The sequence below is a fragment of the Azospirillum humicireducens genome (assembly GCF_001639105.2).
Lineage (GTDB): Bacteria > Pseudomonadota > Alphaproteobacteria > Azospirillales > Azospirillaceae > Azospirillum > Azospirillum humicireducens.
Genome location: NZ_CP015285.1, coordinates 1,655,451 through 1,767,827, shown reverse-complemented (window position 1 = coordinate 1,767,827; position 112,377 = coordinate 1,655,451). Strand labels below are relative to the sequence as shown.

The window sequence follows — 112,377 nt, the reverse complement described above, 5'->3', positions numbered from 1 at the left end:
GTCGTCGGGCGGCGTCTGCTCCTCGCACATCAGGATCAGCCCGCCATCGAGCGTGCCGGCGCGGACCTGTTCGATCAGCGGGTTGCTCCAGTCGGAATGCAGCCGCAGCGTCAGGCCCGGAAAGCCGGCGCGCAGATCGTCCAGCGGCCGTCCGGCGGCAAGCGCGGTCAGCACATGCGCCACGCCCAGCCGCAGCAGCCCGCGCGGTTCGGCGGACCCGGCGAAAGCGTCGGCGAAGTCGCTGGCCGCTGCCAGGATGCGCCGCGCATGGGCAAGCGCCAGCTCCCCGTCGCGGGTCAGCGCCAGCGGCTTGGTCTGCCGGTCGAACAGCACGACGCCCAGTTCCGCCTCCAGCCGCTGGATCAGCCGCGAGACCGCCGACTGCGTCAGCCCCAGCCGGTTGCCGGCCTCCTGCACCGACTGCGCATCGGCCACGGCGATGAAGGTGCGGATTTCGTTGAGCTTCATGGCGAGGCCTTGAGGTCCGGGGGCCGACAGAACGCGGCGATGCATCTTCGCGTCTGGTGTGCCAGTGTCGGATCGCGTTACCGTCGGGTCAAGCCATCGATGGGGAGTCGATCATGACCACTGTTCCGCCCGACCGTTCCAGCCGCGAATATCCCGACCGTCCCTGGGTGGGGGTGGGGGTCGTCGTCTGGCGCGGGGACAGGGTCCTGCTGATCCGGCGGGGCAAGGCGCCGCGGCTGGGGCAATGGAGCCTGCCGGGCGGGGCGCAGTCGGTGGGCGAGACCGTGTTCGAGACGGCGATCCGCGAGGTGCGGGAGGAAGCCGGGCTTGAGGTGGTGCCGACCGGCATCGTCACCGTGGTGGACGCCATCACCCCGGATGCCGAGGGCCGCGTCCATTACCACTACACGCTGGTGGAGGTGGCGGCGGACAGTGCGGAGGGCGATCCGATCTGCGCCGACGATGCGCTGGAAGCCTGCTGGGCCACCGCAGACGAGGCCGGCGAACTGACGGAGTGGGACGAGACCCGGCGGGTCATCCTGATGTCTGCGGAGCAGCGGAAGGCCCGCCCGGCTTCAAGCTGACGATGACGCTGCGCTCGGCCAGGAACTCTGCCACTCCGTCGGCGGTCAGCGGGCGCGACAGCCAGTAGCCCTGCAGCGTGTCGCAGCGGTAGGCCTGGAGATACAGGCGCTGTTCGGCCGTCTCCACCCCTTCCGCCACCACGCCGAGGTCGAGGGCGTGGGCAAGCGCCACCACGGCCTGCACGATGGCGGCGGCGTCGCGGTCGTCAACCATCGCCTGGACGAACTGCTTGTCGATCTTCAGCGCCTCCACCGGTACCCGGCGCAGGGTGGCCAGCGACGACCAGCCGGTGCCGAAATCGTCCAGCACCATCCGGATCCCGGCGCCGCGCAACTGGAGCAGAGCCTCCCGCGCGTCCGCGCTCTGGCTGAACATCGCGGTTTCTGTCAGCTCCAGCTTGAGATTGGCGGCGGGCAGGCCGGTTTCGGCCAGGATCCCCAGCAGCTTCAGCACCAGTCCGGGATCGTCGAGCTGACGGGCCGACAGGTTCACCGATACCGGAACATCGACGATGCCGGCGCGCAGCCAGCCGGCTGCTGCCGCGCAGGCGGCATGCAGCGTCCATTCGCCCAGCAGGTGGATCGCCTCCCCCTGTTCGGCCATCGGCACGAAGACGTCGGGGGGCAGCATGGTTCCATCCGACAGGCGCCAGCGCGACAGCGCCTCGAACCCGGTCAGGCGGTTGGTGAAGACGTCGGCCTGCGGTTGGAAGACCAGCGACAGCTCCTTCCGGTCGATGGCGTCGCGGACCCGTTCGACGAATCCGGCGTCGGTTGTCCCCGGTGTGTCGGACCCGTTCGACGTCGCGTGCGTGTTCGCCACCGTCCGCTCCATTCCGCCAACCATCGCCGGCCGCTGCCCGGCTCTCCCTGGCATAACAACCACGGCAATGATTTGTTAACCATGTCGCGAAAGAGCTTGGCGAATTTTATATGGTTACGAAAGAGTTAACGTTGCTGGGTTGGTGACAAGAAAAGGGCGAAGCGCGGGCCTCGCCGCACCCCGTCTTTGGGCAGGATTGTCACCCATGGGCTGCCCCATGCTTGAGCCGGCTGGGCAGCAACTCGCCCGATTGATCGAGCACCGGGTAGGCGGCGGCGACCAGATGGGCGTCGATGCGGCGCAGGTCGTGCAGGATGTCCGGGTGCCGGGCGCTATCAGGCGTTCACGGTCACAAAAAAAGCCCCCGCTTCTCTTGCGGGGGCTTTACAGGTCAGACGTTGAAGCGGAAGTGGAAGATGTCGCCGTCCTGGACGACATATTCCTTGCCTTCCTGGCGCATCTTGCCGGCGTCCTTCGCCCCCTGCTCGCCACCAAGCGTGACGTAGCTGGTATAGTCGATGGTTTCGGCGCGGATGAAGCCGCGTTCGAAATCGGTATGGATGACGCCCGCCGCTTCCGGGGCCTTGGCGTGGCGGCGCACGGTCCAGGCCCGCGTCTCCTTGGGGCCGACGGTGAAGAAGGTGATCAGGTCCAGCAGCTTGAAGCCGGCGCGGATCAGCTTGTTCAGGCCGGTTTCCTCCAGCCCCATCGATTCCAGGAACTCCGCCTTCTCGGCCGGGTCGGTGAGCTGGGCGACTTCGGACTCGATGGCGGCGGAGATGACGACGACCTCGGCATTCTCGGCCTTGGCCTTCTCGGCGACCTTGGCCGAGAAGCTGTTGCCGGTGGCGGCCGACGCCTCCTCGACGTTGCAGACATAGAGCACCGGCTTGGAGGTCAGCAGCATGAACTGCTTGAACACCGGCTTCTCTTCCTCGGAAACCTCGACCACGCGGGCCGGCTTGCCGTCCTGCAGCACCTTCAGGGCGCGCTCCATCAGGTCGGCCTTGATCTTGCTGTCCTTGTCGCCGCCCTTGGCCTTCTTCTGAAGGCTGGTCAGCTGACGTTCCAGGCTTTCCATGTCGGCGAGCATCAGCTCGGTCTCGACCACCTCTGCGTCGCGCAGCGGATCGACATTGCCCTCGACATGGGTGATGTCGTCGTCCTCGAAGCAGCGCAGCACATGGACGATGGCGTCCACCTCGCGGATGTTGGCGAGGAACTGGTTGCCCAGCCCTTCACCCTTCGACGCGCCGCGGATCAGGCCGGCGATGTCCACGAACTCCAACTGGGTCGGGATGACCTTCTGCGACTTGGCGATTTCCGCCAGCTTGTCCTGCCGCGGGTCGGGCACGCTGACGCGGCCGACGTTCGGCTCCTTGGTGCAGAAGGGAAAATTCGCCGCCTCCGCCGCCTGGGTGGCGGTCAGCGCGTTGAAAAGGGTCGACTTGCCGACGTTCGGCAGGCCGACGATGCCGCAATTGAAGCCCATGGGTGGGTGCTCGCCGTCGGAAATGCTGGAATTGTTGCGCTTTATCCTACGAAGGGGGGCAAAGCGCAAACGCGAAGTGGGAGAGGGGACGGGCAGGCCGCGGCTTATCGCGCCTGCGTCGCCACCGTCACCTTGTTCATGAACAGCTCCGGCTGGCCTTCCACCATCAGGGGCAGGTTGTCGGAGACGGCGTCGAGCAGCGGGTCGATCCAGCCCTGGTCGGCCTTGGCGAAGTCGTGCAGGACATAGCCGCTGACCAGATCCTTGTTGCCGGGATGGCCGATGCCCAGCCGGATGCGCCAGTAGTCCTTGCCGATATGGGCGTCGATGGAGCGCAGGCCGTTGTGGCCGCCGTGGCCGCCGCCCTTCTTCACCCGGATCTTGCCGGGCGGCAGGTCCAGCTCGTCATGGATGACGACGACATTCTCGGGCTTCAGCTTGTAGAACTGCAGGGCCGCCACCACCGACTGGCCGGACAGGTTCATGAAGGTGGCGGGTTCCAGCGCCAGAACCTTGTCGCCGGCGACGGTGCCCTCGGCGGTCTGGCCCTGGAAGCGCTTCTTCCATGGGGTGAAGCGATGGCGTTGGGCGATGGTTTCCACCGCCATGAAGCCGATGTTGTGGCGGTTGCGGGCATACTCGTTGCCGGGGTTGCCCAGTCCGACCAGAAGCAGCATGTCCCTCACCCTTTGAAAGGCAACTCCACAAAACGAAGCGGGGGGCCGAAGCCCCCCACTGTAACCATCCCTGGCGGATGAGCGCTTCGGATCAGGAAGCGGCTTCTTCCGACTTCAGGCCCGACGGGGCAACGATGGTCGCGATGGTGAAATCGCGGTCGGTGATCGTCGAGGTCACACCCTCCGGCAGCTTGACCGAGGAGATGTGGATCGAGTCGCCGACGTCGAAGCCCTCGCACGAGATGGTGATGTGCTCGGGGATGTTGTCGGCCGGGCAGCTCAGCTCCAGCTCGTGACGGACGATGTTCAGCACACCGCCGCGCTTCAGGCCGGCCGACTTGTCCTGGTCGGCGAACTCGACCGGAACCTGCACGTTGATGCGGGTGTCGGACGAAACGCGCAGGAAGTCGACATGCAGCGGGACGTCGGTCACCGGGTGGAACTGCACGTCGCGCGGCAGGACGCGATGGGCGGTGCCGTCGACGGTGACGTCGAACAGGTGCGTGAAGAAGCCCGGCTGATGCAGGACGCGGGTGAACTCGAACTTCTCGAGCGAAATGGTCAGGGGAGCCTGCTTACCACCGTAGATGACGGCCGGAATACGGCCGTCACGGCGGGTCTGGCGGGCGGTCCCCTTGCCGGCCCGTTCGCGCGTCTCAGCGCCGAGCGGAATGATCTTGGTCATGACGATGCTCCAAAACGAAAAGGGCGCCGGCCTCCAGGGGTGCCGACGCGTGCGCGGCGTGCATACGGCAATCGGGGGGGCGCGTCAAGGGGCGCGGCGGAATTTCGCCGGAAACCGCGGCGGATGGAACGTTTGGAACATCATGAAACAGGTTTCGCGACCCTGTCCAATGTTCCACGTCCCGCCGCCGTCCAAGGGGCGGACCGGGCCAGCCCATCCTAGCATGGGCGACGGGAGCGGCAGAAGGCCCGTCGGCGAAAGGCGCCACACCTCACAGGCCGGCCGGGGCCGTCCGCGTGTCGGCGGTGCGGGTGGCGTTCTGGTCGATCAGCGGCTGGAGCGCGGGAGCGAGGCTCTTCAGCAACTGGGCCGGCAAGGCGCTGGTGAAGCGGTAGTCGTCGGCCTCCGGCCCCTGGACGAAGGCGGTCATGGTGCCGAAGAAGCGGTCGCCAATGTAGAAGACGAAGGTGGCGGTGCGGGCGACCGCCTTCGATTCCAGCAGCACGCCGCCCGGCCCCCACCGGTCGAGCCGGTGGTCGCCGGTGCCGGTCTTGCCGCCCATCGGGATCACGGCCCCCGACGGATCCTTGAAGGAGCCCCACACCCGCTTGGCGGTGCCGTTCTGCGCCACGTCCATCAGGGCACGGCGCAAGGTTGCGCAGACCTCCGGATGCAGCACGCGCTCGCCCTTCAGCGGCCCCAGCCCCAGCTTCGTCTCATAGGGCGTGCCGGCGGCGAAATGCAGCGAGCGGATCCGCACGGTCGGCTGGCGCACCCCGTCGTTCAGGATCAGCCCCATCAGCTCGGCCAGCGCCGCCGGACGGTCTGCGGAGCTGCCGATGGAGGTCGCCAGCGACGGCACCAGCGTGTCGAAGGGGTAGCCGACGCTGCGCCATTGGGCGGTGATGCGCTTGAACGCCTCCTCCTCCAGCCCGATGCGGATGCGGGTGTTCTGGGCGGCCATGCCCTTCTTGAACAGCCAGCGGTAGCTTTCCTGGCGTTCGTCGGCGCTGGCGGCCAGAATCTCGGCCCTGGTGGCGTTCGGATTGTTCTGGAGATGCGCGACCAGCCACAGTTCCAGCGGATGGACGCGGGCGAGATAGCCGAGGTCGTTCAGCGGGAAGCGGTCCGGCCCGTATTTGGCGTAGAGCGCCGAAAGCTCGCCGTCGGACAGCGTGCTTCCCGGCAGCCGGGCGCGCAGGAAGGCGGAAAACTCGGCGAGCCCGGCCTTGGGCCGCACGGTGCGGAAGACCACCGCCAGCCGGTAGGGCACCGGGCGCGACCGCGCCGCCAGCCGGGCCAGCGCCTCGTCCGGGGTCCGCCTGCGGTAGTCGTTGTAGAAGCGGTTGAGGAAGTCCGAGCCCTCGCGGTCGGCGAAGCGGGCCAGATAGGCCTGACGGGCGGGGTGATCGGGGGTGCGCAGGATATCGGCGCCATCGTCGGCCCCCTCGTCCATGTAGAACTGGACGATGTCGCGCATCAGCCGGATGAAGGGCAGGTTGACGCTGCTGCGCAGCGCTTCCTGCAAGGTCATGATGCGGCCGTTGTCGTCCTTGTTGAAGTTCACGAAGCTGTGCTGGCCGCCGCCGGTGAAGAACACCTCGCCCGGACTGGCGGAATAGCGCCGTTCCATCGCCGCATCCAGCATGGCCGGCAGCCGGCGGTCGGGCGCGGTCGTCAGCCAGGAGGCCGCCCAGCGCGTCAGGTTGTCCGACGCCTCGTCCTCGACATCGGCGAGGAAATCCTTCGGCAGATGGGCGTAGCGGCTGTGCAGCTCCACCACGATCTGCAGATATGTCACCAGCGTGCGCAGCTTGGCGGTGGAGCCGAGATCGAGCTTGGCGCCTTCGTTGATGTCCAGCGGCTGGTCGAGATTGTCGGCCTGGACGCGGAGGTAATTGGCCTCCGGCCCGCGCTCGTACAGGGTGATCGAATAGACCAGCTTCGACAGGTCGTTGTTGCGGGCGTCGAGCAGCCGTTCGCCGGTCAGCCCCAGCTTGCGGGCGGAGTCGGGATCGTTCAGCTTGCCCAGCACCTCGACCACGCGGGCCTGGGTTTCCGCATCCAGGGTCGATTGCGCGGTCAGGTCGAGCCGGTCGAGCTGGTAGAGGCTGGGCACCCCCAGCATGCCGAGCAGCCGGGCGCGGACGGCGTTGGTCGCCTTCTGTTCGATGAAGGAGGTGGCGGGGGGCGACGGCGCCTCCTCGCGGAAGGCCAGCCGGATGGCAAGCGCGGAGTCGCGCAGCGCCGGGTCGATGACGCCGGCCTGGGCCAGCGCCCGCAGATGGGCATCGGCCAGCCGGTCGAGCGCCGCGCGGTCCTGGATCAGGTAATAGGACGGCCGCCGCTGGGCCAGCAGCAGCGCCAGCACCTGCTTGTAGGCCAGCGCCTTCAGCCGCAGGGCGCGCGGTTCGGCAGCGGGTTCGGCCAGCACGCGCTTGGCGATCGACAGGTCGGTGCCGAACCAGGCCCACAGCCCGTCGCCCAGCCCGTTCACCTCGCCGAAGCCGGCCCTGGCGGTCAGCGGGGTGGAGTTCAGGTAATCGACCAGCACGCGCCGGCGCGCCTCGGTGGTGTCCTCGCCGTCGCGGTAGGCGCGGATGCTGGCCGACATCATCTGGCGCAGCTTCTCCACGCCGCCGGTGGTCTGGCCGTCCGGCGAATGCCGGTATTTCTCGATCTGGGTGGCGAGCGTCGAGCCGCCGGGGGAGCGCTGGCCCGGCCGGATCACCTGCAGGGGCAGCATCGCCACCGCCGCGCCGAAACGGTCCCACTCCACCGCCGGGTTGCGGCGCGGCTCGTCCGCGTTCAGCAATTCGCGGTTCTCGATGAACAGCAGGGTGTCGGCGACCAGCTTCGGCACGTCGTCGAAGCCGTCGAACACCCGTTCGGGATAGCGCGCGGCGTACATCGGCACGCCGTTGCGGTCGAGCAGGGTCAGGCCGGCCTGGGTCTTTTCCCGGTAGATCGGAAAGCCGCCGCCGGCCATGAAACGGTCGAGCGCCGGGGACAGCACCGCCTGCTGTTCGACCGCATAGAGGTCGCGGGTCAGCAGGTCGAGCTGGCCGGGCAGGGCGGTGTAGCCGAGGCGCTCGTTATAGGGGCCGTGGGCGGGATAGCGCGCCGCCGGGTTGGGGCCTTCGCGCAAGGACACGGTCATCGACTGGGCGACGCCGGACAGCAGCCGCGCCTGGAGCCGCGACGTTTCCATCTCGCGCCAGCCGGCATAGCCGGCGGCGGCGACGGTGGTCGTCAAGGCGACCCCGATCACCGCGCGCCGCAGCCAGCGCCCCGCCTGCACCCACGCCTTAGCCATACCGGATGCGTGTCCCCTGCCGCCCGACCCACATGATCGGTGTCGGCCGGAACGGTAGGGGAGTCATGGTTAACGGGGGGTTTAAGGACGGACCGTCCTCACCCCTCCAGCAGTGCCTTCGCGCGCGCGGCCAGTTCCGCCAGCGGGACCTCGACCTGCTCGCCCTTGACCAGATGCTTCAGGGTCGCGGTGCCGCGGGCCTTCTCGTCGGAGCCCATCAGCAGGACGACGGGGATGCCGGCGCGGTCGGCGTATTTCATCTGCTTGGCGATCTTGCCGCCGTCCAGCTGGATTTCCGTGTTGATGCCGGCGGCGCGCAGCTCGCTCGCCATGCGGAAGTAATCGGCGGACAGGGCCGGGTCCATCTGCGTCACCAGCAGCTGGGCGGTGGGGGCGGCGTCCTTGATCAGGCCGGCTTCCATCAGCTGGTAGAACAGGCGGGTGGCGCCGATGGAGATGCCGACGCCCGGCAGCTTCGACTTGGTGTAGTGGCTGGCGAGATTCTCGTAGCGCCCGCCCGAGCAGACCGAGCCGATGCCGGGATGGTCGTTCAGGAAGGTCTCGTAGACGGTGCCGGTGTAGTAATCGAGGCCCCGCGCGATGGCGAGGTTGATGCGCACCGTCCCCTCCGGCACCTGGAAGGCGTTCAGCCCCTCGATGACGGTGGTCAGTTCGCCGACGCCCTCGCGGAAGATGGCATTCTCGATGTCGAGCGCGCCGAGCGCCGCCAGCGTTTCGGCATTGGTGCCCTTCATGGCGATCAGCGACAGGATGGTGTCGGCGGCATGCTCGGTCACGCCGAGGCCGAGCAGGCTGGCGCGCACCTTGTCCTGGCCGATCTTGTCCAGCTTGTCGATCTCGCGCAGCACCAGCACGCGGGTGTCGGCGTCGGCGACGCCCAGCCCGTCGAGCAGGCCCAGCAGGATCTTGCGGTTGTTCACATTGATGGTGAAGCCGCCGAAATTCAGCTCGGTGAAGACATGGTGGATGACCGCCGGGATCTCGGCGTCGTAATGGGCGGACAGGCTGTCCTTGCCGATCACGTCGATGTCGCACTGGTAGAATTCGCGGAAGCGCCCGCGCTGCGCCCGCTCGCCGCGATAGACCCGCTGGATCTGGTAGCGGCGGAAGGGGAAGGCGAGGTCGCGCTCATGCTCCGCCACATAGCGGGCGAGCGGCACCGTCAGGTCGAAGCGCAGCGCCAGCTCCGGCTTGTTGCCCTGCTGGATGGCGCCGGTGGACTGGACGAAATAGACCTGCTTCTCCGTCTCGCCGCCCGACTTGGTCAGCAGCGTGTCGACCGTCTCGAACACCGGGGTTTCGACGGGGACGAAGCCGAACCGCTCGTAACCGCGGCGGATGGTGTCCAGCATGCGCTGGAAGGCCACCTGCTGGCGCGGCAGCAGCTCCATCGTTCCGGGCGGGGTGCGGGGCGTGATCAGGCTCATCGGAGAGGGTCCGCGCTTGGAATAGGAAAAGCGTGCGTTTTCTAGACCCTTTCGCCGGTCCCGTCACCTGCGCCCAAAAACGCGGGGGGAAAATTTTTCGTGAGGCACGAAGATTTTTTGGAAGGGCGTGGAATGAACGGCAGCGGGGCCGCGTTCATCTAAGCACGATCCCGCAACGAGGATCGCTCACCGAAATGGAGAAACCAAATGTCCGGCACCGTCTTTGGGTCGCGTATCCGCTCGTCCGTTTCGACCTTTGCGTTCGTCGCCCTGATGGCGACGGCCCCCGTGCTGAGCGCGGGTGCGGCAACGGTCGCGCCGGCCGTTCCGGCCACGCCGGCCCCCGCCGCGACGACCGACTCCACGACGACGACCCCCGCCCCGGCTTTGAAGGCCGAGCAGAAGGCCGTCACCAAGAGCGAGGCCACCAAGACCGAAGCCACCAAGATCGAGGCGCCGAAGGCGGACGCCACCAAGGCGGATGCCGGCAAGAGCAAGCATGAGCAGGTCGCGGCCACCCCGAAGGCCGAAGTGACCAAGACCCAGGCCGAGGCGGTCGCCAAGGAACTGGGCGCCAAGCCGTCCGACCAGCTGTCCGCCCAGCTCGGCAAGTATCACGAGCAGATGCTGGCCGCCCATGCGCTGAAGGACGGCGCCGCCCGCGACAAGGCCGTGGCCGAGGCCCGGCAGCAGCTCGCCAGCATCGGCGGCAAGCCGGTGACGGCGGAGCAGGCCGCCAAGATCGACGGCATCCTGGGGGTGAAGACCTCGACCACCATCCAGTAAGGCTCACCGGAACGGCCAACCCCACCCGCCAACGCCGGCCGGCGGGTGGGGCGCCGCTCGCGATCCGCGCCCCTCTTCCGGGGACCGCCTCTGTTGAGATGCCGCGGCGATGGCGATAGAACGTCGTCCAGGCCAACCGCCCCATCCGACAGCAGCGCCGGGACCCGATCCATGCCGTACGACCGAATTGTCATCCGCCGTCCCGACGACTGGCATGTCCATCTGCGCGACGGCGCCATGCTGAAGGCGGTCCTGCCCTTCACCGCCCGTCAGTTCGGCCGCGCCATCGTGATGCCGAACCTGAAGCCGCCGGTTGCGACCTCCGCCGATGCGGTGGCCTATCGCGAGCGCATCCTGGCGGCCTTGCCGGACGGCGTCGCCTTCACCCCCCTCATGGTGGCCTATCTGACCGACGGCACCGACGCCGCCGATCTGGCGCAGGGCTTCGAGGACGGGGTGTTCGCCGCCGCCAAGCTCTATCCGGCCAACGCCACCACCAACAGCGCCCATGGCGTCACCGACATCGCCCGCATCGCCCCGGTGCTGGAGCGCATGGCGGAGATCGGCATGCCGCTGCTGATCCATGGCGAGGTGACCGACCAGTCGGTCGACATCTTCGACCGCGAGGCGGTGTTCATCGACACCATCCTGGCCCCGCTGCTGGAACGCCACCCGACCCTGCGCGTCGTGCTGGAGCATGTGACGACCTCCGACGCCGTGCAGTTCGTGCGCGCCCACGCCGCCAGCGGTCGCATCGGCGCCACCATCACCGCGCATCATCTGCTGATCAACCGCAGCCACATCTTCCAGGGCGGCATCCGTCCGCACCTCTACTGCCTGCCGATCGCCAAGCGCGAGACGCACCGGCTGGCTCTGGTCGAGGCGGCGACCAGCGGGGAAGGGCCGTTCTTCCTCGGCACCGACACCGCGCCGCACACCGTCACCGCCAAGGAATCGGCCTGCGGCTGCGCCGGCTGCTTCACCGCCGCCAATGCGCTGGAACTCTATGCCGAGGCCTTCGAGGAGGCCGGGGCGCTCGACAAGCTGGAGGCCTTCGCCAGCCTCAACGGCCCGCGCTTCTATGGCATGCCGGTCAGCGAGGAGCAGGTGGCGTTGGAGCGCCGCCCGACGGTGGCTCCCGACCTGATCCTGGTCAGCGAAGGCGACGCCGTGCTGCCCTTCCGCAGCGGCGAGACCCTGCGCTGGCGCTTTGCCGGTCCGGTCTGAGGCAGGGCGCGGCCCGTCCGGCCCGTCCTTCAGGCCGGTGGCCGGTTGCGGGCCTCTGCCTGCCGCTCCATCGCCGCCCGCAGCAGGGCGGCGACGCGGAACGGCGCATGCAGGAACTTGCCATAGGGCAGCGTCGCGAACAGGCCGAGCACGATGCCGAGATGGATCAGCAGCATCGGCCCCATCGCCGCCGTCCCGCGTAAGGCCAGCAGGGCGAAGCCGCTGACCGCCGTCAGGAACAGCAGCAGCAACAGCGCGTAATCTGCGCCGGTCACGCTCTCGGCCACCGGTGCGGGATCGGCGCGGCGCTTCAGCAGGGCGAGCCCGGCCGTGCCGGCCAGCATTCCGGCGCCGCCCAGGCTGCCCAGCAGGACCGGCAGGCTGACGAGCGGATAGGGCGCCTGCCAGCCCAGCAGATGATCGTACAGCGTGGCGACGCCGGTGGCGGCGAAGCAGAGCGCCACGCCGTAGAACAGCGCATGGTGGCAGCGCCGCCGCGCCTGGGACAGACCGCCGTCCCTGCCGCCATCCCGCAAGAAGCAGCCGGCCCCGCCGCCGCCCAGATTGCGCAGGGTGACGACGTCGCGCAGCGTCTCCCGCAACACCGGCAGCAGCGGCACGCCCGAGGGGGCCGGACCCATGCTGCGCCAGAAATCGGCGACGCTGAAGCCGATGGCCAGCAGCGACCACAGCAGGACGCCTCCCGCCAACCCGGCCATGATCTCCCACGGTACCACCCGGTAGAAGGCACCGGGGCCGGAGTGCCGTCCGAGCAGAGCCTCCGGGGGAACCGTCGAGGCCGCGGCCAGCGCCAGGGCTACCACCGCGAACAGGGCGGCAAGGATCACCGGCTTGCCGGTATAGCGCAGCCGTCCCCGCAGGAAGGGCGGCCAGGTATGGTCGCGGTAGGAGTTCTGCCTGACCAGACTGAGGCTTTTCGGCAGGTTGACGGCGAAGGCGTGCGGCGGGGCGTATTGGCAGGCGTGATAGCAGGACCGGCAATTGTGGCAGAGATTTGCCAGGAAAAGCAGGTCGGCCGTCCCCACCTGCCGCCGCGGCTTCAGCGCCCGGAACACCGCGCAATAGCCGTTGCAGTATTGGCAGGCGTTGCAGATCTCCAGCGCCCGCCGCGCCTCTGCCGCGATCCGGTCCGGGCTGTCGTCAGTGCAGGGCATGGGCCGCGGCCTCCCGCCCGGCGATGCGCCCGAACACCGCCCCGATGGACATGGCGCTCCCCGCCAGATAGCCGGAGCCGAGGATGTTGGGCGCCATGATCACCCCCGCCGCGAAGACGCCGTCGATGGCCTGTCCGTCCTCCCGCAGGACCCGCGCCTGTTCGTCGACCCGCAAGCCGAGGCAGGTGGAGGTGATGCCGGCCCGCATCGGATAGGCACCGAAGGGCGGAACCAGGATCGGCGCGGCCAGCCGCGTCTTCGGTGGCTGGATGCCCATGGCGGAGCCGTCGCCGCCCAAGGCGGAGCCGTCGCCGCCGATGGCGGCGTTGAAGCCGGCCACTGTGGTTTCCAGCGCCGCCGGATCGATGCCCAGCATCGCCGCCAATTCGCCGATGCCGTCCGCGCGGATCGCCGGGAAGATGGACGGGCGGAAGCGCGTCTCGATGGCCGCGTCGAAGATCGAGAAGGCGACTGCGCCCGGACAGCGCGCCAGGCGCTCCCCCCACACCGAGAAGCGTGTCGGCCCGGTGTGGGACCCCTCGTCGGCGAAGCGCCGGCCGTCGCGGTCCACCACGATGCCGTGGGCGATCCCGTCCAGCCGGGTGACGATGCCGGCATCGAAGCCGGGGGAGCGGCTGTCCACCGCGACCATGTGGCAATGGCCGGCGACACCCACCGGCTGCGCCCCCTCCTCCAGCAGCGCCCGAAGCATGGTGCCGGTCGCATGGGGCGTGCCGCGGATCACGAAGCGGTCGGCCGCCTCGCCCCACTGGTCGCGCAGCCAATCGCGGTCGGCCTGGAATCCGCCGGAGGCGACGACGACCGCGCCGGCCCGCATCACCCGCATGGCCATGGGATGGCGCACGGTGGCGGAGGGCAGCCCGCCCGTCAAATGAAGCGCACAGGCCTCGCTGTCATAGTGGATGGCGATGCCCAACCCTTCGGCGGTGGCGTAGAGCGCATTCACCAGCGCCTTGCCGCCGCCGAGGAAGAAGGCGGTCTTGCGGGAATAGGGCAGAACGTCGTCGGCACCGCTCTGGAAGCGCACGCCGTTTTCGCCCATCCAGCCGAGGATGCCGGCGGACTCGGCGATCAGCAGGCGCGCCAGCCTCTCGTCGGCCGCACCGTCCGTCACCGCTTCCAGGTCGGCCCAGTAGTCCTGCGCGGGGTAACGGCCCTGCAGCCAGGGCGTCGGCCGGTCATGCATGACGCGGAAATTGCGGGAATGGCGGGCGTTGCCGCCGCGCAACGCCTTGGGCGCGCTTTCCAGCAGAGTGACGGCGGCACCGGAGCGGCGGGCGGAAATGGCGGCGCAGAGCCCTGCGTTCCCGCCCCCGACCACCAGGACGTCGCAGTCGCGCGGAGCAGAGGTCATGAATCGGCCATCGGAGGACGGCCCGCAACGCGCATAGCGGTGCGGGCCTGTGAAGCCGATGGCTTTAGTCCCGGCGGCTGCTGCCTGGGAAGGGGCGCCGCCTGCGACAGATGGCAGCGGCCGGCAGGGCTACGCCGTCAGAACAGCGTGCCCTGCACCGGCGCCACCCGCGGCTTGGCCTTCTTCTCCGGCTTCGGCTCGGGCTTGGGCTCAGCTTTGACCTCCGGCTCCGTCTCCGCCTTGGGCGCGCTGCGGTCGATGGTTGCTGCAACTTTGGCATCATCGGCGAAGACGATGTTGACCGGCAGACCCGGCGTCGCCTGATCGGCGCGGGTGACGGGGCGGCCGTCGCGGTCCTCGACCAGGGCGAAGCCGCGGGCCAGCACGCCCTTGTAGCTGTAGCTCTCCAGCAATTGCCCCAGCGACGCCAGTTTGGCCGCCTTGTCGGCGACCCCCTTGGCATAGCTGCGGTCGAGACGCGGCGTCAGGTCGGCGAGCCGGCGGGCGCCCTCTTCCTGCTTCACCCGCGCCGGGGTCAGCGACAGCCGGCCGGCGACCCGGTCGAAGCGGCCGGCGGCGGTGGTCACGGCATGGCGCAGCGCCGAATCGAGCGCGCGGCTTTCCGACGCCAGCTTTTGCCCGGCCTGGGCCAGCTTCTCGCGCGGGTGGCGCAGCTTGGCGGCCAGTTCGCCGACGCGGGTGCCGCGGCGCTCCAGCAGTGCGGCGGCGGCGAGGTTCAGGCGTTCGGCCCGGTCGTCCAGCCGCTGGGCATGACCCTCCAGCAGGGCGCGGGGGTCGCCCAGGCCGCGGGCCAGCCCCTCCACCCGGTTGCGGCGGTCCTCCACCGCGCGTGACGCGCAGGCCAGCAACCGGCGCTCGTCGTCCAGGATCTGGGCCAGCAACTCGCCGCGCACCGGCACCGCCATCTCCGCCGCGGCGGTCGGGGTGGGGGCGCGCAGGTCGGACGCGAAGTCGATCAGGGTGGTGTCGGTCTCGTGCCCGACGGCGGAGATCAGCGGGATGGTGCTGGCCGCCGCGGCGCGGACGACATTTTCCTCGTTGAAGGCCATCAGGTCTTCCAGCGAGCCGCCGCCGCGCGCCACGATGATCAGGTCGGGTCGCGGCACCGGACCGCCGGGCTGGATGCGGTTGAAGCCCTCGATCGCCGCCGTCACCTCGGCCGCCGCGCGCTCGCCCTGGACGGCGACCGGCCACAGCAGCACATGGCGGGGGAAACGGTCGTTCAGCCGGTGCAGGATGTCGCGGATGACCGCGCCGGTGGGGGAGGTGACGACGCCGATCACGTCGGGCAGGAAGGGGATGCGCGTCTTGCGGGCGGGGTCGAACAGCCCCTCCGCCGCCAGCCGGCGCTTGCGCTCCTCCAGCATCTTCAGCAGCGCGCCTTCGCCGGCCAACTCCATCGATTCGATGATCAGCTGATATTGCGAGCGGCCGGGATAGGTCGTCATCCGCCCGGTGACGATGACCTCAAGCCCTTCCTCCGGCCGCACCGCCAGCTTCGCCATGGTGCCGCGCCAGCACACCGCCTCGATCACCGCGGTGTCGTCCTTGAGACGCAGGTAGCAGTGGCCGGAGCTGTGCTTCTTCGGCTGGCTGATCTCGCCGCGGACGCGGACGAAGCCGAATTCCTCCTCGATGCTGCGCTTCAGCCGGCGTGCGAGGTCGCCGACGGTGAATTCCGGCAGGTTGGAGCCGGGGCGCGGTTCCGGGGCGATCAGGGGCAGGGAGTCGGTGTCGGAGGTCATGGCGCTCTTGAGTTGGGGCGCCGCCATGATACAAGGCGCGCAGTTCGCAACAAGGCGGAAGGAGCGCCACCCCATGAAAGTCCTCGTCGTCGGATCGGGCGGTCGTGAGCACGCGCTCTGCTGGGCCATTTCCAACTCGCCGCTGTGCGACGCGCTCTACTGCGCGCCGGGCAATGCCGGCATCGCCGATGTCGCAACGCTGGTGCCCATCGGGTCGGAGGACGTGGATGCGCTGGTGCGCTTCGTCCAGGACAACGCCATCGACTTCGTCGTCGTCGGTCCGGAAGGCCCGCTGGTGCTGGGTCTGGTCGACCGGCTGACCGCACTGGGCGTCAAGGCCTTCGGGCCGAGTGCGGCGGCGGCGGAGCTTGAGGGCTCCAAGGGCTTCATGAAGGACATCCTGGCGAAATACGGGGTTCCCACCGCCTTCTACGAGCGCTTCAAGGATCCAGAGGCCGCCAAGGCCTATGTCCGCAAGCATGGCGCCCCCATCGTGGTGAAGGCCGACGGTCTGGCCGCCGGCAAGGGCGTGACCGTCGCCCGCACCGAGCAGGAAGCCTTCGAGGCCATCGACGACGCGCTGGTCGGCGGCCGTTTCGGCGCCGCCGGTGCCGAGGTGGTGGTCGAGGAGTTCCTGGACGGCGAGGAGGTCAGCTTCTTCGCGCTGTGCGACGGCGAGAACGCGCTGCCGCTGGCCTCGGCCCAGGACCACAAGGCGGTCGGCGACGGCGACACCGGCCCCAACACCGGCGGCATGGGCGCCTATTCCCCGGCCCCGGTGCTGACGCCCGACCTGCAGGACCGCGTGATGCGCGAGATCATCCTGCCGACGGTCAAGGGCATGGCGACGGAAGGCAAGCCCTTCAAGGGCGTGCTGTTCGCCGGCCTGATGATCATGCAGACGCCGGACGGCCCGGTGCCGAAGACGCTGGAGTTCAACGTCCGCTTCGGCGACCCGGAATGCCAGACGCTGATGATGCGGCTGAAGTCCGACGCGCTGGCGGCGCTGGTGGCGGCGGCCGACGGGGTGCTGGACAGCATCGACCTGCGCTGGCACGACCGGACCGCGCTGTGCGTGGTGATGGCGGCCAACGGCTATCCGGGCGACTACGCCAAGAACACGGAAATCCGTGGGCTGGACAAGGCCGGGGCGGTGGACGGCGTGACCGTCTTCCATGCCGGCACCAGGCGCGCCGAGGATGGCCGCGTGCTGTCGGTCGGCGGCCGCGTGCTGGGCGTCACCGCACTGGCGCCGACGGTGGCCGAGGCGCAGGCGGCGGCCTACAAGGCGGTCGACGCGCTGGACTGGCCGGACGGCTTCTGCCGCCGCGACATCGGCTGGCGGGCGGTGGGTCGGTAAGGTCTCTTCCGCTTTGACGGAAATGAAATGGGGGCGCATCGCTGCGCCCCTTTTTCATTTCCGCATCACGCCCGCAGACGTTCCGACGCGGTGGCGATGTTCTGCGACACCACTTCGATGTCGCGCACCACGCGGGTGACGCTGTGGGCGATCTCCCTGGTCGCCGACTCCTGCTGCGACACGGCGGCGGCGATGGTGGTAGAGATCTGCTGGACGTCGGTGACGATGGCGCCGATCCGGCGGATGGCGTCCACCGCATGCAGGGCCTCCTGCTGGACCGAGGCGATCTGTGCCGCGATGTCGTCGGCGGCGCTGCCGCTCTGCTGGGCCAGCGACTTCACCTCGTTCGCCACCACGGCGAAGCCGCGTCCCGCCTCGCCGGCGCGGGCGGCCTCGATGGTCGCGTTCAGCGCCAGCAGGTTGGTCTGCGAGGCGATGGAGTTGATCAGCTTGGTGATCGCGCCGATGCGCTCGGCCGAAGTGACGAGCGCCTCCACCGCGGCATTGGTGCGGCTCGCCTCCTCCGATGCCTTGAGCGAGGCGCCGGAGGCCTCGTTGGCGCGGGTGCTGATGTCGGAGATCGAGGCCGACAGCTCCTCCGTCGCGGCGGCGACGGTCTGGGCGTTGGCGGTGGCACGGTCGGCGGCGGTGCCGACCTCGCTGTCCAGCGTCTCGGCGAGGGTGGTGACGCTGCGGCGGCGCTCGCTGTCCATCTCGGCCTGCCGCAATTCGGCGACCTTCTGGGCGTCGATGTCGATCAGCGAGCCGCAGGCGCGCAGGGCAAGACCGCTGCCGTCGCGGGCGACGCCGCCGATGGCGCGGAACCAGCGGTAGCTGCCGTCCCGCAGCTTCAGGCGGTAATCGACATCGTAGCCGGTGCGGCCGCTGCGGTCGTTCAGGCAGGCCATGAAGGCGTCGAAGGTGCGCTTCGCGTCGTCCGGATGCAGCCGGTCGGCCCAGGAGCCGACCTTGTCGGGGAAACCCGCCTTGTCGTCACGGTCGAAGCCGACGAGGCGGCGGAACTCCGGCGACCAGTGCCAGCGGCTCTGCGCATGCATCGGGTCGCCATTGTGGAAGACCGCGTCCCACAGCCCGACGCCGGCGTGGCGGTCGAGCAGCTTGGCCCGCTCCAGTTCCCGCCGTTCGGCGTCGATGTCGATCAGCGAGCCGCAGGCGCGCAGAGCCAGGCCGCTGCTGTCGCGGGCGACGCCGCCGATGGCGCGGAACCAGCGGTAGCTGCCGTCCTTCACCTTCAGCCGGTAGTTCACGTCATAGCCGGTGCGTCCGCTGCGGTCGTTCAGGCAGCCCATGAAGGCGTCGAAGGTCGGCTTGGCGTCGTCCGGATGCAGCCGGTCCGCCCAGGAACCGACCTTGTCGGGGAAGCCCGCCTTGTCGTCGCGGTCGAAGCCCATGAGGCGGCGGAACTCCGGCGACCAATGCCAATTGCTTTGCGCATGCATGGGATCGCCGTTGTGGATGACCGCGTCCCACAGCCCGACTCCCGCATGGCGGCCCAGCAGGGCCAACTCTTCGGCCGCTTGATTGTCCTGCGGCTTGCGGAACGAGAACATTCATAACTCCTGATGGCTACAACCGGTCAGCATATCATGCGCACCAATTCGCTAAACAAACACTTAACAGAGTATATCGTCTTCACCTATGAATTTTCCGCGGTTGTATGCATGGGCTGGTTTTTCTTTTATTCCTCCGGTACAGAAGTGGTGATTGTTTTCGGAATGACCGATATTAATTTTATTGCGCCCCATTGGGCGTAATATTGCACTGCAAACGGAGCCCGCGTCCGGCCGGGGAGTTACCGCCGCTGCCTGAAGAAGTCCCGCAGCAGCGCCCCCGCCCGTGTCTCGCCGATGCCGCTGTAGACGTCCGGCGCGTGATGGCAGGTGGGCTGAGTGAAGAAGCGCGGGCCATGGTCCACCGCGCCGCCCTTGGGATCGTAGGCGCCGTAATAGACCCGCCGGATGCGGGCGAAGCTGATCGCGGCGGCGCAGAGCGCGCAGGGCTCCAGCGTCACATACAGGTCGCAGCCGGGCAGGCGGGGCTGGCCGCGCTGCATGCAGGCCGCACGAATCGCCAGCAGCTCGGCATGGGCCGACGGATCGCACAGCTCCTCCGTCCGGTTGCCGGCGGTGGCAAGGACGGCACCCGTCGCGGGATCGACGACGACGGCGCCGACCGGCACCTCGCCGCGCGCGGCGGCTGCCTCGGCCGCGGTGAAGGCGAGGTCCATGTAGGAAGGAGTATAGGGAGGCGGCGGCATGTGCGGGGAGGGTGCCAACCGCCCGCCGGGCCCGTCAACCGGATTCCGGCGATCCTGGGCCGGACTCGTGTTGCGGGCGGCGCGTCCAGGCCCTATGGTCCGGCCATGGACCGCTCCGATACTGCCAAGAAATCCGATTCCGCCTCCAATGGCGGTGAACGCATCGCCAAGCGACTGGCGCGCGCCGGCCTCTGCTCGCGCCGCGACGCCGAACGCTGGATCGCCGAGGGCCGCGTCGCGGTCAACAGCCGCGTGCTCGACAGCCCCGCCTGCGTGGTTCGCTCCGGCGATATCGTGCAGGTCGACGGCAAGGTCATTCCGGAGCCGGAACCCGCCCGTCTGTGGCGCTACCACAAGCCGTCGGGGCTGGTCACCACCGCCCGCGACGAGAAGGGGCGCGAGACCGTCTTCGACCGGCTGCCGGCCGACCTGCCGCGCGTGGTCTCCATCGGCCGCCTCGACCTGACGACCGAAGGCCTGCTTCTGCTCACCAACGACGGCGAGCTGGCCCGTTTCCTGGAACTGCCGGCCACCGGCTGGACCCGCCGCTACCGCGTGCGCGTGTTCGGAGAGGTGGATGAGAAGCAGCTGGCGGCGCTGGAGAAGGGCCCGACCATCGAGGGCGTGAAGTATGGTCCGATCGAGGCCGTGCTCGACCGCATCCAGGGCCGCAACGCCTGGCTGACCGTCAGCCTGAAGGAAGGCAAGAACCGCGAGATCCGCAAGGTGATGGAGTCGCTGGGGCTCCAGGTGAACCGGCTGATCCGCGTCGCCTACGGTCCCTTCCAGCTCGGCAAGCTGGAGGAGGGGGCCGTCGAGGAAGTGCCGAAGCGCGTCGTCCGCGAACAGATCGCTCCCTTCTTCGGCACCCCCGAAGGGGCGGAGCCCGCCGAGTCCGGCACCAAGCAGCGCGCCAAGGCGAGAGCCGACGCGGCGGTGAAGTCTGCCCCCGCCAAGTCCGCGCCGGGAAAGACCGCGCCAGGGAAGACCGTGGCGGCGAAGGCCGACGCCAAGGCCGCTCCTAAGCGCGCGCCGCGCTCCGCCACCAAGCGGCATGAGGCCGAAGCCGCCCGTGTTGAAGAGACCAAACCCGCCCGGCGTGGAACCGCGTCGCGCGGCACGCTGTCGCTCGGCGGAGCGGCGGCCAAATCCGGTCGGCCCGGCAAGCCCGAAGGCCGCGATGCCGCCAAGCCGGCCGGCGCTGCCGGTCCGCGGGGGGCGAAGCCCGGCGGCTTCAAGGCGGCTGCCGCGAAGTCGGACGGCCCGCGTTCCGAGGCCGCCCGTTCCGAGGGCGCAAGGTCCCGGGATGCCAAGCCGAGGGACGATAAGCCGAGGGACGCCAAGTTTGCCGGCCCGAAATCGGCGGTCTCCAGGTCCGCGGGCCCGAAGGGCGCCGGTCCGGCGCCGAAGGGCGGGCCGAAGGCCGGTGGCGACAGGTCGGGCGGCGGTGCCGGCGGACGGACGGAGCGCCCGCGTGCGGATCGTCGGCGGTAAGCACCGCGGCCGCAGTCTGGTGGCGCCGGGCGGGCGCGACACCCGCCCCACCACCGACCGCACCCGGCAAGCCATCTTCAACATCCTGGTCCATGCCGACTGGGCGCCCGCGTTCGAGGGCGCCGCGGTCGTCGATGCCTTTTGCGGAACCGGCGCGCTCGGGTTGGAAGCCCTGTCGCGCGGTGCCGCCTGGTGCGGTTTCCTCGACATGGGCCGGCCGGCGCTGGACGCGGTGCGCGCCAATGTCGATGCCCTGGGCGAAGCCGGCAATGCGCGGATCCTGCGCGCCGATGCCACCAAGCCGCCGCCTGCCCCGCGGGCCTGCGCCTTGGCCTTTCTCGATCCCCCCTATGGCCAGGATCTGGCGCCGCGGGCGCTGGACGGGTTGCTGAAGGCCGGCTGGCTTGCCGACGGCGCTCTCGCCGTGGTCGAGGTCGCCGACCGCGATCCCCTGCCTTTGCCCGACGGCTTCGCCGCCGTCGATGAGCGCCGCTATGGCGACACCCGCGTCGCCTTCCTGACGGTCCGCCACCCGGCCTGATCCGCCGGCCGCGCAGTCCGTCCAATTCCGTTCCTCCCGGCCCGAGTTTCATTTTCCGTGCTCCCGCCCACCGGCCGGGTGAGGATGAGCCCTGCCTGTCCCAAGGCGCTCTCCGGTGTTTTTCCATCATACGGAAAGCCCGAATGGACTGTTGAGTTCCAAAACAATCCGAGCAAAAGATTATGTGTCGCCGATGCGGTTCCTCTATGGAAACGGCGGCATCTATCTATCTCCTAAGACTGCACACCCTCGTTCGAGGGGGCCGTGCAGGTACCGGCACGGCTTCTTTTTACAGGATGTGCGTCGCACCGAGTGATCGGACACAAGAACCGATGTGGACCGGGCATTCGAAGCGGCACGAGACGTAAGTTTTACTTGGTCAGTAGGTGTGCATACGGCGTCGGACCGTCCGTCCGGGTCTTTTTGTCCCCGGTTTTGGCATACCAGATTTCATATCTGGCATTCCAAAACCGGGACAATCGAACTCCGAGCGATTGTCGGCATCCGCGCCGAGTTCCGGAATGGAACCGTCAGCAAGAGCGGTCCGTCCGGGTCATTCCGCAATCGTGATTGGTGCGCCGGTCCCCGGGAGAGGGGCCGCGCCACCGGCTCAGGCAAGATCATTGGGAGGCACGATGGCTCATATGAATTCACAACCGGCGGCGGCTCAGGCGCCGGTGTCCGATGCGGTCCGCTGGATGCAGATCGTCGTCGGCATCGTCTGCATGGTGGCTGCGGCCAACATCCAGTATGCCTGGACGCTGTTCGTTCCGGAAATCCAGGCGACGCACGGCTGGACGCGCGCTTCGATCCAGACCGCCTTCACCATCTTCGTCGTCGTGCAGACCTGGCTGACGCCGATCGAGGGATACTTCATCGACAAGTACGGCCCCCGCGTGATCGTCGGCGCCGGCGGCTTCTTCACCGGCCTGTCCTGGGTCATCGACAGCTATGCCGGTTCGCTCAGCATGCTGTATGTCGGCTCGGCCATCGGCGGCATCGGCGTCGGCTGCGTCTATGCCACCTGCGTCAACAACGCGCTGAAGTGGTTCCCGGAAAAGCGCGGTCTGGCGGTCGGCCTGACGGCGGGCGGCTATGGCGCCGGCTCGGCCCTCACCATCCTGCCGATTTCCGCGATGATCCACAGCAGCGGCTATCAGGCGACCTTCTTCTGGTTCGGCCTGCTGCAGGGTGCGATCATCATCGCTGCCGCCTTCTTCCTGCGCATGCCGCAGAAGGAGCACGTCAAGGCTTCCACCAAGGTCGCACAGACCCGTCGCGACTACACGCTGGGCGAAGCCATCCGCACCCCGGTGTTCTGGGTGATGTGGGCGATGTTCATCGGCACCGTCACCGGCGGCCTGATGGCCGTGGCGCAGCTGGGCGTCATCGCCCACGATCTGGGCGTGAAGGAAGCGCCGGTCAGCGTCCTGGGCATCACCATGGCGGCTCTGCCCTTCGCCCTGATGCTGGACCGCGTGATGAACGGCATCTCCCGTCCGCTGTTTGGCTTCATCTCCGATCACATCGGCCGTGAGGCGACCATGTTCGTCGCCTTCACCCTGGAAGGCCTGGGCATCATCATGCTCAGCAAGTTCGGCCACGACCCGATGATGTTCCTGATCCTCAGCGGCATGGTCTTCCTGGCCTGGGGTGAAGTGTACAGCCTGTTCAGCGCCACCTCGGCCGACACCTTCGGCACCAAGCATGCCGGCAAGATCTACGGCGTCCTGTACTGCGCCAAGGGCGTCGCCGCCCTGCTGGTCCCGCTGGGCAACCTGCTGATGGAAGCCACCGGCACCTGGGCCACCGTGCTGTACGTCACCGCCACCATGGACCTGACCGCCGCGGCCTGTGCGCTGCTGGTCCTCAAGCCGATGCTGGCCCGCCACCACGCCCGCAACGAGGAGCTGGCCCGCCGTGAAGAGCAGGGCGACATCGCCCGCGCCGTCCCGGTCGGAGCGGCAACGGGTACCGCCAACGGCTGAAAGCACAAGCGTAAGGGATCGGCCTGAGGGGTCGACTTAGGAGACAAGACAGGCGACGGGCCGGGGACGCGACAAGCGATCCCGGTCCGTCCGTCATTCCAGCCAGAAGGGACGATCCTCGCCCTTTTCGGTCCCGGGCTTCTTCTGCGGCGTCTGCTGGAACCGGTCGGAGGTGAACAGGATGGTCTCCTCCTCCGTCTCCTCCTTCTCCGGCTCGATCACGGTGAAGCCGCCCCGGCCGCTGGCCATGTAGACGGCGTGGCCGATCATGCCGGTCAGCGCGAGGAACAGAAGGGCCTGGGTCTCGATCATGGTGGGGCATCCTTATCGTCAGCGAGAGGCCAAGGGAGGGCCAAGGGAAGGGGGTATCGACAAGGGACAACAGTGCATGAGGCCGAAAAGCATCGCTGCCGGACGCTTGGTTCCGGCGGGCAAGGCCGGGCCATGCTGTAATGCAACATAAGGAAACTGGCATACCTTCGCAAAAAGTTTTGCATGCCAGATACCGGGTGCCTGACCTGCAACTTTGCCGCAGTGCTGCCGCCACAAACGGTCAGCCCCTTCAGCAACATTGACCCGCAACCAAAGTGGACTTGCCGTTATTGCCCGCCTGTCGGTCCGGCATCGGGACGGCGATCGCCACCGGCTGGACGGGGGACCGGACGGCGATGATCCGGAACCTTCGGTGCAAGAATGCCGCGATCTGCGCTCTGTCGCCGCCGACCTCCGAGCGGCATCCCCGGTTCAAGGCGGCACGCAGCGAGCCCGCCGGACAGGACCGCAACCGGATCCCGAATCGCTGCCGAACCGGATAGAGTGCATCATCCGCAGGCGCAAGGAATGCCCGGCGATCCGGGTTAAGCGACGTCCAGCCGGGCCGGGGCGTCGCTCTCGGCCCGGTCATAGGCGGCGCGCGATTCCAACAGCTGGGCGATGTGGGTCTCGGCCCAGATGCGCAGCGGCACCAGCGTTTCGGCCAGCGTGGCGCCCAGCGGGGTGATGGCGTATTCGACGGTGACCGGCACGGTGGCGAACACCTTGCGGCTGACCAGCCCGTCGCGCTCCAGGCTTTTCAGGGTCTGCGACAGCATCTTCTGCGAAATGCCCTCGATCTCCCGGCGCAGCTGGTTGAAGCGCATCGGTCCGCCTTCCAGCAAACCCAGGATCAGCACCGTCCATTTGTCGGCGATGCGGTCGAGCGCATGCCGGGTCGGACAACCGGAGGCATAGGCGTCCGGCAGCTGATCCATCTCCGACGGCCGTTTGCCGCCCAGCCCCAGCAAGGTCCTGTCCATCCCCATCCACTCCCAAGCGGGCCGCCCGGCGGTTACATGCGGGTGACCATGTCACGAAAAGGTGCCTTCTTTACACCAGATTTCCAAAACGGCATCAAGTCACCATTGGAAACCCAGTCAGAGGACATCTGCCATGAACATCGCCATCATCGGCGCCGCCGGCCGCGCCGGCAGCCGCATCCAGGCCGAACTGCTCAGCCGTGGGCATGCCGTGACCGCCATCGTCCGCGATCCGTCCAAGGTCGCCGCCGCCCCCGGCCTGACGGTGAAGGCCGGCGACGCCAACGACGCCGCGACGCTGGCCCCGCTGCTGGCCGGTCATGACGCGGTGGTCAGCGCCGTGATGTTCCTGATGGGCGATGCCGACAGCCTGATCGGCGCGGTGAAGGCGTCGGGCGTGCCGCGCTATCTGGTGGTCGGCGGCGCCGGCAGCCTGGAGGTGGCGCCGGGCGTGCGCGTGCTCGACCTGCCGGAATTCCCCGAGGCCTACCGCGCCGAAGCCACCAAGGGCGCCGAGTTCCTCGACCGCCTGAAGGCCGAACCCACCCTGAACTGGACCTTCCTGTCGCCGTCCGCCGACTTCGTGCTGGGCGAGCGGACGGGCAAGTTCCGGCTGGGAACCGACGGGTTGCTGGCGGACGAGAGCGGCCGCAGCTGGATCAGCTACGAGGACTTCGCCGTGGCGCTGGCCGACGAGATCGAGACGCCGAAGCATGAGCGCAAGCGCTTCACGGTGGGGTACTGAGGGGAGGCGGGCGGCGTTCGCAAGGGAGCGCCGCCCGTTGGTGTTTGGCAGTCTGGTCAGGCCGCCCGTTTGACGGGATAGTCGCGCACCAGGATATCGACGGGGATTTTCAACCCTTCCGACAGCCGCCGGATCATCGGCAAGGTCAAGGCCCGCTTGCGGTTCAGGATTTCGGCGACACGGGCGCGGCTGCCGATCATCGGTTCCAGATCGTGCCGGGTCAGCCCGCGCTGGTCCATCATGAACTCGATGGCGCTGATCGGGTCGCTCGGCGGAATCGGGTGGTTGGCCTCTTCATAGGCGTCCACCAGCATCATCAGGATTTCGAGCCGCGCACCGTCGTCGGTGTCGGGATCGGCGCCCCACAGGCGTTCGATCTCCTCCAGGGCGGTGGCGTGGTCCTCATCGGACCGGATTGGGCGAACATCCATGATTACACCGTTCTCACGTCGATGGCGTCGTATTCCCGATGCGTGCCGACCCATTTCACATAAACCGTGCGATACCGGTAATCGATTCCGGCAACCAGCCGGTACTTGTTGCCGGCAATGTTGAAGACCACCCGGTCACCCACAAAAGACGCCGAGCGGAACTGAGCCTTGACCGCTGCCGTATCCGACCAGTCGACGTTGCGAACGACGTTGAACCAATCCGTCAACGGTGCCTCGCTGTCACTCCGGCCAGGCTTCTCCCAGTGCTCCCGCAGAGTTCGCCGTGAAATGATCCGCATGGAGGGAGTTTATAGCGCTCCCGTGGTGGGAGCAAGATTTGCCATTGCTTGACACTGCCGTTTGGTGGCCGGTGTCAGAGGCGGAGCGACAGCAGTGGCGCCAGTTTGGCAAGCACTTGCTGGAGCACCGCCTCGGGTACCGAGCCGGCAGGGGTGAGTTGGCGAACGCGACGGTCGAGGCTTTTTACCTGATCGGCCAGCACGACCCCGCCGACCGCGAGCCCCGGCGGCAACGCGACTTCGAACGGATAGCCCTTCACCTTGCTGGTGATCGGGCAGACCACGACGAAGGGCGTGCGATTGTGATAGGCGCGGGGCGACAGCACCAATCCGGGGCGTCGTCCTGCTTGCTCATGTCCTGCCTGCGGCGTGAAGTCGATCCACACCAGATCGCCGCGATCCGGCAACATCACAGCAATTCCTGCCCACGCGGTTCATCGTCGAAGGATTCGTCCGGCAGATTGTCCGCCGTGATGCCGGCGAGCAGATCGTCCAGGGCGTAGCGCGGCATGGCCGGACGAATGACGATGCGCCCGTCCTCGACCTCGATTTCCACCGGCGTGCCTTCGGCAAAGCCGGTCTGATCGGCAATCGGCCGCGGCAGGCGAAGGGCAAGGCTGTTGCCCCAACGGGCGACTTCGGTGCGCATGGGGGGCTCCCGTCGTAGATACGGGGACTATACATGCGTTCGGGGCAGGTGTCGATGGGTGCGAAGTATGGGATAGGCTCGATGGAAATATGAAATATTCCAAATGTATCTTTTAGGATTAAGGCAGATCTGGAAACATCCAATCTTCGGGCTTTCATTTACCCAAAGAGATATCCGATGGTGTTCTATTATGCCTCTGTCACTGTTTTCCAGTGATCCGGTTCATCAATGCCAGGGTTCTGCGCTGTCCAATCAATGCATGTGAGCAGGCAGTATCGGGCCAAAGCCTCGGCACGTTCGCGTGCTGGTTCCCAGTCGTTAAATGGCATGCTGTCTGGCCTACCTTTCTTGTCGTCCTTACGGCCATGCAATGTTGCATTGCGGGCATAATCATAAATCTCCTCAACCGCATCTTCGGCAGTTTGATTCCCTCTAATCCAAAGGCTTTGGTCATTTTTAATTCCCGTCCGTGCTGTAATTAGATTTATGATACCTTTCTTGTAATTACCCAAAGCTAAGCAGTCCAGAGCTGCAGCGAATTTGATGACGGCGATCACATGCTCATCCTCTCGACAGCCTTGGTAGAACCACATTAGTGCATGGGTAAGATAATGAATTGTCTTTTTGGAATTCGAAGGAACAGTGGGATCAGTGATAGAGTTTAATATAATTCCTAATATGGCAAAATGACTGGAAAAATTTGATCGGAATTCATTCCATTCACCTTCGGTTAACTTTTGCCCAGCCGGCGAGTGTGACTTGCGACTCCCGCAAAAAAATTTTTCTATTTTGAAAAGAAATTTCATTTATGATTCGAAAGGTGCGATCCTCTACCAAATTCATCTTGTCCAACACTTTTGATGTCGGGTTCCACAGTAGTGCGATGGAAGCTAGTGCAAGCCTCGCTGCAATTTTTGCTCGCTGACGACCGAAGCCAAAAGTCATGCTATTAGTTGTGACGCTGCAGATGAACGGAGCGTCATTGCTCATGCTTAATATTGATTTTTCAATATAGCTATCGCGGGTCCGCTTGCGCTTACGGTTTTGTTGGCCATTCCAAGCACGCAGCAAACGTTCCCGCATCAGACTCGATATAGCACCGTCAGCAAACTTGCGCTCCAGCCAGTCTTGGCGAGCTTCCAGGAGGACCGAGCCGATACGATGTGGGGAAGGCGTGATGCCATCGAACAATGTACAGCCAAATGCGAATTCAAAGCTACCTATTGTGGCACTACTCTGATTCAAAGACGACTTGACGGAATCTAAAAAATCTCTAACCATAATAGGAAAGTCTGTATTCGGATTGATGGCGTCTAGGGCATACGCTACGCTTTCCCTCACCAAATTCAGCCATTCATAGTAGCCAATAGACCAAACATCTCTCCTCAATAAATCGGCGAGGTCTTGAGTTGCTGAAGAGATGGTTTTGTCAAACAACACCATCTCGCCCTGATGGAGCGAGAACAATTCCTGGCCAAGCCAAGCCGTCCAATTCATCCCGATATGGATTTGACAGAGATTTTCTATGTAGATGTTGTCTGACTATTATTTCTGCGCAGTTTTCAAATGTAAATTCTTTCATTCTTTCACTCGCAAATTAGTCGGAATAGATCCGCAATGATTTTCTCCTACCTCCGCCCGAACAACCTCTCGATATCCGCCAGCTTCAACTCCACATAAGTCGGCCGCCCGTGGTTGCATTGCCCGCTGTGCGGAGTCGCCTCCATCTGCCGCAGCAATGCGTTCATCTCGTCGACGCTGAGCGTGCGGCCGGCGCGGACAGACCCGTGGCAGGCCATCGTCGCGCAGACCTCCTCCAGCCGCTCCTTCAGCGACAGGGCGTCGCCCAGTTCGGACAGTTCCTCGGCAAGGTCGCGGATCAGGTTCTTCACGTCGGACTGGCCGAGAAGGGCCGGAACCTCGCGCACCATGACGCAGCCGTGGCCGAAGCCCTCGATCACCAGACCCAGCTCGGCCAGTTCGGCGCTGCGGGCCAGCAGGCGGTTGGCGGAGGGCTCGTCCAGCTCGATCAGTTCGGGGATCAGCAGGGCCTGGCGCTTCACCCCGCCTTCCAGCAGGGCGGTCTTCATCCGCTCATAGACCAGCCGTTCATGGGCGGCGTGCTGGTCGACGATGACGATGCCCTCGCGGGTCTGGGCCACGATGTAGGTGGTGTGGACCTGCGCCCGTGCCGCCCCCAGCGGGTGGCTGTCGGGCGGCGGCTCGGGCTTTTGCGCGGACGGGTCGGGGGCGCGGTATTCCGGCGGGCGGGCCGAGGGGGCGAAGCCGTTGCCGAAGCCGCTGAGACGGCCCTGCAGCGGCGGCAGCCCCGTCTGGGACGGCGCCTGGAAGGCGGCGGAACGCTCCGCCAGTCCGCGCGGCACGGCGGTCGGCATGTAGGATCCGCCCCAACTCCCGCCCGAACCGCCGCCGCCGGAGCGGCCGTAGGGCAGGGGGGAGGGGGTGAAGCCGCCATCCCTTTGGCCGTCGGTCTCTCCCGCCGATTCGGGCCGCAGGGCGCCCAGCGTGGCGAGGCCGACGGTGGTGGAGGCACGGTGTCCGGCCTCGGCCAGCGCGTGCTTCAGCGAGCCGACGATCAGGCCGCGCACCAGACCCTGGTCGCGGAACCGCACCTCGGCCTTGGCCGGATGGACGTTGACGTCGACCTCCTGCGGGTCGATGTCGAGGAACAGCGCCAGCATCGGGTGGCGGTCGCGCGGCAGGAAATCGGCATAGGCGGCGCGCACCGCGCCCACCATCAGCTTGTCGCGCACCGGGCGGCCGTTGACGAACAGGTGCTGGTGCTTGGCGGTCGGGCGGTGCAGGGTCGGCAGGCCGATCCAGCCGGCCAGCGTCACGCCCTCGCGCGCCGCCGTCACCGGCACGGCATTCTCCTGGAAATCGCGGCCCATCAGCGCGCCCAGCCGGGTCAGCCGGGCGTCCAGCAGCTCGCCCTGCGCCGCGCTCAGCCGCAGCCCGCCGCGCCCGCCGTCGCTGAGCGTGAAGGCGACGCCGGGATGGGCCATCGCCAGCCGTTCCAGGCAATCGGCGATGTGGTCGTATTCGGTGCGCGAGGCCTTGAGGAACTTCAGCCGGGCCGGCACGGCGGCGAACAGGTCGCGCACCTCGATCCGCGTGCCCTGCGCCAGCGCCGCCGGCTGCGGCGACCCCTTCGCCCCGGCATCCACCGTCAGGCTCCAGGCGCTGTCGGCGCCGCGGGCTCGGCTGGTGATGGTCAGGCAGCTGACCGCGCCGATGGAGGGCAGCGCCTCCCCCCGGAAGCCCAGCGAGCGGATGTCGAGCAGGTCGTCGCCCGGCAGCTTGGAGGTGGCATGGCGTTCGACCGCCAGCACCAGCTCGTCCGGGGTCATGCCGCAGCCGTCGTCGGTGACGGCGATCAGCGACTTGCCGCCGTCGCGCGCCACCACGTCGATGCGGGTGGCGCCGGCGTCGATGGCGTTCTCCACCAGTTCCTTGACGGCGGCGGCGGGACGTTCGACCACCTCGCCGGCGGCGATGCGGTTGACGAGCGTTTCAGGGAGAAGACGGATCGGCATGCCCATAGATATAGTGGCAGCCGCCGCGCGGCACCACCATCTTCGGGCGGAAACGGCGTCTTACAGGCCCCGCAGCGCCTTCAGATAATCGATCAGCTTGCGTTCGTAGAAGGGTTGCGGCGACTGGTAGCGGGCGACGAGGCCGGCTTCCTCCGTCATCTTCACCACCATGCCGATGCAGGAGACGTCCACCGGATCGCCGCCAAGGTCGAACTGCAGGCGGAAATCGAACTTCTGCTTGGCGATCAGGTCGCCGTCATAGGGACGGATGCGGAACGAGCCGAGGACGAACTCCTCCGGCACATACTCATGGTGGTCGATGACGATGGTCGGCGGCGCGGATGGGCGTTCCTTTTGCGGTCCGCTGCTCGTTTTCGCGTCGCCGGACGCCTTGTTGCCCCCGGAAAAGATCGACAGCCAAGACATGAAGAGCGATGTCCCCTCGTTCCGGAAGCCTGAAACCACGCTGACATACTGCGACAGTTTCGGGCGTATATCCTTTAGCAACGGTTAATGACGTAAGCATCGGTTTCGGAACGGAAATTTTCGCACTGCAAACATGGTCCCGCGGCAACGGCATGTCCGGTTGATTGGAGGCCAGCGTCCTGCGGCGGCGGCCCCGGTTCCGCTCAAGCCCTGACGGAACCGGGGGCCGTCGGCTGCGGGATCGTCAGATCCGGCCCAGCATGCGGCGGCGGTCGGCATCCTGGGCCGGTACGATCTCGGTTCCGACCGGCCAGAGCGCCAGCAGGGCCAGCTTCAGATGCGCCCAGGCGAAAGGCAGGCCGATGATGGTGATGGCGAGCCCCACCGCGGCGATCAGATGGCCGAGGGCCAGCCACCAGCCGGCCAGCACGAACCACACCACGTTGCCGATGAAGCCCAGCGCGCCGGTGCCCATGTCCTCGCGCCCGCGGAACTCATCCCGGCGTACGGCGGTTTGTCCAAAGGGAAGCAGGGTGTACCAGGCGATGGTCAGGGCGGACCGGGCCCAGGGCAGGCCGATGATGGACAGAGCCATCAGGACCGCGGCCAGAAGCCAGCCGAGCGCCATCCAGATGCCGCCCGTGATCAACCACAGCGCATTGAGGAGAAGACTGAGCAGAGGCATGACAGGAACCCTCCCTTTCGCCGCAGATGTGGGGACGGCCCGTGCCGTGGACCAGAGGGGCGGCTTTCGATTGCGGGACCTGCCGCAGGGGCGGGGCACCCCGTCCGGCGGCGCGAAAGAGGGGGAGGGGCATGCATTCCATGCCTTGAACCGGATCCGACGGACCCACAGATCAGGAACAGGCATCATGACGACGCGTCCGGACAGGTCCTCCGCCGGCATCACCGCCGACGGGCCGCCCGTTTCCGGACCATACGGATCGGAGGCCGCATGAACGAGGCTTTGAACACCGACCCCGGCGCCGATGCGCCGAACATTGCGCGCGAGGGCGAGTCGCTGGCGCCGGTGGTCGCCGCCATCCTTGGCACCGCCGTCGCGGCGGCGGCCAAGCGCGGCAACGGCGGCGACGTCGTCCGCGGGCTGATCGCCGGCCTGCGCGTCCTGCGCGCCACCGTCGAGGAAGAGGCCGGCTACACCATGGCCGCTGCGGTCGACAACGCCATCCGCACCCGCCTGCTGGCCGACAACCTGTCGCGCCTGCGGGTGAGCGGGGAGACGCCGAAGGCCGTGCCGCTGCCCGATCCCGGACCGGGCAGCAGCGCCGCCGCCGCCATCTTCGAGAGCGCGGCCGAGTCCTGCCTGACCGTCAACGCCCATGCCGAGGACAACGGGCCGCTGGAACACGCCGTCTTCGCCTTCACCGCGCAGTTGCTGCAACAGCTGGGCGGAGCGCCGGAATGGCGGAGTCTGGCCGGCGAACTGCGCCGCCCGATGGCGGTGGCGCCGGACGGCGAGGACATGGAGGTGACGCTGCATTGAGCGCCGCCGCATGGCGCCGGCGGGAGCAGCACCGGCAAGTAATGGGATTTGCTTTGTTTTTGAGCCATTTCGGCGGCGGCTGAAACCTTTTGCGGACAGGGTGGCTTTCCAGGCCGTGTTAAGGGTTTTGCCCGATTTATCGTACGGGACGACTTGCGTTCGGCTTCGTTAGGGTTGGATTCGGCGGTGGGAAAGTCCCATCGCGGAACGCCAGCACCGGGGAACCCCAACGTGTTCTTTCACAGCCAGCCCTCCACCGTCCGTACCGGACGGGCGAAGTCCGTCCGCGTCGCGGTGGACGGCACGGCGTCGGACCGGATGGATGCCGGCATCGATGTCGGTTCGTCCGGCGACCGCAAGGTGGACCGGGCGGGCGATCCGTCGGGGCGGCGGGTGATCTTTCTCCATCCCGGCAAGGGGGCCTGGTGGCGCCTGCTCGACCATGTTCCGTCGGGGCAGGAATGGCTGACCTTGCCCGCCTCCGCCGCGGCGCGGCTGTCGCCGCTGCTGGCGGAGCGGGGCGGCCGGCGGCCGGTGCTGGTGGCGAGTGCGGTGACGGCGCCGCTCGCCATCGTCGCGGTGCTGGATTTTCCGGATCGGGTCGGCGGCGTGATGATCGTCGACGATGTCGGGGCCGATTCGCCGCTGCGGCGGCACTGGAACGCGCTGTCCGCCCGGTTCGGCCGGCCGCGGCCCAGGAACCTGACCGACCGCCTCGGCGAACTGGGGGCGGAACTGCCGGCGGTGCGGGTGCCGGTGACGCTGATGCAGGGAAGCGAGCCGGCGGAGCTGTTCGCCCTGCTCGAAAGCCGGCTGACCGGCTGTCGGACGCTGACCGTCGTTGCGGTGCCCGATGCCGCCGCCGTGCGCCCGCGCACCCATGCCGCCGAACTGCGCGGCGCCCTGCTGGCCCTGGTCTCCGCGGTGGAGCGGGCGCAGCGGTAGGGGCCGCACCTGCCTCTGACGGCTACAGGCTCTGCGCCGTCAGCGCGGCCTGCGTGCGGTTGCGCACGCCCAGATGCCGCAGGATGGCGGTGACATGCACCTTCACCGTGCCTTCCGTCAGCCCAAGCTCGTGGGCGATCTGCTTGTTGGACTTGCCGTCGCGCAGGCGGGCCAGAACGTCGCGCTGGCGCGGCGTCAGCTGGTCGCCGATGCCGTTGCCGAACGCGGCGGACTCGTCCGGCGCCTCGCCGGCAGCGCCGCTGCCATAGCCGCCCTGCATCTGATCGACGCGGTCGCCGCGGATCGCCTGTTCGGGAAGATAGATGCCGCCGGCGAGCACCAGCTGCAGCGCACCCAGCAGCACCTTGGCGCTGGAGGATTTCGGGATGTAGCCGGCGGCGCCGTTCTCCAGCGCGGCCAGAAGGTCGGAGCGCTTCTCCGATCCCGACACCACCACCAGCAGGGCCTTGGGCAGGCCGGCATGGATGTCGCCCAGCGCCGAGAAGCCGGTCCAGCCCGGCATGCCGAGATCAAGCAGGATCAGGTCGAAGGCTCTCGTCCCGTCGCAGAGCGTCCTCACCTCGTCATAGGTGCTGGCCTCGAAGAATGTCATGTCGGCGTCGAATTGCGCCAACAGGCGGCGCAGACCATCTCGGAACAACAGGTGATCGTCGGCGATCAGCACGTTCATCGCGGGCATTTCCAGGATGGTTGCGGCGATGTCACGCCGGGATGGCGTCATCGGCCCGGACGTTCACATAGGCACGGCCATTCTGACGCTGTAGTTCGCTTTTGGTCTTAGACCGCTTCCTCTATGCCGGTGTATTCCGTCCCCGAAGCGGGGGCCGGAACGGCACCGCACCGGAATGGGATAAGGCGCGGTCCCGGAAAACGGCACCGCGCCGCTCCGCCGACCGCCGGCCCCGGATGGAAGGGGCGGGCGGCCTGGACGGAAAGCGGGCGAGACCTTCGGCGAAATGCTGGACCGGAAGGGGATCAGACGGTGGCGGCGACGCCCGTCTCCGCGGCCTGGTCGCCAATGCCGTTGTTCAGCGCCCAGATGGCGGCCTGGGTGCGGTTGGACGCGTTGATCTTGCGCAGCAGGCTTTTCAGATGAACCTTCACGGTGGCTTCCGTGATGTTCAGGTGGTTGGCGATCATCTTGTTGCTGTTGCCGCTCAGCAGGCAGCGCAGGATCTGCACCTCGCGCTGCGACAGGCCCTTGCGGCGGGTCGGCAACTCGGCACCCATGTCCTCGGTGCGGCCGCTGACCAGCAGCTCGGCCAGATGGGTCGGGAACACCTTCTCGCCCATCATCACCAGCTTCAGCGACTGCATCAGCGCTTCGCAGGCGATGTCCTTCAGCAGGTAGCCTCCGGCGCCGGCACCCAGTGCGGCCGACAGGCGGCGGGTTTCCAGGTCGTTGGTCAGGATGACGATCCGGATCGACGGGTGCCCCTCGCGCAGCGTGCGCATCGCCTCCACTTCCTCGTCGGCGCCACTCGGCAGATCGATCAGGATCAGGTCGGGGGTGGTGCCGGTGCCGAGCGCCGTCAGGCCTTCGCGCAGGCTGCCGGCCTCGCCGACGACGTTGAAGGACGTGCCTTCGAACAGGCGCTTCATGCCTTCACGGAAAAGCTTGTTGGCATCGATGAGGAAAACGTTGATGGCATCCATGGTCTCAGCCCGCCTTTTGTTCCGTTCCGATCAAAGTGGCGCCGAATGGCGCTTCCGGGGCATCCCCGACCGTCGCTCCCGCGTCCGGCCCGCTTCCCCCCTCAGGGTGTGGGGTGCCCCGTTGTGATCCATAGATACCCCCGATTTGCGCGGCGCAAAATTTCGCTTAGGTAAATTTCGCGTCGAGCAATGGGCATATGTCGTAAGCCTGGATAAGACAAGATGCGGACATAATTCGAACTTCGATGGTCGAGTGGAATAACCGGCTGTGACAGAAAAGGGCAATTCGTTAATCGATGGTCTCTGACTTGATCGTGTTTCTCGGATGCAATATGGCGGGACTTCATTGTCGGCCGGAATGGGCTGCATGATGATTGCACCCCCGTCCGGTGGTTGGAGGCCTATGTCCTGAGCGCCCGCCCTTCGGCCTAAGCAGGTTTTCCGAACTCCGCCCACAGATGGGCGGGCTCGGAAAACCTGCAAAACCATGGAGTCCGCAGGCTTCTCCAGGCCGGGCCTGTGGCCCGATCTGGAGAAGCCTGCTTAGGCTTGGCCGCGCGGACGCACTTTCCCGAACGGAGGGCGGGGTTTCTCGCGGGGTTCGTGCCGGGTCGCTCTGTGCTATATACGTTCCGACTGCAAGACAGCATTCCCATGCTTGAGCCGAGTATTCTTCATTTCTCCAAGCCGGGCCGACCATGTCAGACGCGTACGACGACGATCCGTTGAGCCATGCCGCTCCACCCGCAGCCGGTCCGGCCACGGGCTTTCCAAGCGCGGCGCAGCGCTTCGCCTATCTGGACGGGCTGAACCCGACCCAGCGGGCGGCGGTGGAGGCGCTGGACGGGCCGGTGCTGGTTCTGGCGGGCGCCGGCACCGGCAAGACGCGGGTGCTGACCACCCGGCTGGCCCATCTGCTGATGACCCGCCGCGCCGCCGCCTTCCAGGTCCTGGCCGTGACCTTCACCAACAAGGCCGCCCGCGAGATGCGCGAGCGCGTCGCCCATCTGGTGGGGATCGAGCCGGAGGGCTGGTGGCTCGGCACCTTCCACGCGCTGGCCGCCCGCATCCTGCGCCGCCATGCCGAGCTGGTCGGGCTGAAGTCGAACTTCACCATTCTCGACACCGACGATCAGGTCCGCCTGATCAAGCAGCTTCTGGCAGCCGAGAACATCGATTCCAAGAAATGGCCGCCCCGGCAGGTGCTGGGCGCGATCGAGCGCTGGAAGGACCGCGGCCTGACCCCCGACCGCCTGGGCGACGCCGACGGCGGCGACGTGGCCGGCGGACGGGTGGTGGCGATCTACCGCGCCTACCAGGACCGCCTGCGCACCCTGAACGCCTGCGACTTCGGCGACCTGCTGCTGCACAACCTCGCCATCTTCCAGAACCACCCGGACGTGCTGGCGGAGTATCACCGCAAGTTCAAATATCTGCTGGTGGACGAGTATCAGGACACCAACGTGGCGCAGTATCTTTGGTTGAGGATACTGTCGCAGGCGCACAAGAATATCTGCTGCGTCGGTGACGAGGATCAGTCGATCTATGCCTGGCGCGGTGCGGAAATCGGCAACATCCTGCGCTTCGAGACCGACTTCCCCGGCGCGACCATCATCAAGCTGGAGCAGAACTACCGCTCCACCGGCCATATCCTGGCGGCGGCATCGGGCCTGATCGCCAACAACCAGGGCCGTCTCGGCAAGACGCTGTGGACCGAGGCCGACGGCGGCGAGCCGGTCAAGGTCAAGGCGGTGTGGGACGGCGAGGAGGAGGCGCGCTGGGTCGGCGAGGAGATCGAGACGCTGCAGCGCAAGGGCACGTCGCTGGCGCAGATCGCGGTGCTGGTCCGCGCCGGCTTCCAGACCCGCGAGTTCGAGGAACGCTTCATCACGCTCGGCCTGCCATACAAGGTGCTGGGCGGTCCGCGCTTCTACGAGCGGCAGGAAATCCGCGATGCGATGGCCTATTTCCGCGTGGTCAATTCGGGCGACGACGATCTCGCCTTCGAGCGCATCGTCAATCTGCCCAAGCGCGGCGTCGGGCCGGCGGCCATGCAGACCCTCTACACCGCGGCGCGGGCGCAAGGCATCTCGCTGACCGAGGCCGGCTGGGCGCTGACCGAGACGGACGAGCTGAAGCCGAAGCTGCGCGCCACCCTGCGCGGCCTGCTGCAGGATTTCTTCCGCTGGCGGACGCTGATGGCGACGGTGCCGCACACCGAGCTTGCCCGCACCATCCTGGACGAATCCGGCTACACCCGCATGTGGCAGGAGGACAAGACGCCCGAGGCCCCCGGACGGTTGGAGAACCTGAAGGAACTGATCACCGCCATGGCGGAGTTCGAGAATCTGCCGGGCTTCCTGGAGCATGTCGCGCTGGTGATGGAGAATGCCGAGGCCGCCGGGATCGAGCAGGTCACGGTGATGACCCTGCACGGCGCCAAGGGGCTGGAGTTCGACCATGTCTTCCTGCCGGGCTGGGAGGAGGGCGTGTTCCCCAACCAGCGCGCGCTGGACGAGACCGGGATCGCCGGGCTTGAGGAGGAGCGGCGGCTGGCCTATGTCGGCCTGACCCGCGCGCGCCGCCGCGCCTATGTCAGCCATGCCGCCAACCGCCGGCTCTACGGCAACTGGGTCAGCGCCCTGCCGTCCCGCTTCGTCGAGGAAATCCCGCAGGACAATGTCGAGGCCGAGGCCGCCAACGGCCTGTTCGCCGGCAGCGGCGGGCGGGGGAGTTTCGGCGGAGGTTTCGGCGGCGGGTCTGGCGGCTATGGCGGGGGCGCCGGCGGCTTCCAGTTCCGCGGCTCCACCCGGCAGGCGCCGGCGCCCAAGACGATCACGCTGGACCAGGGCGCCTATGCGGTGGCGCCGCGGCCGCGGCCCGATGCGCCCTTCGCCAAGGGGGCGCGCGTGTTCCACCAGAAATTCGGTTACGGCACCGTCATCACGGTGGCGGAGGACAAGCTGGAGATCGATTTCGACCATTCCGGCACCAAGAAGGTGATGGACAGCTTCGTCGTGCCTGCCGAGAAGGCCGGCTGACGGGGCGGGCAAGGGGGGCAGGGGACAATGCCGGCTGCCGGTTTGCCGCACTGTGACGGCCGTCACAGCGGCGGCTCCCGCCAGCGGCCACTATTGCAGCATTGCAACGGAGCCGGAGGTCTTCCGCCGTGTTCGGAACGGGCAGCGTCAGTTACGAGGTGCAGAGCCGTCGCGAGGGGCGCTGGCTGATCGAAGGCGCCTACACCGACCAGGAGTCGGCCCTGTCGGCCGCCCGCTCCCAACTGGCCGCCTCCGGGGTGGAGGAGGCCAAGGTGGTGAAGTTCCGCACCATCGCCGGCCTGTCGCTGGAAACGGTGATCCTGCACAAGACCGCCCCCCAGGTCGCGCGCAAGGGCCTGACCCTGGGCGGCACGGCGGAAGGGGCGCCGCTCTGCCGCAATCCGGACGATCTGCGCGGCTTCGAAAGCCGGGTGGTCATCGGCCGGCTGCTGCGGCCCTATCTGGATGCCCAGCGAATCACCCCGACCGAGCTGCTGCATTCCTGGCCGCTGTTCCGCCGGCTGGAGGAGCAGGGCGCGCTGCTGGGCGCCGCCATCCATGCGGTTGCCCGCCATCATGCCGACCTTCACGGCGTGTCGCATGCCGCCCGTGCCCGCGAGTTGCGGCAGTTGGTGGAGGCGGTTTCCGGGGCCGCCCGCGACGCGCTGGCCGAACGGCGGCGCCTGCCGCGCTTCGACGCCGCCGACCTGCCCGGCACCAGCAACCGGATCGAGGAATCGGTGGGGGAGGCGGGGCATGACGCGCTGTTCCTGATCCTGCTGTGCCAGCATCTGGAGGGCGGCGGGACGTTGGCCGGAAAGCTGGACCTGCTGCTGGCGATGATCGACGAGGACGTCTGGCCGCGGCATCTGGCCCTGCTCGACGGGGTGGTCGCCGACATCATGGGGTCCGCCGACACGATGAAGGAACTGCTGGGCGCGCAGCCCAATCTGCATGCCGGTCTCTGCGCGCTGGCCGACGCGCTGTTCGACCGCGATCCCGACCCGGCGCTGGCGCCGATGGCCGCGCCGCTGCTCCAGGTCTGCCGTCTCGTCCTGCAGGGCCGCGCGCCGCAGAGCCGGGCCGTGCTGCTGGAGCGGCTGCGCCAGAGCATCGCCGGCGACCAGCCGCTCGACCGCCGCGATGCGAAGGCGGAAGGGGTGCTGACCCGCGACCTTGCCGACCGGCTGAAGGGGGCGGACGGCGCGCTGCTCGGCGGGGCGGCGATGGAGAAGGCGTTGGAGCGCCGTCTGGTGCGCCACCGTCAGTCGGTCCTGCGCGCCCAGGGCATGCACGACATCGCCGACCGGCTGTCGGGGCGGTAGGGGTTTTCCTGCCATCCGGCCGGCATCCGGAATCCTTGGTCTCTTTCCGGCTTGATGCTAAAAACGCCGCTTCTTCTCGCGTCGTCGTCGGAAAGCCCCTGTCATGTCGCAAACCCCGCTCTGGCGCATCGCGCTGGTCGTTCCCGAAGCCCATGCGCCCGCTTTCGCCGAGGCGGTGGGCGACCATGCCGATGCGGTGTCGACCTTCGAGTTGGAGGAGGGCGGCAACTGGCTGGTCGAGGCGACGCTGTACGGCGCCCCCGACGAGGCTCGGCTCCAGTCGCGCGTCGCCGTGCTGGCCAAGGCGCTGGGGATCGACGAGCCGCGGCTGGCGATCGAGAACCTGCCGCCGATCGACTGGGTGTCGCACAGCTACCAGGGCTTCCCCCCGATTCGCGCCGGGCGTTTCTTCGTCCACGGCTCCCACCATGAGGGCATCGTGCCGGCCGGCAGCATTCCGCTTCTGGTCGATGCCGCGACCGCCTTCGGCACCGGCGAGCATGGCTCGACCAACGGCTGCCTCCAGGCGCTCGACCGGCTGTCACGCCATCTGAAGCTGCCGCGCGGCGGCCGTCGCGGCGCGCTCGACATGGGCTGCGGCTCCGGCATCCTGGCGCTGGCGGTGGCCAAGCGCTGGCGCGTCGCCGTGACCGCCGTCGACATCGATCCCGAAGCGGTGCGAGTCACCCGCATCAACGCCGCGCTGAACGGGGCGAAGACCAGCATCCGCGCCCAGGGCGGCGACGGCTACAACACCCGCATCGTCGGTCGGCACAAGCCCTACACCCTGATCACCGCCAACATCCTGGCACGCCCGCTGTCGCGCATGGCGCCGCAGCTGCGCCGCCATCTGAAGAAGGGCGGCTATGCCGTGCTGGCCGGTCTGCTGAACCGGCAGGAGCGCCACGTCATCCAGGCCCACCGCAACCAGGGCCTGCGTCTGGTCGCGCGCATCCCGGTCGGGGAATGGACCACTCTTGTGGTCAAGCGTTAAGCCAGGGGACGTTGAAACCAAAGGGCCGGGTCGCGACTTTCCCTAGGTATGATGTTTCGACAATCACCTGGGGAGCCACCATGCTGAACCGCATCCGGTCCTTGTTCGCAGGCGACGACGACGGCGCCGAGCCGGGCGAGGACGCCCTGCAGGCCGCCGCCGCCGCCCTGATGGTCGAGGCCGCGCGCACCGACGACACCATCACCCAGGTGGAGCGCGACCGCATCATCGCCGTCGCCCGGCGCCACTTCCACCTGACCGAGGAGGAGGCGCAGGACCTGCTGTCCGCCGCCGTCTTCGACACCGAGGACGTGTCGCCCTACCACCGCTATGTCAGCATCATCATGGACCGCTGTCCGCCCGGCGGCCGCGTCTGGATCGTCGAGATGCTGTGGGAGGTGGCCTATGCCGACGGCGTGCTGAACGACCTGGAGGCCAGCCTGCTGCGCCGCATCGGCGGCCTGCTGCATGTGTCCGACATCGAGCGCGGCGAAGCCCGCAAGCGCGTGCTGGAGCGGCTGGGGCTGCCGGACGACGCGGGGTTGCCGGTGTAGGGGCGGAGCTGGACCCACCCCAACCGGCATAGCCGCCACCCCGCCGCTTGCGCATGCCCGGCCGGGTGCCTAGCCTGGGACCACAGGCTTCACCCTTCCGAGGAACAGGTTCCGTGCCCAGCGCGATTCCCTCCGCTGCCTACCGTGGCGACGACGCCCTTGCGACCCTGCTGACAGAGGCCGGAACCGGCCGCTCCCCCATGGATATCCGCGCGCTGCTGGCCGGCGTGCTGGCGGCGCCGGAGGGGGAGGACCCGGCGGCGTGGCTGGTGCTGGTGGGCGAGGCCCTGCCCCCGGCCTTGGCCGAGCAACTCCAGGCGCTGAAGGCGGTCCTGGCGGCGGAGGCGCCGCCCGCCCGGCCCGGTCCGGCGCAGCGGCTTGCCGATCTGCGCGCCGCGCTGAAGCGCCGGGATCTCGACGGCTTCATCGTCCCGCGCGGCGACGAGCATCAGGGCGAATATGTGCCGCCGCGCGCCCAGCGGCTGGGCTGGCTGACCGGCTTCACCGGGTCCGCCGGCAATGCGGTGGTGACATCCGACCGCGCCGCGATCTTCGTCGACGGCCGCTACACCCTGCAGGTCCGCAGCGAGGTGCCGTCAGACCTGTACGAGTACAGGCATCTGGTCGAGGATCCGCTGACCGACTGGATCGTCGCCGCCTTGCCGGAAGGCGGGCGCTTCGGCTTCGATCCCTGGCTGCACACCATCGGCTGGGTGGAGAAGACCCGCGCCGCTCTGGAACGCGCGGGGATTCTGCTGATCGCCTGCGAGGACAATCCGCTCGATTCGGTGTGGCAGGGCCAGCCGCCGGCGCCGCTCGCCCCCGTGATGCCGCAGGACGAGGCCTTTGCCGGCGAAAGCTCCGCCGACAAGCGGGCGCGTCTGGCCGACGGGCTGGGCCGGTCGGGCATCGCCGCCGCGGTGCTGACCCAGCCGGACAGCATCGCCTGGCTGCTGAACATCCGCGGCGCCGATGTGCCTTGCACGCCGCTGCCGCTGTCCTTCGCCATCCTGTCGGCCGATGCGTCGGTGGACCTGTTCCTCGACCCGCGCAAGCTGGCGCCGCAGACCCGCGCCCATCTGGGCAATCAGGTGCGGGTGCGGCCGGTGGAGGAGTTCGGGCCGGCGCTGGACGCCGTCGCCCGCGGCTCCGCCCGCGTGCTGGCCGACCCGACCTGCACCTCGGCCTGGATCGTCGACCGGCTGCATCTGGCCGGCGCGAAGCTGGAGCGCGACGGCGACCCCTGCGCCCTGCCGAAGGCCTGCAAGAACCCGGCGGAGCTGGCCGGCACCCGCGCCGCACACGTCCGCGACGGCGCCGCCATCGTCCGTTTCCTGCACTGGTTCTCGGAGGAGGCGCCGAAGGGCAATCTTACCGAGCTTGCGGCGGTGGAGCGGCTGCTGGCCTTCCGGCGGGAGAATGAGCGGTTCCGCGGTGTCAGCTTCGACACCATCGCCGGGGCCGGTCCGAACGGCGCCATCGTCCATTACCGCGTGACTCCCGAGACCGACCGCCGGCTGGAACCGGGCAGCCTGTTCCTGCTGGACAGCGGCGCCCAGTATCTGGACGGCACCACCGACGTCACCCGCACGCTGGCGGTCGGCGCGCTCGATCCCGCCCTGGCGGCGGAGATGCGCGACCGCTTCACCCGCGTGCTGAAGGGCCACATCGCGCTGTCCACCGTGCGCTTCCCGCGCGGCACGACGGGTTCGCAGCTGGACGCGCTGGCGCGTCTGCCGCTGTGGCAGGCGGGGCTGGACTACGACCACGGCACCGGCCACGGCGTCGGCAGCTTCCTGTCGGTGCATGAGGGGCCGCAGCGCATCTCCAAGGTCGGCAACAGCGTGGCCCTGCAGCCGGGCATGATCCTGTCCAACGAGCCCGGCTACTACAAGACCGGCGCCTACGGCATCCGCATCGAGAACCTGATCGTCGTCCGGTCGGTGGAGCCGGAGGGCGCGGAGGGCCAGATGCCGGAGGGCGCGGAGCGCCAGATGCCGGCCGGCGCGGAGCGCCAGATGATGGAGTTCGAGCCGCTTACCTTGGTGCCGATCGACCGCTCGGCGATCGAGCGCGCGCTGCTGTCCGATGCGGAGACCGCCTGGATCGACGCCTACCATGCGCGGGTGCGCGAGTCGCTGTCGCCGCTGCTGGACGAGGCGGCCCGCCGCTGGCTCGCCGGGGCGACGGCGCCGCTGTGAACGGGGGGTGAGGCCGCATCAAATCGGGTGCGCCCGCCCGCTCAAGGGACTTCATACGTGGGGATGACCCTGATTCGGCAAGATGATGTCCCGCGTGGTAACACGTTCTTTACCAGGCTGATGCAGTGTGTCCCAAGGGGATGACTTTTGGCGGCAGTTAGGGCACTACAGTCGGCATCACTTCCCGGATTACGGCGCAGCCCCCGCGCCGGGTGGGCGTAACGGCCGGACAGACACCGGCAACGGATTATTGCGGAGACGTCTAGATGAAGATCCTCGTCGTCGATGATTACGCCACCATGCGGCGCATCGTGCGGAACCTGTTGACCCAGATCGGCTACACCGACATCGACGAGGCCGGCGACGGTGTGTCGGCGCTGGCGAAGCTGCGTGAGAGCAAGTTCGGCCTCATCATTTCCGACTGGAACATGGAGCCGATGACCGGCCTCCAGCTGCTGAAGGAAATCCGCGCCGACGCCAAGCTGGCGGCCACGCCCTTCATCATGGTCACCGCCGAAAGCAAGACCGAGAACGTGATCGCCGCCAAGCAGGCCGGCGTGAACAACTACATCGTGAAGCCTTTCAACGCCGACACGCTGAAGCAGAAGATTCAGGCCGTCATCGGCGGCTGATCCCGCGAGGGAAGATCCCGCAAGGGACGTTCGGAGCTTATCGTGACCGGTCCGGGTGGACGGCGGCATTTGCCGCCCGGTGCCCGGTCCTTGGGGCGGCTGGCGAATCCAGTTTGGGGAGTGGACCGGTTTGGAGCAGCTTCCGCAGCTGTCCGATGAGGAGTTCGAGCAGATCGAGGACGCCATCGCCCGATCGGCGAAGGGAAGGGCGTTCCTGCGGCGGCTTCACCGGCGGTCCCTCGGGGCCGCGACGGAAGAGGTGCGCGCCATGCTCCAGGAGTTCCGCGACTCCTGGAACCGGCAGAACGAAGCGGTGGAGGCCGGCAAGCATGTCGGCGTCCTGCGCCGCGAGCTGATGGAAATGGCGGCATCGATCGAACAGGCGCGGCGGGAAGTTGCGGCACTGCGGCCACCCGACGGCTCCGGCGACAAGATCCTCTCCGCCACCAACGAACTCGACGCCATCGTCATATCGACCGAACGGGCGTCCTTCGAAATTCTGAATGCGGCCGAACGGCTGATGGATCTGGCGGGCAAGCTGCGCGCGAGCGGGGCCGATCCCGCCATGTGCGGCGAGATCGACACGCAGGTGAACGACATCTTCACCGCCTGTTCCTTCCAGGACCTGACCGGCCAGCGCACCAGCAAGGTGGTCAACGCGCTCCGTTACATCGAGCAGCGCGTCATGGCCATGATCAGCATCTGGGGCGAGGACGGCCTGGCCGGCATCGTCATCAAGGAAGAGCAGACCGACAGCCGGCCGGATGCGCATCTGCTGAACGGTCCGCAGCTGGACGGACACGGCGTCAGCCAGGCCGATGTCGACAGCATGTTCGACAGCCCGGCCGCCGTTGCGGCGCCTGCCCCCGCGCCTCCGCCTCCTCCGCCTCCTCCTCCGCCCCCCGCACCGGTGAAGGCGAGCCAAGCGGACATCGACAGCATGTTCGATGCGCCGGCGCCCGCCGCCGCACCGGTGAAGGCGAGCCAGGCGGACATCGACAGCATGTTCGACGCGCCGGCCCCTGCCGCCGCACCGGTACAATCGAGCCAGGCGGACATCGACAGCATGTTCGACAGCCCGGCTCCGGCGCCCGCGCCGGCGAAGAAGCCGGTACCGAAGCCGCCCGGCGCGGCGCCGAAGGCCAAGGCCGCTCCCAAGCCCGCCGCACCGCCCCCGCCGCCCGCGGCGGCGGAACCGCCGGTGCCCCTCGATCAGGCGGCCATCGACGCTCTCTTCGGATAGGGCGGGGAAGCCGCGCCGGCCCGCCCGGCCGACCTCTCCCCCCTAGGTTTCCCCCGATTGACCCGCCCGTCCGGCCGATGGCCCCATGGGGCGCGGACGACGGTTCCAGAACGCAGACCCGGTACGCAACCAGACGATCAACCACCCCACATAGCCACCACCCAGGCCATAGGCGGCCGTTTCCGAGAGGCGGGACCGAGGATGAAGCAGATGACCAAGCCCTTCATGGCCGAGCTTCAGAAAGCCCGCAAATCCGGGCACCCGTTCCAGGCATTGATCGAAGACGGTGCCGCCGCGGCGGCGCTTCCGGTGCCGGCCCAGGTGGTCCATGCCGACAACACCGAGGTGCTGCGCGCCATCGGCGACCTGGGCGCCAAGCTGGACCGCTTCCTGACCATGGACGCGGCGCAGATCGACCAGATCCAGGTGGAGATCGCCGACATCTCCGGCCGCATCAAGGCGACCAAGGTGGAGATGGCCGCCATCCGCCACCCGCTGGCCGGCGACGACAAGTTCCAGCAGGCCAGCCAGGAACTGAGCGCCGTCGTCGCCGCGACGGAGGCCGCGACCAACACCATCATGGCCTGCGCCGAAGAGCTGGAAGAGGTGGTGTCGGAACTGAAGTCGTCGCTGCCGGAGGGCTATCACAACGACCGCGTCAACGACATGGTCGATGTGATCGTCCGCATCTACGAGGCCTGCAACTTCCAGGATTTGACCGGCCAGCGCATCACCAAGGTCGTCCGCGCCATGTCCTTCATCGAGGAGCGCGTCGACGCGATGATGGGCCTGTGGAACAAGCGCGAGTTCGAGGCGATGCCGCTGCCGCCGTCCGTCACCAAGAAGGACGAGGATCTGGATCTGCACGGCCCGGCCGAAGCCACCCCCGACAGCGGCAACATCAGCCAGGCCGACATCGACGCGCTGTTCGGGTGAGTGAAGGAAAAGCCCTTTGCCTGCGGGGGGCGAAGGGTCTGACCGGATTTCCACTCTCCAGATCCGATTGCCCGTCCCACCCCCGCGTTACCGCTTGCGGCGCCCTTACCCCCGCGTGCTATACAGGGGCAACTTCGAAAGCGCTCAAGACGACGATGCTTCCTCGCCCGTACCGCCTGCCGCTGACGGCCATCCTCCTGTCCGCCGCCCTGACCGCCTGTTCCTCCACCAAGGAGGACGCGTATGTCGAACGTCCGGCCGATCAGCTTCTGTCCGAAGCCGACGCTGCGATGCGCGAGGAGGCCTTCAAGAAGGCCGCGAAGCTCTACGACGAGGTGGAGCGGCAGCATCCCTATTCGGAGTCGGCCAGCAAGGCGCAGCTCCTTGCCGCCTACGCCCACTATCAGGATCTGAAGTATGACGACGCCATCCTGGCGCTCGATCGCTTCATCCAGCTTCATCCGGGCAGCCCGGATGTCGATTATGCCTATTACATGCGGGCACTGTGCTATTACGAGCAGATCACCGATGTGCGCCGCGACCAGCGGATGACCCGGCAGGCGCTCGACGCCCTGTCGGAGGTGGTGCGCCGTTTCCCCGAGAGCAAATACGCCCGCGACGCCAAGCTGAAGATCGATCTGACCAACGACCACCTTGCCGGCAAGGAAATGGAGGTCGGTCGCTTCTACCTGCGTCAGCACCAGTACACCGCCGCGATCAACCGCTTCCGCGTCGTCGTTGAAAATTACCAGACCACGTCCCATGTGGCGGAGGCGCTTCACCGGCTGGTGGAGTCCTATCTGGCGCTGGGCGTGACCGACGAGGCGAAGGCCGCCGCGGCCGTGCTCGGCCACAACTTCCCCGGCAGCGAATGGTACACGGACAGCTACGCACTGCTGGTGGACGCCAATCTGCGTCCCGAGCGAAACGAGAAGTCGTGGATCAGCAAAGCCTGGAACTCCCTGTTCTAGGACGCTCCATGCTCGTGTCGCTGACGATCCGGGACGTTGTCCTGATCGAGCGGCTGAGCTTGTCCTTCCGCAAGGGCCTGTGCGCCCTGACCGGCGAGACCGGCGCCGGCAAGTCGATCCTGCTCGACGCGCTGGGGCTTGCCCTCGGCGCGCGGGCCGATTCCGGTCTGGTCCGCCATGGCGCCGATCAGGCCTCCGTCACCGCGGAGTTCGAGCTGTCGGGCGACCACCCGGCCTTTGCCATCCTGAAGGAGCAGGGGCTCGACGCCGATGCAGGCGATGGCGCCCTGGTGATCCGCCGCACCGTCAACACCGACGGGCGCAGCCGCGCCTGGGTCAACGACCAACCGGTCGGCGTCGGGCTGCTGAAGTCGCTCGGCGCCGAACTGGTCGAGGTGCATGGGCAGTTCGACACCCACGGCCTGCTGAACCCTCAGACCCATCGCGGCGTGCTCGATGCCTATGCCGGGCTGTCGGCGCAGGCGGCGCAGGTCGCCGCGGCGCACCGGGCCTGGCGTCAGGTCGAGGATGCGCGCCATTCCGCCGCCGCCGACATCGCCCGTGCCCGCTCCGAAGAGGAATATCTCCGCCACGCCGTGGCCGAGTTGGATGCGCTCGCCCCCAAGCCCGGCGAGGAGGAGGAACTGTCGGAGACCCGCGCGGTGCTGATGCACCGGGAGAAGCTGGTCGACGGCATGAATGCCGCCTATGCGGAGCTGTCGGGCGACCGTGGCGTCGAGCGGGCTCTGTCCTCGGCCATCCGCACCTTGAGCCGCATCGCCGACCGGGCCGGCGGCACGCTCGACCCGGTGATCGCCGCCCTCGACCGCGCCGCGACCGAGGCGGGGGAGGCCATCGCCGCCCTGCAGGCCGTCTCCAGCGGGGTCGATATGGACCCGCGCGCGCTGGAAAAGCTGGAGGAGCGGCTGTTCGCGCTGCGCGCCGCCGCCCGCAAGCATGGCGTGGACGTGGACGCGCTGGCCGCTTTGCGCGAGGAGATGGCCGGCCGCCTGCTGCTGATCGAGGATCAGGGCGACCTGCTGGCCAAATTGGCGAAGGAGGCGGCGCAGGCCCGCGTCACCTTCCACAAGGCCGCCGAGGCGCTGAGCGCCGCCCGCCGCGAGGCCGCCGGCCGGCTGGATATCGCGGTGGCCGGAGAACTGGCGCCGCTGAAGATGGAAAAGGCCAAGTTCCGCACGCTGGTCGAGCCGCTCGACGAGGCGGAATGGAACGCGTCCGGCATCGACCGCGTCGCTTTCCAGGTCGCGACCAACCCCGGCTCCCCGCCGGGGGCACTGAACAAGATCGCCTCGGGCGGCGAGCTGGCGCGTTTCATGCTGGCGCTGAAGGTGGTGCTGGCCCAGACCTCCACCGTCGGCACGCTGGTGTTCGACGAGGTGGACACCGGAATCGGCGGCGCCGTTGCCGCGGCGGTGGGCGAGCGGCTGGAGACGCTGGGCCATGGCCTGCAGGTGCTGGTCGTCACCCATAGCCCGCAGGTCGCGGCGCGCGGCGCCGTCCATCTGAAGGTGCAGAAGTCGCAGAAGGGCGAGCAGGTGACCACCGGCGTCGCCGAATTGGACGGCGACGAACGGCGCGAGGAGATCGCCCGCATGCTGTCCGGCGCCACCGTCACGGCTGAAGCCCGCGCGGCCGCCGACAGCCTGATCGCCGGCCGCGGCTGAGGGTCATTTCCCTGCCAGTGCGTCGGCGTGGCGGCGGAACAGACGCACCAGCGCCTCCACCACCGCCGCGACGGCCGGCGCATCGCGCCGGTCGCGGTGGACCAGCAGATGGACGTCTTCACGCAGGGCTGCCGGCGGCTCCACCACGCGGACCAGCGCCGGTTCGGCATCGCCCAGCACGCAGGGCAGCAGCGACAGGCCCAGCCCGCGGCGAACGGCGTCGAGCCGCATTGGCAATTCGCTGAGCCGCGCCACGATGCGGGCGCCGCGCTCCAGGACGGTGTCGTCCACCCATCCCGATTGGGAGGGGCGCCGTCTGGTCTCCGGCAGGCCGACCACCGGGACGCCGTCCCAGCGGCCGGACCAGTCGGCGTGCAGACCCCGCGCCGCATAGAGCGTGAAGCCGAAGCTGGCCAGACGGCGGGTGACCAGATCGCCCTGGTCCGGAACCCGGTCCATCCGCAGTGCGATGTCGGCCTCCCGCTGGGCGAGGTTCAACGCGTTGCGGGTGCTGAGGATGGTCAGGTCCGCTCCCGTTTCGGCGAGCAGGTCGGGCAGATGGACGGTGAGGAACGCAGAGACGGAGGTCGTCGCCGTCACCCGCACCGGCTGCGCCGCCGCGGCCAGCCGGTCGGCATGGCGGGCGAAGGTCGCGGCGGCGTCGCCCATCGCCGCGGCACTGTCCAGCACCGACCGGCCGAGTGCGGTCAGCGCCAGCCGGTTCGGCAGCCGGTCGAACAGCGGGCCGCCCAACGCATCCTCCAGCCGCTTCAGCCGACGCCCCAGGGTCGGCGCGCTCAACCCCAGCTTTTGCGCAGCGCCGGACAGGCTGCCGCAGCGTGCCGTGGCCAGGAAGGCGCGGATGTCCTCCCAGTCAAGTTCCGTGTCGTCAATCATCCACTCCCCGTCCCAATCGCCTGCTCCGGCGCGGCGGGCGGTGGCCGTCACCGCTGCAGCAGTCCGTGAAGGGCGGCATACTGCAGCAGCATGATGGTTTTGCCGTCCAGGATCGCCCCGCTGGCGACCATGGCAAGGGCGTCGGCGAAGGTCAACTCGACCACCTCGATGTCCTCGCCCTCCTCGGCGATCCCGCCCCCTGCACCGGCTCCCGTTCCGCGGTCGGCTGCGCGGTATTCGGCGACGAAGAAGGCCAGCCGCTCGGTCACCGAACCGGGGCTCATGAAGGCGTCGAACACCCGGCGCGGCGCCCGGACCGCCACGCCCAGCTCCTCCGCCGCCTCCGCCCGGATCGTCTCCTCCGGACTGCGGTCGTCGAGCAGGCCGGCACACACCTCCAGCAGCGGTTCGGCATGACCGTTGACGTAGGCCGGAAATCGGAACTGCCGGGTCAGCAGGAGGGTGCTGCGGGTGGGATCGTACAGCAGCAGCGCTGCCCCATTGCCGCGGTCGTAGGTCTCGCGGCTCAAGGTCTGCCAGCTGCCGTCGCGGCGGCGATAGTCGAAGCTGGTCTTCTTCAGCACATACCAGTCGTCGGACAGCAGCGTGACCTCGCGGATGCGGATGCGCTCGTCTTCGCCTGTGGGCAGCGGTGTCATGGGTCAACCCGATCATTGATGGAACGGGCGGAATCCTGAACCGCGCAGCGCTTCGATGCAGCCCGACGAATGCGATGGGTTCCATACCGGAATCTTGGGGGTGACAATCCCTTTCGGGCACAAGACGTCATCTGGCGCGGACGGGGTGCGGAACTCGGGCGAAATCCTCCTTGATCGAGGATAAGGCTCAAATTACGTGCGAAATGCGCCAGAACTTATCCTATGTTAAGTTAATGTTCCTTAATAAGAGCATAGGAATAGCCAATTTGGAGCGTTGCGGCGATGCATGGCCGTGCCTAGATTGTTGTAAGAATCCCTTGTCAGGGCGTGACGAACGCCGCTGGTCTAGCTACCGCTCGAGGTCGCGTTTGTCCGAAGTCTATGTTCGATGAACGGCCCGGTTCCATCGGGGTCTGTCGACCTCACCGATTGTGACCGGGAGCCCATCCACCAGTTGGGCCTTATCCAGCCCACCGGTTTCCTGATCGCCGCAACGGCGGATTGGATCGTCCTGCACGCCTCGGCCAACACCGGCCGCTGGCTGGGGGTGGAGGCCGCGGATCTGCTTGGAACGCCGCTGTCGCGCGCGATCGATGCGGACGCGCTGCACACCATCCGCGGCAGGTTGCAGGTGGCCCACATCAACGGCAGCGTCGAACGCGCCTTCTCCGTGCAACTGTCGGAAACCGCTCCGGTCTGCGACGTCGCCGTCCATCTTTCCGGTTCCACCATCGTGATCGAGGCGGAACCCAGCGAGGGCGCGGGGCCGCAGGATTCCGGATCGCTGCTGCGCTCCATGATCGGGCGGGTCCAGAACACCCGCGGCTTCGACGCCTTCTGCCGCGAGTCGGCGCGCCAGATGCGGGCGCTGACCGGTTTCGACCGGGTGATGGTTTACCGTTTCGATGCCGACGGCGCCGGCGAGGTGATCGCGGAATCGGCGGTGCACGGCATCGGCAGCTTTCTCGGGCAGCGCTATCCGGCCTCCGACATCCCGCAGCAGGCCCGGCGGCTGTACGAGCGCAGCTGGCTGCGCTGCATCGCCGATGTGAACGCGCCGCCGGTGCCGGTGATCCCGGCGCTCGACCCCACCGGCCTGCCGCTGGACCTGTCGCTCAGCCTGCTGCGCAGCGTCTCGCCGATCCATGTCGAGTATCTGCGCAACATGGGCGTCGGTGCTTCGCTGTCGGTCTCGATTCTGCGGCACGGCAAGCTGTGGGGCCTGTTTGCCTGCCACAACCGGCAGGCCCGCTCGTTGTCCTTCGAGCGGCGCACCACCGCGGAGCTGTTCGGCCAGATGGTCTCGCTCCTGCTTGAAGGGCGGGAGCGCGAGCAGGAGGATCAGCGCGAGGCGCAGGTCCGCCGCGCCCATGTCCGCATCATGTCGATGCTGGCCGATAGCGATTCGCCGCTGGACAGCCTCGTCACCTTCGCCACCGAACTGCGCACGCTGATCCAGTGCGACGGCTTCGCCTGCTGCATCGACGGTCAGCTGCACATGGAAGGCGAGACGCCGACGCGGGAGGAGACTCTCGGCGTCATGCGCTTCCTGCATCGGACTCCGCCCAGCAAGGTCTATCTCACCGACCAGTTGGGAACCGTCCATCCGCCGGCCCGCGACTTCACCGAACGGGCCTGCGGCCTGCTCGCCATCCCGGTCTCGCGCACGCCGCGCGACTATCTGGTCTTCTTCCGCAAGGAACTGGTCCGCACCGTCACCTGGGGCGGCGACCCGTCGAAGCCGGCGCAGTACGGCCCAAACGGTCCGCGCCTGACCCCCCGCAAGAGCTTCGAGGCCTGGAAGGAGACCGTGCATGGCCGTTCGCTCCCCTGGAGCGATCTGGACCAGCGCAGCGCCGAATCGCTGCGGGTGACTCTGCTGGAGGTGGTTCTGCGGCTGGCCGATGTCGCCGGCCGCACCCGCAAGGAGGCTGCCGAGCGGCAGGAGTTGCTGATCGCCGAACTGAACCACCGCGTCCGCAACATCCTCAGCCTCGTCCGCGCGCTGGTGCGCCAGAGCGAGAGCGGGGCGGAGACGGTGCAGCAGTTCGCCGCCATCGTCGCCGGCCGGATCGAGGCGCTGGCCCGCGCCCATGACCAGATCACCGCCGACAATTGGGGGCCGGCGGCGCTGCGCGCTCTGATCGCGGCGGAGATCGGCGCCTATCTCTCGGCAAAGAGCGAACGGGTGCGGCTGACCGGTCCGGACGTGCTGCTGGCACCGCAGGCATTTTCCGTCTTCGCGCTGGTGGTGCATGAACTGACGACCAATTCCGCCAAATACGGCGCGCTCAGCGACGGCGGCGGCTGGGTCGAGGCCGATTGGTCGATCGACGAGGGCGGGCGGCTGCTGTTCGACTGGCGGGAGAATGGCGGCCCGCCGGTGCGTGCGCCCTCCCGCACCGGCTTCGGCACCACGGTGATCGAGCGCTCCGTCCCCCACGACCTGCAGGGCGTGGCCGAGGTGACCTATGCGCTGTCGGGCCTGCGGGCGCGCTTCATGATCCCGGCACACTATGTCACCGTCGCCGCCAGCCTGCCCGACAGCGGCCGGACCAAACCGCGGGTGCAGACGGCCGATTTCTCCATCGACGGCCCGGTGCTGCTGCTGGAGGACAACATGATCATCGCGATGGCGACGGAGGATGTGCTGCTGAGCTTCGGCGCCGCCCGCGTCAACACCGCCGCCGGCGTCCGCCACGCCCTGCGCCTGCTTGAGGATGATCCGCCGGTCGTCGGCGTTCTGGATGTCAACCTGGGCAGCGAAACCTCGGTCGCCGTCGCCGACCGGCTGCGGGAGCTGGGCATCCCCTTCGTGTTCGCCACCGGCTATGGCGAGTCGGCCGCGGTGCCGGAACGGTTTTCGGACGTGCCAGTGCTGAAGAAACCCTACGGGTCGGACCAGGTTGTGCAGGTGCTGGCTTCGGTGATGGGGTAGGGAGGCGTCGGCTGACGATTGCCCCCTCCCCAACCTTCCCCCGCTTTGCGGGAGAGGGTTGGGGAGGGGGCATCCGAAGCCTACCCCTTACCAGCCGCATACCGCGCGAACAGCGCCACGCTGACCGCCACGGTGGCGTTCAGCGACTCCACCGCGCCGGTCGTCGGCACCGACAGCCGGATCGCCGGACAGTCCGCCGGCACCCCCTGTCCTTCCTCGCCCAGGATCAGCCGCATGTCCGCCGGCCAGTCGAAGCGGGTCAGATCCTCTCCCCCGCCGTCCAGCGCATAGAGCGGCCCCGCCGCCTCGTTCACCGCGCTCCAGCGCGGGCCGCGCAGCAGGGTCAGGGCGAACTGCGCGTTGGACGCCGCGCGCAGGCATTTGGGATGGAAGGGATGCGCCGCCCCCTCCAGCAGCACGACCCGCGACACGCCGAAGGATGCTGCACTGCGCAGCAGCGCGCCCAGATTGCTGGGATCGCCCAGCGCGCACAGCAGTTCCAGCCCCTGCGGCGGCTGCGACAGGTCGATGGCCGGCATCTTCGGCACGGCGCCGACCAGCAGCGGGAAGCCGGTGCCCGACACGTCGAGCGCCCGGAACAGGGCCGGGGCGAGCTGAACCGGCTCCACCCCCGGCGGCAGGCGCCAGGACGATATCTGCGCCGGATCGGTGAACAGGATGCGCTCGAAGCGGTCGGAATGGTGGCGCAGAGCCTCCGGCACCGTCTTCAGCCCGGCCAGCAGGAACTTGCCGTTCTTCTTCAGCCCGCGGCTTTCCAGCGCCGATTCCCACAGCTTGAACTGCGGGTTCTGCGGGCTTTCGATCAGCAGGGGCGGGCGGGACATGGCAACGGGCTTTCCGGCAGGGAGATGCGCTCTGCCTAGCACAGCCGCGCCCCCAAAGTCAGGAGCCGAAGTCAGGTCTTCAGCGTCCGGCCCAGGAACAGCAGCGGCCCGCGCTGGCAGGCGTCGGTGAAGCCGGCGCGCTGGTAGAACTCGACATTGCGGGCGAAGACGGCGGTGATCAGATGCACGCCGGGCAGGCCGTCGGCCCGGCAATCCCCGGCGAAACGGTCGACCAGCCGGCGGCCGAGCCCGTGCTCCCGCCAGCCCGGCCGGACATTCACATGGAAATGGGCGGGGTAGGCGGCGAAACGGTCGGCGAAGACTTCGTATTTCGGAATGCGGCGGGCAAGCTCCGGGGCGCCGGCGCTGTCCTTGCAGCCGGTGAGGTAGCCCACCACCAGCCCGTCATCCGCCACCGCCATCCAGATGTCCCGCGGCGCATCATCCACATACCAGCCGGTCCAGGTGGCGAGGAAGGCGGCGCGTTCGGCATCCGAGGCGAACTCCGTCCGGCTGGTGGAGGCGAAGAAGATCTCCACCAGCGCCGCCAGCGCCGCATCGCGGTCGGGCAGGTCGGTCAGCCGGTCCAGCCGGATGTTCCCTCCAGCCGTCGTCACGTCCGCGGTCATCCCTTCCGCTGGGCGGTCTCGACCGACAGGTTGCGCGGCCCCAGCATGGTGTAGCGGCCGCGCGCCTTCATCACGCCGGCCCCGTCCTCCGCCTGCGGGCCGTGGCCCCAGAACAGGTCGCCGCGCACCGGGCCCTTGATGGCGCCGCCGGTGTCCTGCGCCACCACCAGCCGCCTGATGGCGCCGCCCGGCACCGGGGCGTCGCGCACCTCCAGCCAGAGCGGCACGCCCAGCGGGATATGCTCCGCATCCACGGCGAGACTGCGGCCGGGCGTCAGCCCCATGTTGCGGGAGCCGCGGGCGCCGACCTCCGGCTTCACCCTGAAGAAGACGTAGGAGGGGTTGAGGTTCATCACCCGCTGGGCCTCCGCCGGATGGTCCTTCAGCCAGCGGCGGATCAGCTGCAGCGACATCTGCTCCGGCGTGGCGTCGCCGATGTCGATGATATGGCGGCCGATCGGGTAATAGCTGTGACCGTTCTGGCCGGCGTAATGGATCCCGACCACCGACCCGTCGGCCATGATCGCCCGGCCGGATCCCTGGATCTCCAGGAAGAAGGCGGCGATGGGGTCGTCCACCCACATCAGCTCCAGACCCTTGCCCTTCAGCGCGCCGGCCTCGATCCGGGCGCGGGTGGGGAGGCCGCGTTTGCCGCGCGGCGGCATGCGGTAGAGCGGGACGTTGTAGCGCTCGGTGCGCGTCCAACTGCCGTGCAGTTCGATCTCGTAATAGCCGGTGAACAGGCCGTCCTCGCCTTTGCTGACGTCGCGCGGCGCGAAGAACGCCTCGAAGAAGCGGCGCGCCGCCTCGCTGTCGCCGGGGGGCAGGTCGCGGGCGGCGGCGCAGATTGCCCGCCAGTCGTCGGTGGTGCCGGCGGCGCGCAGCTGCCCCAGCGGCTTACCGGGCGGCTGGTTCCTCACCCAGCCGCAGGTGCGCTGCACCGCGGGCACCGCCTGGGCATGGTCGTCGTCGATCCAGCCGGCGAGATGGCGGAAGTCGGGCGCCACCTGATCCAGCGTCGGGCGCTGAGCCGTCGGGCGCTGCCCCTCGACCATCGGGGCGGTGCCGGCGCAGGCCGCCAGCGTCGCCAGAAGCCCCGCGACCAGCGACAGCCTGCCGGCCCGCTTCAACACACGCGCACACGCCACCCCAGCCGCAGCCGCCATCGCGCAACTCCGCCGCAAAGATCCATCATGTCGGTCGAAGACCCGGCCGCCCGCCGGCCACAGGGGCCGCACCGGTCACGCGAAGGTCACATCACCCGATTGTTTGTGCCGGTGGTTACCCCGAGTCGTCAATATCCAACCTGAACTTTCGGATAGGTCGCGGCCGCTTGTCACGGCGCAGCGTGCCGAGCGGCGTTCCCCCGAGTCGCCGTCCGGGCTGCCCCGCGGCGGCGAAGCGTGACAGCGCGCGGCAAACGCGGTATCGACAGCCATACGCGAAGGACCGCCCGAACTCCGGATCATCGACCCGGACCATGCCGGCCGCGGTCCTGTTCGCCGCCATGAGACACCCCAAGGGACCAGACGCCATGACACCCGCCGCCCGCCTCCAGGCGGTCATCGATCTGCTGACCGAGATCGACGAGACCCCTCGCCCCGCCGACGCGGTGATGAGCGCCTATTTCCGCAACCGCCGCTACATCGGGTCGAAGGACCGCACCGCCGTCGCCCAGATGGCCTATGCGATCCTGCGCCGCCATGCGCGGCTCGGCTGGTGGATCGAGCGCGGCGGCTACGAGCGTCCCACCCCGCGCGCCCGCGTGCTGGCCTATCTGCTGCTGGAAGAGAACCGCAACGCCGGCGTGGTGCTGGAGATGTTCAGCGGCGGCAAGTTCGCCCCCGCCCGCCTGACCGACGACGAGCTGGCGATGGTCGGCAAGCTGGAAAGCCACACGATGGACCATCCCGACATGCCGGAGACGGTGCGGGTGGAGTGTCCGGATTGGGCGGAAGCGGCGATGCGCGCCTCGCTGGGCGACCGCTTCGGGGTGGAGATGGAGAAGCTCTTGGAGGCGGCCCCGCTCGACCTGCGCATCAACCCGCTGAAGGCCAACCAGCAGAGCGCCATCAAGGCGCTGGCCAAGGCGCAGATCACGGCGGAGACCACGCGCTGGTCGCCTCTGGGCCTGCGGGTGAAGGGCCGGCCGCCGCTGGGCAGCGTCGACGCCTTCAAGGACGGTCTGGTCGAGATCCAGGACGAGGGCTCGCAGCTGGTGGCGCTGGCGGTTGCGCCGAAGCCCGGCCATCAGGTGGTCGATTTCTGCGCCGGGGCCGGCGGCAAGACTCTGGCCGTCGCCGCGCTGATGAAGAACAAGGGCCGCGTCGTCGCCTGCGACGTGCTGGACAAGCGCCTGAAGCGCGCGGCCGAGCGGTTCCGCCGCGCCGGCCTGCACAACATCGAAGCGCATCCGCTCACCAGCGAGCGCGACCCCTGGGTGAAGCGCCACAAGCGCAAGTTCGACCGCGTGCTGGTCGACGCCCCCTGCTCCGGCACCGGCACCTGGCGCCGCAATCCGGATGCCCGCTGGCGCCAGCTCGGGCCGGGGCTGGAGCAGCTGCTGCCGCTGCAGGCCAACATCCTCGACAGCGCGGCGCGTCTGGTGAAGCCGGGCGGGCGGCTGATCTACGCCACCTGCTCGATGCTGCATGACGAGAACGAGGCGCAGGTCGAAGCCTTCCTGCAGACCCACCACGACTTCGTCGTGAAGCCGGTCGCCGAGGTGTGGGCGGAGGAGGAGGCCGGCGCCCCGCCGGTCGAAGGGCCGTATCTGCGCCTGACCCCGGCGAAGCACGACACCGACGGTTTCTTCGCCGCCGTGCTGGAACGCCGCGCGGAAGAGACCGTCTCGCAGGAGAGCGTGTCGGATGTCGGCGTGGAGCAGGGCGAGGTCGATCCGGTCGAGCTGGGCAAGGCGATCGACGCGTGAGTGAGCGCTTGCTGATGCCCCCTCCCTAACCCTCCCCCGCCCAGCGGGGGAGGATAGGTGGGGGTCTCGCTCCGCAAGACTCCAACCACCTCCCGCCCTTGACAGCCGGGGTGGCGCGCTCCTTATCGGTGGGGTAGGCTTTCCGCCGCTGAATTCGTCCGGGCATTTCCGCCCCACCTCCCAAGAGGACCAGATGAAGTTCTCCTTCGCCAAGCCGTCCCTGCCTGCTTCCGGCGTGCTTGCCGTGACCGTCGCCGCCGACCGCGGTCTCGGCCCGCTCGGGCGCGAGCTCGATCTGAAGACCGGCGGGGCGTTGGCCCGCGCCATGGCCGCCGCCCGCTTCACCGGCAAGAAGGACGAGACGCTGACGCTGCTTGCCCCGGCCGGGACCGAGCTGGACCGCATCCTGCTGGTCGGCATCGGCAAGGGTGCGGACCTGACCGACCTGATCCTCCAGGCTGCCGGCGGCGCGATTGCCGTTCAGCTGGACAAGGCCGCCGACGAGGCGGCGCTGCTGGTCGAGCTGCCCGAGGGCGCCACGCAGTCGCCGGCCGCCGCCGCGGCCGAGATCGCCTTCGGCGCGCAGCTGCGCTCCTACAAGTTCGACAAGTACCGGACCAACGACCGGAAGGCCGACAAGAAGGAGCCGAAGCCCAGCCTGCGCAAGCTGACGCTGCTGGTCGAGGAAGAGGGCGCCGCCAAGGCCGCCTTCAAGAAGCTGGACACGCTGGCCGACGCCATCCGCTTCACCCGCGATCTGGTGTCGGAGCCGGCCAACGTCATCTATCCGGAAAGCCTCGCCGAGAAGACGAAGGAGCTGGAGCAGTTCGGTGTCGAGGTCGAGATCCTCGACCAGAAGAAGCTGAAGAAGATCGGCATGGGCGCCCTGCTGGGCGTCGCCCAGGGCAGCGCCTTCGAGCCGCGCGTGGTCGTCATGCGCTGGAACGGCAACCCCGACGCCGACGACAAGCGTCCGGTCGCCTTCATCGGCAAGGGCGTGACCTTCGACAGCGGCGGCATCTCGATCAAGGGTGCGGCCGGCATGGAAGACATGAAGTGGGACATGGGCGGCTCCGCCACCGTGATCGGCACCATGTATGCGCTGGCCGCCCGCAAGGCGAAGGTCAACGCCATCGGCATCGTCGGGTTGGTGGAGAACATGCCGTCGGGCACGGCGCAGCGTCCGGGCGACATCGTCACCTCGCTGTCGGGCCAGACCATCGAGGTCATCAACACCGACGCCGAGGGCCGCCTGGTGCTGGCCGACTGCCTGTGGTACGCGCAGGACGTCTACAAGCCCAAGCTGATGGTCGATCTCGCCACCCTGACCGGTGCCGTCATCGTGGCGCTCGGCCATGAGCATGCCGGCCTGTTCGCCAACGACGACGAGCTTGCCACGAACCTGACGGCCGCCGGCCTGAAGGTGGGCCAGCCGGTGTGGCGCATGCCGCTGGGCGACGCCTATGACAAGGAGATCGAATCGCCGGCCGCCGACATGAAGAACACCGGATCGGGCGGCGGGGCCGGCAGCATCGTCGGCGCGCAGTTCCTGAAGCGCTTCGTCAACGACGTGCCCTGGGCCCACATCGACATCGCCGGCGTCGCCTGGGCGAAGAAGGACGGCGCCACGGTTCCGAAGGGGGCCTCCGCCTTCGGCGTGCGTCTGCTCGACCGTTTCGTGGCGGACTTCCACGAGGCGTGATGGCCGAGGCTTGATGTGTGCGTGAAGGAGCCATGACCGAAGTCCGCTTCTACCATCTGCAACGGCGCACGATGGAGCAGGCGCTGCCCAAGATCCTGGAAAAGGTTCTTGAGCGCAACTGGCGCGCCGTCGTGCTCGCCGGGTCGCCGGAGAGGGTGGACATGCTGAACCAGCATCTGTGGACCTACGATCCCGGCTCCTTCCTGCCGCATGGGGCGGCGCGCGACGGCTTCGCCGACAAACAGCCGGTGTGGCTGACCGATGCCGACGAGAACCCCAACGGCGCCACCGTGCTGGTGACGGTGGACGGCTGTGTCAGCGACCGGATGGACAGCTACGACCTTGTCTGCGACCTGTTCGACGGCAATGACGACGAGGCGGTGCTGGCCGCCCGCCAGCGCTGGAAGGCCTGCAAGTCGGCAGGCCATTCCTTGACCTACTGGCAGCAGACCGAGCGCGGCGGCTGGGAAAAGCGGGCCTGACCGGGACGGTCCGGTGGGGGCCTCCGCTCATTTCATTTGCATTCGATCCGTTCAGAAATGAATCTGATTGCCGGTGTGGATGGTCAAAGGTGCGGACTCCCCAATGAACAGGAGCCAGTTCGACCCGGCGCTCGCCCAGCAGGTCAGGGACGCCAGCATCCTGATCGTGGACGACAACCAGTCCAACGTCGACCTGCTGCGCGAAATCCTCGGTCACGACGGCTACACCCGCGTTATCGGCGAGACGGATCCGCGCAAGGTGCCGGACCTCTGCGCGGCCGAGCCGTTCGACCTGCTGCTGATCGACATCCGCATGCCGCACATGAGCGGCTTCGAACTGATGGAGCGGCTGAAGCCGGTCTTCGGCGACGATTACGTGCCGGTGCTGGTGCTGACCGCCCAGACCGACCAGGATACCCGGCGCAAGTCGTTGGAACTGGGTGCCAACGACTTCCTGACCAAGCCCTTCATCGCCTGGGAACTGCTGCACCGTGTCCGCAACATGGTGGAGATCCGCAAGCTCTACCGCCGCGCCGCGGAGCAGAACCGCGAGCTGGAGCGCCGGGTGTCGGAACGAACGGCCGAACTGTCGGATGCGCTGGAGGCGGCGCGCCAGGCAGACCGCGCCAAGTTGGACTTCCTGGCGGTGATGAGCCATGAGCTGCGCACACCGCTGAACTCCATCATCGGTTTCGCCGACGTGCTGGCGGGAGAGGGGATGGGCAAGCTGGGCCATCCCGACTATCTGGAATATGTGAAGCTGATCGAGGACAGCGGCCGGGCGCTGCTGACCATGGTCAACAACATCCTGGACTACACGCGCGGGTCGACCGGCTCGATCGAGATCCAGGAGAGCGACGTCAATGTCCCACAGCTGCTGGCCGGCTGCGCCGACATGCTGGCGCCGAAGGCTTCGGCCAAGCGGCTGGCGTTGACGGTGCATCCCTGCCCGCCCTTCCGTATGCGGATCGACCGCCGCCGGCTGCGCGAGATGGTGCTGAACCTGCTGGACAATGCGGTCAAGTTCACCCAGCCCGGCGGCCATGTGGTGCTGGCGGTGGAGGACCGCGGCAATTTCGTCGGCGTTGCCGTGCGCGACGACGGTCCCGGCATCCCGACCGAATTGATGGGCCGCATCTTCAACCCATTCACCCAGGCCGAACGCTCGCTGGTCCGCCAGCATGAGGGCGTCGGGTTGGGCCTCCCCATCGTCCGGCGCTTCGCCGAGCTGCATGGCGGCGGCGTCGAGGTCGACAGCGCGCCGGGGCGGGGAACGGCGGTGACGATCCTGCTGCCGAAGGAGCGGCTGCTGGGGGGCTGACTCCGCAGAACTCGCCCCCTCAATGAAAGGTGAACATCTCCGGCGCCGCGCCGATGCGGGCGACCAACCCGCCGCCGGGCGGGACCGGACGCCACTGGTCGCGCTGGGAATCGACCGGCTCCGACACCACGATCAGCCCGTTGTCGCCGCGGCGCCAGTAGAGGCTCGGCGGCTTGTCGTCCGACGCCCAACGCACCGCCCACACCCGCTCTCCGTCGGTCCAGGTCGCGGTGAAGCGCAGGGGGGCGGTGATGCCCAGCATCCGCATCTCGTCGCGGATGGCGTGCAGGACGCGCTGGAAGGCGCCGACCGAATCCCGTTCCAGTCCCTGGCCGAGGGCGGCAAGGAAGATCGCCTCGCTGTCGGTGGTGCCGGTGCGGGTGCCATACAGCTCGTCCGGGATCATCGCCTCCACCTTGCGGCGCAGGCGGGGCCAGTCGCCGACCTGCCCATTGTGCATGAACAGGAAGCGCCCGGCCTTGAAGGGGTGGCAGTTGGCGCGGCTGACCGCGGTTCCGGTGGCCGCCCGTACATGGGCGAAGAACAGATGGGAGCGGACATGGCTGCAGATCGACTGCAAATTCTCGTCCGACCAGGCCGGGCGGATCTCGCAATAGCGGCCGGGCTCGGTCCGCTCGCTGTACCAGCCGACGCCGAAACCGTCACCGTTGGTCTCGGTCTTCGCCTCCGCGGCATGCATCGACTGTTCGATCAGGGAATGGCAGGGCGTGCAGACCAGCGTTTCCAGGAACACAGGCTCGCCGCAATAGGCAAGAAACCGACACATCGACCGACGCACCATGGCAGCCGCGACAGGAACTGCGTCAATTTGACCCGATGCGGGGTGTGAAACAAGGGGCGGAGTCACGAATCCGTCATGCCGCCTGGCGGGTGTTGCATTTCCGCCGGTTCGGCACGGGCGCCCCCCGCTTCGATCACCACACGACCCTGGGCAGGGCGGCGACGCGCAGCGGGCCGACGAACAGGGCGCGGTCCTGCACAGTGACGGGGGCGGTGACCACCGGCTCGCCATTCGGGCCGGTCGGGCGGGCCAGCATGGTCAGGACGGTGCGGGCGATGGCGGCCTCGTTCGGGCGCATCATCGGCTTCACCGCGTCGAGGATCGCCGGCGCTCCGCGGATTTCGGCGGTCAGCGCCGCCTGCGGCTGAAGCTGCGCATCCAATGCCAGCGTGCCGGACAGCACCGCCCCCAGCGGTCCCCAGTCCAGCGCCAGCCGGTCCACCTCCACCGTGCCGCCGTTGCGGCTCCAGGCCGACAGGCTGGCCGGTTCGGGGCGCGGCGGGGCGCCCATGACGCGCAAGGTGAGTTCCGTCCGCTTCACCTCGCGGCCCAGCGTCGGTGGCATGCCGTCGGGCAGGGTCAGGCCGTCGGCGGACAGGGTGACGGTCAGGCCGGCGGTGGTTCGTTCGGCCGGCGGCTGGTCCGGCTGGGCGGCGCCGACGTCCAATGCTGCGACCGGCACCGACTGCCCGGCGACCTGCGCGGTCAGGCCGGTGAAGCGAAGGGCGAGCCGCTCCAGTGTGCCCGACATCCGCATGGTCACGTCGCCATTGCCGCCCTGCGGGGCCAGGATGTCGATCGGCGGCTGGCCGGGCTGCACCACCGACAGCCGCTGTTCGCCGGGAAAGGTCAGGGCGATCCGGGTGGGGTTCCAGGGCGCCGCCTCCGCCACCAGCCGCGCGCCCTGCCATTCGGCGCCGCGGGTGGCCAGATGCGGCTTCTCCAGTTCCGCCCGCAGGGCGAAGGGGAAACCGCCGACGCTCAGGCCGCCATGCTCCACCACCGCCCCGTTGTCGCGCTGCGCGGCAACCCAGTCCTCCAGCCCGCCGCGTACGGCGCGGGCCGCCTGCCACCACCACAGGCTATACACGACAGCCGGCAGCAGCAGGACCATCAGCAGCAGGATCGTGGCGATCCTGCGCCCGGTCAGCAGGCGGCGCGGCGCGGAAGTGGCGGGGCTGGGGCGCATCGGTGGCATGTCCGTTCCATCTCCGTACCCTTATAGCGACCCCGGAAGGCGCATGCTAGGTTTGGGCATCGCCGATTCGCTTCTGGACAGTCTTCATACCCGATGGCTCCCGATTCGCAGCTGCCGCGTCCCGCCTGGTCCGCCGACATCGCGGTCGAACCCGGCAGCGACCTCTGGGTGTTCGGCTATGGCTCCCTGATGTGGAACCCGGAATTTCCCTTCGTCGAGCGGCATGCGGCGACTTTGCCGGGCTATCACCGCAGCTTCTGCGTCTCCTCCCACCGTTACCGAGGCACGCCGGAGCGGCCGGGGCTGGTTCTCGGGCTCGACCGCGGCGGCTCCTGCCGCGGCATCGTCTTCCGGGTGGCGGTGGCCGATGTGCCGGCCACGCTCGATTGCCTGTGGGAGCGGGAGATGATCAACCGCGTCTATCGGCCGAAGCTGCTGCAGGTCCGGCTGCGCGACGGCCGGTCTGCCGGGGGGCTGGAGGCGGTGCGCGCCTGTTGCTTCGTCGTCGACCGCGACCATCCGCAATATTGCCGCGGCCTGGATGAGTCCGCGGTGGTTTGTCGCATCGCCGACTGCTGCGGCCAGCGCGGACCCAACATCGAGTATCTCGCGAACACAGTCCGGCATCTGGATGGGCTGGGGATTCGGGACGGCCGGCTTTCCCGGCTTCTGCGTCTTGCTTCGGACCGAAGTCGGTCCATTGCTGATGGGTGAGATAATATTGACTGTGAATTGGAAATCTGCACTTGAAGTTCTTCTATCATAAATTTCGTCACAAATTGGGGTTTTAATCATCTTCATCGTGGGCGTCGATGGGGCCTATGATGGCGCCGAAAACGCACGACCTTCGACGAGAGTCTCAGATGGCATTGAGAATTACTATAAACAGGAAGCTTATCAGCCTGCCGATTGTCATGTTGCTGGTGTTCGTCGCGGGGAGTGCGCTTCTGCTGAAGTCGATGCGGACCTCCCAGGAGGTGGCCAACCAGGACAAGGTCCGCGCCGTGGTGGAAGTGGCGATGGGCGTCGTCCGCTATTTCGAGGATCGCTCGGCCAAGGGGGAAATGTCCGTCGAGGACGCCCAGACCAAGGCGCGCGATGTCATCCGCACCATGCGGCATGGCAGCCGGTCCGACTATTTCTTCATCACCAGCCCGGACAACAAGCTGCTGGTCCACGGGGTCCAGCCGCAGTTGGAGGGGCGCGACTTCGGTGGGGTTCGCGATGTGAACGGCGTTCCCTATGCCCGGATGCTGGGCGAGGCGGCACGCGCCGGCGGCGGACATGTCTATTTTTCCTGGCAGAGGAACGCGGATGAAGCGCCGCTCCTGAAGGTTGCCTATGCGGCGATGTCGCCCGGATGGAAGTGGGTGGTGGGGTCCGGCGTCTTCGTCGACCACATCGAGGCCGATTTCCGCGCCCATGCGCTTGAAGCCGCTCTGATCGCAGCGATGTTGGGCGGCATTGCGGCGCTCATGGCGCTGCTGATCGCCCGCTCCATCACCAAGCCCCTGACGCGGCTGACCCAGGTCATGCGCCGCCTTGCCGATGGCGATGTCGACGTTGCAGTGACCGATTCCAGCCGTCGAGACGAGATCGGCGAGATGGCCGCGGCCATGAGCGTGTTCAAGGATCGCGCCGCCGAGAACCATACCCTGCGCCTGCAACAGGAGGAGATGAGGGTGAAGGCGCAGGCGGACCGCGCCGCTCTGCTCGCCAAGCTGGCGGATTCGTTCGAGCGCTCGATCGGCGAGGTGGTGCGGCTGGTGACGGCCTCGGCCGGAACCATGCGGGTGACGGCGAGGACCCTGACCGACAGCGCCAGCGTCGCCACCGACCGCAGCAGCGCCGCGTTCCAGGCCGCCGATTCGGCGAAGGCCAGCATCGGTTCCGTCGCCGCAGCCGCCGAGGAATTGACCAGCTCGATCAGCGAGATCGGAAGGCAGGCCGGCGTGTCGAGCGAGATTGCCCATCGCGCGGTCGACGAGGCGAGCAAGACCAACCAGATCATGGACGGTCTCGTCCGCGCCGCCAACGAGGTGGGCGAAGTCGTCAGCCTGATCAACTCCATCGCCGGCCAGACCAATCTCCTCGCCCTGAACGCGACGATCGAGGCCGCCCGCGCCGGTGAACATGGCAAGGGATTCGCCGTGGTCGCCAGCGAGGTCAAGGGGCTGGCCGGCCAGACCGCCCGCGCCACCGAGGACATTCAGCGGAAGATTTCCGAGATCCAGCAGGCGACCGACGCGGCGGTCGTGGCGATCCGCGACATCGGCGGCATCATCGGGCAGATGACCGGCATCGCCAGCACCATCGCCGCCGCGGTCGAGGAGCAGGGGGCGGCGACCTCGGAGATTTCGCGCAATGTCCACAATGCGGCGGAGGGCGCCCAGGCGGTGTCGCTGAACGTGGCCGGCGCCAACGACGCGTCCGTCGATGCCGGCGGCAAGGCCGAGGCGATGCTCGGCGAAGCCGACCGGCTGGTGGGTGTCGCGGAGAAGCTGCGCGGCGAGGTCGAAGGCTTCGTCGCCAACATCCGGGCCGCCTGAGCCGCCAACGAACGGGCAGGGAGCTGGCTGCCGCTGGCTCCCAGCCGTTTCGGCGCTATAGTCGTGGGCATGACGACCCTGCGCATCCGGGCCCTGGCCCTGGCGGGAGCGGCCCTGGTCCTGGGCGTGGTCGCCCCGGCCGGCGCCGCGCCGCTTCACCATGACATCGAGCTGACGCTCGACCCCGCCGCCGGCCGGCTGGAGGCCGTGGACCGGCTGACCCTGCCGGCCGGGGCGCAGTCTCTGCGGCTGGACCCTGCGCTGATCCTGCATGAGGTGCGGATCGGCGACCGCTCCGTTTCGACCGACCGCCGCGGCGACCGGCTGCGGCTGAACGTCCCGGACGGGGGCGGGGCGGTGACCATCCGCTATGGCGGGCGGCTGCCGGGTTTCACCGCCGGGACCGGGCTGGCGTTGGACGGGGAGGGCGCGTTCCTGCCGGGGTGGGGCGGCTGGCTGCCCGATGCCGGGGCCGACCCGGCCGTCGATACCGACGGGCCGCCCAGCTGGCGGCTGTCGCTGCGGTTGCCGGCGCCCTATGTCGCCGTCGCGACAGGGCGGCTGGTGGAGGAGGAACGTGACGCCGCCGGCTACCGCGCCGTGTTCGAGGAAACCCGCAGCGTCGAGGAACCGTCCGTCTTCGCCGGTCCCTGGACGGTCGAGGAGCGGATGGCCGGAGCCTTGCGCCTGCGTCTCTACCGCCATCTCGAACAGACCGGGCTGGCCGACGGCTATCTCGCCTTGTCGGAGCAGGCCATCGCCGCCGGAGCGGCCCGCATTGGCGCCTATCCGTTCGATGGATTCAGCATCGTTTCGGTTCCGCCGCCGGTGGGGTTGGGCTTTCCGGGACTGACCGCCATCGGCCGCTCCGTCCTGCCGCTGCCCTTCATCCGCAGCCAGTCGCTGACCCACGAGATCATGCACAACTGGTGGGGCAACGGCGTGCGCGTCGGCGCCGGCGGCAACTGGGCGGAGGGGCTGACCACCTACATGGCCGATTACGCCGCCGCCCGCGACCGCGGTGCCGACGCTGCGCGGGCGATGCGGCTGGACTGGCTGCGCGACTATGCCGCCCTGCCGGCCGAGCGTGACCGTCCGCTGACGGAGTTCCGGTCCAAGACGCATGACGCCGCGCAGATCGTCGGCTACGGCAAGGCGGCGATGCTGTTCCACATGCTGGAGGCGGAGATCGGCCGCGACGCCTTCGATGCCGGTATCCGGCGCTTCTGGAGCGACCACGCCTTCCGCGATGCCGGCTGGTCCGACCTGCGCCGCGCCTTCGAGGCGGCGTCAGGCCGCGACCTCGGCGGGCTGTTCGCCCAATGGCTGGAGCGGCGGGGCGCACCACTGCTGACGCTGGCGGATGCCCGTGCCGATGGTGACGGCGTGCTGCTGACCCTGCGGCAGGAGGCCGACCGGCCCTATGCCCTGACCGTGCCGGTGCGGCTGGAGACGGCTGCGGGTGTCGAGGACCACAGGCTGCGCTTCGATGGGAAGGACACGACATTGCGCGTGACCGCCAAGGCTGCGGTCCGGGCGGTGGCCGTCGATCCCGATTTCGACCTGTTCCGCCGGCTTGCGCCGGGCGAGGCGCCGCCGATCCTGCGCGACGTTACCCTGCGCCCTGGTGCCGAGCGGGTGATCGCCGCCGACGGCGACGCGGTCGAGGCCGCGAGGGCGCTGGCCGACCGTCTGATGGACGGCGTGGCACGGGAGAGTGGGGGGGGAACTGCGCCGCTGCTGCTGGTCGGCACCGACGCGGCGGTGGCGCGGGAGTTGGAAAGGCGCGGGCTGCCGCCGGTGCCGGCGGAACTGGCCGGACGGGGCAGCGCGCGGGCGTGGGTGTCGCGCGCGGCCGACGGGCGGACGGCGCTGGTGGTGTCGGGCGCCGATGCTGCCGCGCTGCAGGCGCTGGTCCGGCCGCTGCCGCATTACGGACGGCAGAGCTGGCTGGTGTTCGACGGGGCGAAGGCCACCGACCGCGGGGTGTGGGCGGTCGGCGAAAGCCCGCTGCGGCGGGTGGTGGGGCGGTGAGGGTGGGGAGGTGTCGGCTTCGAATGCCTCCTCCCTAACCCTCCCCCGCTCTCGGCCGGCCGGAGGCCGGTCCGATCACGGGAGAGGGGACTGCCGCTGAACCCTCGCAAAGCTCCTGCCCCCTCTCCCGCGAAGCTCTCGCACAAAGCTCCGCTTTGTGCTGACGCGACAGGCGGACCGTAGGTCCGCTGAGAGCGGGGGAGGGATGGGGAGGGGGCTCCCAGTCGCCGATGCTTATTCCGCCTACTTCCCCTCGCCCCAGACCAGCCCGTTGAACAGCGGCTCGATCACCGTCTGCCCGACATCGCGGGTGATGAATACCAGCTTGGTGCGATGGTCCTCGCTGGGCCAGTCCTCCAGGCGGACGGGTGGGTGGAACATGTGCTGGACGCCGTGGACGACCACCGGCAGCTCGCTTTCCTGAACGTTCAGCAGCCCCTTCACCCGCAGCAGATTCTCGCCGGCCTGGGCGATCAGCGCCTCCATGAAGTCGACGAAGCCGTTCCACGGAACCGGCCGGTCGATCACCATGCAGAAGGCGCGGATGTGGTCGTCATGGCGGTTGGCGTCGTGGTGATGATGGTCGTGGCCGCAGTCGGGACCGCAATGGTCGCCATGGTCTTGCCCATGGTCGTGCCCATGGTCGTGCCCATGGTCGTGATGGTGATGGTCGTGCCCGTGGTCATGTTCATGTTCATGATGACCATGACCATGGTCATGGTGCTCGTGCCCGTGCGCCTTGGCCTGTTCGTCGCGATAGGCCTCCTCGCGCAGCCAGCGGGCGACGTCCGGGCTCTTGGTCTCGGGATTGTAGAGCCCGGCATCGAACAGCCGCTTGGGGTCGATCTCGCCATGGGCGGCGGGAAGGACCGGGGCGGCCGGGTTGATGGCGGCAAGGCGCTGCATCAGGGCGGCAGTGGCCGCGGGGGTGGCGACATCGGTCTTGGTCAGGACGATGCGGTCGGCGACGGCGGCCTGCTTGACGCTTTCCGGCTGGCGGTCGAGCTGGAGCGAGCCGTGCGCCGCGTCCACCGTGGCGATCACCCCGTCCAGACGGAAGCGGGCGGCCAGCAGCGGGTCCGACATCAGGGTGTGGATGATCGGCGCCGGATCGGCCAGCCCGGTCGTTTCCACCACAACCCGGTCGAAGTCGGGGATCTCGCCCTTCACCCGCTTCAGGAACAGGTCGCGCAGCGTGTCCACCAGATCGCCGCGGATGGTGCAGCACAGGCAGCCGCTGTCCATCAGCACCATGTTCTCCGACGCCTTGGCGACCAGAAGATGGTCGAGCCCGACCTCCCCGAACTCGTTGATGACGATGGCGGTGCGCGCCATGCCGGGGTTGCGCAGCAGCGCCTGCAGCAGCGTGGTCTTGCCGCTGCCGAGGAAGCCGGTCAGCACCGAGACGGGAAGGCGGGCGGGAGAGGCGGCGGGAGCGCTCAACGGGGTTTCTCCTGACAGGATTTGCACAGGCCGCGCACCTCGACGGTGGGGCGCTGGACACGGAAGCCGCGCTCGGCCGCCGCGGCGACGATGGCCGAGCCGACACCCGGATCGTCGATCTCGGCCGCATCGCCGCAGGCATCGCACACCAGGAACTGCCCGGAATGGACAGCCCCCGGTGCGGCGCAGCCGACATAGGCATTCAGCGATTCGATGCGGTGGACCAGCCCCTGTTCGACCAGGAATTCCAGCGCGCGATAGACGGTCAGCGGCGCCGCCGCCTTGCCGTCCTGCTGGCTGAGATCTTCCAGGATCGCATAGGCGCCGCGCGGCCGGTGGCTGGACCACACCAGCTCCAGCACACGGCGGCGCAGCGCGGTCAGCCGCGCCCCCCGTTCGGCGCACAGCGCGTCGGCACGGGTCAGGGCGTCGGCGATGCAGTGGGTATGGTCGTGGAGCGAAGACATGGGTGTTACTTTATAACATCATGGGCGGCAACGCAACGCGCATGGAAAAGGCGGCCCCGGGGTTGGGGCCGCCTTGCCGAGTGGCGGTTGTTCTTTTTGGGGCCGGGCTCTTTTCCGAGCCTGAACATGCATCGGCCGCGGCGGAGCGGCCGGCGTTCTTATCGCTCTGACCCGGAAGGCTGGGCGGGACAGGGCGGCCGCACCGGGCCGCAATGCCAAGATAGCAACCGGGCGTGACCATTTGCGGGCAGGCCGATGACCGTTCGGTGAAGGTGGCGCGGTCAGGACACCGGCTCGACCCGCCCTTTGCGCTCGTTGAAGAGGGCCAGCGCACGGTCGCGGGCGGCACCATGGTCGATGATCGGTCGCGGGTAATCGGCGCCCAGCCGGATGCCGGCCTGCCGGAGCACCTCGGTCGGGGCGGCCCAGGGCTGGTGGATCCAGCGCGGCGGCAGCCGGTCAAGTTCGGGGACGTAGCGGCGGACGTAATCACCTTCCGGGTCGAACTTCTCGCCTTGCAGCACTGGGTTGAAGACGCGGAAGAAGGGGGCGGCATCGGCACCGCATCCCGCCACCCACTGCCAATTTCCGGCATTCTGGGCGAGGTCGGCATCGACCAGCGTGTCCCAGAACCAGCGCTCCCCCTCCTGCCAGGGCAGCAGCAGATCCTTGACCAGGAAGGAGGCGACGATCATCCGCACCCGGTTGTGCATCCAGCCGGTCTCCCACAGCTGCCGCATGCCGGCATCGACGATGGGGTAGCCGGTGCGCCCACGCTGCCAGGCCTGCAGGCCCGCCGCATCCTCGCGCCAGGGAAAGTCGGCGAAGCGGGGATCGAGCGGGCTGTCGGGCAGTTCCGGTGCGTGGTGCAGCAGATGATACTGGAACTCGCGCCAGCCGACCTCGCGCAGGAAGGAATCGACGCCGGGGGCAAGCTCCGGCCGGGCCTCGGCGGCATGGCGTGCGGCATGCCAGACCTGCCGCGGTCCGATCTCCCCGAAGGCCAGATAGGGGGAGAGGGCGGAGGTGCCGGCGCGGTCAGGGCGGTCGCGTTCCGTGGCATAGACCCCGACCGGTCGCTCGAGGAAATCGGCGAGATGGGACAGCGCCGCCGTTTCTCCCGGCACCCAACGCTTGCGCAAGCCCGCGGCCCAATCGGGCTTGGTCGGCAGCAGGCCCCAACTGTCGAGCGCATCGCCCGCCGGTGCCTTGTCCGGTGCCTTCAGGGCTGCGGGCGCGCGGGTCGGCAACGGTGGGCTCAACGTCGCGGAGAGGTGGCGCCAGAAGGGGGTGAAGACCTTGAAGGGACCTCCGCTCTTGTTGCGGACGGTCCAGGGTTCGGCCAGCAGGCCGGCGTTGAAGCTGCGGGCGTCGATGCCGCGCGCCTTCAGCCGCTCCTTGATCGCCGCGTCGCGGGCGGTCTGGGCGGGTGTGTAGCGGCGGTTCCACAACACGCACTCCGACCCCGTCTCGGCGATCAGCGCGTCCAGCACGGCCCCCGGCTCGCCCCGGCGCAGCAGCAGCGGTGAGCCGTGGCGGGCGCAGCAGGTGGCGAGCCGTTCCAGGCTGCCATGCAGCCACCAGCGCTGGGCCCCGCCGAGCGGCCAGGGATCGCAGGGGGGATCGCCGGGCTCCTCCTCCAGGATATAGAGCGGGATGACCGGCGCGCCGCGTTCGGCCGAGGCCTGGGCCGCTGCCGTCAGTGCCGGGTTGTCGGCCAGACGCAGGTCGTTGCGGAACCAGACGATGATGGGAGTGGCGATGGGGGCGGGCATGCGCGGCGCTCTGTTGGTCTGCTCCGGACAAACCGATATAGGCCGCGCTCACGCTTCGGCCAGAGCGTCAGCGCGCGCGGTCCGGCGACAAACGGGCGCAGGGGAAGCGATAGACCCGGCCGCGCACCGTCATCAGCACCTCGAACTGCCGCGCCAGCAGTCCGTCGAAGGCGGACTCCAGCACGTTCAACCCGCCGGTGAAGCTGCCGAAGGCGGGCAGAATCAGTTTGGCGCCATCGGTGGCGAAGCAGCGCTCGCGCACCCGCCGTCCGGCCAGCGCCAGCGCTGCCGCCGGGTGCAGGTGCCCCGACAGCTCACCCACCGCACCGGGCTGCGCCTCGTGCCGGAAGGTCAGGGGGCCGATGGACAGCTCCGCGGCCACCCGTCCGCCAAGGCCCTGCGGCGGTTCGGGGTCGTGGTTGCCGGTGATCCACACCCAGTCCGCTACGGCGCCGGTCAGGCCGCGCAGCCGCTCCACGTCGGACGGAGCCATCCGTTCCGCCGCGCGGCGGTCGTGGAAGCTGTCGCCCAGGCAAAGCACGCGCGCCGGCCGCTCTCGCGCGATCAGCTCCGCCAGCCGGTCGAGCGTCGCCCGCGTGTCGTAGGGGGGCAGCATCCGGCCGCGTGCGGCGAAGGCCGAGCCCTTCTCCAGATGCAGGTCGGCGACGGCGAGGGTGCCCTCCGCCAGCCACAGCAGCGCGCCCGAAGGATCGGCCAGCAGGTCGGCGCCGCACAGAGTCAGCGCCGCACAGTCCATCGTCCCGGTCATGCTCATCACAGGATCAACCGGCCCTGTTCCGGTTTGGCACGTTTCGGAGGGGCAAGTTCCGGCATCGCCTCCGCCAGCAACTCGGCCTCGGCGGCGGCGAGCAGTTCGTCGGTGGCGCTGCCCTCCACCCGCTCGCGTCCGATCTCCAGGATCACCGGCACCGCCAGCGGGGAGATGCGGTCGAGGTCCTTGTGGGTGATCCGGCCGCGCACCCGCGCCAGGAAATCGGACAGGCGGCGGATGTCGGTCAGACCGCCCGCCGCATCGGCCCGAGTCGCCCGCAGCAGCACATGGCCGGGATCGTGCTTGCGCAGCACGTCATAGATCAGGTCGGAGGAGAAGGTGACCTGGCGCCCGGTCTTCTCCTGGCCGGGATGGCGGCGGTCGATCACCCCGGCGATCAGCGCCACATTGCGGAAGGTCCGCCGCAGCATCGACGATTCGTCCATCCAGGCTTCCAGGTCGTCGCCCAGCATGTCCTGGTCGAACAGCGTGTCCATATCGGTTGGCGAGCGCAGCGACCACACCGCCAGCACATAGTCGGTGGCGACGAAGCCCAGCGGACCCAGCGAGAGGCGCTCCATCCGCCGGGTCAGCAGCATGCCCAGCGTCTGGTGGGCGTTGCGCCCCTCGAAGGCATAGGCGACGAGGAAGCGCTTGCCGGCCTTGGGGAAGGTTTCCACCAGCAGCCCGTCGCGGCTGGGCAGGACCGAGCGGTAGCGCTGAAGCCGCAGCCATTCCTGCACATCCTCCGGCAGCCCCTCCCACTGGTGCGGATCGGCCAGCATGGCGCGCACCCGCTCGGCCAGATGGGTGGTCAGCGGCAGCCGCCCGCCGGCATAGGCGGGAACCTTCGGATCGCCGGTGCCGCCCTTGGCGACCTGCGCCTCCATCTCGCGCACGCCGAGGAACTTCAAAAGCTGGCCGGCGAACAGGAAGGTGTCGCCGGGGGTCAGGCCCTGGATGAAATACTCCTCCACCTCGCCCAGCACCGGGCCGCGGTTCAGCCGGACGCGCAGCAGCGCCTCCTGGGTGATGGTGCCGACATTCATGCGGTACTGGCGCGCCACCGCCGGGCCGGCCACCGCCGTCCTGCCATCCTCGCGCAGCTTCAGGCGCTGGAACCGCTCATAGGCGCCGAGCGCATAGCCGCCGGTGGCGACGAAATCCAGCACGTCGTCGAACTCGTCGCGGGTCATCGCGGCATAGGGGGCGGCGGAGACCACCTCCTCATACAGATCGTCGGCCAGGAAGGGGGCGGCGCAGGCCATGCCGAGCAGATGCTGGGCCAGCACGTCCAGCCCGCCCGGCCGCGGCGCCTCGCCGTCCAGCGTGTGGTCGTGCACGGCCTCCAGCGCGGCGCGGCATTCCAGCACCTCGAAGCGGTTGGCGGGGACCAGCAGGGCGCGGCTGGGCTCGTCCAGCCGGTGGTTGGCGCGGCCGATGCGCTGGACCAGCCGGCTCGACCCCTTGGGCGCGCCGATCTGCACCACCAGATCCACCGCCGCCCAGTCGATGCCGAGATCGAGCGAGGAGGTGGCGACCACCGCCCGCAGCTCGCCGCGCGCCATGGCGCCCTCGACCTTGCGGCGCTGTTCCACCGCCAGCGAGCCATGGTGGAGCGCGATGGGGAGGTTGTCGTCGTTGACCCGCCACAGCGCCTGGAAGACCAGTTCGGCCTGGGCGCGGGTGTTGACGAACAGCAGGGTGGTGCGCTGACGGCGGACGCGCTCGTAGATCTCCTTCATCGCATGCATCGCCATGTGGCCGGCCCAGGGCACCCGCTCCTGCGAGGTCAGGATCTCGACCTCCGCCTGGGCGCCGGAGCGGCCAAGCACGAGGCGCACGTCGTCGGAGTCGGTTCCCTCATGCCGGCCGCGGCGCGACAGCCAGGCCAGCAGGCGTTCGGGCTCCGCCACCGTGGCCGACAGCCCGACCCGCCTTGCGGCGGGAGCAAGCCGTGACAGGCGGGCCAGCCCGAGGGCCAGCAGGTCGCCGCGCTTGGATCCTGCCAGCGCATGCAGCTCGTCGACGATGACGCAGCGCAGATTGCGGAACAGCCGGTCGGCGTCGGTGTAGGACAGCAGCAGCGCCAGGCTTTCCGGCGTCGTCATCAGCATGTGCGGCGGATGGCTGCGCTGGCGCTTGCGCTTGGCCTCCGGCGTGTCGCCGGTGCGGGTTTCCGCCCGGATCGGCAGCCGCATCTCGGCGATGGGTGTTTCCAGATTGCGCTGGATGTCCACCGCCAGCGCCTTCAGCGGCGAGATGTAGAGGGTGTGCAGCCCATCGCGCGGCCGTTCGGCCAGTTCGATCAGCGATGGCAGGAAGCCCGCCAGCGTCTTGCCGCCGCCGGTGGGGGCGATCAGCAGCGCGCTCTCGCCCCGTTCCGCCGCCTCGACCATTGCGACCTGATGCGGGTGCGGCGCCCAGCCGCGCGACCGGAACCACGCGGCGACGTTGGGCGGGATCAGGGCAGGGGAGGGTGCATCCATGACGGCCGGACTTTACCGGATCGCCTGGAACGGAGGAAGAACGAAGTGGGGCGCTATACCGCCGCGGCCTTCTTCACGCCGAAGCAATGCTCCGGTCCGGGGAAGGCGCGGCTGCGCACCTCGGCGGCGTAGGTCGCGGCGGCATCGCTCACCGTCTCGCCCAGATTGGCGTAACGCTTGACGAATTTGGGCTGGAAGGCGCCGAACAGGCCGAGCATGTCGTCGGTGACCAGGACCTGACCGTCGCAGGCCGGCGAGCCGCCGATGCCGATGGTGGGGATCGCCACCTCCTCGGTGATGCGGCGGGCCAGCGCCTCGATCGTGCCTTCGATCACCAGGGTGAAGGCGCCGGCCTCGGCAATCGCGCGCGCGTCGGCGGCGATCCGCTCCGCCGCCTCGGCGTCGCGGCCGACGGCCTTGTAGCCGCCGAGCGTGTTCACCGATTGCGGAGTCAGCCCGACATGGCCCATCACCGGGATGCCGCGGGCGGTCAGGAAAGCCACGGTCTCCGCCATCTCCAGCCCGCCTTCCAGCTTGACCGCCTGGGCGCCGGTCTCCGCCATCACGCGGGCCGAGGCGCGGAAGGCAGCCTCCTTGCTTTCCTGGTAGCTGCCGAAGGGCAGGTCGACCACCACGCAGGCGCGCTGGGAGGCGCGGACCACGGCGGCGCCATGGGCGATCATCATGTCCAGCGTCACCGGCAGCGTGCTGTCCAGCCCGTAGACCACCATGCCCAGCGAGTCGCCCACCAGCAGCAGATCGACATGCGGATCGAGCAGCCTGGCCACTGGGGCGGTATAGGCGGTCAGGCAGACGATGGGCTCGCCCCCCTTGCGGGCGCGTAGCGCCGGGACCGACTGGCGGGCGGTGAGGTTGGAAGCGCTCATGACTCGGGCCTTTCCACGACGGCCGGGCGCTTGGCTGGCTGGCCGTTCAATACGCTTGTCCGACGCACAGTTTCGGCAAAACGAAATGATGCAGATACACCAAAACCGCCCACGCGAGGCTCGCGGGACGGTCGGGTGCAAGACACAAGGGGTCTTGGGCGCGCATCACACGCGCCCTTCGCAGTCGCTGAACGCGACCGGCGATTAGTAGCCCTCGCGTTCCATCCGCTTGCGGAGCAGCTTGCGGGTGCGACGCACCGCTTCAGCCTTCTCGCGCGCACGCTTCTCCGAGGGCTTCTCGTAGTTACGGCGGAGCTTCATTTCACGGAAAATGCCCTCGCGCTGCATCTTCTTCTTGAGCGCGCGGAGGGCCTGATCGACGTTGTTATCTCGGACCAGAACTTGCACGTTAACCGTCACCCTTCCAAGTGAAGCATGTTGCGCAATGGCAACAAATAGGCATGCGCGGCGGGCGCACCCCTTGTGTGGGCGCAGTGTGTAGCACGCCCCATCGCCTTTGTGAAGGGGAGTCTGCGGTCCGCACAGGGTTATCGCATTTGCCCAAGGATGGATCTGGCGAAGTCGTCGGACCATCCTGAGCGTTTGCGCTTGCGGCGGACGGAGACGTCGGGGCGGGCGCGGTTGAGGACGTTGAGGGCGAGTTTGCGCAGGGTAGCGAGGTTTTCCGGGCCGTGATCCTTGCGGTTTCTGGCGCGGTCCTCGTCGAAGGTAACGTCGAGAACCCAGTGGAGGCCGTTCTCCACCGACCAGTGTGCCCGAGCGGCGTTGAGGTACTCTTCGGCGCCAAGCGGTCGCGAGGCGAGGTGATAGTGGCGGGTGACGGTGGTTTTGCCATTGCGTTCGACGGCGGCCTCGATCATGCCCAGGCAGGCCATGTCGGGGAGCAGAGCCGGTTCCGAGCAAGCCGACTTGGGACCGCGCAGCCAACTCAGGTCATGGCTGACCCAAGCCCGGCGGGTCTCGATACGGCCGTGATCGGCATCGGTGGTTTCGTACGTATTCAATTCGGCCAGCGTCAGCGGATCGGCGAAATAGTCCACCACCATGCCATGCAGGGCGGGGTGGTTGGCCTTGAGCCGCAGAAGGTAGTCGCCCCCTTGGTCGCGAATGATGCGCGCGGTGTCCATTTGGCAATGGATGGCGTCGGCGGTCACCAGCCATCCCGTCAGGTCCATGCATCCCAGCAAGGCCCGCGCCGCCACGATCTCGCTGTCGCCCTCGGCCACCCGGAAGCTCTGCTGGCCCACCACCACGCGCGTGGCCGAGGCGAACGCCGTGACCACTGCCAGCGGGTTGGCGCGCGCCGCGTCGTCGAAGGAGCGGCGTAGCGTCTTGCCGTCGATGGCGAGCACGCCCGCGCCTGCCGTCCCCAACTCGTCCAGAAACCGCCCGAAGCACGCCGCAAAGGCGGCCGGATCGAGAAGCCGGAAGATCCGCGAGAATGTGTCGTGGCTCGGAATCCCGTTCTCCAGACGCAGGAAGTCCCGGAACAAAGCCTCCCGGTCCACCGCAAAATCGGCAAAGTCCGAACAGCTCTCAGCCCCGCAGATCGACGCCGTCAGCGCGATCGTGAGAACCTCCAGGAGGTCGTGCCGCTTGGCATTCCCCGTGCGAGGGTCCGGTAAAGCGGCAAACACCTTGGCGTACCACGACATCGGGGGCTCCTTCTCTGACCAACAGAGCCTCCCTACTGAATCCATTTCAGCTCGCCGCGCTACCCTCTTTTCTCAAATGCGATTCCCCTGGCGGTCCGCAAGCATGAGTCCGGCGAGATGCACGGAAACCGGAACCGCAGGAAACGGTTGCTCCGAGAGCATCCACACTCCAGATATAGCGGCATGCCAGTGCTTCCAATCGCCCGGATGGGCAATCCCGTGCTCCGCCAGATCGCGGCGCCGATCTCCGACCCGACCGATCCGGCCATCGCCCGGCTGGCGGCCGACATGATCGCCACCATGCTGGACGCCCCTGGAGTCGGATTGGCCGCGCCGCAGATCTCGGAGTCGCGCCGGATCATCGTGTTCCGAGTCCCCGCCGACCGCGGCGAGGGAGAGGAGGTGGCGAACACCGTCCTGGTCAACCCGGTGATCGAGCCGCTGTCCGGCGACAGGGTTCGGGGCTGGGAAGGCTGCCTGTCGATTCCGGGCCTGCGCGGCCTGGTTCCGCGCTATGGGCGCATCCGCTACCGGGGATACGGGCTGGACGGCGCCCGGATCGAGCGCGAGGCGTCGGGGTTCCACGCCCGTGTGGTCCAGCACGAGGTCGACCATCTGGATGGCGTGCTCTATCTTGATCGCATGGACGACCTGCGGCTCCTCGTCTGCACCGAGGAGATGCATCATATCAACGCCGCGCTCGCCGCGGTTAAGGATATCACCGCCGCGCCGGGCGCGGCCACGGACGCGCCGTCCCGGACCTGAGGGCGGGCGCAGGGAGAGTTGGCTATGAGCATCGACACGCTTCGCGACGATATCCTGGTGGCGAGCCTGCCCAATGTCGTCTTCGACGGCTGGAGCCTGCAGGCCCTGCGCGACGGCACCCAGATGGCCGGCCACGAGCCGTCGGCGCTGCTGCGCGCCTTCCCCGGCGGCGTGACCGATGCGGTGGAGCATTTCGCCGACTGGACCGACCGCCAGATGCTCGACCGGCTGGAGGCCATGCCGCTGGACGAGATGAAGGTGCGCGAGCGCATCTCGCTTGCCGTCCGCACCTATTTCGAGGTGCTGGAGCCCCACCGCGAGGCGAAGCGCCGGCAGCTCTCCTATCTGGCCATGCCGCAGAATGTGGCGCTCGGTCTGCGGCTGCTCTACCGCACGGTGGATGCGATGTGGTTCGCCGCCGGCGACACCTCCACCGACTACAACCACTATACCAAGCGGGCGCTGCTGTCGGCCGTGGTCAGCTCCTCCACCTTCTACTGGCTGGATGACAAGTCGGACGGGCATGTGGAGACCCGCGCCTTCATCGACCGCCGGCTGGCCGATGTGATGGCGGTGGGCAAGGCGACCTCGGGAGTCGGCAAGATCGGCTCGATGCTGAACCTTCTCCCCAATCCCCTGCGCTTCGCCCGCCAGATGCGCCAGCGCACCACCGGCGCCCAGGCCAGCAACGCGACGATCCACATGGCGGAGAATATTTGAGGGTGGCTTGAGACGCCCTCCTCCGGTCCGGGAGAGGGCGTCTTACGTCCGCTTCACCTTCGCGGCCTTCTTCGCCGCTGCCCGCAATGCCGCCTCGAACCCCGACCGTGCCCAGGGCAGCAATTCGTCGCGGTCGTCGAGTGCGGCGTCGGGCGGAGGGTAGTAGGACAAGGTGGTCGGCTTGTCCGGCATCGGCTGGAAGGGCTCCAGACCCAACTCGACGAACGAGTGGCGGTTCACGTCGTCCGCCTTGAAATACAAAGTTTCATCCGCGACCAGCGCGAAGGTCAGCCCGTCGATGGACAGGCCATAGCCGCCGAACATGCGGCGCGCCCGCACATCGCCCAGCGGCGCCATCATCTCGCAGAGACTGGCGACATACTCGCTGGGCGGCCGGGTGGGCATGGGTCGGGAGGCGGTTACTTCTTGCGGAAGGCGTCCAGCGCCACGACCTCACCGCGCTTCGGCTCTTCGGCCGGGGCGGCTTCCTCCGTCTTTTCCTCTGCGCGCTCGGCGGCGGCGCGGGGCGGCATGGAGGAGACCTCCGCCGACTCGGCGGCGGCAAGCGGCTGGAATTGCAGCGCGAAGTTCACCGACGGGTCGGCAAAGGTCGTGATGGCGGCGAACGGAACCACCAGCCGCTCATGCACGTTGTTGAAGCTCAGCGTCACCTCGAAATGATCGTCCGCCACGTCCAGCCCGTAATACTGGAACTGCAGGACGATGGTCATCTCGTTGGGATACTGGGAGGCCAGATACTCGGGGATCTCGACGCCCGGAAAACCGGTGCGGAAGGTCAGGTAGAAATGGTGATTGCCCGGCAAGCCGCGCTCGGCAACCTCGGTCAGAGCGTCGCGGACAACGCCGCGCAACGCGGTCTCGACCATCCGGTCATAGCGGAGCTGCTCTTTCGGCATGCTTGGGCGGGTCCCTGATAACGCATCGGTCTGGCGTCCCACCGGCACGCAATGCCAGGTCCGGACGCCGGGAAGAGAGGTGTGGGCCTTCTGTTGCTAGGCGGCCCACGGCCCCACCCTTGGGCGCTAACCCGCGGGGATTAGGTTTAGGCTACCAGCCGCCGTTAGGCAGCGAGGCGAGCCTGAGCAACGTTGTCGTTGGCAACTATTGCAACGGCCCGATAACGGCGGAACCATGCCGAGCGAAAACCATGCCTTTACCACGCGTGTCGATCCTGTTTCGCCCCCAACGACCCCGGTCAACGAGTCCGGTGTATGGTTGGTGGAGGCGCCGGGTACCGCCCCCGGGTCCACAACGCTTATTCCACAAGGCGTTTATCGCCATAGTCGGCGAACCGACGACGCGAATATAGGCACTCCCGTCCGGCAAGGGAAGGGGCTGTGTGACATCATCGCCGAATGCGTTGCCGTGACGCGGGCGGGACCGTTCGTTCACCGTTCCCGACTGCCACGCGGTCTGGTAAGACAGCCGGCACCGTAACCCCGGAGTCACCATGCCGATCACGCCCGAGCAGCGCGACGAAATCGATCGCCTGCGCGCCGTCACCGCCACCACCCGCCGCGCCACCGTCCCGGCCCTGGAGGAGATCCTCTATCAGCCGCTGGAGGTGCTGGACCACGGCTTCGTCCGCGTCATCGACTATATGGGCGACGATTCGGCGGTCGTGCAGGCGGCGCGCGTGTCCTATGGCAAGGGCACCAAGAAGGTCAGCGAGGATTCCGGCCTCATCAAGTATCTGATGCGCCACCGCCACTCGACCCCGTTCGAGATGTGCGAGATCAAGTTCCATGTGAAGCTGCCGATCTTCGTCGCCCGCCAGTGGATCCGCCACCGCACCGCGAACGTGAACGAATATTCGGCGCGCTACTCCATCCTCGACCGCGAGTTCTACGTGCCGGCGCCGGACCAGCTTGGCGCCCAGGCCGTGGTGAACCGCCAGGGCCGTGGCGACGTGCTGGAGGGCGAGGAGGCGGCCGACGTCATGCGGCTGCTGCGCGAGGATTCCGAACGCGCCTACAGCCACTATGAAGAGATGCTGAACCAGCGCGAGGACGGCACCGTCATCGACCCCTCCCGCCAGGGTCTGGCGCGCGAGCTGGCGCGGATGAACCTGTCGCTGAATTATTACACCCAGTGGTACTGGAAGGTCGATCTCCACAATCTGCTGCATTTCCTGTCGCTGCGCGCCGATGCCCACGCCCAGTACGAGATCCGCGTCTATGCCGATGCGATGCTGGACGTGGTGAAGCGCTGGGTTCCGGCGGTGTTCGAGTCCTTCACCGAATACCGCATGGGCGGCGCCCACCTGTCGCGCACCGGCCTGGACGTGGTGAAGCGCCTGCTGGCCGGGGAACCGGTGTCGCAGGAGGCCAGCGGCCTGTCCAAGCGCGAATGGCGCGAGCTGATGGACCAGCTCGGCCGCCCCGAAGCCTGAGACTGGACCGAAGACGATGACGCCGCATCAGGCCGAAAGCATCTACCGTCAGGGCCTGATCGCGGCGCAGGCCGGCCGCTGGGGCGAGGCGCAGGAGCTTCTTGCCCAGGCCATCACGGGCCGGCCGGGCGTTGCCGTCTGGTGGGCCACCTATGGGCTGGTGCTGGAAAGCCAGGGCGATCTGCCGGGGGCGGTGCAGGCATTCGCCGGGGCGCTGAACCTCGACGGCGATCTCGCCATGGCGATGGACGGCCTGCTGACGGCGGCGGAGAGGCTGGCCGCCGCCGGCCACGCCGATCTGGCGGAGGGGATCTACTGCCGCGCGCTGGCGCTCACCCCCGACACGCCGGCCGCCCTCGTCAAGGCCAGTGCCCTGCTGCTGGTGCAGGGGGTCGACCCGTCACAGCTTCTTCGCCGTGCCGCACTGCTTCAGCCCAAGAGCCATGCCTGAGTGACCTGCGACGTGCGACGGCCGGCCAGGACCGGCCTCAATCGCGGTCGTAGTCTTCGTCGCCCCGCTCATCCTCGTCCGCTTCCGCGGCGAGCCGGCGCTGGTTGGCCAGCATGTCGAGCGCGCCTTGAAGGATGTAGGCGGCGGCCATCTTGTCCACCACCTCGTCGCGCCGCTTGCGGGTCATGTCGGCCTCGCCGATCATGAAGCGCTCGACTGCGGAGGTCGACAGCCGCTCGTCCCAGAAGGCGATCTCCGCCTCCCAGCCCAGCAGGTCGGGGCGCTCCAGCAGGTTGTTGGCGAAGGCGCGCACCGACTCGGCGCGCGGTCCCTCCGTCCCGTCCATGTTCAGCGGCAGCCCGACCACCAGTCCGCCAATGCCGTAATCGCGGATGGTCTTGCCGAGCTCGCGCGCGTCCTGGGTGAATTTGGTCCGCTTCAGCGTGCCGATCGGGGATGCGACGATCAGTCCCGGATCGGCAACCGCCAGCCCGACGGTCTTGGTGCCGACGTCAAGTCCAAGCAAACGTTGGTTTTTGCCCAGCCGGGCCGCGAGTTCGGAGAGGGTGTGGATCATGCACCGACCATAAGGCCGCAGCCCTGCGACCGCAAGAACGCTTGAGTTGTTGTTAAAGATACTTATTCTTCTAAGCATGAGCAGCGCATCGACCCGTCCCTCTCTGTCGCACCGGCCGCTTTCCGACGGCGACATCCCGACCATCTGCGGATTTCCCCGCAGCGCGGAGGAACTGTATTTCCTGTTCCCGCGCGCGGTCTGGCCGCTGACCGTGGATCAGGTCCGGGCCACGCTGGACACCCGCCGCGATCCGACCGTTGTGACCCTGTCGGAGAATGGGCGGGAGCGGGTCGTCGGCTATGCCAACTATGCCACCTTCGAGGATGGCCGGACCGCCAGCATCGGCAATGTCAGCGTCGACCCGGCCCTGCGCCGCCGCGGCATCGCCGAATATTTGGTGCGGACGATGATCGGCCGCGCCTTCGACCATCACCGTCTGCCCGAACTGACCCTCTACTGCTTCAACACCAACACGCCGGCCCTGCTGCTCTATGCGAAGCTCGGCTTGACGCCGATCGCACTGGAGACGCGGGTGACTCCCTGGGGCGAGCCGATCGCCCTGTTCAAGCTGCGCATGGACCGTGCCAGCTGGCATTCGGTCTCGCGCATCGCCGCCTGAGCATCCACAGATTTAATGATTCGTCCGCTGGCGGGCCGGCCCGTGCGGCGTATAGTCGGTCAACCCATCGACGGAGCGGACGGATGAGCAGGACAGGGACGGGTGCGAACCGGCGCGCGGTGCTGGCCGGGCTGGCTGCCGGCGGCGCCGGCCTTTTCGCCGCCGGGGCCGCGCAGGCGATCACGGCGCAGCCGCGGTCCGACTATGGCGCCATGCTGGATGCCGCCTGCGGCGCCAGCGCCGACCACAAGCGCCAGATCGCCGCGGTGGAACGTGCGCTTGGGATCACGCTGCCCGATGCGCGGGTGCTGCAGGTGCTCCAGCAGACCACTTGCCGGTCCTGCGGCTGCCCGCTGGCGCTGGCCGCCGCTGTGTCTTCGGGCAATCCGGACGCCTTCTGAGCGGGGCGCTGGCCGCAAACGTTGCGGTGGGCGTGCGCGGGTGATAGCTTCGCGGCCGATTTCCAATGTTTTGGAAGAGAGTAGAGGCATGTCGCTCGACAAGGCCACGGTGGCCAAGATCGCGCATCTGGCCCGCATCAAGGTGCCGGACGAGGAACTGGAATCCCTGGCTGGGGAACTGAGCCAGATTCTGACCTTCGTGGAACAGCTCAACGAGGTCGACACGAAGGACGTGCCGCCGATGACTAGCGTGGCCGCGCAGAAGCTGCGCCGCCGCAAGGACGAGGTCACCGACGGCGGTTATGCCGCGCAGGTCCTGTCGAACGGTCCGGAAACGGCCGAAGGCTTCTACGTCGTGCCCAAGGTGGTCGAGTGATGACGGCGCTCACGCATCTGACGATGGCGGAGGCCCTGGACGGCCTCGCCAAGAAGGATTTCACCGCGGTCGAGCTGACCGAGGCGCATGTGCGCGCGGTCGAGGCCGTGCGGCCCTTCAACATCTTCATCACCGAGACCCCCGACGCCGCCCTGTCGATGGCCAAGGCCAGCGACGAGCGCCGCGCGAAGGGCGAGGCCGGGCCGATGGACGGCCTTCCCATCGCGGTGAAGGATCTGTTCTGCACCAAGGGCGTTTCGACCACCGCCGGCAGCCATATCCTGGACGGCTTCAAGCCGGAATATGAATCCACGGTGACCTCCCAGCTGTGGCGCGACGGCGCCGTCATGCTGGGCAAGGTGAACCTGGACGAATTCGCCATGGGCTCGGCCACCATCACCGCCCACCAGGGCGAGACGGTCAGCCCGTGGAGCCCCGGCGCGCCCGGCACCTGGGAGAAGAAGATCGTTGCCGGCGGTTCGTCGGGCGGTTCCGCCGCGGTGATCGCCGCACGCGCCGCGCTGGGCGCCACCGGCACCGACACCGGCGGCTCGATCCGCCAGCCGGCCGGCTACACCGGCACCGTCGGCATCAAGCCGACCTACGGCCGCTGCTCGCGCTGGGGCATCGTCGCCTACGCCTCCTCGCTGGATCAGGCCGGGCCGATGACCCGCAAGGTCGAGGATGCGGCGATCATGCTGCGTTCGATGTGCGGTTTCGATCCGAAGGATTCCACCTCCGTCGACATGCCGGTGCCGGATTTCCGCGCCGCGCTGACCGGCGATATCCGCGGCCTGCGCGTCGGCATTCCGAAGGAATACCGGGTGGAGGGCCTGTCGCCGGAGATCGCCGCGCTGTGGGACCAGGGCATCGCCTGGCTGAAGGAGGCCGGTGCCGAGCCGGTCGAGGTCAGCCTGCCGCACACCAAATATGCGCTGGCCGCCTACTACATCATCGCGCCGGCCGAGGCGTCGTCCAACCTCGCGCGCTATGACGGCGTGCGCTACGGCCTGCGGGTCGAGGGCGGCAACCTCAAGGAAATGTACGAGAACACCCGCGGCGCCGGCTTCGGCAAGGAAGTGCAGCGCCGCATCCTGATCGGCACCTATGTGCTGTCGGCCGGCTATTACGACGCCTATTACAACAAGGCCCGTCAGGTGCGCACGCGCATCAAGTGGGACTTCGACGAGGCGTTCAAGAGCTGCGACGTCATCCTGACGCCGACCGCCCCCAGCACGCCCTTCGCCATCGGCGAGAAGATGGACGATCCGGTGCAGATGTACCTGAACGACGTCTTCACCGTTCCGATCAACCTCGCCGGCCTGCCGGCCATGTCGGTCCCCGCCGGTCTCGGCGCCGACGGCCTGCCGCTCGGCCTCCAGCTGATCGGCCGCCCCTTCGACGAGGAGACGCTGCTGCGCGTCGGCCAGATCGTGGAGAAGGCCGCCAACTTCACCGCGCTCCCGCCATTCGTGGCGTGACGCGGGTGCGTTGAATGCGAAAGGGCCGGCTCGCAGGAGCCGGCCCTTTTCGTTTGGGCGGTTGGCATCGCATGCTCCCTCCCTCCCCCCTTCGCGGAAGAGGGGAGATTTGCAGAGCGGCGGCAGTTCCCTCTCCCGCCCAGCGGGGGAGGGGTAGGGAGGGGGCCTCGTAAGCCGACACCTACCACCCATCAAGCCCCGCCAATCCCCTGCACATAGCTCTCGCCGGTCTTCGGATCGATGGTCTCGCCCGTCCCCGGCGTGCCCGGCGGCGCTTCATCCTTGTCGCTCATCGGTTCGACCGCCGGCTTGACCGGGATCGGCTTGGTGGCGGGACGGTCACCTTGCGGCATGTCGGACGTCTTCTCTTCGGCCATGGCGGCAGTCTCCCTCTGGTGGACGCTTCACCCCCACCAACAGGCCGCCCGCCGCTTCGTCACCCTCCCCCCGCTATTCCGCCGCCTCCAGCGCCACCCGCGCCAGTTCCAACAGCTTCCTGTCCACCTCCTCCTCGTCATAGCCGGGGGTGTCGGCCAGGGAGTCGCGCAGGCGCATGGTGATGAACTCCCCGGTGTGGTGCTTTTCATAGAGGCGGACGTCGCCCAGCGCCTTGGCGACGCGGTGCAGCCGATCACGATCCATTGCAGTCTCTCCCATCCTGGTCACTCATCTCGGTCACTGGCGTGCCAACAGCCGGGCTGCCGCATCATTCCTGTGCGCCGAGTTCTCCTTGTGCCGTACTGCGCTTGGATGCCGGAACAGGAGGCGGTTTTCCGGCGTCCCTGTTCATGTCTGCAATCACCGGCGACTGGGGGCGACTGCATGGATCCGGGACAGAATCAACGGCGGGAACTGCTCACACGCGTCCGCGATGTCGTGGAGCATTACGAGCGCCACAGCACCGCCGGCCCCGCCATCATGCGCGGTGTCCGCTATGACCTTGCGGTGCGGGCAACCGACCTGAACGGCGACGGCTGCCTGTTCCCGGCCTGCACCTGTGCGAAGGCCGACTGCGCCGAGCGCAAGGGCTGCGCACCGCCGGACCTCGGCGTCTGGATCGAACAGGCCAAAAAAGAAAACCGCCCCCGGCGCGAACCGGGAGCGGCTTTCGAATGATGCGTGACCGGCCGCGGCGCCCGTTGCCGGACGCCGCGAGGCAACATCAAACCGAGTAGTACATCTTGTACTCGATCGGGTGCGGCATGGTCTCGAAGGCCATCATCTCTTCCGTGCGGAGGTCGATGTAGCCGTCGATCATGTCCTGCGTGAAGACGTCGCCCTTGCGCAGGAACTCGTTGTCCTCGCGCAGAGAGTTCAGGGCTTCGCGCAGCGAGCCGCAGACGGTCGGGACCTTGGCCAGCTCTTCCGGCGGCAGGTCGTACAGGTTCTTGTCCATCGCGTCGCCCGGATGGATCTTGTTCTGGATGCCGTCCAGACCGGCCATCAGCATGGCGGCGAAGGCCAGGTACGGGTTGGCCGACGGATCCGGGAAGCGGACCTCGACGCGCTTGCCCTTCGGCGAGGCGACGTACGGGATGCGGCAGGACGCCGAACGGTTGCGGGCCGAATAGGCCAGCAGGACCGGAGCCTCATAGCCCGGAACCAGGCGCTTGTAGCTGTTGGTCGACGGGTTGGTGAAGGCGTTCAGCGCCTTGGCGTGCTTGATGATGCCGCCGATGTAGTACAGCGCCAGCTCCGACAGGTCGGCATACTGGTTGCCGGCGAACAGCGGCTGGCCGTCCTTCCAGATCGACTGGTGGCAGTGCATGCCCGAGCCGTTGTCGCCGAACACCGGCTTCGGCATGAAGGTCGCCGACTTGCCGTAGGCGTGGGCGACGTTGTGCACCACGTACTTGTAGTACTGCATGTTGTCCGCGGTGCGGACCAGCGTGTCGAACTTGATGCCCAGCTCGTGCTGGGCGGCGGCCACCTCGTGGTGGTGCTTCTCGACCGGAACGCCCATCTCGGCCAGGACGCTCAGCATCTCGGCGCGCAGGTCGTTGCAGCTGTCGATCGGGGCGACCGGGAAGTAGCCGCCCTTGGTGCCCGGACGGTGGCCCAGGTTGCCGTCCTCATAGTCCTTGTCCGACGAATAGGTGCCTTCGTCCGAATCGAACTGGTAGGAGACCTTGTTCATCTCGACCGTGTACTTCACGTTGTCGAAGACGAAGAACTCGGCTTCCGGACCGAAGAAGACGGTGTCGCCGATGCCGGCCGAGGCGGTGTAGCGCTCGGCGGCCTTGGCGATGCCGCGCGGGCAGCGGGCGTAGGAGCCGCCGGTGCCGGGATCGTACACGTCGCAGAGGATGTTCAGCGTCGGCTGGGCGGCGAACGGATCCATGACGGCCGTCGTCGGGTCCAGCTTCAGGATCATGTCCGACTCTTCGATGCCCTTCCAACCGGCGATCGAGGAACCGTCGAACATGATGCCGTCTTCGAACACGTCCTCGTCGATGGTCGAGACGTGCTGGGCCGTGTGGTGCAGCTTGCCGCGCGGGTCGGTGAAGCGCAGGTCCACGTACTTGACGTCGTGTTCCTTGATCAGGTCGAAGACCTTGCTGATGTCGGACATGTCTCTTTTTCCACGCTTTAAGAGGGTTGGATCCCGCTGCGTCAAGCCACTGCCCCAGCCCCTTCGGGGCTGTGGCGGCGGAGGGCGGCGCTCGCGGCGGACGTTATCTCACGCCTTTCTTCCCCGTACAACGCGCCAACCGAAAAAGTCGCACGTTCGCCATAGGCGGCCATCGGCCGTTCGGCGAAGGATGCGGCCGGGGCCGGCGTGAGGGGATGGGGAAAACGGCGCATGTTGGCGGATGCTGGTCGGAAGGGAGCCGGTTTGGAGGGGCGGGGTTGGCCGGACGCGATCAGATCGCGTCGGCACCCTTTTCGCCGGTGCGGATGCGGACCACTTCCTCCACGGGCGTGACGAAGATCTTGCCGTCGCCGATGCGGCCGGTATGAGCGGCCTGCTGGATCGCCTCGATCGCGCGTTCCACCAGGGAATCTTCCATCACCACCTCGATCTTCACCTTCGGCAGGAAGTCCACGACATATTCCGCGCCGCGGTAAAGCTCGGTGTGACCCTTCTGGCGGCCGAAGCCCTTGGCTTCGGTGACGGTGATCCCCTTGATCCCGACTTCGTGAAGGGCTTCCTTCACCTCATCGAGTTTGAACGGCTTGATGATGGCTTCGATCTTCTTCATGGGTCTCTCGTGTACGAGGTGCCAACGCCGGCAGGCACCGTCCACGGCACTGCCGACAGCGACGACGGTAAGCATGGAGCGTGCCACATTCGGCCGAACCGGTCCGGCAGCATCGGCGCTGGTCATAAGACGGTCGGATGCCGTCCGATGGGGCAGGGCGCTGCCGAAGGATTCGGCGGATTGAACAATATTTGTGCAAATGGCGCAAGCGCTCCGCGCTGATGGGCGTTTTATGGCGGCAGCGGTCGGGCGAAAGGGGTGCCATTCCGCTCCGAAAGAAGTTTTTTCACTTTTCGTGAAAAAGGCGCTTGACCGGCCAGCCGCGGTGGAGCATAACGCGGCTCCCGACGGCGGAAACGCTGACGGCGGCGGTGGTAGCTCAGTTGGTAGAGCTCTCGGTTGTGGTCCGAGCGGTCGTGGGTTCGAGTCCCATCCATCGCCCCATCTTCTTATTCGCGTCCAGGAAAAATTCTGGTCTTATAAACGCCCGCACGGCAAAGCAGCCGTTTCGCGGGCGTTTATGCGTGTCCGCATGATTCTCGCAGGTGATGACATCGTCTACGGGTAGAGCGGGCGTGCGCATCCTCGCCCGCTCAGGCAACGGCAAGACAAGCCAGGGTCGGGGAGTGTGGGGGATGGATGAGCTTCTGTCCGTCGCGGAGATGTATCGGGCCGACCAGCTGGCCATCTCCGCCGGTGTGCCCGGTCCGGCCCTGATGGAGGCCGCGGGCGCCGCCGTTGTCCGCGCGGTGTGCGAACGATGGGCGCCGCACCCGACCGCCGTGCTCTGCGGCCCCGGCAACAATGGCGGCGATGGCTTCGTCATCGCCCGGCTTCTGCTGGAGGCCGGCTGGCCGGTGCGGCTGGCCCTGCTCGGCACGCGCTCGTCCCTGACCGGCGACGCCGCGGTTGCCGCCGAGCGCTGGCCCGGTCCGATCGAGGCGGCCGATCCCTATATCCTCAAGGGCAATCCGCTGATCATCGACGCGCTGTTCGGCGCCGGCCTGTCCCGGCCGCTCGACGGCCTTGCCCGCGCCATCGTCGAAGCGATGGAGGGACGCACGGTGGTGGCCGTGGACGTGCCGAGCGGCCTGCACGGCGACAGCGGCCGCGTGCTGGGGGCGGCTCCCCAGGCGGCGCTGACCGTCACCTTCTTCCGTCGCAAGCCCGGCCATGTCCTGCTGCCCGGCCGTACCCTGTGCGGCGAGGTGGTGGTCGCCGACATCGGCATTCCGGAGCGGGTGCTGGACAGCATCGCGCCGCAGACCGCGGTCAACGAGCCGTCGCTGTGGCGTCACCGTTTTCCCTGGCCGGCGTTGGACGGCCACAAATATGCGCGCGGCCATGCCGTGGTTCTCGGCGGGGCGCGGATGACGGGAGCCGCCCGGCTGGCCTCGGTCGCTGCCTTGCGTGCCGGCGCCGGTCTGGTCACCATCGCCTGCCCGCAGGAGGCTTTCCCGATCTATGCCGCCGGCTGCGCCAGCGTCATCGTCGATCCGCTGGAGGATGCCGGTGCTTTCGCACGGCTGCTGCAGGACCAGAGGAAGAATGCGGTGCTGATCGGGCCGGGAGCGGGCAGGGGCGCGCAGACCCGCGCCGCGGCGATGGCAGCGCTGGATGCCCGCAAGGCCTGCGTTCTGGATGCCGATGCGCTGACCAGCTTCGCCGATTCTGCCGACGAGCTGCTCGACCGGCTCGACAAGCGGTGCGTCCTGACCCCGCATGAGGGGGAGTTCGCCCGGCTGTTCGGGGACTCCGTCGGCATGGACGGCGACAAGCTGGCGCGGGTGCGCGCCGCTGCCGCCCGGTCGGGTGCCGTGGTGGTGCTGAAGGGGGCGGACACCGTGGTCGCGGCGCCGGACGGCCGCGCCGTGGTCAACGTCAACGCGCCGCCCGATCTGGCCACCGCAGGAACGGGAGATGTGCTGGCCGGCATCGTGCTGGGCCTGCTGGCGCAGGGGATGGACGGGTTCGAGGCGGCTTGCACCGCCGTCTGGCTGCATGGCGAGGCGGGTAGGGCGCTCGGCCCCGGCCTGATCTCCGACGATCTGCCGGGGGCGCTGCCCGCCGTGCTGAAGGCGCTGAAGGCGCAGGGCTGACACCCGCCGAAGGCCGCGCGAGCGAATTGCCGGAGGTACTTCCGACGGCAGCCTCCACGCGCCCCCTTGCGGCGGCGGTCGAGGCGGGCCAGACTCCGGGGCATGAGCGATGCACCTGATACCACCACGTTGGAGCCCGTGCCGCCATCCCCGGCCGCGCAGCCCAATTTCTTCGACCGCGCGCTGGACAACCTGCGCACCCGCTGGCGCGAGATCGCGGCATCGGCCCGCGGCGCCGTCGGTGCTCCGCCGCGCACCCATCTGCCCCGCGAAGACGCCGAACGGCTGAAGGAGCAGATCGAGGCCTGCCTGGAATCGCGTGGCGGCGAGGTGTCCGCCCGCGCCCGTGCCGCCCAGCTCGGCCGCACCTATCTGGCGCTCGATCCCCAGGGCCGCCGCAATTTCCTCGTGATGCTGGCACGCGATTTCGATGTCGACCGCGACGCGGTGACGGAGGCGATGGCGACCTTCCAGGCGGCGGCCGACCCGGTCGCCCGCGGCCATGCCGAACGGGCGCTCCGCCGTGCGCTGGAACCGCCGCGCCTGCGTCTGCTGACCCAGTTCAACGCCCTGCCGGAAGGTGTCAAGTTCCTGGTCGACCTGCGGGCAGAGCTGATGGAAATGGCGCGCGGCGAGCCGTTGCTGCAGGCGTTGGAAGACGATCTGAAGAACCTGCTGCGCGCCTGGTTCGACGTCGGCTTCCTGGAGATGCACCGCATCACCTGGGACAGTCCGGCCTCGCTGCTGGAAAAGCTGATCAAGTATGAGGCGGTGCACGAGATCAGCGGCTGGCAGGATCTGAAGGACCGGCTCGATTCCGACCGGCGCTGCTTCGCCTTCTTCCACCCGCGCATGCCGCACGAGCCGCTGATCTTCGTCGAGGTGGCTCTGGTCCAGGGCATGTCCGACACTGTGCAGGCGCTGCTCGATCCCACCGCGCCGGTCTGCGATCCCAAGAGCGCCGACAGCGCCATCTTCTATTCGATCTCCAACGCCCAGGTCGGGCTGGCCGGCATCAGCTTTGGCAATTTCCTGATCAAGCGGGTGGTGGACGGGCTGGCGACCGAGTTCCCCAACATCAAGTGCTATGCCACCCTGTCGCCGATCCCCGGTTTCCGCCGCTGGTTCGACCGGATGCTAGAGCGAGACGGCGATGCCCTTCTGACCAACACGGAGGCCGAGCGCATCGCCGAGCGGTTGACCGAGTTGGAGCAGGCCGAGGATGCCGAGGTGTCGACCGAGGGCGGACTCGGCGCCGACGAATCGCCGCTGCTCGCCCGTGCGCTGTCCCGTTCCGGCTGGGCGGAGGATGAGGAGTTGCAGAAGCGGCTGCGGGGCCCCCTGATGCGGATGTGTGCCCATTATCTGACCGCGGTTCAGGAGGCGAAAAGCAATGGCCGCGCCCGCGCGTTGGATCCGGTGGCGCATTTCCACCTGACCAACGGCGCCCGGATGGAACGGCTGAACTGGCTCGCCGACCGGTCGGCCAAGGGGGTTAGGCAGTCGCTGGGGATGATGATCAACTACCGTTACCGGCTGGGTGAGATCGACGCGAACCATGAGGCCTATACCGGCGAGGGGCGCATCATCGCCTCATCGGCGGTCCGGTCGCTGGCCAAGGCGGGCGGCTGACGCGAACGGAGCGGACCCCGCTCTCTTGAACGGAGCCAATTTGCCTGTTTGCTTCCGCCGCGCTGTGCTATAGACCGGACTTCGCCGGCGGTCCGGCGGGTGTTTCGGCACCCGTCGCGGCTGCCTTTGCCATGAACGCGGGCGTGGCGGAATTGGTAGACGCGCTGGATTTAGGTTCCAGTGACTTCGGTCGTATGGGTTCAAGTCCCTTCGCCCGCACCATGGCAACACCTTGGACCGCATGGACAACACGGATTCGGGCCGCCCGGACGGGCGCCGCCGGGCCGGAACAACGAGATAGGCTTTCGTTCCGATGAACATCACCGAGACCAGCACCGACGGCCTCAAGCGCGAATTTCAGGTCGTCATTTCCGCCAAGGACATCGAAGAGAAGGTGAACGGCAAGCTGGAAGAGCTGCGCCGCACGGTCCAGCTGCCGGGCTTCCGTCCGGGCAAGGTGCCGGTCACCGTGATCAAGCAGCGCTATTTCGGCGGCGTGCTGTCCGAGGTGCTGGAGGACGCCATCTCCGACAGCTCGCGCCAGGCACTGAGCGAGCGTGGCCTGCGCGTCGCCCTGCAGCCGAAGATCGAAGTCGAGAAGTACGAGGACGGCGGCGACCTCACCTACAAGATGGCGGTCGAGCTGCTGCCGGACGTCGAGCCGGGCGACTTCACCGGCATCGAGCTGGAGAAGCCGGTCGCCGAGGTCACCGACGAGTCGGTGGAAGAGGCGCTGGCCCGTCTGGCCTCGGCCCATTCGACCCAGGCCCCGGTCACCGAGGACCGCGCTGCCGAGACCGGCGACATCGCCGTGATCGATTTCGCCGGCACGGTCGACGGCGAGGCGCTGGAAGGCATGGACGGCAAGGACTACCCGCTGGAGCTGGGTGCCGGCCGATTCGTTCCGGGCTTCGAGGAGCAGCTGGTCGGCGCCAAGGCCGGCGAGCACCGCACCGTCAACGTCACCTTCCCGGAAGACTACCCGCACGAGCGCCTGAAGGGCGCCGCGACGGTCTTCGAGGTCGACGTGAAGGAGCTGCGCAAGAACGTCCCGGCCGAGGTCAATGACGAACTCGCCAAGGAGTTCGGCATGGAGAGCCTGGAGAAGATGCGCGAAGCCATCCGCGACCGCATCAAGGGCGAGTATGACGGCCTGTCGCGCCTGCGCGTGAAGCGCCAGCTGCTCGACAAGCTGGCCGAGGCCCATTCCTTCGAGGTGCCGGCCGGCATGGTCGACATCGAGTTCGAGGGCATCTGGGCCCGCCTGCAGGAAGAGCTGAAGAACGGCACCGCCGGCGAGGATGCCAACAAGTCCGAGGACGAGCTGAAGGCCGAGTACCGCTCGATCGCCGAGCGCCGCGTCCGCCTGGGTCTGCTGCTGTCGGAAGTCGGCCGCCGCAACAACATCCAGGTCACCCAGGACGAGGTGAACCGCGCCCTGATCAACGAGGCCCGCCGCTTCCCCGGTCAGGAGCGTCAGGTGTTCGAGTTCTTCAAGCAGAACCAGCAGGCGCTCGAGAATCTCCGCGCCCCGATCTTCGAGGACAAGGTCGTCGATCACATCCTGGATCAGGCCAAGGTGACCGAGAAGACCGTCAGCGTCGAAGATCTGACGAAGGACGAGGACGAGGCCGAGGCCGCCTAACTCCCCAAAAGGAGTGGGGGCGGACTACCATCCGCCCCCAAAGGTTCCTATATGTGGTTCCGTACCGGCGACGATCACCGGTTCAGCCAACTGCGGGGGCAGGGAAGAACACATGTACGACTTCGAGCCGAAGATGAATGCTCTGGTCCCGATGGTCATCGAACAGACCAACCGGGGCGAGCGCGCGTACGACATCTATTCGCGCCTGCTGAAGGAGCGGATCATCTTCCTGATCGGCGGAGTGAACGACGCCGTCGCCAGCCTGATCTGCTCGCAGCTGCTGTTCCTTGAATCGGAAAATCCGAACAAGGACATCGCGCTCTACATCAATTCGCCGGGCGGCTACGTCTCGGCCGGCCTCGCCATCTACGACACCATGCAGTACATCCGTCCGCAGGTGTCGACGGTCTGCATGGGGCAGGCCGCCTCGATGGGCTCGCTGCTGCTGGCCGCCGGCGCGCCGGGCAAGCGCTTCTCGCTGCCCAACAGCCGCATCATGATCCACCAGCCGTCGGGCGGCGCCCAGGGCCAGGCCTCGGACATCGAGATCCAGGCCCAGGAAATCCTGAAGCTGCGCTCGCGCCTGAACGACATCTACGTCAAGCACACCGGGCAGGATCTCGACACCATCGAGACCGCCATGGAGCGCGACAAGTTCATGTCGCCCGAAGAAGCGAAGGCCTTCGGCCTGATCGACGAGGTGGTGGAGAAGCGTCCGGGCGTGGATCATTCGTGAGCCGCTGGTCCAGAGCCCTCCCAACAAAGGGTTGATCGGGTCGTGACGCTGTTGTTGAATGGCAGTGACACGATCCGGTCATAGGGGATGTCCCGAGGAGGGACCCGGATATGCGGATCGTGATGCGTCGCCAGACCGGCGCATGACCTTGTCGCGGGCGTCGTCCGCGATAACCTGAGTAGGACCGGCGTCGGGGGGCGCCGCGAACGGGCATGGCCCTAGGGGCCACGCCTCCCGCGAGATGACGGAGTACCGATGAGCAAGTCCAGCAGCGGCGATTCGAAGAATACGCTCTACTGCTCCTTCTGCGGCAAGAGCCAGCACGAGGTCCGCAAGCTGATTGCCGGTCCGACGGTGTTCATCTGCGATGAATGCGTCGAACTGTGCATGGACATCATTCGCGAGGAGAACAAGACGACCCTCGTGAAGTCCCGCGATGGGGTTCCGACTCCGCGCGACATTCATGCGGTGCTCGACGATTACGTCATCGGACAGTCCTACGCCAAGCGCGTGCTGTCGGTGGCGGTCCACAACCATTACAAGCGCCTCGCCCACGGGACGAAGCACAACGACGTCGAACTGGCGAAGTCGAACATCCTGCTGATCGGCCCGACCGGCTGCGGCAAGACGCTGCTGGCCCAGACCCTGGCCCGAATCATCGACGTTCCCTTCACCATGGCCGACGCCACGACGCTGACCGAAGCCGGTTACGTCGGCGAGGATGTCGAGAACATCATCCTCAAGCTGCTGCAGGCCGCCGACTACAATGTGGAGCGGGCGCAGCGCGGCATCGTCTACATCGACGAAGTCGACAAGATCAGCCGCAAGTCCGACAACCCGTCGATCACCCGCGACGTGTCGGGCGAAGGCGTGCAGCAGGCCCTGCTGAAGATCATGGAGGGAACCGTCGCCTCCGTGCCGCCGCAGGGCGGGCGCAAGCATCCGCAGCAGGAATTCCTGCAGGTCGACACCAGCAACATCCTGTTCATCTGCGGCGGCGCCTTTGCCGGCCTGGACAAGATCATCGCCCAGCGCGGCAAGGGCACCAGCATCGGCTTCGGCGCCGATGTTCGGTCGGCCGACGAGCGCGCGACCGGCGAGATCCTGCACGAGGTCGAGCCCGAGGATCTGCTGAAGTTCGGCCTGATTCCCGAATTTATCGGCCGCCTGCCGGTGCTGGCCACCCTGTCCGACCTGGACGAGGCGGCGCTGGTGGAGATCCTGAGCAAGCCGAAGAACGCTCTGGTCAAGCAGTACCAGCGCCTGTTCGAGATGGAGGATGTCCATCTGGAGTTCTCCGAGGACGCCATGCGCGCCATCGCCCACAAGGCGATCGCCCGCAAGACCGGCGCCCGCGGCCTGCGGTCGATCATGGAAGCCATCCTGCTCGACCCGATGTTCGACCTGCCGGGCCTGACCGGCATCGAGAGCATCCTGGTCAACAAGGAAGTGGTCGAAGGGCGCGCCAAGCCGCTCTACGTCCATGCCGAGCGCCGCAGCGAGGCTCCGGGAGCCTGACGGGCCCCGACCGGTCGAGAAAAGTCCGTGTGGCCTGGCTGGCAGTGAGGTTGAAAAGGGGGACATCGGCATGCCGGTGTCCCCCTTTTGTCAATTTCGGACCCTGCAGGTTATCGCGAAGGCCGGCGTCTCAAACGAGCCGGTCGACGGACAGGATCCGAACCTTTCCATTGTAGTCCATGCTGAAGCGCTGGGCGATCACCCACCAGCCGGTCAGGCGCCCCCGAATCCCGATGACCGAGCATTTGCCTTCCGCTTCATCGGAGTTCCAGCGATAGCTGTTCCGGTTCATGGTCGCGGAATAGCCCGCCAGACTGGCGGTCATGGCGGTGTGGCTGGTTCCGTTGGTCTGGCATTGGATGTTGTGATGCGCGACCTTGAGGCTTCCGGAGGGGCCGGGGATGCAGCCGAAGCCGCAGCCGTCCATCAAGGCGTTGAAAAAGAAGAAGGCATCCTTTCCGAGGATAAGATTGTATCCGCCATCCGCATCCCAGGGTAGGAAATAGCCGATCTGGGAGCCGCTCTGCGAAGGGCCGACATAAAAATAGCGGCCCTTCTTTCCATCGGTGCCGGAAACGGTCATGCCGGTCGCTTCGTGGATGTCGAAGTACAGGGGTCGATGCCCGGTGCCGGGGGCAATCTTGTTCGCCACCGACTGGTTCCAGGCGCCGAACCCGATGTTGTCGACTTTGTAGATCAGGAGGTGGGCCTTGAGAAATCCCATCGGATCGTTCCAAAGCCGGTTCGTGATCGCCGTTTGCTCCTTCGCATTCATCGCTGAACACCCTTTCTTCCGGACTCCGGGCTGATTCGCGGCTTCCACGCGGCCCAATCCCCTATCTGGACCTTTGTTCACCGCCTTCAGCAGGCCATGCTCGCCAGGAAACCGGGCTTCTGCAAGCGTGAGCGGGTCTTCAAACTGGATATCCGGGCGATGAAGGCACTTTCAGCCCCTTGAAGGGCGCATGGCCGTGTGCCACGTTAGTCCGGTGCCGTAGGCGATCTCCGCGCTCAACCCGAGGCGGGGGCTGTGTCAGGCCCATTCCGGGCTGGCGGCGATCCATTCATTGAGGCCCTGCCGATGATCGAACTCTCCCGTGGTGCCCTCTACCCGGTCCTGCCGCTGCGCGACATCGTGGTGTTCCCCCACATGATCGTGCCGCTGTTCGTCGGGCGCGAGAAGTCCGTGCGCGCGCTGGAAGACGTGATGAAGGATGACAAGCAGATCCTGCTCGTCACCCAGAAGAACGCCGCGCAGGACGATCCGACTCCGGCCGACATCTACAGCGTCGGCACCGTCGGCACCGTGTTGCAGCTGCTCAAGCTGCCGGACGGGACCGTCAAGGTGCTGGTTGAAGGTGGACAGCGTGCCGCCATCACCAAGTTCGCCGACAATGAGGAGTTCTTCCAGGCCCAGGCCGAACTGGTCGAGGAAAAGAGCGGCGAGAACCAGGAGCTCGAAGCCCTGAGCCGCGCCGTCGTCTCCCAGTTCGAGCAGTACATCAAGCTCAACAAGAAGATCCCGCCGGAAGTGCTGGTCTCGATCAACCAGATCGAGGAAGCCGGCAAGCTGGCCGACACCGTCGCCTCGCATCTGGCGCTGAAGATTCCGGAAAAGCAGCAGCTTCTGGAATGCGCCACGGTGTCGGAGCGTCTGGAGCGGGTCTATGCCTTCATGGAAGGCGAGATCGGCGTTCTTCAGGTGGAAAAGCGCATCCGCAACCGCGTCAAGCGGCAGATGGAGAAGACCCAGCGCGAGTACTATCTGAACGAGCAGCTGAAGGCGATCCAGAAGGAACTCGGCGAGACCGAGGACGGCCGCGACGAATCGGCGGAGCTGGAAGAGAAGATCAACAAGACCCGCTTCTCCAAGGAAGCCCGTGAGAAGGCGCTCGCCGAGCTGAAGAAGCTGCGGTCGATGAGCCCGATGTCGGCGGAAGCCACCGTGGTCCGCAATTACCTGGACTGGATGCTGTCCATTCCGTGGAAGAAGCGCACCAAGGTGAAGCGCGACCTGAAGCTGGCCCAGAAGGTGCTGGACGCCGACCATTACGGTCTGGAGAAGGTCAAGGAACGCATCCTCGAGTATCTCGCCGTCCAGAACCGCATGAACAAGGTCAAGGGTCCGATCCTCTGCCTCGTCGGTCCGCCCGGCGTCGGCAAGACCTCGCTCGGCAAGTCGATCGCCAAGTCGACGGGGCGCAACTTCGTCCGCATGTCGCTGGGCGGCGTCCGTGACGAGGCCGAGGTGCGCGGTCATCGCCGCACCTACATCGGCTCGATGCCCGGCAAGGTCATCCAGGGCATGAAGAAGGCGAAATCCTCCAACCCGCTCTTCCTGCTGGACGAGATCGACAAGCTCGGCGCCGACTGGCGCGGCGACCCGTCGTCCGCCCTGCTGGAGGTCCTGGATCCGGAGCAGAACGGCACCTTCAACGACCATTACCTGGAGGTCGACTACGACCTGTCCGACGTGATGTTCGTCTGCACCGCCAACACGATGCGCATGCCGCAGCCGCTGCTGGACCGCATGGAGATCATCCGCGTCGCCGGCTACACCGAGGACGAGAAGGTCGAGATTTCCAAGCGCCACCTGATCGAGAAGCAGATCGAGGCGAACGGCCTGAAGAAGGGCGAGTTCACCATCTCGGACGATGCGTTGCGCGATCTGGTCCGCTACTACACGCGGGAAGCCGGCGTCCGCTCGCTGGAACGCGAGATCGCCAACCTCTGCCGCAAGGCGGTGAAGGAGATCCTGCTGAAGGGCACCGGCAATGCCAAGGTGGCGGTCACCCGCCGCAACCTCGACAAGTATGCCGGCGTCCGCCGCTTCCACTATGGCGAGGCGGAGCTGGAGGATCTGGTGGGTGTCACCACCGGTCTGGCCTGGACCGAGGTCGGTGGCGAGCTGCTGTCGATCGAGGCGGTCGGCCTGCCCGGCAAGGGGCGAGTCACCACCACCGGCAAGCTGGGCGACGTGATGAAGGAATCGGTCCAGGCGGCCGAGAGCTATGTCAAGTCGCGCGCCACCGCTTTCGGCATCAAGCCGACGCTGTTCGAGAAGAAGGACATCCACGTCCACGTTCCCGAAGGCGCCACGCCGAAGGACGGCCCGTCGGCCGGTGTCGCCATGGCCACCTCCATCGTCTCGGTGCTGACCGGCATTCCGGTGCGCAAGGACGTGGCGATGACCGGTGAGATCACGCTGCGCGGCCGGGTGCTGCCGATCGGCGGCCTGAAGGAGAAGCTGCTGGCCGCCCTGCGCGGCGGCATCAAGCATGTGCTGATCCCGAAGGACAACGAAAAGGATCTGGCGGACATTCCGGACAACGTGAAGCGCGGGCTGGAGATCATGCCCGTCAGCACGGTGGACGAGGTGCTGCGCAATGCGCTGGTCCGTCCGTTGGAGCCCATCGAGTGGACCGAGCCGGAGGTCGATGCGGCTGCGGCCAAGGCCCAGGAAAAGGGCGCAGACGGCGAGGCCTTGCGTCACTGATCCAGGACCGGCGGTTGCGATTTGATCGTGGCCGCCACCGGACGCGCGACTTTTGGGACATGATGAGCTATGCCGCCCGTCGGGAATTGACGGGCGGCAGTCGCTGTGCTTATCCTTTGCTTCCAATAAGTCGTGGACGAAAAGTCCTGGGGCGGCTTTTGTCTTTCAGTATTTGCTGAATTTGGAAGGGGGATTGCGTGAACAAGAACGATCTCGTGGCGCATGTTGCCGAAGCGTCCGGTTTGTCCAAGACCGACGCCACGAAGGCCGTCGACGCCGTGTTCGACAGCATTGCCGAGTCCTTGAAGAATGGCGATGAGGTCCGTCTGGTCGGCTTCGGCACCTTCGCGGTGGCTGAGCGTCCCGCCACGGAAGGCCGCAATCCGCGCACTGGCGAGAAGATCGACATTCCGGCGTCCAAGCAGCCGAAGTTCAAGGCAGGCAAGACCCTCAAGGACGCGCTGAACTGAGTTTCAGCCGGACGGGCTTGAAGTTTCCAGCCCGTTCAGGGCATAGTGCGGCCGGCCGGGCATAAACCCGGCCGGCTTGTGTTTGAAAACAAAGCCCTTTTCAGGGTTCGGGCGATTAGCTCAGCGGTAGAGCGTCTCGTTTACACCGAGAATGTCGGGGGTTCGATCCCCTCATCGCCCACCATTCCCATCGATGCTTCCGCAGACAGCCCCCGTTGAGGGGCTTTTCTCTTGCCTTCAACAGAATAATGGCGGGGCCGTTGCCTCGCGGTCCGTCGCGGGTTCAGCGTGCGTGCTGGTCCAGGAAGCTGCGGCACTGGTCGAAATCGCGCAGGCACGGGGCGGGCAGGTCGATCCCCTTGCGCTCCGCCAGACTGCGGGCAAAGGAAACCATGCGTTCCGTCGGCTCGCGGCGGCGATGCCCGCTTGGCGGTGCCGAACCGGCGGCCGCTGCTGCTGGCTGCGCGCCATCGGTCTGCGCAGTCGCCGGCGGGGACGATGCGGGAATCTTGGCTTTGCGGACACGGCGCGGCTTCGGCGCGGAAGCCTCACCCTCCGACGGAGGTGCCACTTTGCGGGTCCGCCGACGCGCCGGCTTGGCGATTTCCGCAGTGGCAGCGGAGGCGGTGCGCCCGCCCGCGCTGCGGCGGCCGAATCGTGCCTTGGGCGCGGGCAGGCCGAGGTCGAGCATCGTCCCGCGCTGTCCGACCAGCGCACCGATCAGCCGGTCCGCCTCGGTCGCGATGGCGTCGATGACGCCGCGGAAGTCGGCGCGGCCGGTGACAACCTCGTCCAGCTTCATTTCCCACAGGGCGGTGGTGCCGGGATCGACCAGGGTGGGGGCGGCGGCGCGCAGGGTCTGGAACAGGTGCAGCCCGGCCGGGGTGGGCACCAGCCATTTGCCGTCGGCTCCCAGCAGGTTCTGCTTGCGCAGTCCCTTGATCACCTCGGCACGGGTGGCCGGCGTGCCGATGCCCTTCGCCTCCTTCAGCCGGTCGCGCAGAGCTGGATCCTCGACGAAGCGCCAGGCGTTCTGCATGGCGTCGACCAGCGTGCCTTCATTATAGCGCGGCGGCGTCTGGGTGCGCTTGGCCTCCACCTTGGGATCGCTTAGGCTCGCAGGCTCGCCGTCGGTCAGCGGCGGCAGGGTCTGTTCGGCTTCCTCCTCCGGCTTGCCCTCGGACTCGGCGGAGCCGAAGGCGGCCTTCCAGCCCAGCTTCAGCGGGATGCGCCCGACCGCGCGGAAGGCGACCGGCTTGGCGCCGACCGGGACCGGCATGGTCACGCTGGTCTGGCGATATTCGTAATCGGGCATCACCGCGGCAAGGTAGGAGCGGCAGATCAGCGCGAACAGCCGCTTCTCGTCATCGGTCAGCCGGACCAGCCGCGATTCGAGATCGTCCAGCACATTGACGTTGGGGATCACCGCATGGTGCGACACGCCTTCCAGCGCCCTGTCGCAGAAATGGCCGGACTTGCCCTTGCGGATCACCGGGCGGGCAACGTCGAGATGCGCGAAGCCCCGCAGCCGGGTCAGTGCGCCGACGATGGCCGGCACGTCGCCGATCTGGTTCTCCGACAGATAGCGTGCCTCGGCGCGCGGATAGGTGATGAGCTTCTTGCCGTCGCCGTCATAGAGCTCCTGCGCCACCGCCAGCGTGCGGTCGGCGGTCCAGCCCCAACGCTGGCCGCAGGTCTTCTGCAGCGATGGCAAATCATACAGCTTGGGCGGCGCCTGCCGCTTCTCCTCCACCGTCACCGTCAGCGGGCCGCGGTGGTTGTCGGCGGCGCGGGCGATGGCCTCGGCCGCCGCCCGGTCCTTGATGCGGTCCTTCGGCGCCGGGGCATGGCGCATCTGAAAGCTGCCCTCCGCCACGGTGGCGGTCGCCACGATCTCGAAGTAATCCTCCGGCTTGAAGTTGCGGATCTCCAGCTCGCGCAGGCAGACGATGGCGAGCGTCGGTGTCTTGACCCGGCCGATGCCGATGACGCCGCGGGTGCCGGGGGCGAGCAGTGTCTTGGTCGCCGTGCGGGTGAGCGACAGGTTGTAGATCTGGTCGGCTTGCTGGCGCGCGACCGCCGCCTCGTAGAGCGGCCGCATGGAGTCGTTGGGTTTCAGCCGGGCGAAGGCATCACGCAGGGTCTTCGGATCCTGCGCGGTGAAAAGAGCGCGCCGCACCTTGCCGCGATAGCCGATATGTTCCAGGATCTCCTGCCCGATCAGCTGGCCTTCACGGTCGCAGTCGGTGGCGAGGATCACTTCATCGCAGGCACGCAGCGCCGCGGTGATCGCCTGGAGCTTCGCCGCCTTGTTGCCGCCCTGGTCGGGGCGGGTGGGATAGAGCCCGTCCGGCTTCAACAGGGTCGTCGACCAGCGTTTCCAATCGGGATCGACCTCGTCCGGTTCGGCAAGCCGCAGCAGATGCCCTTCGGCCGGCAGGATGCGGCCGTAACGGTCTCCCAGGGCCGCGCGCAGGTCCTTCGCCTGGCTGGATTTCTCGGTGATGATCAGCGTCGCCATGCGCGGGAGAATACGGGATTGAGGGAAACAGAGCAAGAACGTCCGCGGGGCCGGCGCCACCTTGGCCTTGGCGGCCTCGGCCGCATGGCCGCAGCCGCGCTTGTGCTTTCAACTCTGGCCGGCGCGCCTGGTGTCCGGGCGGAACGGCCGCTGCTGCCCGGTGTCGGGCCGGGGGACCGGCGGGTGCCGGTGGATGCGTCGGCCGATCCCTGGCGCAGCGTCGTCCGCGTGCAGACCAACCTGGCCGGCCGCTGCACCGGGGCGCTGGTGGGGCCGCGCACGGTGGTGACCGCCGCCCATTGCCTGTTCAACCCGCGGACACGGCGTTTTCTGCAGGCGTCCTCCCTGCACGTCCTGTTCGGCTATGACCGGGGGGAGTTTACACGGCATGTCACGGTCGCCCGTGTCCGGACCGATCCGGCCTATGATCCCGCTGCGGCCAATCCGGTGGTTTCAGCCGACTGGGCTGTGCTGACGCTGGCCGAGGCGGCGCCGGAGTCGGCGCCCCCGCTCCCAGTCCTTGCGGTGCCCCTGCCGGCTGGAACGCCGCTGATGCTCGGCGGCTACAGCCAGGACCGGGCGCAGATCCTGATGGCCGACCGTGACTGCCGGATGCTGGGGGAGAGCGCCGGGCTGCTGGTGCATGATTGCGACGCCACGCGCGGAACCAGCGGCGGGCCGCTGCTGGCGCGGAGGGCGGATGGCGAGGAGGGGGCCCGGAGCGCCTGGGCCGTTGCCGGAGTCGGCGTCGCTGCCGGACATGCGCCGGCCGTGCGCAATTTCGCGGTTCCCGCCGGACGGTTTGCCGCACTTTTGGCGAAGGATACCGCCGCGGAGCAGCGCTGAGCGGGAGAGGCGCATTTTTTTCTTCGCGCGCGGCCCCGAATGGCATAGACGTACCCGCGTCTTTTCTGCCCCCGGAACCCGGAGTCTTTCCGCAATGTCGATCCAGCGCTTCCACACCGGACCGCGCATGAGCCAGATGGTTGTCCACAAGGACACGGTCTATCTCGCCGGTCAGGTCGCCGACGAGCCGACGCCCGACGTCGAGCGCCAGACCATCCAGATCCTGGCCCAGATCGACGCCCTGCTGGCGGAAGCGGGCAGCGACAAGAGCAAGCTGCTGTCGACCACCATCTATCTGGCCGACATCGCCAGCTTCGGCGCGATGAACAAGGCCTGGGACGCCTGGGTCGATCCGGCCAATCCGCCGGCCCGCGCCACGGTGGAGGCCAAGCTGGCCGCCCCCCAGTATCTCGTTGAAATTCAGGTCACCGCTGCTAAATAAGGCGGCGGAAACGGGGCGACCCGGCAGCCTCGGTTGGGGTGTGCCGGCGTGGCCCGAACGCTGTGAGGGCCGCGCGCTTCAATATTCCGACAAATTGCTGTCGGTTTACGGAATGTTAATGACGCCTTAACAGATCGCCCGTAAAACCCCGACCAACCTCTGCCGCCGAAGCGGACGACCTCTGACGGTCGCGCTTCGGTTGTCGCGTTACTGCAATGGAACCGCAACATGCCGCGCCAAACGCCACTGTCTGACATTCGGAACATCGGCATCATCGCCCACGTCGACGCGGGCAAGACGACGACCACCGAACGCATTCTGTACTACACCGGTCGCAAGCACACGATCATCGACGTCCACGAGACGAAGGATCTCAAGACGTCGACCACGACCGACTACATGGAGCAGGAGCAGAAGCGCGGCATCACCATTCAGTCGGCCGCCGTTTCCGCCTTCTGGCGCGAGAAGAAGATCAACGTCATCGACACCCCGGGCCACGTCGACTTCACCATCGAGGTGAACCGCAGCCTGCGCGTGCTCGACGGCGCGGTCGTGGTGTTCGACGGCGTCGCCGGCGTGGAGCCGCAGTCGGAGACCAACTGGCGTCTGGCGGACAACTACAACGTTCCGCGCATCTGCTACGTCAACAAGATGGACCGCTCGGGCGCCAACTTCCAGCGCTGCGTCGGCATGATCCGCTCGCGCCTGAACGCCCGCCCGGTCTGCATCCAGGTTCCGCTGGGCTCGGAAGACAACTTCCGCGGCATGGTCGATCTGGTCGAGATGAAGGCCTATGTCTGGTTCTCCGACGACAAGGACGCCAAGTGGGAGACCTGGGAGATCACCGACGATCTCGCGAGCAAGCTCAACCTGACCGTCAAGGAAGACCTGGACAACGTCGCCAGCATTCCGGCCCTGCGCGCCGAACTCGTCGACACCGCCCTGGAGCAGGACGACGCGGCGATGGAAGCCTACCTGGAGTCGGGTGAGGAGCCGTCGCCGGACGTGCTGCGCGCCTGCCTGCGCAAGGGCACCATCTCCGGCGCCTTCACCCCGGTGCTGTGCGGCTCGTCCTACAAGAACAAGGGCGTCTGCCAGGTTCTGGACGCGGTCGTCGACCTGCTGCCGGCCCCGACCGACGTCGAGGCCATCAAGACGGTGGACGAGGACGGCAACCCGAACGGCGAGCGTCTCAGCTCCGACGACGCGCCCTTCTCGGCGCTGGCGTTCAAGGTGCTGAACGACACCTACGGCTCGATGACCTTCATCCGCGTCTATTCGGGCGTGCTGACGAAGGGCATGTCGATCCTGAACTCGACCCGCGGCAAGCGCGAGAAGATCGGCCGCATGGTCGAGATGTTCGCGAAGGACGCCAACCCGATCGAGGAAGCCCGCGCCGGCGACATCATCGCGCTCGTCTCCCTGCAGGAGACCGAGACCGGTGACACGCTCTGCGACGCCGCCCACCCGGTCATCCTGGAGCGCATGCGCTTCCCCGACCCCGTCATCAGCGTCTCGGTCGAGCCGAAGACCAAGGGCGAGCAGGAGAAGTTCTCGATCGCGCTCGGCAAGATGGTCCGCGCCGATCCGTCGCTCCGCCTGGAGACCGACCGTGAAACCGGCCAGACCATCCTGCGCGGCATGGGCGAGCTGCACCTGGAAGTGACGCTGGACCGCATGCGCACGGAGTTCGGCGTGGAAGGCAACATGGGCAAGCCCCAGGTCGCCTACCGCGAGACGATCACCAAGCCGGTCGAATACACCTACACCCACAAGAAGCAGACCGGTGGTTCGGGCCAGTTCGCCGAAGTGAAGATCATCTTCGAGCCGCTGGAGCGTGGCGCCGGCTTCACCTTCAAGGACGAGACGGTCGGCGGTTCGGTTCCGCGCGAATATGTCCCGTCGGTCGGCAAGGGTCTGGAAATGCAGAAGGAAGATGGCGTCCTCGCCGGCTACCCGACTGTCGACTTCAGCGCCCGCCTGGTGGACGGCAAGTACCACGACGTCGACTCGAACGCCCTGACGTTCGAAATCGCCGCCAAGGCCTGCTTCCGTGAGGCCCTGCCGAAGGCCGGTCCGATCCTGCTCGAGCCGGTGATGAAGGTCGAGATCGTCACGCCGGAGGATTACCTGGGCGACGTCATCGGCGACGTGAACCGTCGTCGCGGCACCGTCCTGGGCCAGCTGGAGCGTGGTTCGAACATCGCCGTCGAGGCCAATGTCCCGCTGAACGAGATGTTCGGCTACATCGGCCAGCTGCGCGGCATGACCTCGGGCCGTGCGTCCTACTCGATGGAGTTCAGCCACTACGAGCCGGTGCCGCGCAACGTCACCGACGAAATCGTGGCCGGCCGCAACAAGGCCGCCTGATCGTCCGTCTCGAGCGATCGAGACTGACAATCGGGACATTTCCGGTAAGTTCGACGGCCGGCGGAGAAATCCGCCGGCCGTTTCCTTTTTCGAACCGCGGGAGGGCTGCGGGCGGCCATTCGCGGCGCGGGTTCGGAAGCCATCCGAACAGGAAGGGGACAGGGTGGACGGCATGGCCGGCGTTATCCGGCGGCGTTTGGATCGCGGTAAGGGCCGGACGCCGGCGCCTTTGTGCAATTTGTTAGCATTTTGCAACAAAAAAATTGTTGGCAGAGCGTCGAATCCGTGCACAAATTTGGAGCATGATGATTCGACGCTTCTTTTCCTTGACTGTGCTTTTGCTGCTGACCCTTGGGGTGCCGGCTGGGGCGGGGCAGGGGTCTCTGCGTCTGGACAGCCTTTTCCAAGCCTTGCACAGCACGACCGACGCCGCCTATGCCGAATCGGTGGAAGAGCATATCTGGGATTTCTGGCTCGATCATCCCGATCCGACGATGGTCCGCGACATGCGCGCCGGCGTTTTCAGCCTGAACAGCGACGATTACGGATCGGCCCTGCGCGTTTTCGACGCAGTGGTCGCTCGCGACCCGTCCTATGCCGAAGGCTGGAACAAGCGTGCCGCGACCCATTACATGCTGGGCGACTACCGCTCCGCCATGCTGGACCTGCGCCATGCCCTGTCGCTGGAGCCGCGTCATTTCGGGGCGCTGGTGGAACTCGGGCTGGTCTATCTCGCCTTGGGAGACGAGAAGCCGGCACTGCGTGCCTTCGATGCGGCCCTGAGGATCAACCCTCATCTCGACCGGGTCCGCGCACAGGCCGACACCATCCGGTTTCGTGCCGCCGGGACCGATCTCTAGGCGAGGCGGAGAGAGAAGCCGGAACCGCGTGCTCACGCTGGAGACTCTGGGGAGCCGGTGGTGCAGGCCATCGGCGAGCATCTGCACGTCCAGCGGCTGCGCCAGATCTGGCGGACATCGGGCTGAAGCCGAGTTGATGCCGGGCGGCTGCCGCTCAGTCCGGTTCCGGTGCGGGATATGCCGGTCGATGACGCCGACCCCGGCCGCGAACGGCCCGATGCGGTGCCGGCTCCGGTCCGGAAGGCGGTCCCGGCCGAGTAAACGGCCTTGACATGTTCCGGGTTTTTCCTATAGTCGCACCCTCTCGCTGCCCCGCCGGGGTGGCGGGTAACATTGTGCGTTCCCGGTTCCGGCCTTGCGCCGGGCGGGATTTGCTCGGTGTGTAGGCGGCCCGACGGGCTGCCGTTGAGATATCGAGACTGAGGAGAGCAGCGTGGCGCGTATCGCTGGCGTCAACATCCCCGCGCAGAAGCGTGTGGAGATCGGGTTGACCTACATCCATGGCATCGGCCCCTTCAAGGCCAAGGAAATCTGCGCGAAGCTGGACATTCCGGCCGAGCGTCGCGTGAACGAGCTGACGGACGACGAAGTCCTGAAGATCCGCGAGACCATCGACGCCGACTACCGCGTCGAGGGCGATCTTCGTCGTGAAGTCGCCATGAACATCAAGCGTCTGATGGACCTGGGCTGCTACCGTGGCCTGCGTCACCGCAAGGGCCTGCCGGTCCGCGGCCAGCGCACCCACACGAACGCCCGCACCCGCAAGGGTCCGGCCAAGCCGATCGCCGGCAAGAAGAAGTAAGAGGACGAACGCAAAATGGCCAAGCCCTCCGCCGCTTCTCAGCGCCTGCGTCGCCGCGAGCGCAAGAACATCACCGCTGGCGTCGCTCATGTGAACGCCTCGTTCAACAACACGATGATCACCATCACCGACGCGCAGGGCAACACCATTGCCTGGTCGTCGTCGGGCACCATGGGCTTCAAGGGTTCGCGCAAGTCGACCCCCTACGCCGCCCAGGTCGCTGCCGAGGACGCCGGCCGCAAGGCCCAGGAACACGGCATGAAGACCCTGGAAGTCGAAGTGAAGGGTCCGGGTTCGGGGCGTGAGTCCGCCCTGCGCGCCCTGCAGTCGATCGGCTTCCAGATCACCTCGATCCGCGACGTCACGCCGATCCCGCACAACGGCGTTCGCCCGCCGAAGAAGCGCCGCGTCTAAGGTCAGTACCGTTTCCGCACCCGCGGGGACCAACCATTCCGGGACAGGGGGCCGCAGCCATCGCGGTCCCCTCAGCATGGGAATGGTTCGGGCCTCGCGGGTTCGTGTTCACCCGATGGCATCTTGAGGTCGATCCGTGCTTCAGAAGAACTGGCAGGAACTGATTAAGCCGAGCAAGCTGGACATCCAGCCCGGTGACGACGCCGACCGCTTCGCGACCGTGGTCGCCGAGCCGCTGGAACGCGGCTTCGGCCTGACGCTCGGCAACGCGCTGCGCCGCATCCTGCTCTCCTCGCTGCAGGGTGCCGCCGTCACCTCGATCCAGATCGACGGCGTGCTGCACGAGTTCTCGTCCATCCCCGGCGTCCGCGAGGACGTGACCGACATCGTCCTGAACATCAAGACGATGGGTCTGCGCATGGGCGGCGACGGCCCGAAGCGCATGCGCCTGCGCGCCGAAGGTCCGGGCGAGGTCAAGGCCGGCATGATCGAGACCGGCCCCGACATCCAGGTCATGGATCCGGAGCTGGTCATCTGCACGCTGGACAACGGCGCGCGGCTGAACATGGAACTGACGGTCGAGACCGGCAAGGGTTATGTCCCGGCCAGCCAGAACCGTCCGGAAGACGCGCCCATCGGCCTGATTCCGATCGACGCCCTGTTCTCACCGGTCCGCAAGGTGTCCTACAAGGTCGACAATGCCCGCGTCGGGCAGGTCACCGACTATGACCGCCTGTCGATGACGGTGGAGACCAACGGTTCGGTCAAGCCGGACGACGCGGTGGCGCTCGCCGCCCGCATCCTGCAGGACCAGCTGCAGCTGTTCATCAACTTCGAGGAGCCGACGCACGCCGTCTCCGAGGAGAAGCACGAGGAGGTTCCGTTCAACAAGAACCTGCTCCGCAAGGTGGACGAGCTGGAACTGTCGGTCCGGTCGGCCAACTGCCTCAAGAACGACAACATCGTCTACATCGGCGATCTGGTTCAGAAGACGGAGGCGGAAATGCTCCGCACCCCGAACTTCGGCCGCAAGTCGCTGAACGAGATCAAGGAAGTGCTGTCCCAGATGGGCCTGCACCTCGGTATGGAAATCCCGAACTGGCCGCCGGAGAACATCGAAGAGCTGGCCAAGCGTCTGGAAGAGCCGTACTAAGCATCTCAGCATTTTGCCGCGCCCTTTCCGTCGTCAGGCGGGGAGGGCGCATTTCCCAGGGCCGCCACGGCCCGACCCGCAAGCCGTACCAGCGTTGCGTACCAAACGATGCGACTGGGCGGCGGGGTTCACGATCGGCTCCCCGAGGGGGGCCATGCCATGAAGGAGGACCGCCATGCGTCACGGCGTTTCGGGACGTAAGTTCAGCAAGACCAGCAGCCACCGCAAGGCCATGTTCTCGAACATGGCGAATGCGGTGATCAAGCACGAGCAGATCACCACCACCCTGCCGAAGGCGAAGGACCTGCGTCCGATCGTCGACAAGCTGATCACGCTCGGCAAGAAGGGTGGCCTGGCCAACCGCCGCCTGGCGTTCGCCCAGCTGCGCGACAACGAGACGGTGACCAAGCTGTTCACCGTCCTGGCCGACCGTTACAAGGACCGCCAGGGTGGCTACAGCCGCGTCCTGAAGGCCGGCTTCCGCTATGGCGACGCCGCCGACATGGCCGTGTTCGAGCTGGTCGACCGTGACGTGTCCGCCAAGGGCCAGAACTCCGGCCCGACGCAGAACGCCGCCGAGGCCGAAGGCGAGACCGCCGAGTAACATCGCCGGGCATCGCGCCGGTCTTCGACCCTGTGCGGCATCGGGTCTCAGTATCCTCTGTCGCACGGGACGGAACCGCCGATATCGGTGATATATTAGACCCTTCCTTCGGGGATTACCCGAAGGAAGGGTTTTCTCTTATGTGGCCGGTCAAATGTTGCGTTCTCTTTACACGCGCCTCCAGCGCCTTTCCGCCCGCGACGATGCCGTTTGGTGGATGTCGGCGATCTCCTTCGCCGAAAGCTCCTTCTTCCCATTGCCGCCGGACGTGATGCTGGTGCCGATGTGCCTGGAGAAGCGGAACAAGCTGTGGTTCTACACCAACATCTGTGCGCTGGCGTCGCTGCTGGGCGGGCTGCTGGGCTATGCGCTGGGCTTCTATCTGTTCGAGAGCGTCGGGCGGATGATCATCGACTTCTACAACGCGCAGGAGTCGTTCCAGCATTTCCAGGAAATGTTCGCCGAATTCGGCCCCTGGTTCCTGATCCTGAAGGGGGTGACGCCGATCCCCTACAAGCTGCTGACGATCACCGCCGGATTCGCCCATCTCGACCTGACGGTCTTCATCCTCTGTTCGATCGTCGCGCGCTTTTCGCGATTCTACATGATCGCCATCCTGCTGCACTTCTATGGGCCGCAGGTCCAGCAGATCATCGAAAAGCGGCTGATGCTGGTGGCCACCGTCCTGCTGGTCGTGGTGGTCGGCGGCCTGCTCAGCTTCAAGTTCGTCTGATCGGGACCACCCGATCAGTCCGGCATGCCCTGGTCCTGGCTGTTGCGCCGGGACGGGGGCAGGGCATCGCGATCGGCACGGTCGCGGCGTACGATCATGACGATGGCGGCGGCCACGAACAGCCCGCCCAGCATCGGGATGATCATCTCGGCCATGCCGATGTTGGGCAGTGCCAATGCGCGCGAACCCAGCATGACGAGACCAAGGACGAGCAGCGCCAGCAGCAGCCGCAGGGAGCGGTGGCGCGGCGGGGTGCGCATTGATCTGCCGTCCGATTCCGGTGTCATTTCAGTCATTCCCTTCTTGATGCTGATATCGGCATAGTGGGGGGCGAACGGGGGATGGTCCAGAGGGGTGTGGCATTCCGCCATGCCCGCGGCCGTCCTCACAACAAGAAGAATAGGAGCCGTCGTGGCTATGTTCCGTCCGGTCCGTCTCATCGCCCCGCTTCTGGCCGTGGCTCTGCTCGGTCTGTCGGCCTGCGCCGATCCGGCTGCGCGCCCCTCCTCTGGCCCGGCGCCCACCGTCACCGTGGTCCCCGGACCGTCCACCCCGCGGGCTGGCGCCGACGATCAGTCGCTGCGGCTCGATGGCGGCACGGGTGCCGGCGCCTCCTGCCAGGCCCAGTGCGAGCGCAGCCATAATGTCTGCATGGATTCGGTGGCGGCGCGCAACCAGGGCGGCATCGACCGTACCGATTCGACCCCCTTCAGCCCGACCGACAACTGCAGCTACCAGCTGAAGCAGTGCTACCAGCGCTGCACCTCGGTGCGCTGAGGCGGCAGCCATGGCAAAACGCGGCGAGTCGGGCGGGGATGCCGGGCTGTTCTCTGCGGCGGCTCCCCGTCCACTCGCCGACCGGCTGCGTCCGCGCGCGCTGGACGAGGTGGTCGGGCAGGACCATCTGCTGAAGCCCGACGGACCGCTGGGCCGCATGGTGACGGCGCGGCGGCTGGCCTCCATGATCCTGTGGGGGCCGCCCGGCTGCGGCAAGACCACCATCGCCCGCCTGCTGGCCCACAGCACCGACCTGCATTTCGAACCGCTGTCGGCGGTCTTCTCCGGCGTCGCCGACCTGCGCAAGGTTTTCGACGCGGCCCGCGCCCGGCGGGTGGCGGGGCAGGGCACTCTGCTGTTCATCGACGAGATCCATCGCTTCAACCGGTCCCAGCAGGACGGTTTCCTGCCCTTCGTCGAGGACGGCACCGTCACGCTGGTCGGCGCCACCACCGAGAATCCGTCCTTCGAACTGAACGCCGCCTTGCTGTCGCGGGCCCAGGTGTTCGTGCTGAACCGGTTGGACGATGCGGCGCTTGAAAAGCTGCTGTCGCGGGCGGAGGCGGAGATGGACCGCCCCCTGCCGCTGGATGCCGACGCGCGCGCAGCGGTCAAGGCGATGGCGGACGGCGACGGCCGCTTCTGCCTGAACCTGTGCGAGGAACTGTTCGCGCTGCCCGGCGGGACGGTTCTGGACACCAACGCGCTCGCCGCCACCATCCAGCGCCGCGCCCCGCTGTACGACAAGGCGCAGGAAGGGCATTACAATCTCATCAGCGCGCTGCACAAGTCGCTGCGCGGCTCGGACACCGATGCGGCGCTCTACTGGTACAGCCGCATGCTCGATGGTGGTGAGGATCCGCGCTACATCGCCCGCCGCCTGACCCGCTTCGCGGTGGAGGATATCGGTCTGGCCGACCCCAACGCGCTGACCCAGGCGATCGCCGCATGGGAGGCCTATGAACGCTTGGGCAGCCCGGAGGGCGAGTTGGCCCTGGCGCAGCTGGTCATCTATCTGGGGACGGCGCCGAAGTCGAACGCCGGCTATACCGCCTACAAGGCGTCGGTGCGCGCGGCGAAGGAGACCGGCTCGCTGATGCCGCCCAAACATATCCTGAACGCGCCGACCAAGCTGATGAAGACCATCGGCTACGGCAAGGGCT

Annotated in this window: 105 protein-coding genes, 3 tRNA genes and 1 other RNA gene (2 of these 109 running past the window's edge); 58 read left to right on the top strand and 51 right to left on the bottom strand. The window is 67.6% G+C overall.

From position 1 onward, the window contains the following. A protein-coding gene (locus tag A6A40_RS08135) for a LysR family transcriptional regulator (protein ID WP_063634956.1) crosses the window boundary here: on the bottom strand, positions 1–468 show its 5' end (the start). It extends 474 nt beyond the left edge of the window; the window shows 468 of its 942 coding nt (coding positions 1–468); it begins with the start codon at positions 466–468; its stop codon lies off the left edge, out of view. 113 nt (positions 469–581) lie between these two features. Here A6A40_RS08135 and A6A40_RS08130 point away from each other — a divergent pair, with 113 nt between their 5' ends. After that, positions 582–1,052, top strand: a complete 471-nt coding sequence (locus tag A6A40_RS08130) for an NUDIX hydrolase (protein ID WP_063634955.1) — start codon at positions 582–584, stop codon at positions 1,050–1,052. Here the strand turns inward: A6A40_RS08130 and A6A40_RS08125 are convergent. From A6A40_RS08125 to hisS, 6 genes are all read right to left on the bottom strand, one after another. Next, on the bottom strand, positions 1,003–1,875 hold the full coding sequence (locus A6A40_RS08125) for an EAL domain-containing protein (protein WP_236783608.1): 873 nt from the start codon (positions 1,873–1,875) through the stop codon (positions 1,003–1,005). The two genes, A6A40_RS08130 and A6A40_RS08125, sit on opposite strands and share 50 nt — an antisense overlap. Positions 1,876–2,266: 391 nt before the next feature. Beyond that, entirely contained in the window at positions 2,267–3,367 is a 1,101-nt protein-coding gene (ychF, locus tag A6A40_RS08120; protein WP_063634953.1) for a redox-regulated ATPase YchF, read from the bottom strand. A 104-nt stretch (positions 3,368–3,471) separates the two neighbouring features. Continuing rightward, on the bottom strand, positions 3,472–4,044 hold the full coding sequence (pth, locus tag A6A40_RS08115) for an aminoacyl-tRNA hydrolase (protein ID WP_014248211.1): 573 nt from the start codon (positions 4,042–4,044) through the stop codon (positions 3,472–3,474). 91 nt (positions 4,045–4,135) lie between these two features. Beyond that, entirely contained in the window at positions 4,136–4,729 is a 594-nt protein-coding gene (locus tag A6A40_RS08110) for a 50S ribosomal protein L25/general stress protein Ctc (protein WP_063634952.1), read from the bottom strand. Between the two features lie 271 nt (positions 4,730–5,000). Next, the gene (locus A6A40_RS08105) at positions 5,001–8,045 is read right to left on the bottom strand and encodes a transglycosylase domain-containing protein (RefSeq protein ID WP_063634951.1); all 3,045 of its coding nucleotides are present in this window, start codon (positions 8,043–8,045) and stop codon (positions 5,001–5,003) included. Positions 8,046–8,143: 98 nt separating this feature from the next. Further along, positions 8,144–9,493 carry a histidine--tRNA ligase gene (gene hisS, locus A6A40_RS08100; protein ID WP_063634950.1) on the bottom strand — a complete coding sequence of 450 codons (1,350 nt, stop codon included), beginning with the start codon at positions 9,491–9,493 and terminating at the stop codon, positions 8,144–8,146. A 207-nt stretch (positions 9,494–9,700) separates the two neighbouring features. On the opposite strand from hisS, the gene A6A40_RS08095 reads away from it, so the two are divergent. Both A6A40_RS08095 and pyrC read left to right on the top strand, forming a co-directional pair. Then, positions 9,701–10,279, top strand: coding sequence for a hypothetical protein (locus A6A40_RS08095; protein ID WP_063634949.1), 579 nt, complete (start codon positions 9,701–9,703; stop codon positions 10,277–10,279). A 171-nt stretch (positions 10,280–10,450) separates the two neighbouring features. Continuing rightward, positions 10,451–11,506, top strand: coding sequence for a dihydroorotase (gene pyrC / locus A6A40_RS08090; RefSeq protein ID WP_063634948.1), 1,056 nt, complete (start codon positions 10,451–10,453; stop codon positions 11,504–11,506). A 29-nt stretch (positions 11,507–11,535) separates the two neighbouring features. Here pyrC and tcuB read toward each other — a convergent pair whose 3' ends face one another. The 3 genes from tcuB to xseA all read right to left on the bottom strand — a co-directional run bounded on the left by tcuB (position 11,536) and on the right by xseA (position 15,822). Beyond that, positions 11,536–12,681 carry a tricarballylate utilization 4Fe-4S protein TcuB gene (gene tcuB, locus A6A40_RS08085; protein WP_063634947.1) on the bottom strand — a complete coding sequence of 382 codons (1,146 nt, stop codon included), beginning with the start codon at positions 12,679–12,681 and terminating at the stop codon, positions 11,536–11,538. After that, positions 12,668–14,056 carry an FAD-dependent tricarballylate dehydrogenase TcuA gene (gene tcuA, locus A6A40_RS08080; RefSeq protein WP_063634946.1) on the bottom strand — a complete coding sequence of 463 codons (1,389 nt, stop codon included), beginning with the start codon at positions 14,054–14,056 and terminating at the stop codon, positions 12,668–12,670. Before tcuA ends, tcuB begins: the two co-directional genes overlap by 14 nt. 137 nt (positions 14,057–14,193) lie before the next feature. Beyond that, entirely contained in the window at positions 14,194–15,822 is a 1,629-nt protein-coding gene (gene xseA / locus A6A40_RS08075; protein WP_063634945.1) for an exodeoxyribonuclease VII large subunit, read from the bottom strand. A 73-nt stretch (positions 15,823–15,895) separates the two neighbouring features. Here xseA and purD point away from each other — a divergent pair, with 73 nt between their 5' ends. Then, positions 15,896–17,182 (top strand): phosphoribosylamine--glycine ligase, encoded by a 1,287-nt coding sequence (gene purD / locus A6A40_RS08070; RefSeq protein ID WP_063634944.1) that lies wholly within the window; start codon positions 15,896–15,898, stop codon positions 17,180–17,182. Positions 17,183–17,247: 65 nt separating this feature from the next. Here the strand turns inward: purD and A6A40_RS08065 are convergent, their stop codons facing one another. Further along, on the bottom strand, positions 17,248–18,753 hold the full coding sequence (locus A6A40_RS08065; protein WP_063634943.1) for a methyl-accepting chemotaxis protein: 1,506 nt from the start codon (positions 18,751–18,753) through the stop codon (positions 17,248–17,250). A 242-nt stretch (positions 18,754–18,995) separates the two neighbouring features. Then, complete coding sequence (locus tag A6A40_RS08060; RefSeq protein ID WP_174718518.1) at positions 18,996–19,430, bottom strand: nucleoside deaminase; 435 nt, start codon at positions 19,428–19,430, stop codon at positions 18,996–18,998. Between the two features lie 135 nt (positions 19,431–19,565). On the opposite strand from A6A40_RS08060, the gene A6A40_RS32390 reads away from it, so the two are divergent. From A6A40_RS32390 to oxlT, 3 genes are all read left to right on the top strand, one after another. After that, on the top strand, positions 19,566–20,954 hold the full coding sequence (locus A6A40_RS32390) for a pseudouridine synthase (protein WP_063634941.1): 1,389 nt from the start codon (positions 19,566–19,568) through the stop codon (positions 20,952–20,954). Further along, positions 20,935–21,495: a 16S rRNA (guanine(966)-N(2))-methyltransferase RsmD gene (rsmD, locus tag A6A40_RS08050; RefSeq protein ID WP_063634940.1), complete on the top strand. Its 561-nt coding sequence runs from the start codon at positions 20,935–20,937 to the stop codon at positions 21,493–21,495. The genes A6A40_RS32390 and rsmD overlap by 20 nt, the downstream gene beginning before the upstream one ends. Positions 21,496–22,139: 644 nt before the next feature. Then, positions 22,140–23,483, top strand: coding sequence for an oxalate/formate MFS antiporter (gene oxlT, locus A6A40_RS08045; RefSeq protein ID WP_063634939.1), 1,344 nt, complete (start codon positions 22,140–22,142; stop codon positions 23,481–23,483). Between the two features lie 93 nt (positions 23,484–23,576). Here oxlT and A6A40_RS08040 read toward each other — a convergent pair whose 3' ends face one another. Both A6A40_RS08040 and A6A40_RS08030 read right to left on the bottom strand, forming a co-directional pair. Continuing rightward, positions 23,577–23,795, bottom strand: coding sequence for a hypothetical protein (locus A6A40_RS08040; RefSeq protein ID WP_014248193.1), 219 nt, complete (start codon positions 23,793–23,795; stop codon positions 23,577–23,579). Between the two features lie 545 nt (positions 23,796–24,340). After that, positions 24,341–24,778: a winged helix-turn-helix transcriptional regulator gene (locus tag A6A40_RS08030; RefSeq protein ID WP_063634938.1), complete on the bottom strand. Its 438-nt coding sequence runs from the start codon at positions 24,776–24,778 to the stop codon at positions 24,341–24,343. A gap of 133 nt (positions 24,779–24,911) precedes the next feature. Between A6A40_RS08030 and A6A40_RS08025 the strand changes: the two genes are divergently transcribed. Then, on the top strand, positions 24,912–25,523 hold the full coding sequence (locus A6A40_RS08025) for an NAD(P)-dependent oxidoreductase (protein WP_063634937.1): 612 nt from the start codon (positions 24,912–24,914) through the stop codon (positions 25,521–25,523). 56 nt (positions 25,524–25,579) lie between these two features. On the opposite strand, the gene A6A40_RS08020 is transcribed toward A6A40_RS08025, so the two are convergent. From A6A40_RS08020 to A6A40_RS07990, 9 genes are all read right to left on the bottom strand, one after another. Further along, positions 25,580–25,954: a helix-turn-helix domain-containing protein gene (locus tag A6A40_RS08020; protein ID WP_063634936.1), complete on the bottom strand. Its 375-nt coding sequence runs from the start codon at positions 25,952–25,954 to the stop codon at positions 25,580–25,582. 2 nt (positions 25,955–25,956) lie between these two features. After that, entirely contained in the window at positions 25,957–26,253 is a 297-nt protein-coding gene (locus A6A40_RS08015; protein ID WP_063634935.1) for a type II toxin-antitoxin system HigB family toxin, read from the bottom strand. Between the two features lie 74 nt (positions 26,254–26,327). Beyond that, positions 26,328–26,663, bottom strand: coding sequence for an endoribonuclease MazF (gene mazF / locus A6A40_RS08010; protein WP_063634934.1), 336 nt, complete (start codon positions 26,661–26,663; stop codon positions 26,328–26,330). Continuing rightward, the gene (locus tag A6A40_RS08005; protein ID WP_063634933.1) at positions 26,663–26,902 is read right to left on the bottom strand and encodes an AbrB/MazE/SpoVT family DNA-binding domain-containing protein; all 240 of its coding nucleotides are present in this window, start codon (positions 26,900–26,902) and stop codon (positions 26,663–26,665) included. Before A6A40_RS08005 ends, mazF begins: the two co-directional genes overlap by 1 nt. Before the next feature lie 188 nt (positions 26,903–27,090). Further along, the gene (locus A6A40_RS30370; RefSeq protein ID WP_146191553.1) at positions 27,091–27,459 is read right to left on the bottom strand and encodes a hypothetical protein; all 369 of its coding nucleotides are present in this window, start codon (positions 27,457–27,459) and stop codon (positions 27,091–27,093) included. Positions 27,460–27,622: 163 nt separating this feature from the next. Beyond that, positions 27,623–28,399 (bottom strand): hypothetical protein, encoded by a 777-nt coding sequence (locus tag A6A40_RS30365; RefSeq protein ID WP_146191552.1) that lies wholly within the window; start codon positions 28,397–28,399, stop codon positions 27,623–27,625. A gap of 131 nt (positions 28,400–28,530) precedes the next feature. After that, entirely contained in the window at positions 28,531–30,459 is a 1,929-nt protein-coding gene (gene mutL, locus A6A40_RS08000; protein ID WP_063636176.1) for a DNA mismatch repair endonuclease MutL, read from the bottom strand. 60 nt (positions 30,460–30,519) lie between these two features. Continuing rightward, positions 30,520–30,885, bottom strand: coding sequence for a hypothetical protein (locus A6A40_RS07995; RefSeq protein WP_063634932.1), 366 nt, complete (start codon positions 30,883–30,885; stop codon positions 30,520–30,522). 244 nt (positions 30,886–31,129) lie between these two features. Next, entirely contained in the window at positions 31,130–31,570 is a 441-nt protein-coding gene (locus A6A40_RS07990) for a YccF domain-containing protein (protein WP_063634931.1), read from the bottom strand. Positions 31,571–31,840: 270 nt separating this feature from the next. On the opposite strand from A6A40_RS07990, the gene A6A40_RS07985 reads away from it, so the two are divergent. Further along, entirely contained in the window at positions 31,841–32,389 is a 549-nt protein-coding gene (locus A6A40_RS07985) for a hypothetical protein (protein ID WP_063634930.1), read from the top strand. Positions 32,390–32,620: 231 nt separating this feature from the next. Continuing rightward, positions 32,621–33,334, top strand: coding sequence for an alpha/beta fold hydrolase (locus A6A40_RS07980; protein ID WP_063634929.1), 714 nt, complete (start codon positions 32,621–32,623; stop codon positions 33,332–33,334). A 22-nt stretch (positions 33,335–33,356) separates the two neighbouring features. Here A6A40_RS07980 and A6A40_RS07975 read toward each other — a convergent pair whose 3' ends face one another. After that, a complete protein-coding gene (locus A6A40_RS07975; RefSeq protein WP_063636175.1) occupies positions 33,357–34,025 on the bottom strand; it encodes a LuxR C-terminal-related transcriptional regulator in 669 nt (222 codons plus the stop codon). A gap of 305 nt (positions 34,026–34,330) precedes the next feature. Continuing rightward, positions 34,331–35,011: a LuxR C-terminal-related transcriptional regulator gene (locus tag A6A40_RS07970; RefSeq protein WP_063634928.1), complete on the bottom strand. Its 681-nt coding sequence runs from the start codon at positions 35,009–35,011 to the stop codon at positions 34,331–34,333. A 698-nt stretch (positions 35,012–35,709) separates the two neighbouring features. Between A6A40_RS07970 and A6A40_RS07965 the strand changes: the two genes are divergently transcribed. From A6A40_RS07965 to recN, 10 genes are all read left to right on the top strand, one after another. Beyond that, a complete protein-coding gene (locus A6A40_RS07965) occupies positions 35,710–38,052 on the top strand; it encodes an ATP-dependent helicase (RefSeq protein WP_063634927.1) in 2,343 nt (780 codons plus the stop codon). 128 nt (positions 38,053–38,180) lie between these two features. After that, complete coding sequence (locus A6A40_RS07960; protein ID WP_063634926.1) at positions 38,181–39,377, top strand: hypothetical protein; 1,197 nt, start codon at positions 38,181–38,183, stop codon at positions 39,375–39,377. Between the two features lie 103 nt (positions 39,378–39,480). Beyond that, positions 39,481–40,371 (top strand): 50S ribosomal protein L11 methyltransferase, encoded by an 891-nt coding sequence (locus A6A40_RS07955; RefSeq protein ID WP_063634925.1) that lies wholly within the window; start codon positions 39,481–39,483, stop codon positions 40,369–40,371. 80 nt (positions 40,372–40,451) lie between these two features. Beyond that, positions 40,452–40,925, top strand: a complete 474-nt coding sequence (locus A6A40_RS07950) for a tellurite resistance TerB family protein (protein ID WP_063634924.1) — start codon at positions 40,452–40,454, stop codon at positions 40,923–40,925. A gap of 113 nt (positions 40,926–41,038) precedes the next feature. Beyond that, a complete protein-coding gene (locus tag A6A40_RS07945) occupies positions 41,039–43,126 on the top strand; it encodes a M24 family metallopeptidase (protein WP_063634923.1) in 2,088 nt (695 codons plus the stop codon). Between the two features lie 266 nt (positions 43,127–43,392). Next, the gene (locus tag A6A40_RS07940) at positions 43,393–43,758 is read left to right on the top strand and encodes a chemotaxis response regulator CheY (protein WP_012974572.1); all 366 of its coding nucleotides are present in this window, start codon (positions 43,393–43,395) and stop codon (positions 43,756–43,758) included. 130 nt (positions 43,759–43,888) lie between these two features. Beyond that, on the top strand, positions 43,889–45,001 hold the full coding sequence (locus tag A6A40_RS07935) for a protein phosphatase CheZ (protein ID WP_063634922.1): 1,113 nt from the start codon (positions 43,889–43,891) through the stop codon (positions 44,999–45,001). A 210-nt stretch (positions 45,002–45,211) separates the two neighbouring features. Further along, the gene (locus A6A40_RS07930) at positions 45,212–45,937 is read left to right on the top strand and encodes a protein phosphatase CheZ (protein WP_236783607.1); all 726 of its coding nucleotides are present in this window, start codon (positions 45,212–45,214) and stop codon (positions 45,935–45,937) included. Positions 45,938–46,092: 155 nt separating this feature from the next. Next, positions 46,093–46,908: an outer membrane protein assembly factor BamD gene (locus tag A6A40_RS07925; RefSeq protein WP_063634920.1), complete on the top strand. Its 816-nt coding sequence runs from the start codon at positions 46,093–46,095 to the stop codon at positions 46,906–46,908. An 8-nt stretch (positions 46,909–46,916) separates the two neighbouring features. Then, positions 46,917–48,593 (top strand): DNA repair protein RecN, encoded by a 1,677-nt coding sequence (gene recN / locus A6A40_RS07920; protein ID WP_063634919.1) that lies wholly within the window; start codon positions 46,917–46,919, stop codon positions 48,591–48,593. Positions 48,594–48,596: 3 nt separating this feature from the next. Here recN and A6A40_RS07915 read toward each other — a convergent pair whose 3' ends face one another. Together A6A40_RS07915 and A6A40_RS07910 are read right to left on the bottom strand one after the other, a co-directional pair. Continuing rightward, a complete protein-coding gene (locus A6A40_RS07915; protein WP_063634918.1) occupies positions 48,597–49,490 on the bottom strand; it encodes a LysR family transcriptional regulator in 894 nt (297 codons plus the stop codon). A 47-nt stretch (positions 49,491–49,537) separates the two neighbouring features. Continuing rightward, positions 49,538–50,149, bottom strand: a complete 612-nt coding sequence (locus tag A6A40_RS07910; protein WP_063634917.1) for an NUDIX domain-containing protein — start codon at positions 50,147–50,149, stop codon at positions 49,538–49,540. Positions 50,150–50,603: 454 nt separating this feature from the next. Between A6A40_RS07910 and A6A40_RS07905 the strand changes: the two genes are divergently transcribed. Beyond that, a complete protein-coding gene (locus A6A40_RS07905; RefSeq protein ID WP_236783606.1) occupies positions 50,604–53,087 on the top strand; it encodes an HWE histidine kinase domain-containing protein in 2,484 nt (827 codons plus the stop codon). Positions 53,088–53,167: 80 nt separating this feature from the next. Here A6A40_RS07905 and A6A40_RS07900 read toward each other — a convergent pair whose 3' ends face one another. The 3 genes from A6A40_RS07900 to mltA all read right to left on the bottom strand — a co-directional run bounded on the left by A6A40_RS07900 (position 53,168) and on the right by mltA (position 55,727). Continuing rightward, the gene (locus A6A40_RS07900) at positions 53,168–53,932 is read right to left on the bottom strand and encodes a TrmH family RNA methyltransferase (protein WP_063634915.1); all 765 of its coding nucleotides are present in this window, start codon (positions 53,930–53,932) and stop codon (positions 53,168–53,170) included. Positions 53,933–54,003: 71 nt separating this feature from the next. Further along, the gene (locus tag A6A40_RS07895) at positions 54,004–54,549 is read right to left on the bottom strand and encodes a GNAT family N-acetyltransferase (RefSeq protein WP_236783605.1); all 546 of its coding nucleotides are present in this window, start codon (positions 54,547–54,549) and stop codon (positions 54,004–54,006) included. Between the two features lie 8 nt (positions 54,550–54,557). Then, positions 54,558–55,727, bottom strand: coding sequence for a murein transglycosylase A (mltA, locus tag A6A40_RS07890; RefSeq protein ID WP_063634913.1), 1,170 nt, complete (start codon positions 55,725–55,727; stop codon positions 54,558–54,560). A gap of 368 nt (positions 55,728–56,095) precedes the next feature. Between mltA and A6A40_RS07885 the strand changes: the two genes are divergently transcribed. The 4 genes from A6A40_RS07885 to A6A40_RS07870 all read left to right on the top strand — a co-directional run bounded on the left by A6A40_RS07885 (position 56,096) and on the right by A6A40_RS07870 (position 60,998). Further along, a complete protein-coding gene (locus tag A6A40_RS07885; protein ID WP_082860864.1) occupies positions 56,096–57,493 on the top strand; it encodes an RsmB/NOP family class I SAM-dependent RNA methyltransferase in 1,398 nt (465 codons plus the stop codon). Positions 57,494–57,686: 193 nt separating this feature from the next. After that, the gene (locus A6A40_RS07880; RefSeq protein WP_063634912.1) at positions 57,687–59,195 is read left to right on the top strand and encodes a leucyl aminopeptidase; all 1,509 of its coding nucleotides are present in this window, start codon (positions 57,687–57,689) and stop codon (positions 59,193–59,195) included. 32 nt (positions 59,196–59,227) lie between these two features. Beyond that, positions 59,228–59,677 (top strand): DNA polymerase III subunit chi, encoded by a 450-nt coding sequence (locus A6A40_RS07875; protein ID WP_063634911.1) that lies wholly within the window; start codon positions 59,228–59,230, stop codon positions 59,675–59,677. A 103-nt stretch (positions 59,678–59,780) separates the two neighbouring features. Then, entirely contained in the window at positions 59,781–60,998 is a 1,218-nt protein-coding gene (locus tag A6A40_RS07870) for an ATP-binding response regulator (protein WP_063634910.1), read from the top strand. A gap of 19 nt (positions 60,999–61,017) precedes the next feature. Here A6A40_RS07870 and A6A40_RS07865 read toward each other — a convergent pair whose 3' ends face one another. Next, positions 61,018–61,785, bottom strand: coding sequence for a class II glutamine amidotransferase (locus A6A40_RS07865; RefSeq protein ID WP_063634909.1), 768 nt, complete (start codon positions 61,783–61,785; stop codon positions 61,018–61,020). Positions 61,786–61,933: 148 nt separating this feature from the next. Further along, the gene (locus A6A40_RS07860) at positions 61,934–62,998 is read right to left on the bottom strand and encodes a DUF2125 domain-containing protein (protein ID WP_063634908.1); all 1,065 of its coding nucleotides are present in this window, start codon (positions 62,996–62,998) and stop codon (positions 61,934–61,936) included. 93 nt (positions 62,999–63,091) lie between these two features. On the opposite strand from A6A40_RS07860, the gene A6A40_RS07855 reads away from it, so the two are divergent. The 3 genes from A6A40_RS07855 to A6A40_RS07845 all read left to right on the top strand — a co-directional run bounded on the left by A6A40_RS07855 (position 63,092) and on the right by A6A40_RS07845 (position 67,581). Continuing rightward, positions 63,092–63,712 carry a gamma-glutamylcyclotransferase gene (locus A6A40_RS07855; protein ID WP_063634907.1) on the top strand — a complete coding sequence of 207 codons (621 nt, stop codon included), beginning with the start codon at positions 63,092–63,094 and terminating at the stop codon, positions 63,710–63,712. A gap of 200 nt (positions 63,713–63,912) precedes the next feature. Beyond that, entirely contained in the window at positions 63,913–65,547 is a 1,635-nt protein-coding gene (locus A6A40_RS07850; RefSeq protein ID WP_158279282.1) for a methyl-accepting chemotaxis protein, read from the top strand. Positions 65,548–65,616: 69 nt separating this feature from the next. Then, the gene (locus A6A40_RS07845) at positions 65,617–67,581 is read left to right on the top strand and encodes a M1 family metallopeptidase (protein ID WP_063636173.1); all 1,965 of its coding nucleotides are present in this window, start codon (positions 65,617–65,619) and stop codon (positions 67,579–67,581) included. 243 nt (positions 67,582–67,824) lie between these two features. Here A6A40_RS07845 and A6A40_RS07840 read toward each other — a convergent pair whose 3' ends face one another. The 8 genes from A6A40_RS07840 to A6A40_RS07805 all read right to left on the bottom strand — a co-directional run bounded on the left by A6A40_RS07840 (position 67,825) and on the right by A6A40_RS07805 (position 77,090). Beyond that, positions 67,825–69,051: a CobW family GTP-binding protein gene (locus A6A40_RS07840; RefSeq protein ID WP_063634905.1), complete on the bottom strand. Its 1,227-nt coding sequence runs from the start codon at positions 69,049–69,051 to the stop codon at positions 67,825–67,827. Continuing rightward, positions 69,021–69,491: a Fur family transcriptional regulator gene (locus tag A6A40_RS07835; RefSeq protein WP_063634904.1), complete on the bottom strand. Its 471-nt coding sequence runs from the start codon at positions 69,489–69,491 to the stop codon at positions 69,021–69,023. The genes A6A40_RS07840 and A6A40_RS07835 overlap by 31 nt, the downstream gene beginning before the upstream one ends. Positions 69,492–69,772: 281 nt before the next feature. Then, on the bottom strand, positions 69,773–71,266 hold the full coding sequence (locus A6A40_RS07830) for a cryptochrome/photolyase family protein (RefSeq protein ID WP_063634903.1): 1,494 nt from the start codon (positions 71,264–71,266) through the stop codon (positions 69,773–69,775). A 67-nt stretch (positions 71,267–71,333) separates the two neighbouring features. Further along, complete coding sequence (pdeM, locus tag A6A40_RS07825) at positions 71,334–72,041, bottom strand: ligase-associated DNA damage response endonuclease PdeM (RefSeq protein WP_108546640.1); 708 nt, start codon at positions 72,039–72,041, stop codon at positions 71,334–71,336. Further along, on the bottom strand, positions 72,041–74,527 hold the full coding sequence (locus tag A6A40_RS07820; RefSeq protein ID WP_063634902.1) for a ligase-associated DNA damage response DEXH box helicase: 2,487 nt from the start codon (positions 74,525–74,527) through the stop codon (positions 72,041–72,043). The genes pdeM and A6A40_RS07820 overlap by 1 nt, the downstream gene beginning before the upstream one ends. A 53-nt stretch (positions 74,528–74,580) precedes the next feature. Then, the gene (panB, locus tag A6A40_RS07815; RefSeq protein WP_063634901.1) at positions 74,581–75,414 is read right to left on the bottom strand and encodes a 3-methyl-2-oxobutanoate hydroxymethyltransferase; all 834 of its coding nucleotides are present in this window, start codon (positions 75,412–75,414) and stop codon (positions 74,581–74,583) included. 204 nt (positions 75,415–75,618) lie between these two features. Next, positions 75,619–75,822, bottom strand: coding sequence for a 30S ribosomal protein S21 (rpsU, locus tag A6A40_RS07810; protein ID WP_012974546.1), 204 nt, complete (start codon positions 75,820–75,822; stop codon positions 75,619–75,621). Between the two features lie 140 nt (positions 75,823–75,962). Continuing rightward, positions 75,963–77,090 (bottom strand): ISAs1 family transposase, encoded by a 1,128-nt coding sequence (locus A6A40_RS07805; protein ID WP_063634705.1) that lies wholly within the window; start codon positions 77,088–77,090, stop codon positions 75,963–75,965. Between the two features lie 183 nt (positions 77,091–77,273). Here A6A40_RS07805 and def point away from each other — a divergent pair, with 183 nt between their 5' ends. Both def and A6A40_RS07795 read left to right on the top strand, forming a co-directional pair. Further along, entirely contained in the window at positions 77,274–77,855 is a 582-nt protein-coding gene (def, locus tag A6A40_RS07800; RefSeq protein ID WP_063634900.1) for a peptide deformylase, read from the top strand. Positions 77,856–77,879: 24 nt separating this feature from the next. Continuing rightward, positions 77,880–78,575, top strand: coding sequence for a COQ9 family protein (locus A6A40_RS07795; protein ID WP_063634899.1), 696 nt, complete (start codon positions 77,880–77,882; stop codon positions 78,573–78,575). 42 nt (positions 78,576–78,617) lie between these two features. On the opposite strand, the gene A6A40_RS07790 is transcribed toward A6A40_RS07795, so the two are convergent. From A6A40_RS07790 to ssrA, 3 genes are all read right to left on the bottom strand, one after another. Further along, positions 78,618–78,980: a TfoX/Sxy family protein gene (locus A6A40_RS07790; protein WP_063634898.1), complete on the bottom strand. Its 363-nt coding sequence runs from the start codon at positions 78,978–78,980 to the stop codon at positions 78,618–78,620. A 14-nt stretch (positions 78,981–78,994) separates the two neighbouring features. Continuing rightward, positions 78,995–79,492 (bottom strand): SspB family protein, encoded by a 498-nt coding sequence (locus tag A6A40_RS07785; protein WP_063634897.1) that lies wholly within the window; start codon positions 79,490–79,492, stop codon positions 78,995–78,997. 78 nt (positions 79,493–79,570) lie between these two features. Continuing rightward, positions 79,571–79,931, bottom strand: a transfer-messenger RNA (tmRNA) gene (gene ssrA, locus A6A40_RS07780). Positions 79,932–80,046: 115 nt separating this feature from the next. On the opposite strand from ssrA, the gene thyX reads away from it, so the two are divergent. Both thyX and A6A40_RS07770 read left to right on the top strand, forming a co-directional pair. Further along, positions 80,047–80,988 carry an FAD-dependent thymidylate synthase gene (gene thyX / locus A6A40_RS07775; protein ID WP_063634896.1) on the top strand — a complete coding sequence of 314 codons (942 nt, stop codon included), beginning with the start codon at positions 80,047–80,049 and terminating at the stop codon, positions 80,986–80,988. 16 nt (positions 80,989–81,004) lie between these two features. Beyond that, on the top strand, positions 81,005–81,439 hold the full coding sequence (locus A6A40_RS07770) for a tetratricopeptide repeat protein (RefSeq protein ID WP_063634895.1): 435 nt from the start codon (positions 81,005–81,007) through the stop codon (positions 81,437–81,439). Positions 81,440–81,476: 37 nt separating this feature from the next. On the opposite strand, the gene ruvX is transcribed toward A6A40_RS07770, so the two are convergent. Then, positions 81,477–82,016, bottom strand: a complete 540-nt coding sequence (gene ruvX / locus A6A40_RS07765) for a Holliday junction resolvase RuvX (RefSeq protein ID WP_063634894.1) — start codon at positions 82,014–82,016, stop codon at positions 81,477–81,479. A gap of 76 nt (positions 82,017–82,092) precedes the next feature. Here ruvX and A6A40_RS07760 point away from each other — a divergent pair, with 76 nt between their 5' ends. The 4 genes from A6A40_RS07760 to gatA all read left to right on the top strand — a co-directional run bounded on the left by A6A40_RS07760 (position 82,093) and on the right by gatA (position 84,893). After that, positions 82,093–82,635 (top strand): GNAT family N-acetyltransferase, encoded by a 543-nt coding sequence (locus A6A40_RS07760; protein WP_063634893.1) that lies wholly within the window; start codon positions 82,093–82,095, stop codon positions 82,633–82,635. 83 nt (positions 82,636–82,718) lie between these two features. Then, a complete protein-coding gene (locus tag A6A40_RS07755) occupies positions 82,719–83,036 on the top strand; it encodes a hypothetical protein (RefSeq protein ID WP_063634892.1) in 318 nt (105 codons plus the stop codon). Between the two features lie 88 nt (positions 83,037–83,124). Further along, entirely contained in the window at positions 83,125–83,412 is a 288-nt protein-coding gene (gene gatC / locus A6A40_RS07750; protein ID WP_014248134.1) for an Asp-tRNA(Asn)/Glu-tRNA(Gln) amidotransferase subunit GatC, read from the top strand. Continuing rightward, positions 83,412–84,893 (top strand): Asp-tRNA(Asn)/Glu-tRNA(Gln) amidotransferase subunit GatA, encoded by a 1,482-nt coding sequence (gene gatA / locus A6A40_RS07745; RefSeq protein ID WP_063634891.1) that lies wholly within the window; start codon positions 83,412–83,414, stop codon positions 84,891–84,893. The genes gatC and gatA overlap by 1 nt, the downstream gene beginning before the upstream one ends. A 191-nt stretch (positions 84,894–85,084) precedes the next feature. Here the strand turns inward: gatA and A6A40_RS07740 are convergent, their stop codons facing one another. After that, entirely contained in the window at positions 85,085–85,270 is a 186-nt protein-coding gene (locus A6A40_RS07740) for a hypothetical protein (protein ID WP_063634890.1), read from the bottom strand. A gap of 73 nt (positions 85,271–85,343) precedes the next feature. Further along, positions 85,344–85,535 carry a hypothetical protein gene (locus A6A40_RS07735; protein WP_063634889.1) on the bottom strand — a complete coding sequence of 64 codons (192 nt, stop codon included), beginning with the start codon at positions 85,533–85,535 and terminating at the stop codon, positions 85,344–85,346. Positions 85,536–85,715: 180 nt separating this feature from the next. On the opposite strand from A6A40_RS07735, the gene A6A40_RS07730 reads away from it, so the two are divergent. Further along, positions 85,716–86,009: a hypothetical protein gene (locus tag A6A40_RS07730; RefSeq protein ID WP_063634888.1), complete on the top strand. Its 294-nt coding sequence runs from the start codon at positions 85,716–85,718 to the stop codon at positions 86,007–86,009. Positions 86,010–86,055: 46 nt separating this feature from the next. Here the strand turns inward: A6A40_RS07730 and glnA are convergent, their stop codons facing one another. Both glnA and A6A40_RS07720 read right to left on the bottom strand, forming a co-directional pair. Beyond that, a complete protein-coding gene (gene glnA / locus A6A40_RS07725; RefSeq protein WP_014248129.1) occupies positions 86,056–87,465 on the bottom strand; it encodes a type I glutamate--ammonia ligase in 1,410 nt (469 codons plus the stop codon). A gap of 292 nt (positions 87,466–87,757) precedes the next feature. Beyond that, positions 87,758–88,222, bottom strand: coding sequence for a P-II family nitrogen regulator (locus A6A40_RS07720; RefSeq protein ID WP_082860752.1), 465 nt, complete (start codon positions 88,220–88,222; stop codon positions 87,758–87,760). 242 nt (positions 88,223–88,464) lie between these two features. Here A6A40_RS07720 and A6A40_RS07715 point away from each other — a divergent pair. From A6A40_RS07715 to clpX, 7 genes are all read left to right on the top strand, one after another. Then, positions 88,465–88,540, top strand: a tRNA-His gene (locus tag A6A40_RS07715). 191 nt (positions 88,541–88,731) lie between these two features. Then, positions 88,732–90,195: a bifunctional ADP-dependent NAD(P)H-hydrate dehydratase/NAD(P)H-hydrate epimerase gene (locus A6A40_RS07710; protein WP_063634887.1), complete on the top strand. Its 1,464-nt coding sequence runs from the start codon at positions 88,732–88,734 to the stop codon at positions 90,193–90,195. A 102-nt stretch (positions 90,196–90,297) separates the two neighbouring features. After that, a complete protein-coding gene (locus tag A6A40_RS07705; RefSeq protein WP_063634886.1) occupies positions 90,298–91,827 on the top strand; it encodes a malonyl-CoA decarboxylase in 1,530 nt (509 codons plus the stop codon). 137 nt (positions 91,828–91,964) lie between these two features. Next, a tRNA-Leu gene (locus A6A40_RS07700) sits at positions 91,965–92,049 on the top strand. A 91-nt stretch (positions 92,050–92,140) separates the two neighbouring features. Beyond that, positions 92,141–93,472: a trigger factor gene (gene tig / locus A6A40_RS07695; RefSeq protein ID WP_063634885.1), complete on the top strand. Its 1,332-nt coding sequence runs from the start codon at positions 92,141–92,143 to the stop codon at positions 93,470–93,472. A 112-nt stretch (positions 93,473–93,584) separates the two neighbouring features. Continuing rightward, entirely contained in the window at positions 93,585–94,208 is a 624-nt protein-coding gene (clpP, locus tag A6A40_RS07690; RefSeq protein ID WP_014248124.1) for an ATP-dependent Clp endopeptidase proteolytic subunit ClpP, read from the top strand. A 255-nt stretch (positions 94,209–94,463) separates the two neighbouring features. Next, complete coding sequence (gene clpX, locus A6A40_RS07685) at positions 94,464–95,726, top strand: ATP-dependent Clp protease ATP-binding subunit ClpX (RefSeq protein WP_012974526.1); 1,263 nt, start codon at positions 94,464–94,466, stop codon at positions 95,724–95,726. Between the two features lie 130 nt (positions 95,727–95,856). On the opposite strand, the gene A6A40_RS07680 is transcribed toward clpX, so the two are convergent. Beyond that, positions 95,857–96,501, bottom strand: a complete 645-nt coding sequence (locus A6A40_RS07680; RefSeq protein WP_063634884.1) for a hypothetical protein — start codon at positions 96,499–96,501, stop codon at positions 95,857–95,859. A gap of 306 nt (positions 96,502–96,807) precedes the next feature. Here A6A40_RS07680 and lon point away from each other — a divergent pair, with 306 nt between their 5' ends. The 3 genes from lon (at position 96,808) to A6A40_RS07665 (ending at position 99,876) form a co-directional block, all read left to right on the top strand. Next, the gene (gene lon / locus A6A40_RS07675; RefSeq protein WP_063634883.1) at positions 96,808–99,222 is read left to right on the top strand and encodes an endopeptidase La; all 2,415 of its coding nucleotides are present in this window, start codon (positions 96,808–96,810) and stop codon (positions 99,220–99,222) included. A gap of 197 nt (positions 99,223–99,419) precedes the next feature. Next, the gene (locus A6A40_RS07670) at positions 99,420–99,692 is read left to right on the top strand and encodes an HU family DNA-binding protein (RefSeq protein ID WP_012974523.1); all 273 of its coding nucleotides are present in this window, start codon (positions 99,420–99,422) and stop codon (positions 99,690–99,692) included. A 109-nt stretch (positions 99,693–99,801) separates the two neighbouring features. Continuing rightward, positions 99,802–99,876, top strand: a tRNA-Val gene (locus A6A40_RS07665). 99 nt (positions 99,877–99,975) lie between these two features. Here A6A40_RS07665 and A6A40_RS07660 read toward each other — a convergent pair. Next, a complete protein-coding gene (locus A6A40_RS07660) occupies positions 99,976–102,213 on the bottom strand; it encodes a DNA topoisomerase (protein WP_063634882.1) in 2,238 nt (745 codons plus the stop codon). An 84-nt stretch (positions 102,214–102,297) separates the two neighbouring features. Between A6A40_RS07660 and A6A40_RS07655 the strand changes: the two genes are divergently transcribed. The 9 genes from A6A40_RS07655 to A6A40_RS07615 all read left to right on the top strand — a co-directional run bounded on the left by A6A40_RS07655 (position 102,298) and on the right by A6A40_RS07615 (position 110,437). Continuing rightward, positions 102,298–103,059 (top strand): trypsin-like serine peptidase, encoded by a 762-nt coding sequence (locus tag A6A40_RS07655; protein WP_063634881.1) that lies wholly within the window; start codon positions 102,298–102,300, stop codon positions 103,057–103,059. Between the two features lie 94 nt (positions 103,060–103,153). Then, positions 103,154–103,501: a RidA family protein gene (locus tag A6A40_RS07650; RefSeq protein WP_063634880.1), complete on the top strand. Its 348-nt coding sequence runs from the start codon at positions 103,154–103,156 to the stop codon at positions 103,499–103,501. Between the two features lie 228 nt (positions 103,502–103,729). Continuing rightward, positions 103,730–105,871, top strand: coding sequence for an elongation factor G (gene fusA, locus A6A40_RS07645; protein WP_063634879.1), 2,142 nt, complete (start codon positions 103,730–103,732; stop codon positions 105,869–105,871). A gap of 410 nt (positions 105,872–106,281) precedes the next feature. Next, the gene (locus tag A6A40_RS07640; protein WP_236783604.1) at positions 106,282–106,731 is read left to right on the top strand and encodes a tetratricopeptide repeat protein; all 450 of its coding nucleotides are present in this window, start codon (positions 106,282–106,284) and stop codon (positions 106,729–106,731) included. Positions 106,732–107,164: 433 nt separating this feature from the next. Then, complete coding sequence (gene rpsM / locus A6A40_RS07635; RefSeq protein WP_014248113.1) at positions 107,165–107,533, top strand: 30S ribosomal protein S13; 369 nt, start codon at positions 107,165–107,167, stop codon at positions 107,531–107,533. 15 nt (positions 107,534–107,548) lie between these two features. Further along, complete coding sequence (gene rpsK / locus A6A40_RS07630; protein WP_012974490.1) at positions 107,549–107,947, top strand: 30S ribosomal protein S11; 399 nt, start codon at positions 107,549–107,551, stop codon at positions 107,945–107,947. A 136-nt stretch (positions 107,948–108,083) separates the two neighbouring features. Beyond that, positions 108,084–109,100 carry a DNA-directed RNA polymerase subunit alpha gene (locus tag A6A40_RS07625; RefSeq protein WP_063634877.1) on the top strand — a complete coding sequence of 339 codons (1,017 nt, stop codon included), beginning with the start codon at positions 108,084–108,086 and terminating at the stop codon, positions 109,098–109,100. Between the two features lie 175 nt (positions 109,101–109,275). Then, the gene (gene rplQ, locus A6A40_RS07620; RefSeq protein WP_063634876.1) at positions 109,276–109,704 is read left to right on the top strand and encodes a 50S ribosomal protein L17; all 429 of its coding nucleotides are present in this window, start codon (positions 109,276–109,278) and stop codon (positions 109,702–109,704) included. A gap of 154 nt (positions 109,705–109,858) precedes the next feature. Further along, on the top strand, positions 109,859–110,437 hold the full coding sequence (locus A6A40_RS07615; protein WP_063634875.1) for a YqaA family protein: 579 nt from the start codon (positions 109,859–109,861) through the stop codon (positions 110,435–110,437). A gap of 14 nt (positions 110,438–110,451) precedes the next feature. Here the strand turns inward: A6A40_RS07615 and A6A40_RS07610 are convergent, their stop codons facing one another. Then, on the bottom strand, positions 110,452–110,697 hold the full coding sequence (locus A6A40_RS07610) for a hypothetical protein (RefSeq protein ID WP_146191550.1): 246 nt from the start codon (positions 110,695–110,697) through the stop codon (positions 110,452–110,454). 151 nt (positions 110,698–110,848) lie between these two features. Between A6A40_RS07610 and A6A40_RS07605 the strand changes: the two genes are divergently transcribed. Together A6A40_RS07605 and A6A40_RS07600 are read left to right on the top strand one after the other, a co-directional pair. Beyond that, positions 110,849–111,214 carry a hypothetical protein gene (locus A6A40_RS07605; protein ID WP_146191549.1) on the top strand — a complete coding sequence of 122 codons (366 nt, stop codon included), beginning with the start codon at positions 110,849–110,851 and terminating at the stop codon, positions 111,212–111,214. Positions 111,215–111,224: 10 nt separating this feature from the next. Further along, positions 111,225–112,377: the 5' portion of a replication-associated recombination protein A gene (locus tag A6A40_RS07600; RefSeq protein ID WP_063634872.1), read on the top strand. It continues 167 nt past the right edge of the window; 1,153 of the gene's 1,320 nt are visible here — the first part of the coding sequence; it begins with the start codon at positions 111,225–111,227; its stop codon lies off the right edge, out of view.

Bases quoted from the DNA above. Each gene is read 5' to 3' on its own strand.
- A6A40_RS08130 (WP_063634955.1), top strand. From the start codon at position 582: ATGACCACTGTTCCGCCCGACCGTTCCAGCCGCGAATATCCCGACCGT.
- ychF (WP_063634953.1), bottom strand. From the start codon at position 3,367: ATGGGCTTCAATTGCGGCATCGTCGGCCTGCCGAACGTCGGCAAGTCG.
- pth (WP_014248211.1), bottom strand. From the start codon at position 4,044: ATGCTGCTTCTGGTCGGACTGGGCAACCCCGGCAACGAGTATGCCCGC.
- A6A40_RS08110 (WP_063634952.1), bottom strand. From the start codon at position 4,729: ATGACCAAGATCATTCCGCTCGGCGCTGAGACGCGCGAACGGGCCGGC.
- A6A40_RS08105 (WP_063634951.1), bottom strand. From the start codon at position 8,045: ATGGCTAAGGCGTGGGTGCAGGCGGGGCGCTGGCTGCGGCGCGCGGTG.
- hisS (WP_063634950.1), bottom strand. From the start codon at position 9,493: ATGAGCCTGATCACGCCCCGCACCCCGCCCGGAACGATGGAGCTGCTG.
- A6A40_RS08095 (WP_063634949.1), top strand. From the start codon at position 9,701: ATGTCCGGCACCGTCTTTGGGTCGCGTATCCGCTCGTCCGTTTCGACC.
- pyrC (WP_063634948.1), top strand. From the start codon at position 10,451: ATGCCGTACGACCGAATTGTCATCCGCCGTCCCGACGACTGGCATGTC.
- tcuB (WP_063634947.1), bottom strand. From the start codon at position 12,681: ATGCCCTGCACTGACGACAGCCCGGACCGGATCGCGGCAGAGGCGCGG.
- tcuA (WP_063634946.1), bottom strand. From the start codon at position 14,056: ATGACCTCTGCTCCGCGCGACTGCGACGTCCTGGTGGTCGGGGGCGGG.
- xseA (WP_063634945.1), bottom strand. From the start codon at position 15,822: ATGACCTCCGACACCGACTCCCTGCCCCTGATCGCCCCGGAACCGCGC.
- purD (WP_063634944.1), top strand. From the start codon at position 15,896: ATGAAAGTCCTCGTCGTCGGATCGGGCGGTCGTGAGCACGCGCTCTGC.
- A6A40_RS08065 (WP_063634943.1), bottom strand. From the start codon at position 18,753: ATGTTCTCGTTCCGCAAGCCGCAGGACAATCAAGCGGCCGAAGAGTTG.
- A6A40_RS08060 (WP_174718518.1), bottom strand. From the start codon at position 19,430: ATGGACCTCGCCTTCACCGCGGCCGAGGCAGCCGCCGCGCGCGGCGAG.
- A6A40_RS32390 (WP_063634941.1), top strand. From the start codon at position 19,566: ATGGACCGCTCCGATACTGCCAAGAAATCCGATTCCGCCTCCAATGGC.
- oxlT (WP_063634939.1), top strand. From the start codon at position 22,140: ATGAATTCACAACCGGCGGCGGCTCAGGCGCCGGTGTCCGATGCGGTC.
- A6A40_RS08040 (WP_014248193.1), bottom strand. From the start codon at position 23,795: ATGATCGAGACCCAGGCCCTTCTGTTCCTCGCGCTGACCGGCATGATC.
- A6A40_RS08030 (WP_063634938.1), bottom strand. From the start codon at position 24,778: ATGGACAGGACCTTGCTGGGGCTGGGCGGCAAACGGCCGTCGGAGATG.
- A6A40_RS08025 (WP_063634937.1), top strand. From the start codon at position 24,912: ATGAACATCGCCATCATCGGCGCCGCCGGCCGCGCCGGCAGCCGCATC.
- A6A40_RS08020 (WP_063634936.1), bottom strand. From the start codon at position 25,954: ATGGATGTTCGCCCAATCCGGTCCGATGAGGACCACGCCACCGCCCTG.
- A6A40_RS08015 (WP_063634935.1), bottom strand. From the start codon at position 26,253: ATGCGGATCATTTCACGGCGAACTCTGCGGGAGCACTGGGAGAAGCCT.
- mazF (WP_063634934.1), bottom strand. From the start codon at position 26,663: ATGTTGCCGGATCGCGGCGATCTGGTGTGGATCGACTTCACGCCGCAG.
- A6A40_RS08005 (WP_063634933.1), bottom strand. From the start codon at position 26,902: ATGCGCACCGAAGTCGCCCGTTGGGGCAACAGCCTTGCCCTTCGCCTG.
- A6A40_RS30365 (WP_146191552.1), bottom strand. From the start codon at position 28,399: ATGAATTGGACGGCTTGGCTTGGCCAGGAATTGTTCTCGCTCCATCAG.
- mutL (WP_063636176.1), bottom strand. From the start codon at position 30,459: ATGCCGATCCGTCTTCTCCCTGAAACGCTCGTCAACCGCATCGCCGCC.
- A6A40_RS07995 (WP_063634932.1), bottom strand. From the start codon at position 30,885: ATGTCTTGGCTGTCGATCTTTTCCGGGGGCAACAAGGCGTCCGGCGAC.
- A6A40_RS07990 (WP_063634931.1), bottom strand. From the start codon at position 31,570: ATGCCTCTGCTCAGTCTTCTCCTCAATGCGCTGTGGTTGATCACGGGC.
- A6A40_RS07985 (WP_063634930.1), top strand. From the start codon at position 31,841: ATGAACGAGGCTTTGAACACCGACCCCGGCGCCGATGCGCCGAACATT.
- A6A40_RS07975 (WP_063636175.1), bottom strand. From the start codon at position 34,025: ATGAACGTGCTGATCGCCGACGATCACCTGTTGTTCCGAGATGGTCTG.
- A6A40_RS07970 (WP_063634928.1), bottom strand. From the start codon at position 35,011: ATGGATGCCATCAACGTTTTCCTCATCGATGCCAACAAGCTTTTCCGT.
- A6A40_RS07965 (WP_063634927.1), top strand. From the start codon at position 35,710: ATGTCAGACGCGTACGACGACGATCCGTTGAGCCATGCCGCTCCACCC.
- A6A40_RS07955 (WP_063634925.1), top strand. From the start codon at position 39,481: ATGTCGCAAACCCCGCTCTGGCGCATCGCGCTGGTCGTTCCCGAAGCC.
- A6A40_RS07950 (WP_063634924.1), top strand. From the start codon at position 40,452: ATGCTGAACCGCATCCGGTCCTTGTTCGCAGGCGACGACGACGGCGCC.
- A6A40_RS07940 (WP_012974572.1), top strand. From the start codon at position 43,393: ATGAAGATCCTCGTCGTCGATGATTACGCCACCATGCGGCGCATCGTG.
- A6A40_RS07930 (WP_236783607.1), top strand. From the start codon at position 45,212: ATGACCAAGCCCTTCATGGCCGAGCTTCAGAAAGCCCGCAAATCCGGG.
- A6A40_RS07925 (WP_063634920.1), top strand. From the start codon at position 46,093: ATGCTTCCTCGCCCGTACCGCCTGCCGCTGACGGCCATCCTCCTGTCC.
- recN (WP_063634919.1), top strand. From the start codon at position 46,917: ATGCTCGTGTCGCTGACGATCCGGGACGTTGTCCTGATCGAGCGGCTG.
- A6A40_RS07915 (WP_063634918.1), bottom strand. From the start codon at position 49,490: ATGATTGACGACACGGAACTTGACTGGGAGGACATCCGCGCCTTCCTG.
- A6A40_RS07910 (WP_063634917.1), bottom strand. From the start codon at position 50,149: ATGACACCGCTGCCCACAGGCGAAGACGAGCGCATCCGCATCCGCGAG.
- A6A40_RS07900 (WP_063634915.1), bottom strand. From the start codon at position 53,932: ATGTCCCGCCCGCCCCTGCTGATCGAAAGCCCGCAGAACCCGCAGTTC.
- mltA (WP_063634913.1), bottom strand. From the start codon at position 55,727: ATGGCGGCTGCGGCTGGGGTGGCGTGTGCGCGTGTGTTGAAGCGGGCC.
- A6A40_RS07885 (WP_082860864.1), top strand. From the start codon at position 56,096: ATGACACCCGCCGCCCGCCTCCAGGCGGTCATCGATCTGCTGACCGAG.
- A6A40_RS07880 (WP_063634912.1), top strand. From the start codon at position 57,687: ATGAAGTTCTCCTTCGCCAAGCCGTCCCTGCCTGCTTCCGGCGTGCTT.
- A6A40_RS07875 (WP_063634911.1), top strand. From the start codon at position 59,228: ATGACCGAAGTCCGCTTCTACCATCTGCAACGGCGCACGATGGAGCAG.
- A6A40_RS07870 (WP_063634910.1), top strand. From the start codon at position 59,781: ATGAACAGGAGCCAGTTCGACCCGGCGCTCGCCCAGCAGGTCAGGGAC.
- A6A40_RS07865 (WP_063634909.1), bottom strand. From the start codon at position 61,785: ATGTGTCGGTTTCTTGCCTATTGCGGCGAGCCTGTGTTCCTGGAAACG.
- A6A40_RS07860 (WP_063634908.1), bottom strand. From the start codon at position 62,998: ATGCCACCGATGCGCCCCAGCCCCGCCACTTCCGCGCCGCGCCGCCTG.
- A6A40_RS07855 (WP_063634907.1), top strand. From the start codon at position 63,092: ATGGCTCCCGATTCGCAGCTGCCGCGTCCCGCCTGGTCCGCCGACATC.
- A6A40_RS07850 (WP_158279282.1), top strand. From the start codon at position 63,913: ATGTTGCTGGTGTTCGTCGCGGGGAGTGCGCTTCTGCTGAAGTCGATG.
- A6A40_RS07845 (WP_063636173.1), top strand. From the start codon at position 65,617: ATGACGACCCTGCGCATCCGGGCCCTGGCCCTGGCGGGAGCGGCCCTG.
- A6A40_RS07835 (WP_063634904.1), bottom strand. From the start codon at position 69,491: ATGTCTTCGCTCCACGACCATACCCACTGCATCGCCGACGCCCTGACC.
- A6A40_RS07830 (WP_063634903.1), bottom strand. From the start codon at position 71,266: ATGCCCGCCCCCATCGCCACTCCCATCATCGTCTGGTTCCGCAACGAC.
- pdeM (WP_108546640.1), bottom strand. From the start codon at position 72,041: ATGAGCATGACCGGGACGATGGACTGTGCGGCGCTGACTCTGTGCGGC.
- A6A40_RS07820 (WP_063634902.1), bottom strand. From the start codon at position 74,527: ATGGATGCACCCTCCCCTGCCCTGATCCCGCCCAACGTCGCCGCGTGG.
- panB (WP_063634901.1), bottom strand. From the start codon at position 75,414: ATGAGCGCTTCCAACCTCACCGCCCGCCAGTCGGTCCCGGCGCTACGC.
- A6A40_RS07805 (WP_063634705.1), bottom strand. From the start codon at position 77,090: ATGTCGTGGTACGCCAAGGTGTTTGCCGCTTTACCGGACCCTCGCACG.
- def (WP_063634900.1), top strand. From the start codon at position 77,274: ATGCCAGTGCTTCCAATCGCCCGGATGGGCAATCCCGTGCTCCGCCAG.
- A6A40_RS07795 (WP_063634899.1), top strand. From the start codon at position 77,880: ATGAGCATCGACACGCTTCGCGACGATATCCTGGTGGCGAGCCTGCCC.
- A6A40_RS07790 (WP_063634898.1), bottom strand. From the start codon at position 78,980: ATGCCCACCCGGCCGCCCAGCGAGTATGTCGCCAGTCTCTGCGAGATG.
- A6A40_RS07785 (WP_063634897.1), bottom strand. From the start codon at position 79,492: ATGCCGAAAGAGCAGCTCCGCTATGACCGGATGGTCGAGACCGCGTTG.
- thyX (WP_063634896.1), top strand. From the start codon at position 80,047: ATGCCGATCACGCCCGAGCAGCGCGACGAAATCGATCGCCTGCGCGCC.
- A6A40_RS07770 (WP_063634895.1), top strand. From the start codon at position 81,005: ATGACGCCGCATCAGGCCGAAAGCATCTACCGTCAGGGCCTGATCGCG.
- ruvX (WP_063634894.1), bottom strand. From the start codon at position 82,016: ATGATCCACACCCTCTCCGAACTCGCGGCCCGGCTGGGCAAAAACCAA.
- A6A40_RS07760 (WP_063634893.1), top strand. From the start codon at position 82,093: ATGAGCAGCGCATCGACCCGTCCCTCTCTGTCGCACCGGCCGCTTTCC.
- A6A40_RS07755 (WP_063634892.1), top strand. From the start codon at position 82,719: ATGAGCAGGACAGGGACGGGTGCGAACCGGCGCGCGGTGCTGGCCGGG.
- gatC (WP_014248134.1), top strand. From the start codon at position 83,125: ATGTCGCTCGACAAGGCCACGGTGGCCAAGATCGCGCATCTGGCCCGC.
- gatA (WP_063634891.1), top strand. From the start codon at position 83,412: ATGACGGCGCTCACGCATCTGACGATGGCGGAGGCCCTGGACGGCCTC.
- A6A40_RS07740 (WP_063634890.1), bottom strand. From the start codon at position 85,270: ATGGCCGAAGAGAAGACGTCCGACATGCCGCAAGGTGACCGTCCCGCC.
- A6A40_RS07735 (WP_063634889.1), bottom strand. From the start codon at position 85,535: ATGGATCGTGATCGGCTGCACCGCGTCGCCAAGGCGCTGGGCGACGTC.
- A6A40_RS07730 (WP_063634888.1), top strand. From the start codon at position 85,716: ATGGATCCGGGACAGAATCAACGGCGGGAACTGCTCACACGCGTCCGC.
- glnA (WP_014248129.1), bottom strand. From the start codon at position 87,465: ATGTCCGACATCAGCAAGGTCTTCGACCTGATCAAGGAACACGACGTC.
- A6A40_RS07720 (WP_082860752.1), bottom strand. From the start codon at position 88,222: ATGACCAGCGCCGATGCTGCCGGACCGGTTCGGCCGAATGTGGCACGC.
- A6A40_RS07710 (WP_063634887.1), top strand. From the start codon at position 88,732: ATGGATGAGCTTCTGTCCGTCGCGGAGATGTATCGGGCCGACCAGCTG.
- A6A40_RS07705 (WP_063634886.1), top strand. From the start codon at position 90,298: ATGAGCGATGCACCTGATACCACCACGTTGGAGCCCGTGCCGCCATCC.
- tig (WP_063634885.1), top strand. From the start codon at position 92,141: ATGAACATCACCGAGACCAGCACCGACGGCCTCAAGCGCGAATTTCAG.
- clpP (WP_014248124.1), top strand. From the start codon at position 93,585: ATGTACGACTTCGAGCCGAAGATGAATGCTCTGGTCCCGATGGTCATC.
- clpX (WP_012974526.1), top strand. From the start codon at position 94,464: ATGAGCAAGTCCAGCAGCGGCGATTCGAAGAATACGCTCTACTGCTCC.
- A6A40_RS07680 (WP_063634884.1), bottom strand. From the start codon at position 96,501: ATGAATGCGAAGGAGCAAACGGCGATCACGAACCGGCTTTGGAACGAT.
- lon (WP_063634883.1), top strand. From the start codon at position 96,808: ATGATCGAACTCTCCCGTGGTGCCCTCTACCCGGTCCTGCCGCTGCGC.
- A6A40_RS07660 (WP_063634882.1), bottom strand. From the start codon at position 102,213: ATGGCGACGCTGATCATCACCGAGAAATCCAGCCAGGCGAAGGACCTG.
- A6A40_RS07655 (WP_063634881.1), top strand. From the start codon at position 102,298: ATGGCCGCAGCCGCGCTTGTGCTTTCAACTCTGGCCGGCGCGCCTGGT.
- A6A40_RS07650 (WP_063634880.1), top strand. From the start codon at position 103,154: ATGTCGATCCAGCGCTTCCACACCGGACCGCGCATGAGCCAGATGGTT.
- fusA (WP_063634879.1), top strand. From the start codon at position 103,730: ATGCCGCGCCAAACGCCACTGTCTGACATTCGGAACATCGGCATCATC.
- rpsK (WP_012974490.1), top strand. From the start codon at position 107,549: ATGGCCAAGCCCTCCGCCGCTTCTCAGCGCCTGCGTCGCCGCGAGCGC.
- rplQ (WP_063634876.1), top strand. From the start codon at position 109,276: ATGCGTCACGGCGTTTCGGGACGTAAGTTCAGCAAGACCAGCAGCCAC.
- A6A40_RS07615 (WP_063634875.1), top strand. From the start codon at position 109,859: ATGTTGCGTTCTCTTTACACGCGCCTCCAGCGCCTTTCCGCCCGCGAC.
- A6A40_RS07610 (WP_146191550.1), bottom strand. From the start codon at position 110,697: ATGCGCACCCCGCCGCGCCACCGCTCCCTGCGGCTGCTGCTGGCGCTG.